Source organism: Aeromonas sp. R5-3 (assembly GCF_040908225.1).
Classification (GTDB): domain Bacteria; phylum Pseudomonadota; class Gammaproteobacteria; order Enterobacterales; family Aeromonadaceae; genus Aeromonas; species Aeromonas dhakensis.
The window spans coordinates 341,061-452,957 of record NZ_JBFODH010000021.1; the positions used below are offsets into that span (position 1 = coordinate 341,061).

General features: G+C 61.9%; 101 protein-coding genes, 2 tRNA genes, 1 pseudogene and 2 riboswitches (2 of these 106 running past the window's edge). Of the genes and pseudogenes, 66 read left to right on the plus strand and 38 right to left on the minus strand.

The genetic code is table 11. The features are described 5' to 3' along the window. The 5 genes from nrdD to AB5Y95_RS13460 form a co-directional block, all read left to right on the plus strand. A protein-coding gene (nrdD, locus tag AB5Y95_RS13440; protein ID WP_368161347.1) for an anaerobic ribonucleoside-triphosphate reductase crosses the window boundary here: on the plus strand, positions 1-635 show its 3' end. Its footprint begins 1,483 nt before the window's first position; only the last 635 of its 2,118 coding nucleotides appear in the window; the start codon falls outside the window, past its left edge; it ends in the stop codon at positions 633-635. A 197-nt stretch (positions 636-832) separates the two neighbouring features. Further along, positions 833-1,447, plus strand: coding sequence for a Bro-N domain-containing protein (locus AB5Y95_RS13445; RefSeq protein WP_368161349.1), 615 nt, complete (start codon positions 833-835; stop codon positions 1,445-1,447). After that, positions 1,444-1,953 carry an anaerobic ribonucleoside-triphosphate reductase-activating protein gene (gene nrdG / locus AB5Y95_RS13450; protein ID WP_368161350.1) on the plus strand — a complete coding sequence of 170 codons (510 nt, stop codon included), beginning with the start codon at positions 1,444-1,446 and terminating at the stop codon, positions 1,951-1,953. The genes AB5Y95_RS13445 and nrdG overlap by 4 nt, the downstream gene beginning before the upstream one ends. A 64-nt stretch (positions 1,954-2,017) precedes the next feature. Then, entirely contained in the window at positions 2,018-2,188 is a 171-nt protein-coding gene (locus AB5Y95_RS13455; protein ID WP_005343870.1) for a YqaE/Pmp3 family membrane protein, read from the plus strand. A gap of 144 nt (positions 2,189-2,332) precedes the next feature. Continuing rightward, positions 2,333-2,725 carry an energy transducer TonB gene (locus tag AB5Y95_RS13460; RefSeq protein ID WP_337079384.1) on the plus strand — a complete coding sequence of 131 codons (393 nt, stop codon included), beginning with the start codon at positions 2,333-2,335 and terminating at the stop codon, positions 2,723-2,725. A gap of 31 nt (positions 2,726-2,756) precedes the next feature. On the opposite strand, the gene AB5Y95_RS13465 is transcribed toward AB5Y95_RS13460, so the two are convergent. From AB5Y95_RS13465 to slyA, 5 genes are all read right to left on the minus strand, one after another. Next, positions 2,757-3,116 (minus strand): MliC family protein, encoded by a 360-nt coding sequence (locus AB5Y95_RS13465; protein WP_368161352.1) that lies wholly within the window; start codon positions 3,114-3,116, stop codon positions 2,757-2,759. Between the two features lie 127 nt (positions 3,117-3,243). Beyond that, on the minus strand, positions 3,244-4,005 hold the full coding sequence (locus tag AB5Y95_RS13470) for a substrate-binding periplasmic protein (RefSeq protein WP_368161354.1): 762 nt from the start codon (positions 4,003-4,005) through the stop codon (positions 3,244-3,246). A 140-nt stretch (positions 4,006-4,145) separates the two neighbouring features. Next, entirely contained in the window at positions 4,146-5,174 is a 1,029-nt protein-coding gene (locus AB5Y95_RS13475; protein ID WP_005303346.1) for a DUF2955 domain-containing protein, read from the minus strand. Between the two features lie 10 nt (positions 5,175-5,184). Then, positions 5,185-6,240: an HlyD family secretion protein gene (locus AB5Y95_RS13480; RefSeq protein WP_017764157.1), complete on the minus strand. Its 1,056-nt coding sequence runs from the start codon at positions 6,238-6,240 to the stop codon at positions 5,185-5,187. 1 nt (position 6,241) lies between these two features. Continuing rightward, on the minus strand, positions 6,242-6,715 hold the full coding sequence (gene slyA / locus AB5Y95_RS13485; RefSeq protein WP_010634735.1) for a transcriptional regulator SlyA: 474 nt from the start codon (positions 6,713-6,715) through the stop codon (positions 6,242-6,244). 323 nt (positions 6,716-7,038) lie between these two features. Here slyA and AB5Y95_RS13490 point away from each other — a divergent pair, with 323 nt between their 5' ends. From AB5Y95_RS13490 to AB5Y95_RS13510, 5 genes are all read left to right on the plus strand, one after another. Then, the gene (locus AB5Y95_RS13490; RefSeq protein WP_017764158.1) at positions 7,039-7,230 is read left to right on the plus strand and encodes a hypothetical protein; all 192 of its coding nucleotides are present in this window, start codon (positions 7,039-7,041) and stop codon (positions 7,228-7,230) included. 530 nt (positions 7,231-7,760) lie between these two features. Then, a complete protein-coding gene (locus AB5Y95_RS13495) occupies positions 7,761-9,068 on the plus strand; it encodes a 2-hydroxycarboxylate transporter family protein (protein ID WP_042007937.1) in 1,308 nt (435 codons plus the stop codon). A gap of 11 nt (positions 9,069-9,079) precedes the next feature. Beyond that, complete coding sequence (maeA, locus tag AB5Y95_RS13500) at positions 9,080-10,630, plus strand: oxaloacetate-decarboxylating malate dehydrogenase (RefSeq protein WP_368161357.1); 1,551 nt, start codon at positions 9,080-9,082, stop codon at positions 10,628-10,630. Between the two features lie 17 nt (positions 10,631-10,647). Continuing rightward, entirely contained in the window at positions 10,648-12,216 is a 1,569-nt protein-coding gene (locus AB5Y95_RS13505; protein WP_368161359.1) for an ATP-binding protein, read from the plus strand. 3 nt (positions 12,217-12,219) lie between these two features. Then, the gene (locus tag AB5Y95_RS13510) at positions 12,220-12,912 is read left to right on the plus strand and encodes a response regulator (RefSeq protein WP_005303332.1); all 693 of its coding nucleotides are present in this window, start codon (positions 12,220-12,222) and stop codon (positions 12,910-12,912) included. Between the two features lie 97 nt (positions 12,913-13,009). Here AB5Y95_RS13510 and AB5Y95_RS13515 read toward each other — a convergent pair whose 3' ends face one another. After that, complete coding sequence (locus AB5Y95_RS13515; protein WP_368161361.1) at positions 13,010-13,897, minus strand: DMT family transporter; 888 nt, start codon at positions 13,895-13,897, stop codon at positions 13,010-13,012. Positions 13,898-13,993: 96 nt separating this feature from the next. Between AB5Y95_RS13515 and AB5Y95_RS13520 the strand changes: the two genes are divergently transcribed. After that, the gene (locus AB5Y95_RS13520) at positions 13,994-14,800 is read left to right on the plus strand and encodes a helix-turn-helix transcriptional regulator (RefSeq protein WP_005298514.1); all 807 of its coding nucleotides are present in this window, start codon (positions 13,994-13,996) and stop codon (positions 14,798-14,800) included. Between the two features lie 62 nt (positions 14,801-14,862). On the opposite strand, the gene AB5Y95_RS13525 is transcribed toward AB5Y95_RS13520, so the two are convergent. Next, positions 14,863-16,380 (minus strand): aldehyde dehydrogenase family protein, encoded by a 1,518-nt coding sequence (locus AB5Y95_RS13525; protein WP_019839087.1) that lies wholly within the window; start codon positions 16,378-16,380, stop codon positions 14,863-14,865. A 235-nt stretch (positions 16,381-16,615) separates the two neighbouring features. Between AB5Y95_RS13525 and AB5Y95_RS13530 the strand changes: the two genes are divergently transcribed. The 20 genes and pseudogenes from AB5Y95_RS13530 to AB5Y95_RS13625 all read left to right on the plus strand — a co-directional run bounded on the left by AB5Y95_RS13530 (position 16,616) and on the right by AB5Y95_RS13625 (position 35,893). Further along, positions 16,616-18,292, plus strand: coding sequence for a sigma-54-dependent Fis family transcriptional regulator (locus AB5Y95_RS13530; protein WP_368161364.1), 1,677 nt, complete (start codon positions 16,616-16,618; stop codon positions 18,290-18,292). A gap of 85 nt (positions 18,293-18,377) precedes the next feature. Continuing rightward, positions 18,378-19,553 carry an acyl-CoA dehydrogenase gene (locus AB5Y95_RS13535; protein WP_011705166.1) on the plus strand — a complete coding sequence of 392 codons (1,176 nt, stop codon included), beginning with the start codon at positions 18,378-18,380 and terminating at the stop codon, positions 19,551-19,553. Continuing rightward, positions 19,553-20,707 (plus strand): CaiB/BaiF CoA transferase family protein, encoded by a 1,155-nt coding sequence (locus tag AB5Y95_RS13540; protein ID WP_368161366.1) that lies wholly within the window; start codon positions 19,553-19,555, stop codon positions 20,705-20,707. The genes AB5Y95_RS13535 and AB5Y95_RS13540 overlap by 1 nt, the downstream gene beginning before the upstream one ends. Positions 20,708-20,854: 147 nt before the next feature. Next, positions 20,855-21,265: a VOC family protein gene (locus AB5Y95_RS13545; RefSeq protein WP_026139211.1), complete on the plus strand. Its 411-nt coding sequence runs from the start codon at positions 20,855-20,857 to the stop codon at positions 21,263-21,265. A 102-nt stretch (positions 21,266-21,367) separates the two neighbouring features. Next, positions 21,368-22,057, plus strand: a complete 690-nt coding sequence (gene phoB / locus AB5Y95_RS13550) for a phosphate regulon transcriptional regulator PhoB (RefSeq protein ID WP_005298527.1) — start codon at positions 21,368-21,370, stop codon at positions 22,055-22,057. A gap of 9 nt (positions 22,058-22,066) precedes the next feature. Continuing rightward, the gene (gene phoR, locus AB5Y95_RS13555) at positions 22,067-23,362 is read left to right on the plus strand and encodes a phosphate regulon sensor histidine kinase PhoR (protein WP_005298529.1); all 1,296 of its coding nucleotides are present in this window, start codon (positions 22,067-22,069) and stop codon (positions 23,360-23,362) included. Positions 23,363-23,739: 377 nt separating this feature from the next. Beyond that, positions 23,740-24,714, plus strand: coding sequence for a PstS family phosphate ABC transporter substrate-binding protein (locus AB5Y95_RS13560; RefSeq protein WP_005298532.1), 975 nt, complete (start codon positions 23,740-23,742; stop codon positions 24,712-24,714). 149 nt (positions 24,715-24,863) lie between these two features. Continuing rightward, complete coding sequence (locus tag AB5Y95_RS13565; protein ID WP_017765748.1) at positions 24,864-25,670, plus strand: M48 family metallopeptidase; 807 nt, start codon at positions 24,864-24,866, stop codon at positions 25,668-25,670. After that, the gene (locus AB5Y95_RS13570) at positions 25,658-26,164 is read left to right on the plus strand and encodes a GNAT family N-acetyltransferase (RefSeq protein ID WP_017765749.1); all 507 of its coding nucleotides are present in this window, start codon (positions 25,658-25,660) and stop codon (positions 26,162-26,164) included. The genes AB5Y95_RS13565 and AB5Y95_RS13570 overlap by 13 nt, the downstream gene beginning before the upstream one ends. A 109-nt stretch (positions 26,165-26,273) precedes the next feature. Continuing rightward, positions 26,274-27,176, plus strand: a complete 903-nt coding sequence (locus AB5Y95_RS13575; protein WP_368161368.1) for an ROK family protein — start codon at positions 26,274-26,276, stop codon at positions 27,174-27,176. A 42-nt stretch (positions 27,177-27,218) separates the two neighbouring features. Next, positions 27,219-27,944: a copper homeostasis protein CutC gene (locus AB5Y95_RS13580; RefSeq protein ID WP_368161370.1), complete on the plus strand. Its 726-nt coding sequence runs from the start codon at positions 27,219-27,221 to the stop codon at positions 27,942-27,944. A 12-nt stretch (positions 27,945-27,956) separates the two neighbouring features. Next, positions 27,957-28,070, plus strand: a pseudogene (locus AB5Y95_RS13585) (copper homeostasis protein CutC); the annotation flags it as partial. 199 nt (positions 28,071-28,269) lie between these two features. Further along, the gene (locus AB5Y95_RS13590; protein ID WP_005298548.1) at positions 28,270-28,881 is read left to right on the plus strand and encodes an FKBP-type peptidyl-prolyl cis-trans isomerase; all 612 of its coding nucleotides are present in this window, start codon (positions 28,270-28,272) and stop codon (positions 28,879-28,881) included. A gap of 129 nt (positions 28,882-29,010) precedes the next feature. After that, positions 29,011-29,892, plus strand: a complete 882-nt coding sequence (locus tag AB5Y95_RS13595; protein ID WP_267997236.1) for an ABC transporter ATP-binding protein — start codon at positions 29,011-29,013, stop codon at positions 29,890-29,892. A 73-nt stretch (positions 29,893-29,965) separates the two neighbouring features. Further along, a complete protein-coding gene (locus AB5Y95_RS13600) occupies positions 29,966-30,979 on the plus strand; it encodes an ABC transporter permease (RefSeq protein ID WP_368161372.1) in 1,014 nt (337 codons plus the stop codon). Next, positions 30,976-31,302 carry a DUF2845 domain-containing protein gene (locus AB5Y95_RS13605; RefSeq protein ID WP_005298553.1) on the plus strand — a complete coding sequence of 109 codons (327 nt, stop codon included), beginning with the start codon at positions 30,976-30,978 and terminating at the stop codon, positions 31,300-31,302. The genes AB5Y95_RS13600 and AB5Y95_RS13605 overlap by 4 nt, the downstream gene beginning before the upstream one ends. Positions 31,303-31,763: 461 nt before the next feature. Then, entirely contained in the window at positions 31,764-32,783 is a 1,020-nt protein-coding gene (locus tag AB5Y95_RS13610; protein WP_195878164.1) for an amino acid ABC transporter substrate-binding protein, read from the plus strand. 61 nt (positions 32,784-32,844) lie between these two features. After that, positions 32,845-34,032: an amino acid ABC transporter permease gene (locus AB5Y95_RS13615; RefSeq protein ID WP_368161375.1), complete on the plus strand. Its 1,188-nt coding sequence runs from the start codon at positions 32,845-32,847 to the stop codon at positions 34,030-34,032. Between the two features lie 9 nt (positions 34,033-34,041). Beyond that, the gene (locus tag AB5Y95_RS13620) at positions 34,042-35,136 is read left to right on the plus strand and encodes an amino acid ABC transporter permease (protein WP_368161377.1); all 1,095 of its coding nucleotides are present in this window, start codon (positions 34,042-34,044) and stop codon (positions 35,134-35,136) included. Between the two features lie 13 nt (positions 35,137-35,149). Then, positions 35,150-35,893, plus strand: a complete 744-nt coding sequence (locus AB5Y95_RS13625) for an amino acid ABC transporter ATP-binding protein (protein WP_005298561.1) — start codon at positions 35,150-35,152, stop codon at positions 35,891-35,893. A gap of 106 nt (positions 35,894-35,999) precedes the next feature. Here AB5Y95_RS13625 and AB5Y95_RS13630 read toward each other — a convergent pair whose 3' ends face one another. Next, the gene (locus AB5Y95_RS13630) at positions 36,000-36,215 is read right to left on the minus strand and encodes a DUF1107 domain-containing protein (RefSeq protein WP_005298562.1); all 216 of its coding nucleotides are present in this window, start codon (positions 36,213-36,215) and stop codon (positions 36,000-36,002) included. Positions 36,216-36,387: 172 nt separating this feature from the next. On the opposite strand from AB5Y95_RS13630, the gene yfcD reads away from it, so the two are divergent. After that, on the plus strand, positions 36,388-36,891 hold the full coding sequence (gene yfcD, locus AB5Y95_RS13635) for an NUDIX hydrolase YfcD (protein WP_336290758.1): 504 nt from the start codon (positions 36,388-36,390) through the stop codon (positions 36,889-36,891). Positions 36,892-36,954: 63 nt separating this feature from the next. On the opposite strand, the gene AB5Y95_RS13640 is transcribed toward yfcD, so the two are convergent. Beyond that, entirely contained in the window at positions 36,955-37,881 is a 927-nt protein-coding gene (locus tag AB5Y95_RS13640; RefSeq protein WP_010634714.1) for a phenylacetate--CoA ligase family protein, read from the minus strand. Positions 37,882-38,007: 126 nt separating this feature from the next. Between AB5Y95_RS13640 and AB5Y95_RS13645 the strand changes: the two genes are divergently transcribed. Continuing rightward, entirely contained in the window at positions 38,008-38,481 is a 474-nt protein-coding gene (locus AB5Y95_RS13645) for a peroxiredoxin (RefSeq protein WP_338714268.1), read from the plus strand. Positions 38,482-38,605: 124 nt separating this feature from the next. Beyond that, on the plus strand, positions 38,606-39,574 hold the full coding sequence (locus AB5Y95_RS13650; protein WP_206219630.1) for a calcium/sodium antiporter: 969 nt from the start codon (positions 38,606-38,608) through the stop codon (positions 39,572-39,574). 68 nt (positions 39,575-39,642) lie between these two features. On the opposite strand, the gene AB5Y95_RS13655 is transcribed toward AB5Y95_RS13650, so the two are convergent. After that, positions 39,643-40,794, minus strand: a complete 1,152-nt coding sequence (locus tag AB5Y95_RS13655) for a type III PLP-dependent enzyme (RefSeq protein ID WP_005298572.1) — start codon at positions 40,792-40,794, stop codon at positions 39,643-39,645. Between the two features lie 508 nt (positions 40,795-41,302). After that, positions 41,303-41,413, plus strand: a riboswitch (glycine riboswitch). A gap of 107 nt (positions 41,414-41,520) precedes the next feature. Here AB5Y95_RS13655 and AB5Y95_RS13660 point away from each other — a divergent pair. Then, a complete protein-coding gene (locus AB5Y95_RS13660; RefSeq protein WP_368161380.1) occupies positions 41,521-42,897 on the plus strand; it encodes an alanine/glycine:cation symporter family protein in 1,377 nt (458 codons plus the stop codon). A gap of 107 nt (positions 42,898-43,004) precedes the next feature. On the opposite strand, the gene AB5Y95_RS13665 is transcribed toward AB5Y95_RS13660, so the two are convergent. Together AB5Y95_RS13665 and AB5Y95_RS13670 are read right to left on the minus strand one after the other, a co-directional pair. Continuing rightward, positions 43,005-43,706, minus strand: coding sequence for a protein ligase (locus AB5Y95_RS13665; protein WP_368161382.1), 702 nt, complete (start codon positions 43,704-43,706; stop codon positions 43,005-43,007). 99 nt (positions 43,707-43,805) lie between these two features. Further along, entirely contained in the window at positions 43,806-45,203 is a 1,398-nt protein-coding gene (locus tag AB5Y95_RS13670; RefSeq protein WP_368161384.1) for a nucleobase:cation symporter-2 family protein, read from the minus strand. A gap of 246 nt (positions 45,204-45,449) precedes the next feature. Here AB5Y95_RS13670 and AB5Y95_RS13675 point away from each other — a divergent pair, with 246 nt between their 5' ends. After that, complete coding sequence (locus AB5Y95_RS13675; protein ID WP_260750745.1) at positions 45,450-46,589, plus strand: diguanylate cyclase; 1,140 nt, start codon at positions 45,450-45,452, stop codon at positions 46,587-46,589. A gap of 34 nt (positions 46,590-46,623) precedes the next feature. On the opposite strand, the gene AB5Y95_RS13680 is transcribed toward AB5Y95_RS13675, so the two are convergent. Next, entirely contained in the window at positions 46,624-46,872 is a 249-nt protein-coding gene (locus AB5Y95_RS13680; protein ID WP_368161386.1) for a YciN family protein, read from the minus strand. 139 nt (positions 46,873-47,011) lie between these two features. Continuing rightward, positions 47,012-48,391 (minus strand): MATE family efflux transporter, encoded by a 1,380-nt coding sequence (locus AB5Y95_RS13685; protein WP_368161387.1) that lies wholly within the window; start codon positions 48,389-48,391, stop codon positions 47,012-47,014. A gap of 120 nt (positions 48,392-48,511) precedes the next feature. Here AB5Y95_RS13685 and AB5Y95_RS13690 point away from each other — a divergent pair, with 120 nt between their 5' ends. Both AB5Y95_RS13690 and AB5Y95_RS13695 read left to right on the plus strand, forming a co-directional pair. After that, positions 48,512-49,369, plus strand: coding sequence for an AraC family transcriptional regulator (locus tag AB5Y95_RS13690; RefSeq protein WP_216974017.1), 858 nt, complete (start codon positions 48,512-48,514; stop codon positions 49,367-49,369). Between the two features lie 68 nt (positions 49,370-49,437). After that, positions 49,438-51,132: an NAD-dependent malic enzyme gene (locus AB5Y95_RS13695; RefSeq protein WP_017765762.1), complete on the plus strand. Its 1,695-nt coding sequence runs from the start codon at positions 49,438-49,440 to the stop codon at positions 51,130-51,132. 129 nt (positions 51,133-51,261) lie between these two features. Here AB5Y95_RS13695 and AB5Y95_RS13700 read toward each other — a convergent pair whose 3' ends face one another. The 4 genes from AB5Y95_RS13700 to AB5Y95_RS13715 all read right to left on the minus strand — a co-directional run bounded on the left by AB5Y95_RS13700 (position 51,262) and on the right by AB5Y95_RS13715 (position 55,912). Beyond that, positions 51,262-52,323 (minus strand): OmpA family protein, encoded by a 1,062-nt coding sequence (locus AB5Y95_RS13700; protein ID WP_201899489.1) that lies wholly within the window; start codon positions 52,321-52,323, stop codon positions 51,262-51,264. Between the two features lie 218 nt (positions 52,324-52,541). Then, positions 52,542-53,543, minus strand: a complete 1,002-nt coding sequence (gene ompA, locus AB5Y95_RS13705; RefSeq protein ID WP_017783398.1) for a porin OmpA — start codon at positions 53,541-53,543, stop codon at positions 52,542-52,544. A gap of 431 nt (positions 53,544-53,974) precedes the next feature. Continuing rightward, positions 53,975-55,006 (minus strand): OmpA family protein, encoded by a 1,032-nt coding sequence (locus AB5Y95_RS13710; RefSeq protein ID WP_368161391.1) that lies wholly within the window; start codon positions 55,004-55,006, stop codon positions 53,975-53,977. Positions 55,007-55,315: 309 nt separating this feature from the next. Then, the gene (locus AB5Y95_RS13715) at positions 55,316-55,912 is read right to left on the minus strand and encodes a hypothetical protein (RefSeq protein ID WP_099358631.1); all 597 of its coding nucleotides are present in this window, start codon (positions 55,910-55,912) and stop codon (positions 55,316-55,318) included. Between the two features lie 259 nt (positions 55,913-56,171). On the opposite strand from AB5Y95_RS13715, the gene AB5Y95_RS13720 reads away from it, so the two are divergent. Together AB5Y95_RS13720 and AB5Y95_RS13725 are read left to right on the plus strand one after the other, a co-directional pair. Continuing rightward, positions 56,172-56,438 carry a DNA-binding transcriptional regulator gene (locus AB5Y95_RS13720; RefSeq protein ID WP_005298604.1) on the plus strand — a complete coding sequence of 89 codons (267 nt, stop codon included), beginning with the start codon at positions 56,172-56,174 and terminating at the stop codon, positions 56,436-56,438. A gap of 204 nt (positions 56,439-56,642) precedes the next feature. Then, on the plus strand, positions 56,643-58,004 hold the full coding sequence (locus AB5Y95_RS13725) for a sodium-dependent transporter (RefSeq protein ID WP_005298606.1): 1,362 nt from the start codon (positions 56,643-56,645) through the stop codon (positions 58,002-58,004). A gap of 73 nt (positions 58,005-58,077) precedes the next feature. On the opposite strand, the gene AB5Y95_RS13730 is transcribed toward AB5Y95_RS13725, so the two are convergent. Both AB5Y95_RS13730 and AB5Y95_RS13735 read right to left on the minus strand, forming a co-directional pair. Then, positions 58,078-58,944: a patatin-like phospholipase family protein gene (locus AB5Y95_RS13730; RefSeq protein WP_005298608.1), complete on the minus strand. Its 867-nt coding sequence runs from the start codon at positions 58,942-58,944 to the stop codon at positions 58,078-58,080. 33 nt (positions 58,945-58,977) lie between these two features. Next, positions 58,978-60,531, minus strand: a complete 1,554-nt coding sequence (locus AB5Y95_RS13735) for a diguanylate cyclase (protein WP_368161393.1) — start codon at positions 60,529-60,531, stop codon at positions 58,978-58,980. Between the two features lie 208 nt (positions 60,532-60,739). Here AB5Y95_RS13735 and AB5Y95_RS13740 point away from each other — a divergent pair, with 208 nt between their 5' ends. The 4 genes from AB5Y95_RS13740 (at position 60,740) to AB5Y95_RS13755 (ending at position 67,918) form a co-directional block, all read left to right on the plus strand. Then, positions 60,740-61,789, plus strand: a complete 1,050-nt coding sequence (locus AB5Y95_RS13740) for an efflux RND transporter periplasmic adaptor subunit (RefSeq protein ID WP_368161395.1) — start codon at positions 60,740-60,742, stop codon at positions 61,787-61,789. Then, the gene (locus tag AB5Y95_RS13745) at positions 61,789-64,908 is read left to right on the plus strand and encodes an efflux RND transporter permease subunit (protein WP_368161397.1); all 3,120 of its coding nucleotides are present in this window, start codon (positions 61,789-61,791) and stop codon (positions 64,906-64,908) included. Before AB5Y95_RS13740 ends, AB5Y95_RS13745 begins: the two co-directional genes overlap by 1 nt. An 83-nt stretch (positions 64,909-64,991) precedes the next feature. After that, entirely contained in the window at positions 64,992-65,363 is a 372-nt protein-coding gene (locus tag AB5Y95_RS13750) for a hypothetical protein (RefSeq protein ID WP_010634698.1), read from the plus strand. 137 nt (positions 65,364-65,500) lie between these two features. Beyond that, positions 65,501-67,918, plus strand: coding sequence for a YgiQ family radical SAM protein (locus AB5Y95_RS13755; protein WP_368161400.1), 2,418 nt, complete (start codon positions 65,501-65,503; stop codon positions 67,916-67,918). A gap of 1,167 nt (positions 67,919-69,085) precedes the next feature. Here AB5Y95_RS13755 and AB5Y95_RS13760 read toward each other — a convergent pair. Next, positions 69,086-70,849: a hypothetical protein gene (locus AB5Y95_RS13760; RefSeq protein WP_368161401.1), complete on the minus strand. Its 1,764-nt coding sequence runs from the start codon at positions 70,847-70,849 to the stop codon at positions 69,086-69,088. A gap of 420 nt (positions 70,850-71,269) precedes the next feature. On the opposite strand from AB5Y95_RS13760, the gene AB5Y95_RS13765 reads away from it, so the two are divergent. Beyond that, a complete protein-coding gene (locus AB5Y95_RS13765) occupies positions 71,270-71,497 on the plus strand; it encodes a hypothetical protein (protein WP_368161403.1) in 228 nt (75 codons plus the stop codon). A 2-nt stretch (positions 71,498-71,499) separates the two neighbouring features. On the opposite strand, the gene AB5Y95_RS13770 is transcribed toward AB5Y95_RS13765, so the two are convergent. Then, a complete protein-coding gene (locus tag AB5Y95_RS13770; RefSeq protein ID WP_368161405.1) occupies positions 71,500-72,540 on the minus strand; it encodes a helix-turn-helix transcriptional regulator in 1,041 nt (346 codons plus the stop codon). Between the two features lie 191 nt (positions 72,541-72,731). Here AB5Y95_RS13770 and AB5Y95_RS13775 point away from each other — a divergent pair, with 191 nt between their 5' ends. Next, the gene (locus AB5Y95_RS13775) at positions 72,732-73,073 is read left to right on the plus strand and encodes a DUF805 domain-containing protein (RefSeq protein WP_349933987.1); all 342 of its coding nucleotides are present in this window, start codon (positions 72,732-72,734) and stop codon (positions 73,071-73,073) included. Beyond that, positions 73,070-73,552 carry a hypothetical protein gene (locus AB5Y95_RS13780; protein ID WP_368161407.1) on the plus strand — a complete coding sequence of 161 codons (483 nt, stop codon included), beginning with the start codon at positions 73,070-73,072 and terminating at the stop codon, positions 73,550-73,552. Before AB5Y95_RS13775 ends, AB5Y95_RS13780 begins: the two co-directional genes overlap by 4 nt. Before the next feature lie 188 nt (positions 73,553-73,740). On the opposite strand, the gene AB5Y95_RS13785 is transcribed toward AB5Y95_RS13780, so the two are convergent. The 3 genes from AB5Y95_RS13785 to AB5Y95_RS13795 form a co-directional block, all read right to left on the minus strand. Further along, complete coding sequence (locus AB5Y95_RS13785) at positions 73,741-74,613, minus strand: hypothetical protein (protein WP_368161409.1); 873 nt, start codon at positions 74,611-74,613, stop codon at positions 73,741-73,743. A gap of 454 nt (positions 74,614-75,067) precedes the next feature. After that, a complete protein-coding gene (locus AB5Y95_RS13790; RefSeq protein ID WP_368161411.1) occupies positions 75,068-75,502 on the minus strand; it encodes a hypothetical protein in 435 nt (144 codons plus the stop codon). Beyond that, positions 75,499-76,032 (minus strand): DinB family protein, encoded by a 534-nt coding sequence (locus tag AB5Y95_RS13795; protein ID WP_368161413.1) that lies wholly within the window; start codon positions 76,030-76,032, stop codon positions 75,499-75,501. The genes AB5Y95_RS13790 and AB5Y95_RS13795 overlap by 4 nt, the downstream gene beginning before the upstream one ends. 544 nt (positions 76,033-76,576) lie before the next feature. Here AB5Y95_RS13795 and AB5Y95_RS13800 point away from each other — a divergent pair. The 4 genes from AB5Y95_RS13800 to aqpZ all read left to right on the plus strand — a co-directional run bounded on the left by AB5Y95_RS13800 (position 76,577) and on the right by aqpZ (position 79,800). Then, positions 76,577-76,963 (plus strand): hypothetical protein, encoded by a 387-nt coding sequence (locus AB5Y95_RS13800; RefSeq protein ID WP_201892306.1) that lies wholly within the window; start codon positions 76,577-76,579, stop codon positions 76,961-76,963. A gap of 207 nt (positions 76,964-77,170) precedes the next feature. Continuing rightward, positions 77,171-78,079 (plus strand): Gfo/Idh/MocA family protein, encoded by a 909-nt coding sequence (locus tag AB5Y95_RS13805; RefSeq protein ID WP_368161415.1) that lies wholly within the window; start codon positions 77,171-77,173, stop codon positions 78,077-78,079. Positions 78,080-78,265: 186 nt separating this feature from the next. After that, a complete protein-coding gene (ruvC, locus tag AB5Y95_RS13810; RefSeq protein WP_005298649.1) occupies positions 78,266-78,787 on the plus strand; it encodes a crossover junction endodeoxyribonuclease RuvC in 522 nt (173 codons plus the stop codon). A 326-nt stretch (positions 78,788-79,113) separates the two neighbouring features. After that, entirely contained in the window at positions 79,114-79,800 is a 687-nt protein-coding gene (gene aqpZ / locus AB5Y95_RS13815; RefSeq protein ID WP_368161417.1) for an aquaporin Z, read from the plus strand. A gap of 256 nt (positions 79,801-80,056) precedes the next feature. Here the strand turns inward: aqpZ and AB5Y95_RS13820 are convergent, their stop codons facing one another. The 3 genes from AB5Y95_RS13820 to AB5Y95_RS13830 all read right to left on the minus strand — a co-directional run bounded on the left by AB5Y95_RS13820 (position 80,057) and on the right by AB5Y95_RS13830 (position 83,734). Next, positions 80,057-80,806 carry a lytic transglycosylase domain-containing protein gene (locus tag AB5Y95_RS13820; protein ID WP_017785850.1) on the minus strand — a complete coding sequence of 250 codons (750 nt, stop codon included), beginning with the start codon at positions 80,804-80,806 and terminating at the stop codon, positions 80,057-80,059. Between the two features lie 172 nt (positions 80,807-80,978). Further along, positions 80,979-82,376, minus strand: a complete 1,398-nt coding sequence (locus tag AB5Y95_RS13825; RefSeq protein WP_368161419.1) for an alpha-amylase family protein — start codon at positions 82,374-82,376, stop codon at positions 80,979-80,981. 194 nt (positions 82,377-82,570) lie between these two features. Continuing rightward, positions 82,571-83,734, minus strand: coding sequence for a M23 family metallopeptidase (locus tag AB5Y95_RS13830; protein WP_368161421.1), 1,164 nt, complete (start codon positions 83,732-83,734; stop codon positions 82,571-82,573). Between the two features lie 429 nt (positions 83,735-84,163). Between AB5Y95_RS13830 and AB5Y95_RS13835 the strand changes: the two genes are divergently transcribed. Beyond that, positions 84,164-84,643 carry a GNAT family N-acetyltransferase gene (locus tag AB5Y95_RS13835; protein WP_010634686.1) on the plus strand — a complete coding sequence of 160 codons (480 nt, stop codon included), beginning with the start codon at positions 84,164-84,166 and terminating at the stop codon, positions 84,641-84,643. A gap of 4 nt (positions 84,644-84,647) precedes the next feature. Here the strand turns inward: AB5Y95_RS13835 and AB5Y95_RS13840 are convergent, their stop codons facing one another. Further along, positions 84,648-85,190 carry a DUF1439 domain-containing protein gene (locus tag AB5Y95_RS13840; RefSeq protein ID WP_005298658.1) on the minus strand — a complete coding sequence of 181 codons (543 nt, stop codon included), beginning with the start codon at positions 85,188-85,190 and terminating at the stop codon, positions 84,648-84,650. A gap of 96 nt (positions 85,191-85,286) precedes the next feature. Here AB5Y95_RS13840 and cls point away from each other — a divergent pair, with 96 nt between their 5' ends. Continuing rightward, positions 85,287-86,768, plus strand: a complete 1,482-nt coding sequence (cls, locus tag AB5Y95_RS13845) for a cardiolipin synthase (protein ID WP_005298659.1) — start codon at positions 85,287-85,289, stop codon at positions 86,766-86,768. Positions 86,769-86,863: 95 nt separating this feature from the next. Then, positions 86,864-88,126, plus strand: a complete 1,263-nt coding sequence (locus tag AB5Y95_RS13850) for a DUF945 family protein (RefSeq protein WP_368161423.1) — start codon at positions 86,864-86,866, stop codon at positions 88,124-88,126. A 78-nt stretch (positions 88,127-88,204) separates the two neighbouring features. Here the strand turns inward: AB5Y95_RS13850 and purU are convergent, their stop codons facing one another. Continuing rightward, positions 88,205-89,041: a formyltetrahydrofolate deformylase gene (purU, locus tag AB5Y95_RS13855; protein ID WP_017780649.1), complete on the minus strand. Its 837-nt coding sequence runs from the start codon at positions 89,039-89,041 to the stop codon at positions 88,205-88,207. Positions 89,042-89,240: 199 nt separating this feature from the next. Next, positions 89,241-89,398: riboswitch (FMN riboswitch) on the plus strand. 105 nt (positions 89,399-89,503) lie between these two features. Here purU and ribB point away from each other — a divergent pair. Together ribB and AB5Y95_RS13865 are read left to right on the plus strand one after the other, a co-directional pair. Further along, entirely contained in the window at positions 89,504-90,157 is a 654-nt protein-coding gene (gene ribB / locus AB5Y95_RS13860) for a 3,4-dihydroxy-2-butanone-4-phosphate synthase (protein WP_005298666.1), read from the plus strand. 224 nt (positions 90,158-90,381) lie between these two features. Continuing rightward, positions 90,382-90,624 carry an Lpp/OprI family alanine-zipper lipoprotein gene (locus AB5Y95_RS13865; RefSeq protein ID WP_010634682.1) on the plus strand — a complete coding sequence of 81 codons (243 nt, stop codon included), beginning with the start codon at positions 90,382-90,384 and terminating at the stop codon, positions 90,622-90,624. 143 nt (positions 90,625-90,767) lie between these two features. On the opposite strand, the gene AB5Y95_RS13870 is transcribed toward AB5Y95_RS13865, so the two are convergent. Beyond that, positions 90,768-91,616, minus strand: coding sequence for a tetratricopeptide repeat protein (locus AB5Y95_RS13870; protein ID WP_368161424.1), 849 nt, complete (start codon positions 91,614-91,616; stop codon positions 90,768-90,770). Further along, positions 91,613-92,335, minus strand: a complete 723-nt coding sequence (locus tag AB5Y95_RS13875) for a 4'-phosphopantetheinyl transferase superfamily protein (RefSeq protein ID WP_201988407.1) — start codon at positions 92,333-92,335, stop codon at positions 91,613-91,615. The genes AB5Y95_RS13870 and AB5Y95_RS13875 overlap by 4 nt, the downstream gene beginning before the upstream one ends. Positions 92,336-92,610: 275 nt before the next feature. Here AB5Y95_RS13875 and AB5Y95_RS13880 point away from each other — a divergent pair, with 275 nt between their 5' ends. The 3 genes from AB5Y95_RS13880 to AB5Y95_RS13890 all read left to right on the plus strand — a co-directional run bounded on the left by AB5Y95_RS13880 (position 92,611) and on the right by AB5Y95_RS13890 (position 95,148). Continuing rightward, a complete protein-coding gene (locus tag AB5Y95_RS13880) occupies positions 92,611-93,099 on the plus strand; it encodes a C40 family peptidase (protein ID WP_368161425.1) in 489 nt (162 codons plus the stop codon). Positions 93,100-93,250: 151 nt separating this feature from the next. Further along, the gene (gene rlmF, locus AB5Y95_RS13885) at positions 93,251-94,195 is read left to right on the plus strand and encodes a 23S rRNA (adenine(1618)-N(6))-methyltransferase RlmF (protein ID WP_279452590.1); all 945 of its coding nucleotides are present in this window, start codon (positions 93,251-93,253) and stop codon (positions 94,193-94,195) included. 233 nt (positions 94,196-94,428) lie between these two features. Continuing rightward, positions 94,429-95,148, plus strand: a complete 720-nt coding sequence (locus AB5Y95_RS13890; RefSeq protein ID WP_054545305.1) for a MaoC family dehydratase — start codon at positions 94,429-94,431, stop codon at positions 95,146-95,148. 91 nt (positions 95,149-95,239) lie between these two features. Here the strand turns inward: AB5Y95_RS13890 and AB5Y95_RS13895 are convergent, their stop codons facing one another. After that, a complete protein-coding gene (locus AB5Y95_RS13895; protein ID WP_368161426.1) occupies positions 95,240-96,235 on the minus strand; it encodes a DUF481 domain-containing protein in 996 nt (331 codons plus the stop codon). 27 nt (positions 96,236-96,262) lie between these two features. After that, positions 96,263-97,180 carry a L,D-transpeptidase family protein gene (locus AB5Y95_RS13900; RefSeq protein WP_005298681.1) on the minus strand — a complete coding sequence of 306 codons (918 nt, stop codon included), beginning with the start codon at positions 97,178-97,180 and terminating at the stop codon, positions 96,263-96,265. Positions 97,181-97,600: 420 nt separating this feature from the next. Here AB5Y95_RS13900 and AB5Y95_RS13905 point away from each other — a divergent pair. Next, positions 97,601-97,690, plus strand: a tRNA-Ser gene (locus tag AB5Y95_RS13905). Between the two features lie 192 nt (positions 97,691-97,882). Here AB5Y95_RS13905 and AB5Y95_RS13910 read toward each other — a convergent pair. Continuing rightward, positions 97,883-98,800 (minus strand): LysR family transcriptional regulator, encoded by a 918-nt coding sequence (locus AB5Y95_RS13910; RefSeq protein ID WP_368161427.1) that lies wholly within the window; start codon positions 98,798-98,800, stop codon positions 97,883-97,885. 148 nt (positions 98,801-98,948) lie between these two features. On the opposite strand from AB5Y95_RS13910, the gene fdhD reads away from it, so the two are divergent. After that, the gene (fdhD, locus tag AB5Y95_RS13915; protein WP_368161428.1) at positions 98,949-99,755 is read left to right on the plus strand and encodes a formate dehydrogenase accessory sulfurtransferase FdhD; all 807 of its coding nucleotides are present in this window, start codon (positions 98,949-98,951) and stop codon (positions 99,753-99,755) included. Further along, positions 99,742-102,030, plus strand: coding sequence for an FdhF/YdeP family oxidoreductase (locus AB5Y95_RS13920; RefSeq protein WP_368161429.1), 2,289 nt, complete (start codon positions 99,742-99,744; stop codon positions 102,028-102,030). The genes fdhD and AB5Y95_RS13920 overlap by 14 nt, the downstream gene beginning before the upstream one ends. 115 nt (positions 102,031-102,145) lie before the next feature. On the opposite strand, the gene AB5Y95_RS13925 is transcribed toward AB5Y95_RS13920, so the two are convergent. Beyond that, a tRNA-Thr gene (locus AB5Y95_RS13925) sits at positions 102,146-102,221 on the minus strand. A gap of 85 nt (positions 102,222-102,306) precedes the next feature. After that, a complete protein-coding gene (locus AB5Y95_RS13930; RefSeq protein WP_010634652.1) occupies positions 102,307-103,047 on the minus strand; it encodes a phosphatase in 741 nt (246 codons plus the stop codon). Positions 103,048-103,515: 468 nt separating this feature from the next. Here AB5Y95_RS13930 and AB5Y95_RS13935 point away from each other — a divergent pair, with 468 nt between their 5' ends. The 4 genes from AB5Y95_RS13935 to AB5Y95_RS13950 all read left to right on the plus strand — a co-directional run bounded on the left by AB5Y95_RS13935 (position 103,516) and on the right by AB5Y95_RS13950 (position 110,837). Then, positions 103,516-104,169 carry a TetR/AcrR family transcriptional regulator gene (locus tag AB5Y95_RS13935; protein ID WP_005298722.1) on the plus strand — a complete coding sequence of 218 codons (654 nt, stop codon included), beginning with the start codon at positions 103,516-103,518 and terminating at the stop codon, positions 104,167-104,169. A 48-nt stretch (positions 104,170-104,217) separates the two neighbouring features. Further along, entirely contained in the window at positions 104,218-106,542 is a 2,325-nt protein-coding gene (locus AB5Y95_RS13940) for an acyl-CoA dehydrogenase (protein WP_368161430.1), read from the plus strand. A 170-nt stretch (positions 106,543-106,712) separates the two neighbouring features. Next, the gene (locus AB5Y95_RS13945) at positions 106,713-109,775 is read left to right on the plus strand and encodes an efflux RND transporter permease subunit (RefSeq protein WP_065018229.1); all 3,063 of its coding nucleotides are present in this window, start codon (positions 106,713-106,715) and stop codon (positions 109,773-109,775) included. 15 nt (positions 109,776-109,790) lie between these two features. Next, positions 109,791-110,837: an efflux RND transporter periplasmic adaptor subunit gene (locus AB5Y95_RS13950; protein ID WP_017766576.1), complete on the plus strand. Its 1,047-nt coding sequence runs from the start codon at positions 109,791-109,793 to the stop codon at positions 110,835-110,837. Between the two features lie 66 nt (positions 110,838-110,903). Here AB5Y95_RS13950 and pyk read toward each other — a convergent pair whose 3' ends face one another. Further along, a protein-coding gene (gene pyk, locus AB5Y95_RS13955) for a pyruvate kinase (protein ID WP_005298729.1) crosses the window boundary here: on the minus strand, positions 110,904-111,897 show its 3' portion. Its footprint extends 446 nt past the window's final position; the window shows 994 of its 1,440 coding nt (coding positions 447-1,440); the start codon falls outside the window, past its right edge; its stop codon occupies positions 110,904-110,906.

The following is a 111,897-nucleotide window of genomic DNA, read 5'->3' on the forward strand; positions in this document are numbered from 1 at the left end:
CCATCAACGCCCTGTTTGGTGACTCGGTACACCTGTTCGACAGCGCCGAGTTGCAGCAGAAGGCCATCGCCATCATCGAGCACCTCAAGGCCGCGACCGATGAGTGGAAGGAGGAGACCGGCTACGGCTTCAGCCTCTACTCGACCCCGAGCGAGAACCTCTGCTCCCGCTTCTGCCGCATCGATGCCAAAGAGTTTGGCGTGGTGCCGGGTGTGACCGACAAGGGCTACTACACCAACAGCTTCCACCTCGATGTGGAGAAGCAGGTCAACCCCTACGACAAGCTGGACTTCGAGGCGCCCTATCCGCCCATCGCCAGTGGCGGTTTCATCTGCTACGGCGAGTACCCCAACATCCAGCACAATCTGGAAGCGCTCGAAAACGTCTGGGATTACAGCTATGACAAGGTGCCCTACTACGGTACCAACACTCCCATCGACGAGTGCTACGACTGCGGCTTTACCGGCGAGTTCGAGTGCACCTCCAAGGGCTTTACCTGCCCGCGCTGCGGCAACCACGACCCCGCCAAGGTATCGGTGACCCGCCGTGTCTGCGGTTACCTCGGCAGCCCGGATGCACGCCCCTTCAATGCGGGCAAGCAGGAAGAGGTGAAGCGCCGCGTCAAACATATGTAACGTATTGGTTGCATTAATTGTGGCGTTAATGCAACCATACTTATAGACATCATGGGGAGGTAAAAATGGATCTTTCTCTTTTAGTTCTGTCTTATGAAACAGAGCAAGGTAAAAATAAGATAAAAACTATAAATAGAGATACTTAGGTTTTATTTTCTCTTCCTGATGTTGTTAGGGTTCTAATCGCAGAGAATCGCTTGCACTCTACTACTGAAAATAATGTTGGATTTGATGGTTTTTATCGAGCTCAAATGGAGGCTCTAGAGTCTGATGAGCAACAAATAATATATAGCCAATCAACGTTAAATGATCCTGGACATGAACTGTATGTCACTCAGCCTGGGTTGCTGCGGATTCTCTCTAGAGACAAGAGCCCTGCCTGTAAACGATTCCAGCGGTGGGTCTTTCATGATGTCATTCCATCAATTATAAAGCATGGGGTATACCCACCACCCGTTGAACAAGAGTCTGATATAAAAAGGCTTACAAAGTTATTTTTGAGTGAAATTGAAGCTAGAGAAAAGCTTGAGCAAGAAACTAAGCTTAAATTTTTAAGAACAGATGAAAAGTTGCTTGAGTTATCATCTGAGATAGAAATGTTGAAGCATTCGTCATCAGATGAAGAATTGGACTATGTAGATATAAATATTTTTGGCTCTCATCTTCCTTATTCTGATAGATATAGCTTGTTCTGTGAATGTATGAATTATTGTATTAAAGAAAAAATTGGAATGAGAAAAATTATTTCTGCTGGCACAGAGATAAATAAACTTGTCCCACGAGCAGTGGTTGAGTTGCATATAGCTAAATGAATTATCACCAATACTATCCGGTCGATGTGATCAACGGCCCCGGCACCCGTGCCACCCTGTTCGTCTCGGGCTGCGAACACCAGTGCCCCGGCTGCTACAACCAGAGCACTTGGCGGCTCGATGGCGGCAAGCCGTTCGATCAGGCGATGAGCGATCGCATCATCTCGGATCTTAACGACACGCGCATCAAGCGGCGGGGACTGTCGCTCTCCGGCGGCGATCCGCTCCACCCCGCCAACGTGCCTCATGTGCTGGCACTGGTGCGGCGGGTGCGTGCCGAGTGCCCCGGCAAGGACATCTGGTGCTGGACCGGCTATCTGCTTGGCGAGCTCAGCCCGGCCCAGCGCGAGCTGGTTTGTTTACTGGACGTGCTGGTGGACGGCAAGTTCGAGCAGGGGTTGGCGGATCCCGGCCTGCTCTGGCGCGGCAGCAGCAATCAGCAGATCCACGACCTCAACGCCTGGCGGGAAGGAGGGGAACGGATCCCCTGTCTGGTTTGCAGTTGAGGCCAGGGATGTTTATGGTTAGCCCATTCCAATCCCTGTGACATCGTTGACGAGGAAATCCGAGATGAACAATCTGCTCAAGATCCTGCTGGCCATCTTCCTGCCGCCGGTCTGCGCCTTTATCCAGGTGGGCTTCAGCCTGCATTTTCTGATCAACATAGTGCTGACCCTGCTCGGCGGCTTACCCGGCATGGTGCATGCGCTCTGGCTGGTGGTGAGCGACAAGCGCGGCTGACGTTGAGCCTCTTTGCTAAAAGCCAACCCGATGGGGTTGGCTTTTTTTATGCTGCTCAAACGGGTTCCGATTGTTACAGTAATGGGCCGGCAATCCTGCCGGGGAGGGGTGACCCCTCTGATCTGACTCAACAAGGAGTGTTGAATGGATTTGAAGGTCTTGCTGCTGGGCACTGTGCTCGGCCTGCTGGGGGGCTGTGCCAGCCCGAGCCCGACTGTGAAGCTGAACCAGCCGCCGCTGGAGGTGACCATGGCGGAGCTTGGCAAATACTGGGTGCAGGATGGCGAGGTGCCCCCGTTTGAACCGGTGGGAGGCGCGCCAGCCAAGCGGCCCGTCAAGGGCTATGTGGAGATCCGTTATCTCATCGACTCCAACGGCAATCTGTTCAGCCCAGAGATCCTGACCTCGGAGCCGCCCGGCGTGCTGGACCTGATCGCCCTGTCGGGGCTGGCCAAGACCCGTTATCGAGTGTCGGAGCAGAACCCGCAGGCCATTCCGGTGCGAGTGGTGGGTCGCTACGAGATTGAAGTGGAGTAATGAACAACCCCGGCCTGGCCGGGGTTGTTGTTTACTGCTGCTTGCAGTCGTTGTAGGCGCTCTGCCACTCCCCGTCCTTGTCGCGCATCTCGACAAAACCCTCGTTGCCCTTGTTCCACCAGACGGCCTCGTGATCGTCGGTGTAGCGGGCGCCGGAGGCAGAGACGATCTGCGGCAGGGTGTAGTCCTTGCCGTCCGGCAGCGCCAGCTTGACGAAGTTCAGGCTCTGATCGGAGAGGGCGAAGTAGCGCACCTGTACCCGTTGGCCCTGTTCGCACAGATAGGTGACGGGGTCGCCGCCGGTCACGCTCAGGGGGTCGGCGCCGCGTTCGCAGCCGCTGAGCAGGGTCAGGGTCGTGATGCCCAGCAGCAGAAGGTTGGCGTGCTTCATGTTGATTCTCCATCGGTGTCATCCGGGCGTGATCCTAACAGCTTGCCCAAGGGGGGCAATGCCGCTCGACCCGACTTGCGTCGATATGCGTCCATGGGCGTCAAAAGAAGCACTAATGAGTATGGGCTCAATGCAGGCCTAGTCTGGCCTCGAAGGCGCGCACCAGCGCCTCGTAGGTGCCGTTGTTCCTGATCTTCTGCAGCCCCTCTTCGAAGCGACTGGCCATCTCCTCACCCCGGGGGTGGGCGCGGGAGAAGGCGAGCCAGAAACCGTCGGTGGAGATCTTGCCCACCTTGACCACCTTCCCGCTCAGCTGTTTCTGCTGGATCTTGAGGTAGCCCGGCATCTCGTTCATCAGGATGTAGTCGACCCGGCCACGCACCAGCATCTCGATGATCTGGGTGTCTGACTTGGCCTGAAAGCGGGTGATCCTGGAGTTTTCCATGAAATCGGTGGGGTAGGTGTAGCCGAGAGTGATGCCCACCGTCTTCTGTTCCAGCGAGGTGAGCTTGAGATCCCGGCGCGGTTCGCTGGCCAGGGCGAAGATGGCGAGATCCTCCTCGAACATGGGGGTCTCGTGCCAGAAGTACTGGTAGCGGTTCTCCTCGGTAATGGTGGCATCGAAGCAGCCGAGCACCTTGTCGCTGCGCGCCTCGTACATGCAGCGGGCGAAGGGGATGGTGCGAAACTCAACGTCGACCCCCTCGGCGGCAAAGGCCGCCTTCACCAGCTCGGGGGCCAACCCCCGCGGCTGGCCGCTCTCTTTGTCGAGAACGCAGTAGGGGGCCCAGTCATCTTCCGCGGCGATCAGTACAGACTCGGCCCGGGCGCTTCCCACCATCAGCAGAAGACAGATAACCAGCCAGTGAATGTGGGTTGCGTGTGCCATGGTCTCTCTCCCGTTGCCAACTGCCCTAGCAAGCATAGTTGCTGGGGCTGGCCGCAGGCGCTGCCAGATACAGGGCAAAAAAACGCCCCGGTAGGCATAGCGGGGCGAAAGGCGCACATCCTTGAGCTAACAACAGGGGGTCAATAACCGAACCGGGTGGCCTCGAAACGGTTAAGCAGTCGGTGGATGAGGTAACAGGCCAGCAGGGTGGCGACGATGGCAAACAGGATGCTGCTGACCCGGTAGAGGGCGCTGAACACCAGATCGTTGCCGGGCGTCAGGTACTGGCCGAACAGGATGCCGAGGGTGGTGAGGGCGCCGAAGCCGACCCCGGAACCGCTCGCCTCCTTCACGTGGGCATGACTGAACAGCATGGCGCCGAGCCAGAGCAGGGGGGCGACCAGGATCAGCAGTCCGGACCAGTCGTAGAGCACCAGTTGGCCGACCAGGCCGAAGCTCACCCCGAGCAGGGTGCCCATGGCCCGCTTGCGGGCATAGCTCAGGGCGCCGTCCCAGTGCATGGGGAAGAGCACCAGCAGAGTCGTGGCCTGGGCCGACATGGAGTCCCGCAGATCGAAGAGCTGGAACACCATGAAGGAGAGGGTGGCGATGCTGGCGCCAAGCAGCGCCTCGTGCCGCATCCGGTGCGGTGCCTTGGGGGAGGGGGCTGGCTTGGGGCGCTCCTCCACGTCAGGGATGAGCGCCGTCATCAGGTAGGCGATGAGCACCGACAGCACGCTGGCCCACAGGTTGCTGAAGATGAGGTCGTTGAGATCGGTCTGCGGGTAGCTGGCAAAGTGCAGCATGATGCTGAGGCTCAACACGCCGTTGGCACCGAACAGGAACAGGCTGCCCCGCGACATGGCGGCGAAACGGTAGAGAAACAGCAGGAAGGCGATGGGGATCATCAGGCCGGGATGGCCGCCGAACAGCCCCCCCAGCAGCCCCACTTCCAGCCCGCAGACCACGGCGGCGGCGATCAGCTGGCGGGCGGCATGACCGTTCATCACCGGCACCATGCCCAGCAGCAGTACAGGCGTCACCGTATAGAAGACGCCGTAGTTCCAGCCGAACAGCTTGCAGAGCAGAAAGCCGCTGGTGCTGCCAAAGGCGATGCGCAGGCATTGGCGTAGTTCATTGGCGGTGAGGGGTCTGTGCCACAGGTTCATTGCCGTCACCTCAGTAGATGTAGTGCAGCAGGCTGAGCAGGCGGATCTGGGCGCGGGCCAGCAGCCCGGTCAGGGCGTTGTCGGGCAGCAACTGCACGGTGGCGCGGGCTCCGGCCGGCAGATGGGCGGGTAGCTGTTCCAGCGCCAGGTGCAGGCGCAGACGCTGAGCGTCGCGCACCCAGCGATCCGACTCGGTGGGGCTGGCCAGCTGGCCGTTGGCATCGAACTGGCCGGCGCTGACCCCGGCATCCAGGCTGGTGACCCGGGCGGGATAGAGGCGGCCCGGCTCGCCGTCGAAGGCGACCAGGGCCAGGCTGTCCTGATCAACGTGGCGCAGGCTCTTCTCGCGAAAATCGGCGATCACGTCCACCTGCTCGGAGACCAGCGCCAGCAGCGGGGCGCCCGCCGCGGCGAAGCTGCCGGGTTTGAGCTGCAGGTTGGTGATGATGCCATCCTGGCTGGCGTGGACCCGACTGTAGGCGAGGTTGAGCTCGGCCTGGGCGAGGCGGTTGCGGGCCTGGCGCAGCAGCAGGTTGTCGTCGCCGGGCAGGCCGCGGTTGACCCTGGCCTGGGTCATGCGTGCCTTGCTGGCCAGCAGGTTGGCCTGGGCGGTGCGAAACGCGCTGTCGGCGTCATCCTTCTGCTGCTCGGAGACCATGTGGCGGCGATAGAGGGCGTCGATACGCTCCGCTTCCCGCAACTTGAGGGCGGCCTGGGTCTGCAGCGAGCTGAAATCGGCGCTGGCGGCGTTGAGGGTGGCATCGAGCTGGCGATTCTGCTGCTCGGCCTGGGCCAGGGCGAGGCGAGCCTGCTCTACCGCCAGCTCGAAGGGGGCCGGGTCGAGGGCAAACAGCAGGTCGCCCTGTTTGACGTGCTGGTTGTTGGCGACAGCCACCTCCATCACCTTGCCGCTGACCTGGGGCGCCATCTTGGTGACGACGCGGGTTGCCATGGCCTGCGGGGTGAGCGGCATCTTGAGGTCGGCCAGCAGGAAATAGGCAAAGACCAGCACGAAGGCGCTCATGGCCCATTTGATCCAGCGTTGGAATTGTTGATCCGGGGTCATCTCATTCTCTCTCTTCACTCTGCGCACCTATCTTGCCAAGGGCATTGGCACAGATGCGGTGCACGATATCTTCAAACTGTTCCAGCTCCCGCTGGCTGATGCCGGCGAGCAGCTCCCGGCGTATCTCCATGATGCGATCTTCAATCTGGTCGAGCAGCGCCTTGCCGGCCGGGGTCAGGGTGACGATGCGGGCCCGCTTGTCCTGGCTGCAGCAGTGGCGTTCCACCAGACCCTGCTCTTCCAGCTGGCCCAGGGTGCGCATCAGGGAGGGAAGTTCGATCTCCAGCGCCTCGGCCAGGGTCTTCTGGCTGAGGTGGCCGCCGAGCCGGCTCAACTTCCACAGCGCCGTCCAGCGGGGATGAGTCAGGCCGAGGGGGGCCAGCTCGAGATCGGCCACGGTGCGCCACAGCCGATGCAGCCGGCCGACCCGCTCGGCGAGGGAGAGCTCGCGCAGCATTTCCAGGTCCTTCATCATGGGGGTGTCTCCTTTTACTTAGCTTGCTAAGCATTGTAATTGTTTAGCAGGCTAAGTAAATAGTGTGATCACGATCTTGTTTATGAAATTTGGAGGTAGGTCTCTCGTGGAGCTCAAGCTGCATGGGTGAAAGGGGTGAGCCGGGCTCTGTGGCCCCTTTGAGTGAATCAGGAGGCTGGATATGGTCGGCAGGGCCCGGCGAAATAAAGAGAGTCGTTTATTGGGATGGCATGAAAATAGTCACAGCTTTTTATGTGCGCCATAATTAGACGATGCAAAAAAATATTATATAAATGCGGCACTCTGTTTTTTATTCACTAATATTGATGAGTCAGCTAAACAGGGAGATGATAGCTGTGGAACGATATGAATCGGGTGACGCCCATCTCGCCATCGAGAGTCTGCTGGTGGACGTGGAATATGTGGTCGACGGCCATTATGGACTCAGCCTGGAAAATGCCGAAACCTGTCATGAATTTGACCCTGCCAATATTCCATTGTTATTAGCCGAATAGTCTTTCGGCTGGTGACATCCGCACGTCAAATTGAGAGGGCAGCCTGTCACAGGGCCTGCCCTCGCTGTTTATCCTCTTGCTGCAAGCTGCCATTGCCAGCAGGAGTACCATGCTTGTAACAACCTCGGCGCTCGCTGTCGAGCTGTCATCGTCCTCCTTATTTCTCACCCGGCAGATCCTGGCCGGAGCCTTTTTGGTGATCAGGGGATCACCCTTGCCTTGTACCGGGTGATCATTCACCACTGCCAAACCTGACAGGCCATTATTGTTGGTTGCAGTGCTGGTTATTTGATCGTTATTTGACAATGACCGCTTCAAGCGCCGCTTTAAAGTGCAAAAGAGCGCGCGTCGGGGGGATTTAATGACGACGACGGGGACCAAAATACCCCCATGTAAAATGGGTGACAACCTTGCCCGCAGGCCATAGCGTTTAAGAATTTAATGTTTTTATATGCCTTTGTTGGCGGGCTAACCGACAGAGGGAGCGGAGATCTCTAGAGTGGCGCCACACCACACGCTGGAGCATAACAATGAAAAACCTCTCTACCCCACACACCAGAACCGCCCTGTTCGGCGGTCGACAGATTGCCGGCATGCCCATGATGATCTTTCTGGGCCTCGCCACCTGCGTACTCTTCTCGGGCTGGAACGGCTCGCTGCCGCTCGGCATGGTCGGCGCGCTGGCGCTGATGTTCGTGCTCGGCACCCTGCTGACCGAGCTCGGCGAGCGCATCACCCCCATCCGCGAATACCTGGGGGGTGGCACCATACTCGCCATCTTCGGCGGCGCCGCCCTGTTTGAATACCGGATCCTGCCAGTCGAGGCGGGTCAGGTGATCATCGGCTTCATGAAGGAGGGGGGCTTTCTCAACTTCTTCATCGCCAGCCTGGTGACCGGCTCGGTGTTCGGCATGAGCGGCGCCCTGCTGAAGAATGCCGCCATGCGCTACCTGCCGGTGATCCTGGGGGGCGTCGCGCTGGCGCTGCTCAGCGTCGGTCTGGTGGGTGCCCTGATGGGGTATGGCTTCAAGAATGCGGTGCTGCTGATCGGTCTGCCCATCATGGGCGGCGGCATGGGGGCCGGCGCCGTGCCGCTGGTGGAGATCCTCTCCGGGCCGCTGCAGATGTCGAGCGCCGATCTGCTGTCGCGCATGGTGCCGGCGGTAGTGATCGCCAACACCCTGGCCATCCTGGTGGGCACTCTGCTGGCCCGCCTCGGCCGCCGCTACCCCGCCCTGACCGGCAACGGCAAGTTGATGATAAAAGAGAGTACAGATAGCGTGGCCGAGGAGAATACGCAGGCGCCGACGCTGGAGAGTCTGGGTCTGGGCCTCTTCATCAGCTCAAGCATGTTCGTGCTGGGCTCATTGCTTGGCAACTTCATCCCCATGCACCCCTTCGCCCTGATGATCCTGGCGGTGGCCGTCATCAAGGTGAGCGGCCTGCTGCCCCGTCGTTACGAGCAGGCGGCGGCCGATTGGTACCAGTTCGTGGTCACCAACCTGACCCCCTCTCTGCTGGTGGGGATCGGAGTCGCCTACACCAGCATCCCCGAGCTCATCAGCGCCTTCTCCGTCAGTTATTTCGTGCTGGTGCTGGTGACCGTGCTCGGTGGCGCCCTGGGGGCGGCGCTGGTAGGGCGGATGATCGGCTTCTACCCCATCGAGGCGGCCATCACCGGTGGCCTGTGCATGGCCAACATGGGGGGCACGGGTGATGTGGCCGTGCTCTCGGCGGCCCAGCGCATGACGCTGATGCCGTTCGCCCAGATCTCCTCTCGTCTCGGGGGCGCCGTCATGCTGATCCTGGCGACCCTGCTCATATCGCTGCTGGCATAAGGAACAAGATAATGAACGACATCATGATGGGCACCAGTCTGCCCTATGCCGAACGCAAGCGTCAGGGATTGATGGGGCGCATGCCCCACAAGGAGGAGTCGCTGGCCCAGCAGCGACGCCGCATCTACCGGCTGGTTTCGGCCATGCAGAGCCCGTTTGATCAGCACCTGCTGCTGCGCCAGCTGCAGGAGGACAACCCGGTGCTGTTCTACGAGCTGGTGCGCCACCACCTGCCGGAGCTGTTGCCCATCATCTACACCCCTGTGGTGGGGGAGGCGTGCCAGCGCCACAGCGATCTCTATCTGCGCAGCCACGGCCTCTACCTCTCCTGGCACGACCGGGACGAGCTGGACCACATCTTCGCGGCGGTGGAGCAGGAGGTGGACGTCATCGTCATCTCCGACGGCGAGCGGGTGCTGGGGCTAGGCGATCTCGGCATCGGCGGCATGGGGATCTGCATCGGCAAGCTGGCGCTCTACTCCGCCGCCGGCGGCATCAACCCGGCCCGCACCCTGCCCCTGTGCGTGGACGTGGGCACCAACAACCCCGAGCTGCTGGAAGATGACTCCTACCTGGGCTGGCAGGCCCGGCGGGTGGATGGCGAGCCCTATTACCAGTTTATGGACAAGGTGGTGGCGGCAATTCGCAAACGCTGGCCCCAGGTAGTGCTGCAGTTTGAAGACTTTGCCGGCAAGCATGCCGCGAACCTCCTGGCCCGCTACCGCGACGAGCTTTGCATGTTCAACGACGACATCCAGGGCACGGCGGCGGTGGCGTCGGCCTGCGTGCTGGCGGGCTTGCAGCAGGTGGGCAGCGCGCTGGCGGATACCCCGGTGCTGATCGTTGGCGCGGGCTCGGCCGGCTGCGGTATCGCCGCCATGCTGGCCCAGCTGGCGGGCAGCCCGGAGCGAGTGCAGCTGTTCGATCAGGACGGTCTGGTCTGTCTGGACCGGGCCGGGCTCACCCCGGCCCAGCAGCCGTTTGCCCGCCCGGCGGGGGAGGCGTGCAATTCCCTGCCTGCGCTTATCGAGCGGCTGCGCCCCGGGGTGCTGATCGGGGTGAGCGGTCAGGGCGGCCTGTTCGACGAGGCGGTGCTGACGGCCATGGGGGTGGTGTGCGAGCGGCCGGTGATCCTGCCGCTCTCCAATCCCACTCGCAGTGCCGAGGCGACCCCGGCCCAGGTGTGGCAGGCCACCGGCGGGCGGGCCCTGCTCGCCACCGGCAGCCCCTTCCCGCCGGTGGAGGTGGACGGCGTGCCACGGGTGGTCTCCCAGTGCAACAACGTCTATGTGTTCCCGGGCATTGGTCTGGGGGCCTGCGCGGTCAAGGCGCGGCGCATCAGTGACGGTATGCTGCGGGCGGCGGTGCAGGCGGTGGGCGCCTATCCGCTGGCCGAGGGGCGGCTGCTGCCCCCCATCGAGCAGGTGGGGGAGGTGGCCCGCGCCGTGGCGAGGGCGGTGGCGCTCTGTGCCCGTGCCGAGGGGCTGGCCGATTTTGCCGGTGATCCCGCACCTTTGATTGACCAGACCTGGTGGCGCCCGCACTATTGGTCCGCGTCCTGATGTTGCAAGGCTAATCGATGAAACTGCGTCACCAACTGGTCACCCTCTCCCTGGGCCTGTCACTGCTCCTGATCGTCATTCTGGGCAGCCTGCTGGCGCTCTTCATCCGCCATTTGCTGGAGAGCAACCTGGAGGACAAGGGGGGAGATCTGGCGCGGGTATTGGCGGGAGACAGCCGGGTGGTGCAGGCGCTGCAGTGGGGGAGCGATCCGGGCCTGCGCGACTATGTGCAGGGGATCTGCAGCCGCACCGATGCCGCCTACATGGTGGTGACCGACGAGCACGCCCGCCGGCTGAGCCACCCCTCCCCGGAGCTGGTGGGTGGCCTGTTTCGCGGCGAGGATATCTGGCCCTCCCTCAACGAGCGCAGCAGCTACTGCTCCAAGGACGTGGGTACCCTGGGGCCGGCCATCCGCTGCTTCGCCCCGGTGATCGGGCCTGACGGGCGCGCCATCGGCGCCGTGGTGGTGGGGTATCTGATGCAGACGGTGGAGAGCATCTACCTGGATCGGATCGCTCTGCTCATCAGCGCCATCGGCGCCGTGCTGGGCTGCGGTCTACTGCTGGCGCTCTGGGTCCAGCATCGGCTGCGGCGTACCCTGCTGGATCTGGAGCCGGAGACCATCGTCAACCGCTTCGTGCTGCAGGAGCTGGTGCTGGAGCATATCTCGGAGGGGGTGATCGCCCTCGACTCCCGCGGCCACATCCGCATGCTCAACAGCGCCGCTTTTTACCAGCTGCGCCTGCCCGGCACCGGCCGCCACTCCCTGCTCGGCCAGCCGCTCTCGGAGCTGTCGCCGCCGCTCGCCCCCGCCCTGACCCAGGTCGAGACCGAGCTTGGGTTCACCGTGCACGGCGAGTCGTTCGTCGGGCGCTGGCAGGCGGTGGAGGGCAAGATCCCCGGTCGGCTGCTGATCTTCAGCCGCCCCGAGGTGACCGGCAGTCTCGGCATGCAGGTGACCCACCTGCGCCAGTATGCCGAGATGCTGCGGATGCAGACCCACGAGTTCGCCAACAAGCTCAGCAGCCTCTCCGGCCTGCTGCAGCTGGGCCATGTGGATCAGGCGGTGGAGCTCATCCAGCAGGAGAGCGAGGCGTGCCAGACCATGCTGCACGATCTGCTGCGGGCCATCGAGGACAAGCCGGTGGCCGGGCTCATCCTAGGCAAGTTCAGCCGGGCCCGCGAGCTCGGGGTGGAGCTGGTGCTGGATCCCGATTCGGCGCTGGGCGAGTACCCGGCGGCGGTGTCGGCGGATCTCATCACCCTCATCGGCAACCTGCTGGACAACGGCATCCGCGCCGCCTGGGCCCGGCGCAAGCAGTGCCCGCCGCGGGTGCTCATCTCCCTCAACGACTTCGGGCGCCGGCTGGTGATCGAGGTGGAGGACAGCGGCGAGGGGGTGGACGAGGCGCTGGCGGACCATCTGTTTGATTACGGCATCAGTCGCCAGACCGGCGATCACGGTGTCGGTCTGTTCCTGGTCAAGGAGACGGTGGCCAGGCGAGGGGGTGTGATAGAATGGCGCCGCACCGCCGAACAGACGACCCTGTTCGGTATCTACTTGAATAAAAACCAATTGGTGTGATCTATGGAGCCCATTTTCACGCTGGTGATCGAGGATGACGAACGGATAGGATCCATTCTGGCCGAGCTGGTCTCCTCCACCCCCGGATTTTCCCTGCTGGGTCGGGCCGAAAGCCTGACCCAGGCCGATCTCATGATGCGCGCGGCCCAGCCGCAGCTGCTGCTGGTGGACATCTCCCTGCCCGACGGCTCCGGCCTGGAGTGGGTGAACCGGCTGCGCAGCCACAACCGCGAAGCCTACGTCATCATGGTGACCGCCTCCTGCGACGTGGAGACCATCCAGCAGGCCCTCAATCAGGGGGTGCAGGATTACATCATCAAGCCGCTGCGGCTGTTTCGCATCCAGCAGAGCCTGGACGAGATCCTCACCCTGCATCGGCGCATCTGCGAGCGCGGCTCCCTCGAGCAGAGCGATCTGGACAGGCTGATGGGCAAGGTGAGACCCCAGGGGCGTGACGTGCGCGACACCCCCAAGGGGATCGACGCCATCACCCTGCGCCAGGTGCTGGAGTTGCTGGCGGGTGAGCCTGACAGCGCCTTCTCCACCGATACGGTGGCGCTGCGCTTGTCCCTGAGCCGCACCACGGCGCGCCGCTATCTGGAGTATCTGGAGTCGGAGGACAGGGTGGACGTGGACCTCAACTACGGCCAGCGCGGCCGGCCCGAGCGCCGCTACCACTGGCGGCGGGGCAGCTGAGCCGCTTGCCGCACGCAGACCCATACCAGCAAAAAGGGAGCCGAAGCTCCCTTTTTCAGGTTTATACGTCGGCACGAAAAGCGGTACGGCGGGCCGCTCAGGCCTCTTCCAGCAGGGCCGGGCGGGCTCTTGGCTTGAACTGGGAGAGCATGACTCCGCTCAGGATGAGGCCGCCCCCCAGCAGGTGATAGCCGTGGATGGGCTCCCCCAGGGTGATGACGGCGATGAGGGCCGTGCACAGGGGCATCAGGTTCATGAAGACCGAGGTGCGCTCCGCCCCCAGGCTGGCGAGGCCGCGCATCCAGCAGTAGGCGGCGAAGATGGAGGAGGCGAGCCCGGCAAACAGCACCATGCTCCAGCCCTGGGCGGGAATGGCCAGGGAGTCGGCGGAGAGGGCCAGCGGGATGAGCAGCAGCACCGCCAGCAGGATCTGCAGGTAGAGGTTGAGCCAGGGGCCGAACGGCAGTTGCCAGCGGCGGATCAAGAGGCCATAGAGGGCATAGCTGGCTGCCCCCAGCAGCATCATGCCGTCGCCTGGGTTGATGCCGCTGTGCAGCAGTGCCTGAGGGTTGCCCTGACCCAGCAGCCAGAGCACCCCGAACAGGGAGATGCTCATGCCGAGCAGCGCCTGCTTGCCCGGCTTCTGGCCAAAGCAGCAGGCCCCGATCAGCAGGGTGAGCAGCGGCAGCAGGGAGCCGATGACCCCCATGTTGGTGGCCGAGGTGCTGTGGGCGGCGTAGTAGGCGAGGCACTGGTAGAGCACCATGCCAAGCAGGGAGAGCACCAGCAGCTTTCCGAGCCAGGGGCGGAGATCGCGCCGGCGGCGCCACAGCTGCGGCAGGCAGAAGGGGGTCAGCGCCAGGGCGGCGATCACCCAGCGGTAAAACGAGATGGCGGCAGGATCCAGCACGCCGGCGGCGGCCTTGGAGACCACGGTATTGGCGGCCCAGATCAGGATGGCAAGCAGGGGAAAGAGAAAAGGCATAGGCACTCCTTGGTATGATGGAGAGAGTCTAGCCTTGTCTTGAACGATGCAAGTAGCGTAAATAAGACATGTCATAACCGCTTTGGGACAATCTGCATGGGCACCCTCACCCTGGCCGAGCAGGATCGCCTGCTGGCCGCCCCCAATCCCCTCTATTTTCGTTACAGCCAGATCCAGGGGGGGAACGCCTGCGCCGAGCATGCCCACCCCTGGGGCCAGCTCAGCCTCATCAGTCTCGGGGTCATGGTGGTGGAGGTCGGGGGGCAGCGGTTGGTGGCGCCGCCAGACTACCTCATCTGGGTGCCGGCGGATCAGCCCCACACCGCCTTCAACGAGCAGACCCTGGACTACACCTCCATCTACGTGAGTCACGCGCTGGCGCCGCGCCTGCCACGGGAACCCCAGTTGCTGGCGCTTACCCCCTTGCTGCGGGCCCTGCTGGAGGATTTCACCCAGCGCCGGGTCGGCCACATGGAGGACGAGTGGGATGCCCGCCAGGGTGAACTCTTCATCGAGAAGCTGGCTCGCACCCGTTGCCAGCCAAGCTACCTGCCCCAGAGCCGGGATCGCCTGCTCGCCCCCCTGCTGGCGGCGCTGCAGGCGGCGCCGGAGGACAACCGCACCCTGGCCCAGTGGGCCAAGGTGCTGCACACCACCGAGCGCACCCTGGCGCGGCGCTGCCAGAAGGAGCTTGGCATGAGCCTCGGCCAGTGGCGCACCCGGCTGCGGCTGGTGAAGGCGCTGGACTGGCTGCGCGGCGAGATGCCGGTGCAGGAGATCGCTTGGCGGCTCGGTTACACCTCCACCTCGGCCTTTATCGCCATGTTTCAGCGCGAACAGGGCTGTGCCCCCCAGCGATATCGTCAACAGCTGGGGATCGGCGCCGGGCAGGCACAGCTCTGACCGCGACCGCACCAGCAATGAAAAGGGCGCCCGCAGGCGCCCTTGTCGATCAAGGGATGGGCTTAGAAGAAGCCGAGCGGGTTGATGTCGTGGCTCACCAGCAGGTTCTTGGTGTTCTGGTAGTGGTCCAGCATCATCTTGTGGGTCTCGCGACCGATCCCTGACTTCTTGTAGCCACCGAAGGCCGCGTGCGCCGGGTAGGCGTGGTAGCAGTTGACCCAGACCCGGCCGGCCTGGATGCCGCGCCCCATGCGCCAGGCCAGGTTGCTGTCGCGGGTCCACAGGCCCGCCCCCAGCCCGTACTGGGTGTCGTTGGCAATGGCCAGCGCATCCGCCTCGTCCTTGAAGGTGGTGACCCCGAGCGCCGGGCCGAAGATCTCCTCCTGGAACACCCGCATCTTGTTCTGACCGTGGAAGATGGTGGGCTGGATGTAGAAGCCCCCCTCCAGCCCGCTCACCTTGGCCGGGCCGCCGCCGATCAGCATTTTTGCCCCTTCGCCGCGGCCGATCTCCATGTAGCTCAGGATCTTGTCGAACTGCTCGCGGGACGCCTGGGCGCCCACCTGGGTGGTGGTGTCGAGGGGGTTGCCCTGCACTATGGTGCGGGCGCGGGCCAGCACTCTGTCCATGAAGTCGTCATAGATGCTCTCCTGCACCAGGGCGCGGGAGGGGCAGGTGCACACCTCGCCCTGGTTGAAGAAGGTCATCAGCATCCCTTCCACCGCCTTGTCGATGTAGCTGCTCTCGTGCTGCATCACGTCGGCGAAGTAGATGTTGGGGGACTTGCCGCCGAGCTCCACGGTGGAGGGAATGAGCTTGTCGGCGGCGCAGCGTAGGATGTGGGCCCCCACCTCGGTGGAGCCGGTGAAGGCGAGCTTTTGGATCCGGTTGCTGGTGGCGAGCGCCTGGCCCGCCTCGGCGCCAAAGCCGTTGACCACGTTGACCACGCCGGCGGGCAGTATGTCCTTGATGAGATCCATCATCAGCATGATGGTGACCGGGGTCTGCTCGGCGGGCTTGAGCACGCTGCAGCAGCCGGCCGCCAGCACCGGGGCCAGCTTCCAGGCCGCCATCAGCAGCGGGAAGTTCCACGGGATGATCTGGCCGACCACGCCGATGGGCTCCTTGAAGTGGTAGCTGACGGTGTTCTGATCCAGCTCGGCGGCCGAACCCTCCTGGGCGCGGATGCAGCCGGCGAAGTAGCGGAAGTGATCCACCACCAGCGGCAGGTCGGCGGCCAGGGTTTCGCGCACCGCCTTGCCGTTCTCCCAGGTTTCGGCGATGGCGAGCACCTCGATGTTCTGCTCGATGCGATCGGCGATGCGCAGTAGCAGGTTGCTGCGTTCGGTGACGCTGGTCTTGCTCCAGCTGGCGAACGCCTTGTGAGCGGCGTCCAGCGCCAGCTCGATGTCGGCGGCGTCGGAGCGGGCCACCTCACAGAACACGCGGCCATCCACCGGCGAGATGTTTTCAAAGTAGCGGCCGGCGCGCGGGGCGACCCAGTCGCCACCGATGAAGTTGTCGTAACGGGACTTGAAGCTGACCAGGGCACCTGCCTGACCGGGAGCGGTATAAATCATCTCATCATCCTTATGTGTGTGGTCCTGACCGGGCTGGCGAGCAGCCCGGTTGCTGCTGTGTATCGCAAGGGACGTGCCAGAGGGTCTGACCAGCGCTCTAAAAGTTACAAAAACGTTATCAAACGGGGTGCGGCAGCGTATCTTGGTTAACCAATGACCGCGGCGGTGGCGATACAACTGTGCCGATTCTGGACAGTGGCCGCGACAGTCGTGCCGTTTGTGAACAGGAGGTGTGATGAGCGAGTTCCCTCAATCTGGTGCCAGCCCGATCCAGCGCTCCTGGCAGCGCTGCCTGCACCAGGGGTTGAGCCGTCAGCAGAGCGCCGAGCTGGACTTGCTGCCCCAGGGGGAGCTGTCTGCCCGCCAGGAGCAGCACAGGGTGCTGATCGCCAGCTTCCGGCGCTTCGTGCTGCCGCTGTTTGACCAGCTGCTGGCGGGGCGCCCCTGTCGGTTGCTGCTGTGCGATGGCGAGGGTGCCATCCTGGCCGCCAGCGGTGACGACGGCTTCGCCCGCCACGCCGAGCGGGTCTTTTTGCGCAGCGGCGCCCGCTGGGGGGAGGCGAGCAAGGGCACCAATGCCATCGGCACCGCGCTGGCCGAGCAGAGCGAGGTACAGGTGCTCGGCAATCAGCACTTCTTCGCCCAGCACAGCTTTCTCAGCTGCAGCGCCTGCCCACTGCTCGGGCCGGACGGGCAAGTGATCGGCGTGCTCGACATCTCCACCGATGCGGCCCACCACGGCGGCGACATGCTGGGCACGGTGCGGCTGCTGGCCATGACCCTGGAAAACGCGCTGCTGGCGCGCCAGCCGGGCTGGCTGGTGGATCTCGAGCCCCAGAGTCTCTGGTCCGCCCGCCTGCTGCTGGGGGAGGAGGGCGAACTGCTCGGGGCCAACCGGGCCGGCCGGCTCTGGCTCGGCCAGCACCCCTTCGACGGCAAGCAGCTGCTGCGGGATAGGCGCGGCTTGCGGTTGATGCCGGAGGCCAGCTCAGTTGTGGCCCAGCCCGGCCTGCCGGCCGCGGCCGGTGGCTCGCACGGCCAGCAGGTGCCGCTCAAGATGCTGGAGCGCGGCATCTCCCTGCTTATCGAGGGGGAGACCGGCAGCGGCAAGGAGCATCTGGTGCGCGACCTCCATCGCCAGTCGAGCCGCCACGAGAAGCCCCTGGTGTGCGTCAACTGCGGCGCCCTGCCGGCGGAGCTGGTGGAAGCCGAGCTGTTCGGCTATGTCGGCGGGGCCTTCAGCGGCGCCCGCAGTCAGGGCAGTCAGGGGTATCTGCGCGCCGCCCACGGCGGCATCCTGATGCTGGACGAGATCGGCGAGCTGCCGCTCTCGGCCCAGACCCGCTTGCTGCGGGTGCTGCAGGAGCGCGCCGTCACCCCGGTCGGCAGCCACAAGCCCGAGGTGGTGGATTTCTGGCTGGTGTCGGCGAGCCATCGGGATCTGGCGGCCATGGTGGCGGCCGGCACCTTTCGCGAGGATCTCTACTACCGCATCTGCGGCTGGCGCCAGCAACTGGCGCCGTTGCGCGACTGGCCGGCCTGCGAGCGGCAGGCACTGGTCCAACGGTTGCTGGCCGAGATGGATCCTGCCCTGCACCTGACCGATGAGGCCGAGCGCCAACTGCTGGCCCACCCGCTGCCCGGCAACGTGCGCCAGCTCAAGCAGGCGTTGGAAGTGGCCAGCGTATTGGCGGAGGGACAGGGCTGGATTGAGCCTGCCCACCTGTATCTGCCGACCGTGGCGGTGGCGCCGGTCGCCACCACGGCGCTGGCGGGCAGCACATTGCGCGAGCAGAACCGGCAACGGGTGCAGCAGACCCTGACAGAGTGCGGCGGCAACGTGAGCGAGGCGGCGCGCCGGCTCGGCATCAGCCGCACCACCCTCTATCGGGCGCTGCGGGAGGCAGGCTGAGGGGTTTGTTGCCCGAGCTTTTTCGTGGTTAAGATGGGTCCACAAGAGACCCTTTGATGATTCTTTTGCATGGCATGGAGTGCTTATGACGCGTACCCGATTTGATTGGCAAGACCCCTTCTTTCTCGATGGCCAGCTCGGCGAAGAGGAGCGGCTCATCCGCGACGCCGCCCGCGACTACTGCCAGGCGCGGCTGATGCCGCGGGTGCTGGAGGCCAACCGCCGCGAGCAGTTTGACCGCACCATCATGAACGAGCTGGGGGAGCTGGGGCTGCTCGGCGCCACCCTGCCGGAGCAGTACGGCTGCGCCGGGGTCAATCATGTGGCCTACGGCCTCATCGCCCGGGAGGTGGAGCGGGTCGACAGCGGCTACCGCTCGGCCATGAGCGTGCAGTCGTCCCTGGTGATGCACCCGATCCACGCCTACGGCGACGAGGCCCAGCGCCAGCGCTGGCTGCCGGGGCTGGCCCGGGGCGAGCTGGTGGGCTGCTTCGGCCTCACCGAGCCGGACGCGGGCTCGGATCCGGGGTCCATGAAGAGCCGGGCCGAGCGGGTCGACGGCGGTTATCTGCTCACCGGCAACAAGATGTGGATCACCAACTCTCCCATCGCCGATCTGTTCGTGGTGTGGGCCAAGCTCGATGGCGAGATCACCGGCTTCGTGCTGGAGAAGGGGATGGCCGGGCTCTCTGCCCCCAAGATCGAGGGCAAGTTCTCCCTGCGCGCCTCCATCACCGGCGAGATCGTGATGGAGCGGGTCTTCGTGCCTGAAGCCAACCGGCTGGCCGGGGTGAGCGGCCTCAAGGGGCCGTTCGGCTGCCTCAACAAGGCGCGCTACGGCATCGCCTGGGGAGCGCTCGGCGCCGCCGAGTTCTGCTGGCACGCCGCCCGCCAGTACGGACTGGATCGCCAGCAGTTCGGCCGCCCGCTGGCCGCCACCCAGCTGTTTCAGCTCAAGCTGGCCAACATGCAGACCGAGATTGCCCTCGGCCTGCAGGGCTGCCTGCAGGCCGGGCGCCTGATGGACGAGGGGCGCTGCCCGGTGGAGCTGGTGTCGCTCATCAAGCGCAACAGCTGTGGCAAGGCGCTGGAGATAGCCCGCGTCGCCCGCGACATGCACGGCGGCAACGGCATCAGCGACGAGTTTCACGTCATTCGCCACGTGATGAACCTGGAGGCGGTCAACACCTACGAGGGGACCCACGACATCCACGCCCTGATCCTGGGGCGGGCCCAGACCGACCTGCAGGCGTTTGAGTGATGGGGCCCCTTGCCGGTGTGCGCGTGCTGGATCTCAGCCGCGTGCTGGCCGGCCCCTGGGCCAGCCAGCTGCTTGCCGATCTCGGCGCCGACGTGGTCAAGGTGGAGGCCCCCGGGCGCGGTGACGACACCCGCCATTGGGGCCCGCCCGAGCTGGTGGCGGGGGAGGCAGCCTACTTTCATGCCGCCAACCGGGGCAAACGCTCCATTGCCCTGGATCTGGCGCGCGACAGAGACACCCTGCTGGCCTTGGTGGACTGTGCCGACGTGGTGATCGAGAACTTCAAGGTGGGGGGACTGGCGCGCTTTGGCCTCGATTATCCGAGCCTCAAGGCCCGCTGCCCAGAGCTCATCTACTGCTCCATCACGGGGTTTGGCCAGGACGGGCCCTGGGCCCAGCGACCCGGTTACGATCTGCTGATCCAGGGGCTGGGCGGGTTGATGAGCATCACGGGTCAACCCGACGGGGTGCCCGGTGGCGGGCCGGTCAAGGTGGGGGTGGCGCTCGTCGACATCCTCACCGGCCTCTACGCTACCATCGGCATCCAGGCGGCCTTGCGCCATCGGGAGCGAACCGGGGAGGGGCAGCAGATCGATCTCGCCCTGCTCGACGTGTCGGTGGCGGTGCTGGCCAACCAGGCGATGAACTATCTCGCCACCGGGCAGGCGCCCGGGCGCCTTGGCAACGGCCACCCCAATATCGTCCCCTACGACGTCTATCCCAGCCGGGATGGCCACCTCATTCTGGCGGTGGGCAACGACGGCCAGTTTGCCGCCCTGGCGGCCCTGCTGGGGGAACCTGGGTGGGCGCAGGACCCCGACTTTGCCACCAACGCCGCCCGGGTGCGCCAGCGTCACCGGCTCAATGCCCTGCTCGCCGAGCGGCTGCTGGCGCGCAGCAGCGCCGAGTGGAGTGCCATGCTGGAGGCGGCCGGGGTGCCGGGCGGCCCCATCCTCACCCTGGATGCGCTGTTTGCCCTCGAGCAGGGGGCGGTGCGCGGCTGGGTGCAGCAGGTGCAGCGCGGCGAGCAATCCTTGCCCACCCTGGCCAACCCGCTCCATCTGTCGGCCATTCCGGTGCGCTATGGGCGCGCCTCGCCGGCGCTGGATGGGGACAGGGATAGCGTGCTGCGCGACTGGCTCGGGCAGGGCTGAACCGGCCTTATCAGGTGGGGAGTCGCGTCTGTTCGGCGCCATGCACCTCTCTTCCATCCTCTGCCATCTCATCTGCCCCGGTGCTGGAGCCCGGGGCCGTCCCCCGTTATGATGCGCCCCGTCCATTCATCTGTTGAGGAACTTCCCATGGCACAACACATTGGCGCCCTGGCCCTGCTGGTGGCCGATTACGACCAGGCCATCACCTTCTTTACCCAGGGACTGGGGTTCGAGCTGCTGGAAGACACCCCCCTCGACGAGCCGGGCAAACCGGGCAAGCGCTGGGTGCGGGTTGCCCCCAAAGGAGCCCCCGGTTCCGCCCTGTTGCTGGCGCGGGCTGCCACCCCTGAGCAGCGGGCCGCCATCGGCCAGCAGGGGGGCGGCCGGGTCTTCCTGTTCCTCGAGACTGACGACTTCTGGGGCGATTACCGGCGCATGCAGGCGTACGGTGTCCATTTTTGTGAACAGCCGCGCACCGAGCCTTACGGCACCGTGGTGGTATTCGAGGACATCAGTGGCAATCGCTGGGATCTGCTGCAACTCACTGCTGCCAACTGAATCTGAAAACGTTTATCATCCCGCCTGTCATAAAGTCATAAAAGTGTCACAGAAAGTTCTAATAATTGGCGCACCCATCTTCACAGAGGAGAGAGAAGGGATATGGCTAAGCGAATTCTGGTGGTCGAGGACGAAGCACCGATCCGCGAAATGCTCTGCTTCGTGCTCGAGCAGAAGGGATATGAAACAGTAGAAGCTGAAGATTTTGCCGACGGATTGGCGAAGGTGCGCGAACCCTACCCCGAACTCATCGTGCTGGACTGGATGATGCCAGGCGGCAGCGGCATCCAGTTCATCAAGCAGCTCAAGCAGGATGAGGTGACCCGCCAGATCCCGGTGGTGATGCTGACCGCTCGCGGCGAGGAAGAGGACAAGGTGCGCGGGCTGGAGGCGGGGGCCGATGACTACATCACCAAGCCGTTCTCCCCCAAGGAGCTGACTGCCCGCCTGCATGCGGTGATGCGCCGCGTCTCTCCCACCTCGGTGGACGAGGTGATTGAGGTGCAGGGGCTCAAGCTGGATCCTGTCTCCCACCGGGTCAGCGCCGAGGAGAAGGCCCTCGACATGGGGCCGACCGAATTCAAGCTGCTGCACTTCTTCATGACCCACCCGGAGCGGGTCTACAGCCGCGAGCAGCTGCTCAACAACGTCTGGGGTACCAATGTGTACGTCGAGGACAGAACCGTGGATGTGCATATCCGTCGCCTGCGCAAGGCCATTGAAGAGACGGGGCATGATCGCTTGATCCAGACGGTGCGCGGCGCGGGCTATCGCTTCTCAACCCGTCTCTAAGAGGCACTTATGTTGCAACCATACGCCTGGCGGCGCCAGTTGTGGCGAATGGCATTCTTCTATGCGCCCTTCGTCTTGGTCGGCTGGCTGACGGAGAGTCTGGCCCTGTGTCTGTTGCTGGCTACCGTCATGCACCTGGGCTGGCACTACCGTTTCCAGAAGCGGCTGTCGGACTGGCTGTGGCACGATCGCAGCCTGGTGCCTCCCAACGGCAGCGGCAGCTGGGAGTACATCTTCAACGGCATCTACAAGCTGCAGCAGCGCCACCGGGCCCGCCGCCGCGAGCTGGCGGGTCTCATTCGCCGCTTTCGGGAAGGGGCCGAGGCACTGCCCGATGCGGCCGTGGTGTTTCGCACCGATGGCAGCATCCTCTGGTGCAACCGGCTGGCGGAGCAGCTGCTCGGCTTTCGCTGGCCGGAAGACGCCGGTCAGCACATCGGCAACCTGATTCGCAATCCCGCCTTCGGCGCCTACCTCGGCAAGGGAGAGTATGACGAACCGTTCGAGATGACCTCGCCCATCAACGAGGAGAAGTTTCTCGAGTTTCGCATCATGCCCTATGCCGAGGATCAGGCCATGCTGGTGGTGCGGGACGTGACCCGGCTGCGCAGCCTGGAGAAGACCCGCAAGCATTTCGTCTCCAACGTCTCCCACGAGCTGCGCACCCCGCTCACCGTGCTCAAGGGCTATCTGGAGATGACTGAGGAGCCGCCGCCGCCCGCCATGTGGGCCAAGGCACACAGGGTGATGATGGAGCAGACCATCCGCATGGACAACCTGGTCAATCAGCTGCTCACCCTGTCGCGGATCGAGGCGGCGCCCACCGTGGATCTCTCCCATCTGGTGGACATGCCCGCCATGCTGGGGCTGCTGGAGCAGGAGGCGCGGGCGCTCTCCGGCGAGCGGGCCCACCAGATCGAGTTCATGGTGCAGCCCAATCTGCTGGTGCGCGGCGATCAGGATCAACTGCGCAGTGCCGTCTCCAACCTGGTCTACAACGCCATACACTACACCCCGGCGGGGCGCAAGATCACGGTGGAGTGGCGCAAGCAGGGGACGATGGCGCTGTTTGCGGTGCAGGACGAGGGGGAAGGGATCCCGCCCGAGCACCTGGCGCGGCTCACCGAGCGGTTCTACCGGGTCGACAAGGCGCGCTCGCGCCACACCGGCGGCTCCGGGCTCGGCCTTGCCATCGTCAAGCATGCCCTGAGTCACCACGACTGCCAGCTCGACATCGAGAGCCGGGTCGGCCTTGGCAGCCGTTTCAGCTTCCTCATCCCCGCTCGCATGGTGGTGTTGAAATAAGCTTTTCAAGCAATGGGTTAGCAATGAAAAGAGGGCGGCGATGGCGGCCCTTTTTTCATTTGGTCAAAAGCCTCGCCATGTCATTAAAGTGTCACATTAAATCCATAAATTTGTCACTGCCAGGTCAGATACTGGCGCCGTCTTGAGAACGGACCTGTGCCAGTGTGGCGCAGGGAGAGAATGAAACGCGACCGGCCGATCGCCCCACTCGGGATGCCACCACGTTTCGGCCTCAGATTGATGACTGCCTTCCACCGCCCCGGAGTCGGGCCAAAGAGGGCAGGGAATGACACTCAGCGCCCCGGTCGGATGACCAGCACTGAGCCAAGTTAACCCGTGTTTTGATGGACTGCGTTCTGCAACCTTGGAGAGATTGGATGAAACTCAACAAACTGGCTGGTGTAATCGGATTCACCGCAGCAACCCTGTTTTCCGTCAGCGCCCTGGCTGCCGGTGTGGATAAAAATCTGCCGGATTACACTCCGACCAGCGGCATCTCGGGCAACCTGTCCTCTGTCGGCTCGGATACCCTGGCCAACATGATGACCCTGTGGGCCGAAGAATTTAAGCGCATGTACCCCAACGTCAACGTGCAGATCCAGGCCGCCGGTTCCTCTACCGCGCCGACCGCGCTGACCGAAGGCGTCGCCCAGTTTGGCCCCATGAGCCGCGCCATGAAGTCCGGCGAGGAAGAGGCGTTCGAGAAGCGCTACGGCTACAAGCCGACCGCCATCCGCGTCGCGGTCGATGCCCTGGCGGTGTTCGTCAACAAGGACAACCCCATCAAGGGCCTGTCCATGCAGCAACTGGATGCCATCTTCTCCAGCACCCTCAAGTGCGGTGAAGCCAAGGCGGCCACCAAGTGGGCCGACCTGGGTCTGGACGGCTCCTGGTCCGGCAAGGATCTGCAACTGTTCGGTCGCAACTCCGTCTCCGGCACCTACGGCTACTTCAAAGAACACGCCCTGTGCAACGGCGACTTCAAGAGCGGCGTGAACGAGCAGCCGGGCTCCGCCTCCGTGGTGCAGTCGGTCTCCTCCTCCCTGAACGGCATCGGCTACTCCGGCATCGGTTACGTCACCTCCGGCGTGCGCGCCGTACCGCTCTCCAAGGATGGCAAGACCTTCATCGAAGCGACCTCCGACAACGCCATCACCGGCAAGTATCCGCTGTCGCGCTTCCTGTACGTCTACGTGAACAAGCACCCGAACAAGCCGCTCTCCCCGATGGAGCAAGAGTTCCTGAAGATGGTGCTCTCCAAGGCGGGCCAGAACATCGTCGCCAAAGATGGCTACGTACCGGTACCGGCCAAGGTGGTCGAAGCCGACTTGAAGAAACTGGGCATCATGTAAGCCGGTTTCCTCTGCCAGACGGGCCCCGCGGGGCCCGTTTTCTTTTTGGGCCGGCTGTGACCGCTTTCGCCGGACCGGGTGATTTGTCGACTTGCACCGGACGCCCGCATTTCCGAAAATAGGGCATCTTTATGGTGAAGGACACCTCCATGACATCTCCCCTGTTCAAGCTTGGCCTGGCGGCACTCTGTACGACCCTGCTCGCCAGCTGTGCCCAGTCTCCCACCGGTCGCAGCCAGATGCTGCTCTTCTCGCCCCAGCAGATGAGCAAGCTGGGGGCTGACTCCTTCGAGCAGATGAAAAAGCAGGAGAAGGTGAGCAAGGACGCCAGAGTGAACGCCTATGTCTCCTGCGTCGCCAAGGCGGTGACCGCCCAGGTGCCCGCCAGCTACGGCATCACCAACTGGGAAGTGGTGGTGTTTGACTCCAAGCAGGTGAACGCCTTCGCCCTGCCCGGTGGCAAGATCGGGGTCTACAGCGGCCTGCTCAAGGTGGCCAAGAATCAGGATCAGCTCGCCACCGTCATCGGCCACGAGCTGACCCACGTGCTGGCCCAGCACTCCAACGAGCGGCTCTCCCGCAGCCAGCTGACCGGCCTTGGGCTGGCGGCGGCCGACATCGCCATGGGCAGCAGCGAATACCGCGGCGCCACCATGGCGGCGCTGGGGCTTGGGGTCGAGGTCGGCGTCATGCTGCCCTATGGCCGCGAGCAGGAGAGCGAGGCGGACCGGCTGGGCCTGGATCTGATGGCCCGCGCCGGTTTCAATCCGGCCGAAGCGATTCCGCTCTGGCAGAACATGAGCGCGGCCGCGGGCGGCAATGCGCCGCCCCAGCTGCTCTCCACCCACCCCAGCAACGAGAGCCGGATCGCCGAGCTGCAGGCCCAGCAGGCTGAGGCCGTGCCGCTCTACCAGAAGGCCCGCACCTCGGGACTGGTGCCCCAATGCAAGGCATAAGCCTGCGCATGGCGCGGCCCGATGACGCCGCCGCCATGACGGTGATGCAGCGGGCCAGCTGGCTCGCCGCATATGGCGGCGTGCTCGGTACCGACATGCTGGCCCAGCTGGCGGTCACCGAGCACCTGCAGATCTGGCAGCGCCGGCTGGCAGAGGCGGGCCCAAGGCCCATGCTGCTGTGTCAGGACGAGGTGGTCATCGGTCTGCTCTACTGGCAGCCGGAGCTGGCGGGGGAGTACCCCACCGCCTGGATCCGCGCCTTTTACCTGCATCCCGACCACTGGCGCCAAGGCCACGGCAAGCGGCTGTGGCAGGCTGTGGCGATGCAGATGCGGCGCGCCGGCTGTGAAGGCGTCAGATTGTGGCTGCTCGATGGCAACCACATAGGTGAGGGGTTTTATCTGCGCCGCGGCTTCGTCTTCGATGGTCAGGAGCGCACCCTGATGAGCCTCGGCCAGCCCTGCCTGCAGCGACAAATGTTTCGTTTGCTTTGATCTCTCTCCCGTTTTTCGCCCTCGGTCACTTTATTTTTTTTGCGAATTAATACAATGTCCCCCTCTGGACAGGCTGAGGTGAGGCGGCTCACCGACAAGGGAGTGTGGCATGTATTACGGCTTTGATATTGGTGGCACCAAGATAGCGTTCGCCGTCTATGACGGTGCCTTGAATCTCTGCCACGAGGAGCGCGTGAGCACTCCCGGCAATGACTATCAGGGGCTGCAGCAGCTCATTCGCGAGCGGGTCGAACAGGCGGATGCCCGTTTCGGCGCGCGCGGTGCAGTGGGCATCGGCTTTCCCGGCATTCTCAACCGGCACGACCACAGCATCGTGGCGGCCAATCTGCCCTCCATCAATGGTCGCCACCTGGGCGCCGATCTGGCCGAGCTGCTGGGCAGACCGGTCAAGGTGGACAACGATGCCAACTGCTTCCTCTGGTCCGAGGTGCATCAGGGGGCGGCGACGGGGGCCGACAGCGCCCTCGGCGTCACCATAGGCACCGGCATCGGCGGCGCCGTCTATCTGGCGGGCAAGCTGATCCAGGGCCGCAACTGGTTGGCAGGGGAGATTGGCCACTACCCGCTGCCGGCTACCATGCTGATGAAGTACCCCGACCTGTCTCGTCCACGTTGCGGCTGCGGCCGCCTGGTCTGTTTTGAAACCTATGCCTCTGGCACCGGGCTGGAGCGGCTCTATCACCACTTCCACGGCCAGCGTGCCAGCGGCCACCAGATAGTGGGACGCTTCGAGGCGCACGAGCCCCATGCGGTGGCCACGGTCGACTGCTGGCTCGAGATCATGGCCGCCGGACTGGCCACCGCCATCTCGGTGGTCGACCCCGACGTGGTGGTGCTGGGGGGCGGCCTGAGCGGCCTGCCCGCGCTCTACGAACAGCTGCCGCTGCGCCTGCCCGGTCATCTGCTGCCCGGGGTCGCCCTGCCCGAGATCCGCGAGGCCCGCTTCGGCGGCGCCGGCGGGGTGCGCGGGGCCGCTTTGCTCAATTTATGAGATCAGATCCGGGGTCTGATCTCCCCAATAAAGGAGTCCATCATGACCTCTCTTGAAATCTGTATCGACAACCTGGAATCCCTGTTTACCGCCCAGGCGGCTGGCGCCGATCGCATCGAGCTCTGCTCTGCGCTGGGGCTGGGTGGTCTGACCCCCTCCTATGGCTTCATGCAGCTGGCGGCGCGCCATGCCACCATTCCCGTCTACGCCATGATCCGGCCCCGGGCCGGCGATTTCTGCTTTGGCGAAGGGGAGTTCGAGATGATGCTGCAGGATATCTCGGCGGCCCGTGCCGCCGGCCTGCAGGGGGTGGTGGTCGGTCTGCTGGACGAGGAGGGACGGGTGCCTGCCGCCAGACTCGGCCAGCTGGTGGAGGCGGCGGGGCCCCTTGGCGTCACCTTCCACCGCGCCATCGACCTCTCCTCTGACTGGCGCCTCGACTTGGAGACCATAGTCGCCGCCGGCTGCGAGCGCATTCTGAGCTCGGGCCATGCGCCGACCGCGCTGGCGGGGCTCGAGACCCTGCAGGCGATGCAGCAGGCGCTGGCGGGGCGCGCCAGTCTGATGCCGGGTGCCGGGGTCAATGCCGACAACGTGCGTACCATCATCGAGTTTACCGGGGTGAGCGAAGTGCACATGTCCGGCATGGGCTGGCGCGGCGGCATGGTGCCTCATGGAGTGAACATGGGCACCTCGGACGACGGTCGGGTCAATATCACCGACGGCGCCAAAGTTGCAGCGGTACGGGCTCTGCTGGACAGGGCCTGATACGAGCCGCACGGCGGCATGGTGTCTCTTCATGGCGTCAACATGGGCACCTCGGACGATGGCCGGGTCAATATCACCGACGGCGCCAAAGTTGCCGCGGTACGAGCTCTGCTGGACAAGGCCTGATACGGTTTGAATGTGAGCAGGGGTGATGGTGCTCTGTTTTGCTCCCTTCTCCCCTGGTGGGAGAAGGGGCGGGGATGAGGGGGCTGATGTGAGGCACCTCCCACCTGGGGGCAAAACCGGGGACAGGTCGGCAGCACCCGGCGCAAAAGTCTGATATTATCCCGTCTCTTTTACCCTCAGGACCCGGAGCAACTTCTCAATGTCCCAATACGACTCTATCGAACAGAAGGCCAGCTATGGCATCGGCCGCAACATGGGTGATCAACTGGCACAGCAAGCCTTCGCCGGTCTGGATATCCCGGCCCTGCAGCAAGGTCTGGCAGATGCCCTGAATGGTCTGGAGTTCGCGGTCAGCCGTGACGATATCAACGATGCCTTCCAGGTCATCACTGCCCGCATGCAGGAAGAGCAGGAGGCCGTTGCCAAGGCTGCCGCCGCCGAAGGCGAAGCCTTCCTGGCCGACAACGCCAAGCGCGCCGAAGTGAAGACCACCGAGTCCGGTCTGCAGTACGAAGTGCTGGTGGAAGGCAACGGTGCCGTACCGGTAGCCGGTCAGTCCGTCCGTGTGCACTACCACGGTACCTTCACCCACGGTGGCGTGTTCGACAGCTCCGTCGCCCGCGGCCAGCCGGCCGAATTCCCGGTAACTGGCGTGATCGCCGGCTGGGTAGAAGCGCTGCAACTGATGCCGGTTGGCTCCAAGTGGAAGCTCTACATTCCGCAGGATCTGGCCTACGGCGCACGCGGTGCCGGTTCCATCCCGCCGTACTCCGCCCTGGTATTCGAAGTGGAGCTGCTGGACATCCTGTGATCCGGCTGGCTTGATTGATACAGACGGCGACCCTCGGGTCGCCGTCTGTTTTTTTGCGCCGCACGCGGCGGGGCATGGGCAGCGCCTGCGCTTTTGGATATAGTCATGGCTCCTGCTGGGAGAGCGCCCATGGCTGCCATCATCGAAGTCGTCGATCTCGTCAAGCACTTCCCCGGCGTCAAGGCGGTGGACGGGCTCAGCTTTGCCATTCCCGCCGGCAGCTGTTTCGGCCTGCTCGGCCCGAACGGGGCGGGCAAGACCACCACCATCGAGCTGCTGGAGGGGATCCTCACCCCGGACAGCGGCCAGATCCTGTTCCACGGCGCCCCGCGCGGCCCCGACTACCGCTCCCGCATCGGCATCCAGTTCCAACACACGGCGCTGCAGGATTTCCTGACGGTGCGCGACACCCTGCGCCTGTTCGCCAGCCTCTACCCGGCTCCCTTGCCCCAGGCTCAGCTCATCGAGCTGTGCGCGCTGGGAGAATTCATCGATCGGGATAGCCGCAAACTCTCCGGCGGTCAGCGGCAACGGCTGCTGCTGGCCTTGGCCCTGCTCGGCGACCCCGAACTGCTGTTTCTGGACGAGCCCACCACGGGTCTCGATCCCCAGGCCCGCCACCACTTCTGGCAGCGCATCGAGACGATCAAGGCGCAGGGCAAGACGGTGGTGCTCACCACCCACTACATGGACGAGGCCCAGCAGTTGTGCGATCAGATTGCCATCGTCGATCACGGCCATCTGCTGAGCCTGGATACCCCGGTCGCCCTGCTGGCCCAGCATTTTGACGGCGTGCTGGTGCGCCTTGCGGCTCACCCGGCCCTCGCCAGTCTCGGCTATCCCCTGCGCCCGCTGGGCGAGCAGGTGGAGCTGAGCTGCCCCGACGTGGCGGACTTGCTGCCACGGCTGCTGAGTCTGGGCGTGCCGCTGACCGGCATGCAGGTGCGCTCCCCCAATCTGGAGGATCTCTTCCTCCATCTGACTGGCCACAGCCTACGGAGCGGCGCATGAACGCGGCCCCGTGGCACCCCGCAGCGGTGCCTGCCGGCATGCCGTCCCAGCCTGCCAGCCCAAGGAGCACCAGATGACGGGATTTCTCAAGCGCATCGGGGCGCTCTTCTATGCCCGCAACCTGGAGTTCGTGCGGGATCGGGCCGCGCTGATCTGGAACCTGGCCTTTCCGCTGCTGCTGGTGCTGGGGTTCACCCTCATCTTCTCCGGCCCGCCCAAGCCGCTGGTGCAGATGGGCGTGGTGGGGGAGCTGCCCGTAGCCTATGCCCCGCTGCGCGCCGTGCCGCTGCTCAAGATCATCCCCTATGACGAGGAGGAGAAGGGCCGGCTCAAGGTGCGCCACCACCAGCTGGATCTGCTGCTCTCGCCCGGCACGGGCCGTTACTGGATCAACCCGGATGCCCCCCAGGGCGCCATGGCCGAGTACCTGCTGCGCCAGGCCGTGCCGGTGCAGCTGGTGCGGGAGACTCTGAGCGGGCGCGCCATTCGCTATGGCGACTGGCTGCTGCCCGGGGTGATCGGCATGAATCTGATGTTCTCCGGCCTGTTCGGGGTGGGCTTCGTCATCGTCCGTTACCGCAAGAACGGGGTGCTCAAGCGGCTTGGGGCCACCCCACTCTCAGCCGCGGAGTTTCTCTGCGCCCAGCTGCTGTCGCGCATCCTGATCACCCTGGTGGTGAGCCTGCTGGTGTTTCTGGTGGCCTACTTTCTGCTCGGGGTGCCGCTGCTCGGCTCGGGTTGGCTGCTGCTGTTGATCGCCCTGCTGGGTGGGGCGGCCATGGCGTCTCTCGGCCTGCTGGTGGCGGCCCGCATCCAGAACGAGGAGCTGGCGAGCGGGCTGCTCAACGTCATCAGTATGCCGATGATGTTCCTCTCCGGCGTCTGGTTCTCGCTGGAAGGGGCTCCCGCCTGGCTGCAGCAGCTGGCGGCCTGGCTGCCGCTCAGCCAGATCATCGCGGCGGCCCGCGCCGTCATGCTGGAAGGGGCAGGCTGGGCCGAGGTGGCGGCGCCACTGGGCTGGGTCCTGTTGTTTACGCTCTGCTGCATCACCCTGGGCAGCGCCCTGTTCAAATGGAGTTACAGATGAAGCTATCGATGAAGTCACTGCCGCTGGTTGGCGGAACCCTGCTGGCCCTGCTGCTGAGTCTGCCGGCCAGTGCCGGCGCCATGCGCTGCAAGAATGCGCTGATCACCGAAGGGGACAGCACCGCCGAGATGCTGATCAAGTGCGGCGAGCCCATGCTGCGCGAGGAGCTGACCCGCAACGAGGAGAACCAGTTCGGCAACCTGGTGCAGGTGAAGTATGGGGAGCGCTGGACCTACAACTTCGGCAAGAACGAGTTCATGCGTTTCGTCACCGTGCGCAACGGGGTGGTCACCGACATCGAGAACGGCCCGCGCGGCAATTGATCCTGCCGACCGGATGCTGCGCGCCGAGTGCGGTGGTGTGGCTCCGGTCTCTTTCCGGCGTTTACGCCCCCGTTCCCACCTTTCATCCCTCTCTTCCGGTTGCCCGGTATTGGTTCATGCCCCCCAATAACGGGCCCTGTTGTTGGCAAAATACGCCCGATAAATGCGTTGTCAGCGCGTTTTTCTGCCCCAATCCGGTGCGTCCGATTTTTTGCGAAAAATAATCCTCACATTATCGGGGGCTTGGAACCGTAGGCCATTTTGCGAATAAGGGTCTATTTTTAATTCTAAGAGTGCATATCGGCCCGTTGACCTATTTTGTGCTGCTGCACCAAGGTTGGGCCGGCTTGCACCGATTGACAGGTTTTTGAACCGCTCGATAAGCTGTGAAAAAGCAGAGAAACGAAGGCATCTTGCCAGGTTCTGGTGCCTATTTGAATCAAACCACAGGGAAGCGTGAGATGAAGCAGATACACAAGGCAAGTATGGTGATGGTGCTGTCGCTGGTGGCAGCCAATGCATGGGCCGATGGCACCCTGGATGCCGTCAAGAAGAAGGGGTTCGTGCAGTGCGGGGTGGGGGATGGCCTGCCGGGTTTCTCCAATCCGGACGCCAAGGGCACCTGGACCGGTCTGGACGTGGATGTGTGCCGCGCCGTGGCCGCGGCCGTGCTGGGGGATGCCGGCAAGGTGAAGTATGTCTCCCTCACCGCCAAGGAGCGTTTCACCGCCCTGCAATCCGGCGAGGTGGATCTGCTGTCGCGCAATACCACCTGGACCCTGACCCGGGACGGGTCGCTGGGCCTGACCTTTGCCGGGGTGAACTACTACGATGGCCAGGGCTTTCTGATCAAGCAGTCTCTTGGGGTCAAGAGCGCCAAGGAGCTCGACGGTGCCGCCGTCTGCATCCAGTCTGGCACCACCACAGAGCTCAACCTGGCGGACTATTTCCGCGCCAATGGCGGCATGAAATATACCCCTGTGGTGTTCGATACCTCGGATCAGACCGTCAAGGGGTTCGAGGCGGGCCGCTGCGACGTGCTGACCTCGGATCAGTCCCAGCTCTATGCCCTCAAGATCAAGCTCAGCAAGCCGGCGGAGGCCATGGTGCTGCCTGAGGTGATCTCCAAGGAGCCGCTGGGGCCTGCCGTGCGCCAGGGTGACGATCAGTGGTTCAAGGTGGTGCGCTGGAGCCTCAACGCCATGCTCAATGCCGAGGAAGCCGGGGTCACCTCTGCCAACGTGGACGAGATGCTCAAGTCCACCAACCCTGACATCCGTCGTCTGCTGGGGCTGGAAGAGCCCAAAGGGACTGTGCTGGGGCTGGATGACAAATGGGCCTACAACATCGTCAAGCAGGTCGGCAACTATGGCGAATCCTTCGATCGCAACGTCGGTGCCGGCTCCCCCCTCAAGATCGAGCGCGGCATCAATGCGCTCTGGAACAAGGGTGGCCTGATGTACGCGCCGCCCATCCGCTGAGTCGACAACCATCGGGGGGCCGAGGCCCCCCATTTCCCCTGGCTTTGTCGGAGTCATCCTCATGGCGTTACACGCATCAAACCATAGGAAGGAACAGGGCCGCTGGTGGTATGACGCCAAGGTGCGGGCATTGATCTTCCAGTGCTTGGCCATCGCGGTCGTGGTCGGGTTCCTGTTCTACATCATCCACAATGCCCTGACCAATCTGGCCACCCGTGGCATCACCACCGGCTTCGATTTTTTGGGCAACACGGCGGGCTTTGGCATCCTGCAGAGCCTGATCCCCTATGACGAGACCTATACCTTCGGCCGTACCTTTCTGGTGGGGCTGCTCAATACCCTGCTGGTCTCCGTGCTCGGCATCCTGTTTGCCACCCTGCTCGGTTTCATGCTCGGGGTGGCGCGCCTGTCGCGCAACTGGCTGGTGGCCAAGATAGCGACCGTCTACATAGAGACGTTTCGCAATATCCCGCTGCTGCTGCAGATCTTCTTCTGGTACTTCTCGGTGCTGCGCACCCTGCCATCTCCGCGCCAGAGCGTGGATCTGGGGGGGCTCGCCTTCCTCAACGTGCGGGGCCTCTATCTGCCCAAGCCCCTGTTCGAAGAGGGATTCGGCTACGTGCTCTTGGCCCTGCTGATCGCCGTGGTGTTGAGCTGGGGGCTGAGCCGCTGGGCACGGCGCCGTCAGGCCCTGACCGGCAGGATATTCCCGTTCTGGCGCAGCGTGGCTGCCCTGGTCATTCTGTTGCCGGCCGCCGCCTTCTTGCTGGCGGGCAGCCCGCTCAGCTGGAGCGTACCGGCCCTGCAGGGGTTCAACTTCCGGGGCGGTCTGACGGTGTTGCCCGAGCTCGCAGCCCTCTTGCTGGCGCTGACCATCTACACGGCGGCCTTTATCGCGGAGATAGTGCGTTCCGGCATCCTGGCCATCAGCAAGGGGCAGACGGAGGCGGCCTCCGCCCTCGGGCTCTCACCCGCCAAGACGCTGCGGCTGGTGATCATTCCCCAGGCGATGCGGGTCATCATCCCCCCCTTGACCAGCCAGTATCTGAACCTCACCAAGAACTCCTCGCTGGCCACGGCCATCGGCTATCCGGATCTGGTGTCTGTGTTCATGGGCACCACCCTCAACCAGACCGGGCAGGCCATCGAGGTCATCGCCATGACCATGGGGGTCTATCTCGTCATCAGTATCATCACCTCGCTGCTGATGAACATCTACAACCGCAGAATGACGCTGGTTGAGCGCTAGGGAGTAGTCATGTTTGTGAACGACTTGCAGGAGGCGCTGCCGCCTCCCAGCCATCGCCGGGGCCTGGTCGCCTGGCTCAGGCAGAATCTGTTTCCCAACTGGTGGAACGGCCTGCTGACCCTGGCGCTGGCCTATCTGCTGCTGCCGCTGATCTGGTCTGCCCTGGACTGGGCGCTGTTCTCCGCCACCTGGCAGGGGAGCAGCCGCGAGGCCTGCGGCCAGGGCGGCGCCTGCTGGATCTTCATCGAGAGCCGGCTGGGGCAGTACCTCTATGGCTTCTACCCGGCCGATCAGTACTGGCGCATCAACCTGACCTTCGCCGGCCTGGCGGTGTTGCTGGCCCTGCTCATCTGGCCCAAGACCCCGCGCAAGGGGTGGCTGGCGCTGTTCACCCTGCTGGTGTTCCCTGTCATCGCCTTCTTCCTCATCCATGGCGGGGCTGGGCTGGAGGTGGTGGAGACGAACCGCTGGGGTGGGCTGATGCTGACCCTGGTGCTGGCGGTGGTGGGTATAGTGGTTGCGCTGCCGTTCGGCATCCTGCTGGCGCTCGGGCGTCGCTCCCACATGCCGGTCATCGCCAGCCTCTGCACCGTCTACATCGAGTTCTGGCGGGCAGTGCCGCTTATCACCGTGCTCTTCATGGCGTCAGTCATGCTGCCACTGTTCATGAGTACCGAGGTGGAGCTCGACAAGCTGCTGCGGGCGCTCATCGGCATCATCCTGTTCCAGGCGGCCTATGTGGCCGAGGTGGTGAGAGGCGGGCTGCAGGCGATCCCCAAGGGGCAATACGAGGCGGGGGAGGCCCTGGGGCTCTCCTACTGGAAAATGATGGGGCTCATCATCATGCCCCAAGCCCTCAAGATCACCATCCCCTCGCTGGTGAATACCTTTATCTCCCTGTTCAAGGACACCAGCCTGGTGCTGATCATCGGGCTGTTCGATCTGTTGGCCATCTCCAAGGTGGCGCTGGCGGATCCGGCCTGGCTGGGGTATTCCACCGAGGCGTATGTCTTTATCGCCATGATCTTCTGGATGTTCTGTTTTGGCATGTCCCGCTACTCCATCTATCTGGAGCGCAAACTCAACACGGGCCACAAGCATTAGGAGTAGTTTCGAGATGAAAACGGACGCTGTCGTCGAACTGAAAGCAGTCAACAAGTGGTACGGTGAGTTTCACGTGCTGCGCAACATCAACCTGCAAGTAGGCAGAGGGGAGAAGATCGTCATCTGCGGGCCATCTGGCTCTGGCAAGTCCACCATGATCCGCTGCATCAACCGGCTGGAAGAGCACCAGAGCGGGGACATCCTGGTCAAGGGCACGGCCCTGACCTCGGATCTCAAGAACATCGAGGCGGTGCGCCGGGAGGTGGGCATGGTGTTCCAGCACTTCAACCTTTTCCCCCACCTGACCGTGCTGGAGAACTGCTGCCTGGCCCCCATCTGGGTCAAGCAGCTGCCGCGCAGGGAGGCCGAAGAGATCGCCATGAACTTCCTGCGCCGGGTGCGGATCCCGGAGCAGGCTCTGAAGTATCCGGGTCAGCTCTCCGGCGGCCAGCAGCAGCGAGTCGCCATCGCCCGCAGTCTCTGCATGAACCCCCAGGTGATGCTGTTTGACGAACCCACCTCGGCGCTGGATCCCGAGATGGTGCGCGAGGTGCTGGACGTCATGGTGGAGCTGGCCCACGAGGGGATGACCATGCTCTGCGTCACCCACGAGATGGGGTTTGCCAAGCAGGTGGCGGATCGGGTGATCTTCATGGACCGGGGACAGATCATCGAGGAGAACGTGCCGGATCAGTTCTTCGACAACCCCCAGTCGGATCGGACCAAGCTGTTCCTCTCCCAGATCCTGCAGCATTGAGCCGCATGGGGGGATGTCGTCCATAAAAAAAGCCCGCACTCTGGTGAGCGGCGGGCAAGTAGTAAAAGCATGGACGCAGACTACAAAACAGAAAGGACTATGGAAGTTACCCCAACAGCAGGGTGGTGTGGCGCAGGCCGCGAACCTCTAGATTGATCTGCCGGGCCAGACTCAGGGTCTGACGGCAGGTCAGGCTCTCCAGATTGATCTCGCCGCCGCTGAACTCGAACCGCCCGTGGGTCTCCACCATGAAGCTGCCGTGATGGAAGCTCTTGATGTAGCGGGCAATCTGGCGGGGAGACAAGTTCTTGAACACCTTCATCACAAAACACCTGTTGCGTGGACAGGGCACACTATGGCTTCGTCAGGTGACACGGATGTGACAATTTATGGAGGTTTGTATGAATCCGGTTTGTCGTCGGCGGCCGGCCGGGACGCAATTGAAAAAAGGCTGCCATGACAAGCCGTTACCCCGATATACTGCGGTCACTTGGATGAATCAGAAGGGTCTGCGTGTGGAGTGGGTGGATGTGGTGGATGGAGAGAACCGGGTGATCGGCGTGGCCGAGCGCGCCAAGGTGCGGCGAGAGAACCTCTGCCACCGCGCCAGCTATATCCTGGTACTCGACGAGGCTGACCGGATCCTGGTGCAGCGGCGTACCCTCAGCAAGGATTTCTGCCCCGGCATGCTGGACGCCTGCGCCGGCGGCGTGGTCACCACGGGCGAGCAGATGGAACCCTCCGCCCGCCGCGAGCTGGCCGAGGAGCTGGGCATCGAAGGGGTGCCGCTGCAGAGTTTTGGCACCTTCTATGCCGAAGGGGAGGGCTATCGGGTCTGGGGTGGCCTCTACAGCTGCCACTATCAGGGGCCGCTGCGGCTGCAGGCCGAAGAGGTGAGCGAGGTGTGCTGGATGAGCCAGGCAGAGATAGCCGCGCGGGCCGCCGAATTCACCCCCGACTCTTTGCTCGCCATCGCCACCTGGCAGGCGCGGCGCTGAGCGGCGTTGCATGCAGAACGGGCAGCCACTGGCTGCCCGTTCTGTTTCTGGGCGGTGGGAACCTCACACCAGCCTGAGCCGCCGGTTGGTGCGCCCGCAGGGGCTGGCACCGGCGAGCCAGTGGCCCTGCCACTCGGTAACGAGGCGCAGCAGCGGGTACTCCAGATCGAGCCGGGTCACCACCAGCTGGCCGACGGCGTCGCCGATGACCGGCTCGCCGCTGGCCAGATCGATGATTTCGACCAGACAGTTCTCGTTGACGATGAAGCCCTGGCCGGGTTGGCTCTCGTAGGCGATCACCCCGGCATCCTGCAGCAGCAGGCAGTTGAGCGCGCGGATGCCGTGCACCGCCTGCAGCGGCCGGGTGTCGGGGTGGGACGATTCGCACAGCAGGGCGCAGCGCAGGCTGTCGCTCGGTACCTCGGCCCGCTCTGCCGCCTCCAGCAGGTCCAGCAGCACCGCCAGCGGTCCGACGAAGCCGGTCGGCTCAAAGCGCTGCAACGCCTCCAGCTGGCGGCGGGTATCGTGGGGGCCGCAGGGCACCACCGGGCTCCCCAGCTGGCGGGCGCCGTTGTCGAAGATGAAGGCGGTGGGGCTGATGTGATAGTCGTGACCGTTGAGCAGCACCTCCCCGGCCTTGAAACCGGCGGCGAACAGGGCCCGCGCAGCCCCCCACCAGTCGGCCCCGGCATATTCGGGAATGGCCAGCTGGCCGGGGCAGGCAAACACCCGCAGCGCCTGGCTGGCGGGGCGGCCGGTAAGGCCGGCAAAGGGCGGGTGGGCCTGCTGGGCAGCGAACAGCTCGCCGGCGTTGAGCAGGGGCAGGCTGGCCAACTCCCCCAGATCCTGCAGGCGGCGCTGGCGGTAGGCGCTGGAGTAACCGGTACAATACTGGCCGACATGGGCAAGCAGGTGGTTGAGCTGATCCAGCTGCTGCTGCTCGCGCAGGGGGGAGGGGCGAATTTCCAGTCCATCGTAATAGTGCTGCATGAAGCCTCCTTGGTCGGCTGATCCTGCTCAAGGTTAGTTCAAATGATCCCGCTAAAGGGGGGCCTGTGTCACAGCTCGGTCGTGGGGTAGACTGGGGCTCCTTCCCTCCACTTAAGGATGAGCACAATGATTGCGACGGGTCAGACCCTGCCTGCGGGCGAATTCACCTTCATCACCCCAGAGGGGAAACAGCAGCGGGATACCCACAGCCTGTTTGCCGGCAAGCGGATGGTGCTGTTTGCAGTGCCCGGCGCCTTTACCCCCACCTGTTCCAACGCCCATCTGCCGGGATACGTGGTGCTGGCCGATCGGTTCAAGGCCAAAGGGGTGGATGCCATCTGCTGCCTGTCGGTCAACGACGCCTTCGTGATGAAGGCGTGGCAGGATGCCCAGAACGCCGCTGCCATCACCATGTTGGCGGACGGTGACGGCAGCTGGACCCGGGCCCTGGGGCTGGCCAAGGAGACCGGCGCCTTTGGCGGCGTGCGCGCCCAGCGCTTTGCCCTCATCGCCAATGACGGCGTGGTGGAGCGGCTCTTCGTGGAGGCGCCGGGCAAGTTCGAGGTGTCGGATGCCGAGAGCCTGCTGGCGGCGCTGTGAAAGATTAATCGCCGTTTGATTTCATCTTGAAATAGCAAGGCGGCCCGTTACACTGTTGCCGCGTTTGGATGGAGCCAGGCAAGTTGCCTGGCTCTCGTGTTTGCCGTGGATGAGATAGAAAAATATGACCCTGGCTTTTGTTGCCCTGATTGCCGGACTGGCGTTGCTGGTCTGGAGTGCCGACAAGTTCGTGGACGGTGCCGCCGCCACTGCCCGTTATGCCGGTATGCCGCCGCTGCTCATCGGCATGGTGATCATCGGTTTTGGTACCTCGGCCCCTGAAATGGTGGTCTCCGCGCTGGCGGCTTCCCAGGGCAACCCCGGGCTGGCGCTCGGCAATGCCTATGGCTCCAACATCACCAATATCGCCCTTATTCTCGGCTTGACGGCCCTGATCAGCCCCATCGCCGTTGCTTCCCAGGTGGTGCGCAAGGAGATCCCCATCCTGCTCGGCATCACCCTGCTCTCCGGCGCCCTGTTGCTGGATGGTCGCCTGGATCGCACGGACGCCGCCATCCTCGGCGTGGTGTTCCTGGCGCTGATGGGCTGGTCCATCTGGGCCGGCATGCGCGGCAAGGGGGATGCGCTGGATGCGGAGACCGAGGAGAGCATCGAGAGCGAAGGCATGTCCCTCAAGCTGGCCCTGTTCTGGCTGGTGGTCGGGCTGGTGCTGCTCATCGGTGCCTCCCGCCTGTTGGTATGGGGCGCAGTGACCATAGCCCAGGGCTTTGGCATCAGCGATCTGGTGATTGGCCTCACCATAGTCGCCATCGGCACCTCGCTGCCGGAGCTGGCCTCTTCGCTTATCGCCATTCGCAAGAACGAGCATGATCTGGCCCTTGGCAACGTGCTCGGCTCCAACCTGTTCAACACCCTGGCGGTGGTCGGGATCGCGGCCGGCATTCATCCGCTGGACGTGGCGCCTGAGGTGCTCTCTCGCGACTGGAGCTTGATGATGGGGTTGACCCTGTTGCTGCTGGTGATGTGCCTGGGCCGCAAGGGGCAGGGGCGTATCAACCGGCTGGAGGGGGGCGTGCTGCTTGCCTGCTTCGTCGCCTACACTGGCTGGCTGCTGACCAGCCAGTTTATCTGACGATTCGCCAGACAATAAAAAGAAGGGGGAAGCATCGGCTTCCCCCTTCTTTTTTTGGCGCAGGTATGTCAGGCCACGGCAACCATCTTCTGCCCTTTCTGGCTGCTGTCCAGAATGAGGATGTTCGCCTTGGGGAAGAAGTTGAAGGTGGAGGCCGACGCCCAGGTATAGGCCCCCATCACCCGGCCCACCACCAGCTCGCCGATGGCCAGATCCGGCAGCATGATGCCGTCGCGGATCACGTCCACGCTGTCGCAGGTCGGGCCTGAGAGCACAGAGTTGTGCAGCTCGCCGCGGGCCAGCGGGGTGCTCACCGGGTAGGTGACGTGATCGTAGAGCTGGCCGTTGTAGCTGCCGTAGAGACCGTCATCCAGGTAGTACCAGATCTTGTCGCCGCGATGGGCCTTGCCCATCACGCTGGATACCGAGGTCATGGCCGGCGCACTGATGAAGCGGCCCGGCTCGGCAATCTTCTGCACCGTGGCCGGCAGCTTGGCCAGCGCCTCGCGGATCGGCGCGCAGAAGCCGTCGATGTCGAACTCGCCACCCTCATAATCCACCGGGAAGCCGCCACCGATGTCCAGCACCCAGGGCTTGAGGCCGAGCTCCCAGGCCTGCTCCATGATCTCGCGGCAGGCGTCGATGGCCTGCACGTGTCGACGGGCATGGGGCACCTGGGAGCCGACGTGGAACGATAGCCCCATCACCTTGATCCCCTTGGCGTGGGCCAGCTGCAGCAGCGGCAGCGCCTGTTCCGGAGTGCAGCCGAACTTCTTGGAGAGGTCGACCTTGGTCTCGGGATTGGGGAAGCTCACCCGCAGCAGCAGTTTCACCTCGTCCTTGTAGGGCAGGAACTTCTCCAGCTCCAGCGGGTTGTCGTAGACAAACACGGTGCAGCCGTACTCCAGCGCATAGCGGATATCGCTGTCGCGCTTGATGGGGTGGGTATGAATGCAGCGCCCCGGGCGGACACCCTGACTGCGCACCAGATCCACTTCGCCATTGGTGGCCAGATCGAAACAGGCCCCCTCTTCCTTCAAGACAGAGACCACTGCCTCGTGGGGCAGGGGTTTGAGTGCATAGTGCAATCGTACATCGGGCAGGGCGGCGGCCAGGGCCCGATACTGTTTGCGGACGGCTGCCTTGTCGAGCAGCAGCAGGGGGGAGCCGAATTGTTCAACCAGCTGACGGTAATCTTGTGCAACCAGGGTCTCGTTCATTCTCTTTTGGTCATCCTTAGGGGGCGTGATATGCCCAAGCCATATGCGATTGAACCGGCGACGGCCGGCTCAGGCGAGCGGTCCGGGGGGACCAACCAGGCACACTGCATAACTTCCTTGCGAAGTGCTTAGTTATGCGCGGGATTATCGGCTTATTGCGTTTGTGTGCAACCCTTTTGATTGGATATGTCGGCAAGTTTTTCTGGTCGAGACGAAAGATCATCTTGATATGGCCCATGTTTCGACTAGTGAGCGGCAGGCTGTGCAGGCAACCTTGTCTAACGTATTGATAGTTAACGAACAAATAACATTCAGCCTCCGCCTGGCTAGGATCGAAAAAAATCGGCGGCGAGGGGACGCGAGTGGGAGACAGCTCACACTTTTTGGATTACCATGCCCGCTTCCTAATCCAAACTAGTTCGGATGAAGGTAGCAGGAGAGCGATGGGCAACCATCCACCGAAGAAGTGAATCTTTCAGGTACCGGGCAACCGGTGTGGACTGCTACTGGACGATACTCTGGAGAGACCCGTTGAATCGGGCGCCGAAGGAGCAAGGCACCGTGATTGCATCGCAATCTGGCGCCGGAAACTCTCAGGCAAAAGGACAGAGGGGATGGGATGGTTGTACCTGGGCTTGGCCCGCATCCGATCGCCTCTGGCCGATCGCGACACCTATGGGAAGATCATCCTTCTCCTCCTTAATTTCTGTTTCTTAAGGAGGATGCATGTCATCAATTCAATCGGCGCTCGCCGCCATCGATAGCTTTATCTGGGGTCCACCCCTGCTGATCCTGCTGGTCGGGACCGGCGTCTACCTCACTCTGCGTCTGGGTCTGCTTCAGGTCGTGCGTTTGCCGCTCGCCCTGCGACTGGTTTTTGGCCGCGATCAGGGTCAGGGCAAGCCGGGAGATGTCTCCAGCTTCGGCGCGCTCTGCACCGCCCTCTCCGCCACCATAGGCACCGGCAACATCGTCGGGGTCGCCACCGCCATCAAGCTGGGCGGCCCGGGCGCCCTGTTCTGGATGTGGATGGCGGCCCTGTTCGGCATGGCCACCAAGTACGCCGAGTGCCTGCTGGCGGTAAAATATCGCCAGCAGGACGCCAACGGCCAGATGGCGGGCGGCCCCATGTACTACCTGGAGAAGGGGCTAGGCTCCAAGCTGCTGGCCAAGCTGTTCGCCCTGTTTGGCATCGGCGTCGCCTTCTTCGGCATCGGCACCTTCCCCCAGGTCAACGCCATCAGTGACGCCATGAGCCTCTCCTTCTCGGTGCCCCGGGAAGTGACCGCCGTGCTGCTGACCCTGATCGTGGCACTGGTGACCCTGGGGGGGATCAAGTCCATCTCCAGCGTGTCGAGCAAGGTGGTGCCCTTCATGGCCATCTTTTATATCGTTGCCTGCCTCGGCGTGCTGGTGAGCAACGCCGCCGCCCTGCCGGATGCGGTGGCGCTGGTGCTGCAGAGCGCCTTCACCGGCCATGCGGCTACCGGTGGCTTTGTCGGCGCCAGCATCATGCTGGCGATCCAGTCCGGGGTGGCGCGGGGCGTCTTCTCCAACGAGTCGGGACTGGGTTCTGCCCCCATCGCGGCGGCGGCGGCCAAGACCGATTCGTGCGTGGAGCAGGGGCTGGTCTCCATGACCGGCACCTTCATCGACACCATCATCATCTGCACCATGACCGGTTTGACCCTGGTGGTGACCGGGGTGTGGAGCGGCGATGCGAGCGGCGCGGCCATGACCAGTCTGGCCTTTGCCCAGGGGCTCGATGCCCATGTCGGCCAGTATCTGGTGAGCATTGGCCTGCTGTTCTTCGCTTTTACCACCATCCTTGGCTGGAACTACTACGGCGAGCGTTGCACCGAGTACCTGTTCGGGGTGAAGGCGATCAAGCCCTACCGCCTGGTCTACCTGGTGCTGGTGGCGTGCGGCGCCTTCCTGCATCTGGACATGATTTGGCTCTTGGCCGACATCGTCAACGGCCTGATGGCGGTGCCCAACCTCATCGGCCTTATCGGCCTGCGCCACGTGGTGATTGCCGAGACCCGCGCCTACTTCAGCCGGGACAGCGATACGGAGTCCGAGCCCGAGCCGCAGACGGCCTGATGCCACGACACTACATTCAAACGAAAAGCCACGACCCGGGTCGTGGCTTTTTCTATGGGCGCTTTTATGAAGGGACAGGCTGCTGTGCCCGGCATCAGGGCCTGTGCTCACTCCTGGGTCAGCAGCGCGGTGAGTCGGGCTTTCACCCTATCTACCAGCTCGTCCTCGCGCCCTTGCCAGTTGATGGCTTGTGCCAGGGTGGTGGAGGTGCCCGGAAGAAAGCGCAGCTCGCCACCCGCCAGCTCGTAGAAGCGGCTCGCCATCCGGGTGCCCTCGTCCACGTCGCCGGCCACCAGCAGCATGGCCTGGGCCAGCACGGCGCCTTCATGATCCTGACCCGGCGCCAGCCAGCGCTGGGCGGTGCCGGTCACCTTGCGACCCCCGATCACCAGATTGTACTGGCCGTCGCAAAAGGAGCCGGGCACGAAGTCATAGCTGCCCTCAAGACCGTATTCCCCCAGCAGGGCGAGCAGCGGTGCCCCCAGCAGCCGGTAGTAGTGAGCCAGATCCGTGGTGGTGCGAGGCAGCATGAGTGACAGATTGAGGATGCCGGCGCCGTGGGGCACGGCGGTGCCGCCGCTGTCGCGCACGTGCACGGGCCAGCCCTCGGCGGCAAGCTGCTCGCAGGCGGCCTGGTAGCGGGGCAAGCGGGTGTCCTTGCGGGTGACGATGAGGCATTGGGGGGCCTGCCAGAGGTGGGCGCGGGGCTGGCGGTCATGGGCGCATTCTCGCAGCCAGCGCTGCTCCTCGGCCAGGATCTGGTCGGGTGTCTGGTGGGCGGCTGGCGGGGGCAGCAGGGTATAAGGCATGAAAGGCATCCTGAGCAGAGGCTGCCCAGCACACTACCTGTGGCGGCTGGCAAGGTAAAGCCCCGCATGGCGGGGCTTTGGTGCAAGGATGGCGGAGTGTCAGGCCTGTGCGGTGGCGCGCTTGGGCAGCAGCAGGTTCATGATGATGGCGGTGAGGCCGCCGGTGGCGACGCCGTAGGAGAGCACGCTCTTGGCCAGATCCGGCAGGTGCTGCAGCACTTCCGGCACCTGCGCCACCCCGAGGCCCATGGCCAGCGATACCGCCAGGATCATCAGGGCGCGGCGGTCGAGCTCCTCGCGGGAGATGATGCGCACCCCGGCGGCGGCGATGGTGCCGAACATGACGATGGTGGCACCGCCCAGCACGGGTTCGGGGATCTGTTGCACCAAGCTCGCCACCGCCGGGAACAAGCCGAGCAGGGCCAGCATGGCGGCGATAAAGAGGCCGACGTGGCGGCTGGCCACCCCGGTCAGCTGGATGACGCCATTGTTCTGGGCGAAGGTGGACATGGGGAAGGTGGAGAAGACCGCCGCCAGCATGGAGTTGGCGCCATCGGCCAGCACGCCACCCTTGATCCGTTCCATGTAGATGGGCCCTTCCAGCGGCTCGCCGGAGATGTCGGAGGTGGCGGTCATGTCGCCGATGGCCTCGAGCGCCGTCACCACGAAGATGATGGCGAGCGGCACGAACAGCTGCCAGTCAAAGCCGAGCCCGTAGTGGAGCGGAACAGGCACCATCAGCAGCGGGCCGTCGAAGGTGGGGGCGTTGACCTTGCCCAGCAGCAGCGCCACCGCATAGCCCACCAGCATGGCGATCATGATGGCGGAGAGGCGCAGCCAGGGGTTGCGGCTGCGCTGCAGCAGCACGATGAGGCCGAGCACCAGCAGGGAGAGGAAGAGGTTGTTGTGGCTGGCGAAGCTGCCGTCCGACAGGGCGCCGTAGCCGCCCCCCATGCTGATGAGGCCCACCTTGATGAGGGTCAGGCCGATGAGCAGCACCACGATGCCGGTCACCAGCGGGGTGATGATCCGTTTGACCAGGTGCAGGAAGCGGCTCATCACCACGATAGTGAGGGCGGCCGCCAGCATGGTGCCGAACAGGGTGCCCAGCAGATCCTCGGTGGGCATGGCCGCCTGTTTGAGGGCGAGGCCGGAGGCGATGATGGGGCCGAGGAAGTTGAAGCTGGTGCCCTGCACCGAGAGTAGGCCGGAACCGAGGGGGCCGAAGCGGCGGGTCTGGATGAAGGAGGCGATGCCGGACATGACCAGCGACATGGAGACGATATAACGGGTGTCGGCGGCAGGGAGGCCGAGGGCGTTGGCGATGATGAGGGGCGGGGTGATGATGGCGACAAACATGGCGAGCATATGCTGCAGGGCGGCGAACAGGGTCTGTGGCAGGGGCGGGACATCCTCTATGCCGTAGACCAGTTCGCTGTGGGCTCGTCTGGGGAGATGGGCCTCTCGGGTTGCGCGTACGGCGGCAGCCTGTTCCATAAATACCTCGAATGTGTGGGGGAGGGGGGAGAAAATTGGGCGCTATTTTAGTGATTGAGAACGGGCTGACCAGCGCTAATTCGGCTGGAAACGGGTTTATTTTTCCATGGGTTGAAACGTTTGCGCGCGGCGATTATGATCCGCCGGTTTGTGTGACGGCGCTCGCCCGTAAATGGCCCGGGTTGCATAGGATTTTGCCGCCGCACGGCGTAGAATGAGGCCTCTGTTGCGATTTGGAGGCTCTGGATGCTGAAGCTGTCGGAGTTCTGGAGTGCCCGTGCCCACTCCGAAGATTTTACCCTGACCCGCATGGGCTTTATGACGGTGCGTCTTCGGCTGCTCACCTGTCTGCTGATGGTGGGCCTGCCCGCCTGGGCGGTGGTGGACTGGCTGACCTTGCCCGCCGCCCAGTTCGATGAACTGTTTCAGGCCCGGATCTTCTGCCTGCTCGCCCTCTCCCCACTCATCCCCTTCTCCTACCTCATCCATTTCAAACGCGAACGCATGAAGCTGGCGCTCGGCTACCTGATGGCGGTGATGATGCTCTTCTCCCTCATCTGCCTGCACAGCTTCGGCGCGGATCAGGAGTTGCAGGCGGGCTACATGGCCTTCCCCTACCTGCTCATCAGCCTGTTCGCCATCTTCCCCATTCCGCTCTCCCTCGGCCTGCAACTGGCGGGGGGCATTCTGGTCACCATGCTGGCCGGCAACTGGCTGCTGGTGGGGCAGCCGCTCTGGAGTGTGCAGACCCTCAACCAGATCTGGCTGCTGGGGCTGTTTGCCCTGGCCAGCAGCTGGGTGCAGTGCGGCCAGCTCAACATGCTGCTGCAGCTCTACCGGGAGTCCACCACCGACGAGCTGACCGGCATGATGAACCGCCGCCTGCTGATGAAGCAGCTGGAGAAGGCGAGGATGAACATGGTGCGCAAGCAGGTGCCGTTTGCGGTGCTGTTGCTGGATCTGGATCGCTTCAAGCGCATCAACGACACCTTCGGCCATCTGGCGGGGGATGCGGTGCTCAAGGAGGTGGCGGCGACCCTGGCGGAGCAGCTGGAGCCCGGCATGGTGCTGGGCCGCTACGGCGGCGAGGAGTTTGCCATCCTGCTGCCCAACTGCGCCGAGCTGGCCCAGGCCAAACGGGTGGCCGAGCGGCTGCGGGTGGCGGTGGAGGCGCGGCTGGTGAAGAGCCCTACCTCCGATGAACTGCTGGAGGTGACGGTGAGCATCGGCCTGACCCTGGCCCTGCGCGGCGAAGGGGTGGAGGATCTGCTCAATCGGGCCGACGAGTGCCTCTACATGGCCAAGATGGCCGGGCGCAACTGCGTGGTGGGGGAGCCGGGTGGCAAGCCGGCACAGCCTGCCGCCATACAGACAGATGCCGCCTGAGGGCGGCATCTTGCTTGAGCGGGGTTGGGCGGGCTCAGCCCAGCTGGTACTTGCCGGAGAGCTGCTGGGCCAGCAGCTTGAACATGTTGAACACCGCCATGGTCTTGCCGGTCGGGGTGCCATCTTCGGCCAGGAAGAACTCCCCCTTGAACACCAGGATCTCCCCCTTCTGCTCCACCGAATTGGCACGCATGCCGTGGATGAAGTCTTCGTGTTCCTTGATGATCTTGTTGGCCATCTCCAGCAGGGCAGTCTCGGTGATCAGCTCTTTTTGTGGTTGCATGCTCGTCTCCTTAAACGACTACTGGGCAGGGGGCATAAGGGTCGGCCCTGCCTCTGATTGAAGAGGGGGCCAGCATACTGCAAAGCGGGATTTTCTGTCATTGATATGACCCCGCATTTTCCCGCTTTGCTCTCTTCCCTTATCCCAGCACCAGATTGCGCAGCCAGCGGCGCTGGCGGATGCGGCGCTGCACCAGCAACATCTTGCTGAGCTCCTCCAGCAGGATCACCGCCACCACCCAGGAGAGGGGCCAGCCGAGCAGGTTGACCGCCCCCCAGGCGAGCGGCAGGCCGATGCACCACATGCCGACGATGTCGATGAAGATGCTGTAGTTGACGTCCCCGCCCGAGCGCAATACCCCGACGATGCCCACCATGTTGAACACCTTTAGCAGCATCCCCAGACACAGGATGGCGAGCACCTGACCGGCCTCCGTCATCAGCTCGCCCGGCAGGTTGCCGACCCACTGCAGCAGGTGGGTCTGCAGCAGCCAGACCGCGATCCCCACCAACAGGGCACCGATGGGGGCGAGCAGCAGGAAGAGCTGGGAGTGCTGCCAGGCGACCTCGTACTCCTCGGCCCCGAGCCGGTGGCCGAGCAGGGTGGAGCAGGCGACCGCCAACCCGAAGAAGAGGGAGATGAGGATGCTCTCCAGCGTGCCGAGGGTGGTCATGATGGCCAGCGAGTCGGTGCCAAGGTGCGCGTAAAGAAAGCCGTAGAGCAGTATGCCGAAGGCCCAGAGCCCGTCGTGGAACAAGAGCGGCAGGGCGATCAGGGTGAAGCGCACCACCTCCTTGCGCTTGAAGGCGGCCAGCCAGTCTTGCTTACGCGGGATCAGGCGGGGTTCGATGCGCCACACATAGCACAGCAGCAGCGCAGTCTGCAGCAGCCGCGAAATCGTGGTGCCCCAGGCCGATCCGGCCACCCCCATGGCCTCGAAGCCGAAATGACCGAAGATGAGGGCGTAGTTGAGGATGACGTTGGCAATGATGGCGACAATGCCGATGCGGGTGGGGGCGGCGGCATTGCCGACCGAGCGCAGCGCCGACTCCAGCGGCACCACCACGGCGGTGCAGAGGATGGTGGCGCCGGTGATCATCAAAAACTCGTCCGCCAGTTCGCGCAGCGCGGGCTCCTGGCTGGCAAAGCCGAGCACGCTGCCAGGTGAAAGCACATAGACGAGGGCAAATGGCAGGCTCACCGCCAGGGCCCCCACCAGCGCCAGCGCCAGCGAGCGGCGCACCCCGGCCATCTCGCCGCGACCGTAATATTGTGCCGCCAACACCGAGACCCCGCCCGAGAGTCCCGCTATCACCAGCAGATTGAAGAAGAAGACCCGGTTACCCAAGCCGACCGCCGCCACAGCCGTGGTGCCAAGCTGGCTCACCATCATGATGTCGATGAGACCGAGCAGGGAGAACATCATGGATTGCAGCGAGACCGGCAGGGCCAGCCGCCACAATCGGGTCATGAACTCGCGATCGGTGGTTTGTTTTAAAATCGCTTGCCAATAATTCATTTATGTTAACCGGGTAGATAAAAAGCAAGGTTTGTCATGGGTATGATAGGGGGAGTAGCGGGTGGCTTCACTGTGAGCCTCTCTCGGCTTTCTTGTGCAAAACTATCCTGTTGAGGTGTTATGCCATTTATCAGCGAGTGTCTGGAAATCGCCCCGTCCTGCGAGGAGCGGATGCTGGGGCGCGAAGGGCTGCCACTGCTCGGTGAGGCGGGCATCTTCCTGACCGGGCTCTCGCGCATCCGCGATCACTATCTGATCCGCCGCAACCGGCCTGAGTTTCACATCCTGATGGTGAGCCACGACGAGGGGGGGGCTCTGCTCACCGATGACGGCGAGCAGCCCATCCCGGCCGGTTCGCTCATCTTCTTGCCAGCGGCAGTACCGGGCGGCCTCAAGTTGGTGGGGGCGCAGTGGCGCACCAGCTGGATCCTGCTGGATGACGTGCCGCGCTGGCAACACCTGCACCGGCTCGGTCACCGCATCTGGCAGGGGGAGGAGGGGGAGCCGCTCTACCATCTGCTCAGCCTGATGCAAGGGGAGGGTGTACGTTCACCGCTGCAGCCCCAGCTGCTGAGCCTGCTGCTGGCGCTCTTGGAACGCACCCTGCAGGGGGAGGTGCGCGGCACCCCCGAGCTCCGGTTGCAGGCGTTGTTTCGACGGGTGGAGGCACGCCTCGACGAGCCCTGGAGCGTGGCCTTGCTGGCCGACCAGATGGCCTGCTCGGTGCCCCACCTGCACCGGCTCTGCCGGCAGGTGTTCGGCATGAGCCCCATGGCCTGGCTCACCGAGCTTCGTATGAACAAGGCGCGCCAGCTGCTGCTCTATACCAACTGGCCGCTGGGCGAGCTGGCCGGCCGGGTCGGTTACAGCGACGGCGCCAACTTTGCCAACCGCTTTCGCCGGCTCACTGGTCTGACCCCTGGCGCCTTTCGTCGCCTGGGTCGCAAACCTTTTGCAACGGATGTGCAAACTCTTTGAAATTAACGGCGCAAGCCCATAGGATCGGCGGACTCCTTCGTCCAGGTCATCGTTTAGGTACCCGATCCATGTTTGAAGATAATAACCAGAAACGTCCCCTCTACATTCCCTATGCCGGTCCGGCCCTGCTGGAGACCCCGCTGCTCAACAAGGGCAGCGCCTTCACCAGCGAAGAGCGCAGCAACTTCAACCTCGAAGGCCTGCTGCCCCAGAATATCGAGACCATCGAAGAGCAGGCCGAGCGGGCCTACCGTCAGTTCATGGCGTTTGGCAACGACATGGACAAGCACATCTACCTGCGCAACATCCAGGACACCAACGAGACGCTCTTCTACCGGCTGCTGACCAACCACCTGACCGAGATGCTGCCGGTCATCTACACCCCGACCGTCGGCAAGGCGTGCGAGGAGTTCTCCAACATCTATCGCCGCGCCCGCGGCCTGTTCATCTCCTATCCGGACAAGGACAGGATCGATGACATGCTGCAGAACGCCACCAAGCAGAACGTCAAGGTGATCGTGGTCACCGATGGTGAGCGGATCCTGGGCCTCGGCGATCAGGGCATCGGCGGCATGGGCATTCCCATCGGCAAGCTGTCGCTCTACACCGCCTGTGGCGGCATCTCGCCGGCCTACTGCCTGCCGGTGGTGCTGGACGTGGGCACCAACAATCAGCAGCTATTGAATGACCCCTTCTACATGGGCTGGCGCAATCCGCGCATCTCGGGCGAAGAGTATGCCGAGTTCGTCGACGCCTTCATTCAGGCGGTCAAGCGCCGCTGGCCCGACATCCTGCTGCAGTTCGAGGATTTCGCCCAGAACAACGCCATGCCGCTGCTCAACCGTTACAAGAACGAGCTCTGCTGTTTCAACGACGACATTCAGGGCACCGCCGCCGTGACCCTCGGCAGCCTCATCGCCGCCTGCAAGGCCTCCGGCGCCAAGCTCTCCGAGAAGCGGGTTGCCTTCCTCGGCGCGGGCAGCGCCGGTTGCGGCATCGCCGAACAGATAGTGGCGCAGATGAAGGCCGAGGGGCTGACTGATGCCCAGGCTCGCAGCCGGGTCTTCATGGTGGACCGGTTTGGCCTCATCACCGACAAGATCCCCAACCAGCTCGACTTCCAGCGTCGTCTCTCCCAGCCGGTAGAGCGCATCGCCGATTGGCCGGTGGGGGACAACATCTCCCTGCTGGAGGTGATGGAGCACGGTCGTCCGGACATCCTGATCGGGGTCTCCGGCCAGCCGGGGCTGTTCACCGAAGAGGTGGTCAAGACCATGCACAAGCACTGTGCCCGCCCAATCATCTTCCCGCTCTCCAACCCCACCTCCCGGGTGGAAGCCACCCCGGCCGACCTCATCCGCTGGACTGACGGTCAGGCGCTGGTGGCCACCGGCAGCCCGTTTGCACCGGTGGAGTACAAGGGCAAGCGCTACGTCATCGCCCAGTGCAACAACTCCTTCATCTTCCCGGGGATTGGCCTTGGTGTGATAGCCGCCGGCGCCACCCGGGTGACCGACGCCATGCTGATGTCGGCCAGCCGCGCGCTGGCGGAGTGCTCGCCGCTGGTGAAGGGGGAGGAGGGCTCCTTGCTGCCGGATCTGGCGGACATTCATGAGGTTTCCCGCTACATCGCCAAGATGGTGGCCAAGACCGCCATGCTGCAGGGCAAGGCGGTGCAGACCCCGGACGAGGTGATCGATCAGGCCATCGAGGCGAACTTCTGGCGCCCAGAGTACCGCCGTTATCGCCGTACTTCCTTCTGATCCTGCGCAAAGGCGCAAAGCAAAAGGGATGCCTCGGCATCCCTTTTTTGTGCATGGCGTGGCGGGCTTGCTGGCCGGCGCGCAGTCATCTGCACTTGGTCACACGTCCGGCCCTCTGCTCGGCCGGGTTCACTGCTCTGCTGGCATCTCCGGTGCGGCGGGCGCGGCGCTCCCCTGGGTACCGGTGACCCGTACTTCCACCCGGCGATCCGGGGCCAGGCAGTCGATGAGGGCGGCTTTGGCCTTGATGGCATCACACTGGCTGCCGGTGACCGGGTTGCTCTCGCCATTGCCCTGGATGCTCACCTTGTCGGCGGGCAGCCCCTTGCCGATCAGGAAGTTGGCAACCGTGCTGGCGCGGGCCTCCGACAGCCTCTGGTTGTTGGCATCCGTGCCTATGCGGTCGGTGTAGCCCATCACCACGGCGCTGCCATCCTTGGGCTGGACGTCGACGATCTGCTGGTAGAGCGAGTCGAGTGCCTGCATCCCCTCCGGCTTGAGATCCGCCTTGCCGAACGCAAACAGCACGTCCGAGCTCAGGTTGAAGGTCTGATCCACCGGCTCGGGGGCGGGCGGTGGCGGGGGAACGACCATGGGGGCGGGGGCCGGCTCGACCGGTTTGCTGCGGTTGGGGTGGATCACCAGCTCCAGGGTGGCGGTGCTGATGTCGCTGACCCAGCGCTGGGTACCGCTGCCCACCTTGTCGTTGTCAGGATCGTCGCCGACCCGGACCAGATAGCGGTAGCGGGCCTGGATGTCGACCCAGTCGTGCAGTTTGGCGGTGAGGCCGAGGCCGGCCAGCGGGGCCAGGTTGTTGTCACCGCCGTTGACGGATTTGACGTGGTAGAGGTAACCGCCCCCCTCGGCGAACACCGAGAAGATATCCCCCAGCGGCAGCCGCCCAATCACCGACAGGGTGGCGCCCTGGCTGCTGAAGTCATTGCCCTGCACATCCCAGTTGCCGGTCGACAGGTAACCCAGCTCACCCCCCAGGTTCTCGGTGAAGTTGTAGCCGCCGAACAGGGAGAGCGCGGTGGCATCCTTGCTCGCATCCTTGCCAAAGTCACCCAGATCGTGAGCGATGGCCCAGCCGCCACCCACCCCGGCGTACCAGTCGTTGTCCGGCGCCGCCTGGGCACCCGTGGCTGCCAATGCCAATGCAATCCAAACCGGTTTTACTTTTATGTTCATCGCGTATCCTCGTCGATGCTGGTGTAGTAGGGCGCAAGCCCTGTTGAGTACAACCACCACTATTTATAGGTGATGCAGAGCGTTTAACCAGCTGACGGGGCAGGTTGGCAGGAAATGTGCACAGAAATGCGCACAAAAGCGGAGCAGGATGACGGGCCTGACGAGGGGAATAAAAAAGGAGGCCTGATGGCCTCCTTCATGGTCAGCGGGCTGACGACTTACTGTTGAACTTGCTGTACACCGGTGACGCGCACTTCAACGCGACGATCCGGCGCCAAGCAGGAGATCAGCTGAGCCTTGGCCTTGATGCCGTTGCACTGGGTACCGGTGACTGGGTTGGCCTTGCCTTGACCCTCGATGGAGACCTTGCCAGCCGGCAGACCCTTGCCGACCAGGAAGTCGGCCACGGTGCGGGCACGGGCTTCGGACAGCTTCAGGTTGTAGGCTTCGGAGCCGATGCGGTCGGTGTAACCGACGACTACGGCGCTGCCATCTTTGGGCTGAACGTCAACGATCTGCTGATACAGGGTGTTCAGGGCGGCCACACCTTCCGGCTTCAGAGTGGATTTGCCGAAGGCAAACAGCACGTCCGAGCTCAGGGAGAAGTTCTTGTCGACCATCACCGGCTCAGGAACGGGCTCGGGTGCCGGGGCGGGCACGGGGGCCACATAGGTGGTGCGGTTCGGGTGCATCACCAGCTCCAGGGTGGCCACGCTCATGTCGGTTTCCCAGGTCTTTTGCTCGTCACCCAGGTTCCACATGTAGCGGTAGCGGGCTTGCAGGTCGAGCAGGTCGGAGAGCTTGGCGGTCACGCCCAGACCGGCCAGCGGGGCTGTGCCGTTGTCGCTGCTGCCGTTGCCGTTGACGTGGTTGAAGTAGGCACCGCCTTCTGCAAACACGGAGAAGATGTCGCCGAGTGGCAGACGGGCCAGACCGGACAGGGTCGCGCCCTGGGTCTTGAAGTCAACGCCGTCTACACCGCCTTTACCGGCATAGAGGTAACCCAGCTCGGCGCCGAAGTTCTCGTTGAAGTTGTAGCCACCAAACAGGGAGAGCGCGGTGGCGTCCTTGTCTGCGTCTTTGCCGAAGTCGTCCAGGTCGTGACCATAAGCCCAACCTGCGCCCATACCTGTGTACCAGTCGTTGGCGGCCTGAGCGGTGGTGGTGCCCATGGCTGCAATGGCCAGAGCAATCAGGGTGGGTGCCATTTTCATTTTCATCGTTTTATCCTCGTTGAGTTTGCCGTGCTAGGGCGTACTGCGCACTCTTTCAGTTATACCGGCCGCAGATGACAGTCTCACTGCGACCCCCATGGTGAACCACGGTTGGTCTGAATGAAAAAAGAGATGGTTCCTGGATACTCACGAAGCCTTGGCTTCATGGACAACTAACCGGGCCGAATGCACTTTTAATAGTTCATCCAATACCTTACAAGCGGGTTTACTGTATTCTTTTGACTCGCACGGATCAAGTTTCTGTACAGATATCCAGCACTGGCGCGGCGCTGCGGTGATTATGGAGAAGGAAGCCGGGGGAAACGATTTGACAGGAAGTGACGCTGGTCGCTGTGTTTTTGCTCAAAAACAGGCGGCGGGCAAACAAAAGGGGATGCCGTGGCATCCCCTTTTCGCATTATCTGAACGGAGTCAGATTACTTCTGAACTTCTTGTACGCCAGATACGCGAACTTCTACGCGACGGTCCGGAGCCAGGCAGGAGATCAGCTGAGCTTTGGCTTTCACGCCATTGCACTTGGTGCCGGTAACCGGGTTGGCTTCGCCACGACCTTCGATGGCAACCTTGCTGGCAGCCATACCCTTGCTGACCAGGAAGTTGGCAACGGTGCGGGCACGGGCTTCAGACAGCTTTTGGTTGTAGGCGTCGGAACCGATACGGTCGGTGTAACCAACGACAACAGCGTTGCCATCTTTCGGCTGGAACTCAACGATCTGCTGGTACAGAGCGTTCAGGGCAGCAACGCCTTCCGGCTTCAGGCTGTCTTTGCCAAAGGCGAACAGCACGTCGGAGTTCAGGGCGAAGTTCTTCTCAACTACCTGCGGAGCCGGGGCCGGGGCTTCTTCAACAACCGGAGCCGGAGCCGGAGCTACGTAGGAAGTACGGAACGGGTGGTATACGGCTTCCAGGGTCGCAACGCTCTGGTTGGACTTGTAGCGTACGTCGTCCGGGACGTTGCCTGCGTGCAGGTCAGCCACGTCCCACATGTAGCGGTAGCGAGCTTGCAGATCCAGCGCGTCGTTGACCTTGTAGGTCACGCCCAGGCCAGCCAGCGGGGATACTTTGGTGTCGCTGGTGCCCAGACCGTCGGTGTGAGCCCAGTAGGCGCCGCCTTCAGCGAAGGCGGAGAAGTCGCCGCCCAGCGGCAGACGAGCGATACCGGACAGGGTGGCACCCTGGTTCTCGTAACGCAGACCGTTGGTGTTGCCACGGCCAGCGTACTGGTAGCCGAATTCGGTACCAAAGTTTTCGGTGAAGTTGTAACCGACGAAGGCGTTGGCAGCAGCAGAGTTTTCTTCGCCAGTGTTCACGTCTTCGATCTTGTTCAGACCGTTGAAGTGAGCAGCACCAACGCCGGCACCGAAGTAGATGTCATCAGCGGCGTGAGCGGCAGTTGCACCCATGGCAGCCATGGCGATGGCGATCAGGGAAGGAGCCATTTTCATCATAAAAAAATCCTCGTTGAGATGGCACGTTGTTCACGTGCTTCGCACTTTTTAATTTATGTAAGCTGCAGGCTCTGCCGAACAACAGCGTTGAGTCTGGCAGGGATCCCGGTTCCTTCCGGGAGGCACGCATTCCTGGTGCACTAGCGAGCGGGGGACATTGCAAAAACAATGGTTCACCCCTTCACGAACAGCCGGTGTCATTCCGATGACGTGGCGCACTCTATGCCGAATTCAAAACATGATCAAGCTCACACATAATCCATATGGCAGATTGTGTCGTGTGGGTAACTGGCTGTTTATCCAGATTAATTAGTGATCCAAATAGGATCTGTGCAGTCTCTTTTCGAGTTTCATATAGGCCTGAACCCAGTCAGATTGCGCCATGGCGGGAGATTCCCTCGCCTGGAACACCGCCAGATAATCGGCCTCGGTTACTTCGCACAGTAAGGGTGTAAAACTGACCAAAAAATGCCGGGCCAGGTAGGGATCCAGGGGCCAGATATTGAGGATGGCCCGGGCCACAGGCTGTACTGCAGCTGAACAGCAAAAGTGGCGGTGGCCCGCCTCGAGCCAGTCGGCCATCTCGGCAAGCGCGCGGGTGGGGACCAGACCGCCATCCCCTTTTGTGCTGGCCAGTGTCAGCTGCTGGCCATTGCCAAGCAGCAGGGTTCCCGATTCCTGCATGACGCCGTCGTGGCTGCGCAGGGAAAGTCCGGCAACGGGCTGGTCGAGAAACAGGCTGCTCTTGTCATCCAGCGCAGCCAAAACTGCTGCCGCCTGATCGTGCAGGGCGGCAGGCAACCAGAAGGCTTCGGCGCGTGTCTGCTGGCCCTGCTGCAATTGGCGACTGAGTTCTGCGGGGGAGGATACCGGGTGTAAACAGGAGATTATGCCGGGAAGTGCCATGGGTTCTTACTCTTAAGGGATAGCCCGCGGATTATACGAGTAATTCCTGTGGCAACAATAAAGGTTTCTTTTCGAGACTGTTTACCTGAGGCGGTTGAGCGATTACCATCCCCGATGTTTGCAAGGGTTGTCGTCGAAAGACGCTGATTAAAGATAGAGACTCGACCATAACGAGTCCGTTCAAAACTGATACACTTGACTACGAGTCGTCGCGAAAAATAAAGGTGGAGTCAATCCGCCGTACGGAGTATGGAACAATATGAATTCAAATATCGTAACTGTTGGTAAGAAGATCCGTCAGATCCGTGAAGCAGTCGGCCTGAGCCGTCCCAAGTTTGCTGATCTGCTGGGCGTTCCCCCGACCACCCTGAAGAACTATGAGCTGGGTTATCGTGAAGTTGGTGGCGCCTTCCTGGTGGCCCTGGCTCACCACCCGGAACTGCACAAGTTCACCCTCTGGCTGCTGGCTGACAAGAAAGTCGCCGAGATCGGCCAGATTGGCCCGGACGATATTGCCAAGGCTTGAGCTGATTGAGCCCTGACAAAAATGCCGCCCTCGAGGCGGCATTTTTTATTCATCATATTTCTTATTGATTTAATTAAATTTGGTTATTTGTGCTCTCACCAAGGCTTTTCACGAAAATACCTTGGCAAGCCGAATCAATCCTCAGAAAATTCCGACCGCTAAAATTAGCAGTACCCCTCGCATGATGCGCACAGTGAGACAAGCATGAGTCAAATCACCCCCAAGGCCAGAGATGGCTTTACCAGCAAATTCGGCGTTCTTGCCGCCACCCTGGGCTCAGCCGTCGGGCTGGGAAATATCTGGAAGTTTCCCTACCTGACGGGTGAAAACGGCGGTGCCGGTTTCCTGCTTGTCTATGTCATCGCCACCCTGCTGGTCGGCCTGCCGGTGATGATCTCGGAGATCATGCTGGGCCGCAAAGGCAAGTCCGACGCCGTCACCACCCTCAGCAAGCTGGCCCCCAAGGGGCAGCCCTGGTGGTTGATCGCCCTGATGGGGGTACTGGCCGCCTTCCTTATCATGTCCTTCTACTCCGAAGTGGCGGCCTGGGTCTTTGCCTACATCTTCAAGGCCGTTGACGGCTCCATCCTGTCGACCGATCCCAAGGTGACCGGGGCGGCCTTCGGGGCGCTGATAAGTGACCCGCTGCAGAGCCTGCTCTGGCAGTGGCTGGTGCTGATCCTGATGGGGGGCATCCTGCTGATGGGGGTCTCCAAGGGGATCGAGGCGGTCACCAAGAAGCTGATGCCGGTGCTCTTCATCCTGCTGCTGGTCATCGGCATCCGCAGCCTGACCCTGCCGGGCGCGAGCCAGGGGCTGCACTTTCTGTTCTCGCCGGATCTCTCCAAGATCACCGCCGGGGTGGTGCTGACCGCCATGGGGCTCGCCTTCTTCAAGCTCTCCATCGGCATGGGCTGCATGATGACCTATGGCAGCTACTTTCGGGATGATCAGAATATCCCGCTGACCACCTTCCGGGTGATGTGCGCCGATCTGTTCGTCTCCATGCTGGCCGGCATCGCCATCTTCCCGGCGGTATTCGCCTTCGGCTTTGAGCCCACCGCCGGTCCCTCCCTGCTGTTCATCACCATACCGGCGGTGTTTGCCAGCATTCCGTTCGGCCACCTGTTCATGGTGCTGTTCTTCGTGCTCTCCGCCATCGCCGCCACCGGTGCCATGCTCTCCATCCTGGAAGTGCCGGTCTCGGTGGTGTCAGAGCGATTCCACATGAGCCGCCCCAAGGCGACCCTGCTCAACCTGCTGGTGCTGGGGGCGGTGGGGTCGACCTGCGCGCTCTCCAACAGCTCGCTGGCGGAGGTACAGATCGCCGGCAAGACCTTCTTCGACCTGTTCGATTTCGTCTCCTCCAACGTATTGATGCCCCTTGGCGGCATCTTCCTCTGCCTGTTCGTGGGCTGGGTGTGGGGCTTCGAGCGGATGAAGGAGGCGCTGACCAACGGTGGCGAGCTGGAGCTGGCCATCCTCAAGCCGCTCTTCTTCATCATCCGTTACGTGTCGCCGCTGTTGATCCTGATCGTGATGCTCAAGGGGCTGGGGCTGTTCTAGACCAGCCGTTTCCACAGTAAAAGAGCGCCGCAAGGCGCTCTTTTTGTTGGTGATGCGGATCCGGTGAACCGTGCTAGATGAGGCCTAAGCGGGACAACTCTTCCTTGAGCTGATCGGCGTTGCGCTCGACGCAGGCTTCGCCTTCGTTGATGGCATCGCTGGCGCGGTGGAAATCCATGATGGAGAAGCTGCCAAGGCGCGGGCAGAGCTGGATCTCGGGCGGGTCGCCAGCCATCCGTGCTCGGGTGATGCGCTCCTGCATGATGTTGATGGAGCCGGTCATCACGCTCCACATGCCGGGTGTGTTGGGGCTGTCGCCCCGGTTGAACCACTGGCTGAAGCGGTTGCCGCCACTCGGTTCGTCCGGCTCGTCGGTCCAGGGCTGGTGCATGTCGGCGTTGAGGTTGACCGCGATCACCACCTCGGCTCCCATGGCGCGAGCCAGCGAGATGGGCACCGGGTTGACCACGGCGCCATCCACCAGCCAGCGATCGTCGACCCGGGTCGGGGTCAGGATGCCGGGCATGCCGCAGGAGGCGCGCACGCACTGGCGCAGCGGACCCTGCTGCAACCAGATCTCGCGACCGGTGTCGAGCTCGGTGGCGACGCAGGCGAAGGGGAGCGGCAGGCTCTCGATGGCGGGATCCCCTAAGTGATTGGCGGCGATGCCGAACACCTTCTCGCCGCGAAACAGGCCGCCGGAGAGGGCCGGATCGAGCAGGCTGACCACCTGCAAGCGGCTGAAGCCGCGTACCCAGCTCTCCAGCTTGTCCAGTTCACCGGCGGCATAGGCGGCGCCGACAAAGCTGCCGATGGAGCATCCCGCCACCAGATCCGGTTTGACACCGAGCCGCTCCAGCGCCCGTATGATGCCGATATGTGCCCATCCACGGGCCGCGCCGCTGCCAAGAGCCAGTCCCACACGGGGTTTTCGTGCCACTTTGTCTCTCCGAACATGAGTGAGGGGATCAGCTTACCCGCAGTTGCCGGCGCCGTCATCCTGCCAGGGTTCACTGCGATTGCGCCCGTTGGCCTTGGCCTGGTAGAGCGCCACGTCGGCCCGCCTGATGACCTCCTGCAGCGGCGTCTCGGCGCTGTCGTGGTGATAGCCGAGGCTGATGGTGACAGCCAGCGCTGGCGCCAGCTCCTGCCAGGGGTGACTGGCGATGTGCTGGCGCAACCGCTCGGCCAGCTGGTCGAGTGGTTCGCCCCCTTTGGCCGCCAGCAGCAGAAACTCCTCGCCGCCCCAGCGGATCAGGGCATCTTCCCGCCGCAGCTGTTGCTGGCACAGGTGCACCAGCTGGATCAGTACCTGATCGCCCACCTCGTGGCCAAAGCGGTCGTTGACCTGCTTGAAGTGATCGCAGTCGAACATGATCACCCCGACGCTGCCCCTGCGCTGTTGATGGCGGCGCTCGAACTCGTCGAAGTAGTGGCGGTTGAAGGCGCCGGTCAGGGCATCGTGACTGGAGAGGTAGTCCAGCTGCCGGTTCAGGCGGCGGGACTTGAGGTTGGCGAGCACGGCCCAGGCCATGAAGAAGAGGGCGATCAGGGTTGGTGCGGACTGACTGAGCAGGGCCCACAGCAGGGAAGGCAAAGGGACGCGATGGAGCAGGATTAGCTCGGTGTCAGGAATGGCGTGCTGGAACTGAAACGCTCCCTGGTGCCAGCGATAGCCAGCCTGCGTCGCCATCGGCTTTGGGCGCAGACCTGCCTCCTTCACGCTGCTGGCCAGGATCTGTTGATGCTGGTTGACCAGAAACAGGGTGCCCATCTCGGGGGTGGACTCTCGCAGCAGCTGTTCCAGCCGGGAGAGCAGCACGTCGATGCTGATGACCCCCACCAGCACCTGATCCTTCACGATGGGTTGTGACAGGGTGATCATCTGCCCCGCCCCGGCAAAGTCCTCGTAGGGGCGCGAGACAGTGGCGCGCAGGCTCTTCTCTTTCTGTTTCAAGGCGTCCTGCCAGTAGGACTTGAGATAGATGCTGCGCTGAAAATGGAACTGGCTGGAGGGAACCCAGGGGTAGAGGTAGAGGAAGTTATCGACCCCGGTGAAGTAGATCCAGCCGACCTTGTCCCCCAGCAGCTTGCTGGCGGTGGAGAGCAGGGGGGAGAGGCTCAGTGCCAGGTGCAGTCTGGCGGCCCGCTCGCTGCCGGGGGCTGGCAGTGATCCCAGCCCGGTCAGGTTGCCGCTCAGCCCCTTGGGCAGGTCGGCGGGCACCCGATCCAGCGCAAAACCCTGGTCGCCATTCTCCCGCAGGGCGCCGTAGAGCTGGAGAGTGAGGGCGGATTGCGGGTTGCTGCGCAGCCGCTCTTCTGCCTGACCGCGCATGGCCTCGAGAAAGGTTTCCATCTGTTGAAACTGGGATTTCAGGCGGGAGGCGGTGCTGAGGGTGTCGCTCTGATAATGGTCGGTGACCTGGGTCAGGGTCAGCTTGAGAGTGATGGCAAGCAGCAGGGCGACGAAGGCGCAGAGCAGCCATTGCAGGCGATAGGTAACAAAATGGGGTCTGGGTTCTGGCATAGGCGTTAGGCGGGATCCGGACAGGTTCGGAGCATCAGTTTAGGGCACAATCGTGAAGCCCGTCTTCTGCTACTGCTATTTCAATCAAATATCGCCGTTTCTGTTACGTTTTGTCACATTTATACATAGTCACGGCATAGTCAGGGGGTAACATGGTGACCATCATTGATGAAGTGCCCTCTTTTCTCTTAATTTCATGGATTGCTTGATGAAAATGCGTACTTGGCTGGTGCTTGCCTGCCTCTCTCTGCTGATTTCCGCCGGCTGGTATTACCGCCACTCCGCCCCTGCCGGCAAACCCCAGCCACGTCAGGTCAACATCCGGGCGCAGACGGTCAGCCAGAGCCTGGCCGAACCCGCCATCAAGCTGGTGAGCAAGCTGGCCGCCAACCGCTCCGTGGTGATCAGTCCCGAGGTGACCGGCCGCATCGTCAAGATTGCGGTGCGCTCCGGCCAGCAGGTCAAGCAGGGGGACGTGCTGATCGCCCTCGATGCCGGCAAGCAGCAGGCGGAGCTGGCCGAGCAGAGCGCCAGCGTGCGCGACGAGACCCGCAAGCTGCGGGACATGCGCCGGCTGGTGGCGCGCGGCGCCATCACCACCTCCGAGCTGGAGGGGCAGGAGGCCACGGTCGCCCAGGCTCAGGCCCGCGCCGATGCCGCCAAGTACGAGCTCTCCCTGCGCACCCTGCTGGCGCCGTTCGACGGCTCGGTCAGCCTCATCGATCTGAGCGAAGGGGCCCTGGTCAACAGCGGCGATACCCTGCTCCACCTGGACGAACTGGCCAAGCTGCGGCTCGATCTGGCGGTGCCTGAGCGCTACCTCTCGCTGCTGCGCCCCGGCATGGCGGTGACTGCGACCAGTTCGGCCTGGCCGGACCAATCTTTCCGCGGTGTGCTGGAGACGCTGGACAGCCGCGTCTCCAACGATACCCAGAACATCAAGGCGCGGGTGATCATCCCCAATCCCGACGGCCAGCTGCGCCCCGGCATGCTGCTCAACGTCGAACTCTCCCTGCCGCCACAGAAGATGACCCTGATCCCTGCCCAGTCGGTGGAGTATGCCGGCGAGCAGCGCTTCGTCTATCGTCTCGAACCCAATGGCAAGGTCAAGCGGGTGCCGGTGGTGCTGGGGGATACCCATGGCGAAGAGGTGTGGGTGACCGAGGGGCTCAAGGTGGGCGATCGCATCGTGGTCGAGGGGCTGGTCAACCTGCGTGACGGCGTCAGCGTGCACGACCTGGCGGAGGTCAAAGGCTGATGTGGCTCTCCGATATTTCCGTGCGCCGCCCGCTGGTGGCGGTGGTGCTGAGCGCGCTGCTCACCGTGTTCGGTCTGGTGGCGTTTTCCAAGCTGACGGTGCGGGAGATGCCGGACGTGCAGACCCCGTCCGTCTCCATCACCACCATGTACGAGGGGGCCGCCCCCGCCGTCATGGAGAGCCAGGTCACCAAGCCCATCGAGGATCAGCTCTCCGGCATCAGCGGCATCAAGAACATCAACTCGGTGACCCGCAAGGGACGCTCTGTCATCACGGTGGAGTTCAAGCTCGGCTGGAACATGGTGGAGGGGATCTCCGATGTGCGCGACGCCATCTCCCGCGCTCGCCCCAAGCTGCCGGACGAGGTGGATGAACCCCTGGTCACCAAGGACAACGGCAACGGCGACGTGGCGGTCTGGCTCAACTTCAGCAGCACCCAGATGGACCGCACCGCCATGACCGATTATGCCAACCGGGTGCTGGTGGATCCCTTGAGCCTGGTGGACGGGGTGAGCGAGGTGTCCCTCTCCGGCGATCTGACCCAGGTGATGTACGTGCGGCTGCGCCCATCCGACATGGCGGCGCGCGGCGTCACGGTGGCGGACGTGCAGGACGCCCTCAAGCGCGAGAACATCGAGCTGCCGGGGGGGGAGATCCGCAACAACAGCATGACCATGGCGGTACAGATCGCCCGGCTCTATCACACCGCCGCCGATTTCCAGGCGCTGCAGGTGCGCACCGCAGCCAACGGCCAGAGTATCTATCTGGCCGACATCGCCGATGTGGAGGTGGGGGCCAAGAACGAAGACAGCGCCTACCAGCGCAACGGCCGCGAGAGCCTGGGGATAGGCATAGTCGCGCAGTCCACCGCCAACCCGTTGGCGGTGGCGCAGGGGGTCGAGAAGAAGATGGCCGAGATGCAGCGCTTCCTGCCGGAGGGGGCGACCCTGGAGGTCGACTACGACTCCACCATCTTCATCAAGCAGGCCATCGACGAGGTGTACGAGACCCTGGCCATCTGCGCCGTGCTGGTGGTGGCCGTGCTCTACCTGTTCCTGGGGCAGGGGCGCACCACCCTCATTCCGGCCATCACGGTGCCGGTCTCCCTCATCTCCGCCTTTATTGGCGCTTGGTATCTCGGCTTTTCCATCAACCTCATCACCCTGTTGGCGCTCATTCTTGCCATCGGTCTGGTGGTGGATGACGCCATCGTGGTGGTGGAGAACATTCACCACCATCTGCAGCGCGGCGAGCCGCCCCTGCTGGCGGCCTGGCACGGCACCCGCGAGGTGGGCTTTGCGGTGATCGCCACCACTGCTGTACTGGTGATGGTGTTCGTGCCCATCGCTTTCATGGATGGCATGGTGGGCCGGCTCTTTACCGAGTTCGCCATCCTGCTGTCGCTGGCGGTGCTCTTCTCGTCGCTGATCGCGCTCACCCTGACCCCGGCCATGGGCTCCTGGCTGATGCGCTCGGTGGATCAACCCAACCGGCTGACGGCGGCGCTCGATCGCGGCCTCGGCTGGGTGGAGAAGCACTATCGCACTCTGCTTGGCGCCGTGCTGCATCACTCCCGTTGGACCCCGCTGGTGCTGGTGCTCTGCCTGGGCGGCATCGGCGCCCTGTTTGCTCAGCTGCCCACCAGCCTGACCCCGACCGAGGATCGGGGCGTGCTCTACGTGTTCGTCAAGGGGGCCGAGGGCACCAGCATCGAGCGGATGAAGCGCAACATGCAGCAGGTGGAGGCGGCCATCATGCCGCTGCTTGGCAAGGGGGTGGTGCAGGCCATGAGCTTCAGCACCCCGGCCTTCGGCCGCGGCGGCGATCAGACCGGCATGGCCATCATCCAGCTCACCGACTGGGCCGAGCGGGATGAGACCGCCACCGAGTTTGCCAAGTCCCTGAGCGGGCGGCTGGCCGGTATTCCGGACGTGATGATCCGCACCTTCCAGCCGGGCTTTCGCGGTGGCTCCACCGCGGCGGTGCAGTTCGTGCTGCAGGGCTCCGATTACGCCGAGCTCTATCAGCAGGGGCTGGCCCTGAAAGAGGCGGCAGCCCAGAGCGGCCTGATGGAGACGCCGGATCTCGACTATGCCGAGAAGACCCCGGAGCTGCAGGTGACCATAGAGCGGGATCGGGCCAACCAGCTCGGCATCCCGGTCTCCACCGTCGCGAGCTCCCTGCAGGCCCTGCTCGGCGGCATCAGCCAGACCACCTATGTCGACAGAGGGGAGGAGTACGACGTCTACCTGCGCGCCAACCAGCGAGACTTCAACGGCGTCTCCGACTTGAGCCGCATCTACCTCAAGGCAGCCAACGGCGAGATGGTGACCCTCTCGACCCTGGCCACCGTCAAGCAGGTGGCGAGCCCGCAGCGCCTCAATCACTACCAGCGTCAGAAGGCGGTGACCCTGACGGCGGATCTGGCGCCGGGCCACACCCTGGGTGAGGCGCTGGATTACCTGGACGGCTGGGCCAATGCCAACCTGCCAAACGGAATGACGGTGGATTATGCCGGCGAATCCAAGGACTATCGCGATAACCAGGGCGAGATGGTGATGGTGTTCGCTCTGGCCCTGCTGGTGGTCTATCTGGTGCTGGTGGCCCAGTTCGAGAGCATGCTGACCCCGGCGGTGGTGATGGTGACAGTGCCGCTCGGCATCTTCGGTGGTCTGCTCGGCCTCTGGCTGACGGGGCAGGAGATGAGCATCTACAGCCAGATCGGCATGATCATGCTGATCGGCATGGTGACCAAGAACGGCATCCTGATCGTCGAGTTTATCAACCAGCTGCGTCAGCGCGGCGAAGGGTTTGACGAGGCGATCATCGCAGGTTCGGTGCGCCGCTTGCGCCCCATTCTGATGACCTCGCTCACCGCCATCATAGGGGCCGTACCGCTGATGCTCTCCATGGGGGCTGGCTACGAGAGCCGGATGTCGGTGGGGACCGTGGTCTTCTTCGGCTTGTCTCTCGCGACCCTGGTGACCCTGCTGCTGGTGCCCGCCATCTACCATCTGCTGGCCAGACGGGCCGGCATGACCGGCGCGCGGGATCAACAGGTGGACGAGGCACTGGCCGCCAGCGAGGCCACCTCGCAGCAGGACAAACCGGCCGCCTGATGCGGCCCCCCATATAGGGGCAGAGGCTGGCAAGCAAATGGCTGCGGGTTAATATGTAGCCAGTTTGATACTCGAGGTGAGTCATGTTGCCATCAGCCATTTATGAGCCGCTGCCCTTTGCCTACATGGGCAGCGGTTTGCTTTTGTTGGGGATTGCCGATCAGCCGGGGCTGTTGCTGGCCGGGTTGGCACTCTATCTGGCCGGTTCGCTGGCCTGGTTTCGGCGCGGCGCCTATCGCCGCCCAGACAAGCACCGGCTGATGCGAAAGCAGGGCTGGCCGCTGTGGCTCTACGAGAGCCGGCCGTTTGCGCTGATCCTGCTGGGCCTGCTGATGCTGCGCCTGGCCACCCACCCGGTGTTCCTGGCGCCAGCCCTGGTCTGGTGCCTGCTGGGGGGTTATCAGCTGCTGCAGCGTCACTACAACCGTATCGTGCTGGCCCGCGCCCTGGCCTGAGCCGACCATTGACCCGCACTTTTGAGGCGAGCCCCGCTGGCTCGCCTTTTCCGCATCTATCGTAGGGGCAAAAAGCCGTCGCCCCCTCCTTGCTCTGCCGGTATAATGCGCGACCCGAATTGTTCCAGGTGGTCAAAATGCAGCCGGTTACCAACCTCTTCTCCTATCCCCGTTACTGGGCCGAGTGCTACGGCACGGCGCCCTTCCTGCCCATGTCCCGCGCGGAGATGGACAAGCTAGGCTGGGACAGCTGCGACATCGTGCTGGTGACAGGCGACGCCTACGTGGATCACCCGAGCTTCGGCATGGCGGTGATCGGCCGCATGCTCGAATCCCAGGGCTTTCGGGTCGGCATCATCGCCCAGCCGGACTGGTCATCGAAGGATGACTTCATGCGCTTGGGCAAGCCCAACCTCTTCTACGGGGTGACGGCGGGCAACATGGACTCCATGATCAACCGCTACACCGCCGACAAAAAATTGCGCCACGACGACGCCTACACCCCGGGGGACGTGGGCGGCAAGCGGCCGGACCGCGCCACCCTGGTCTATACCCAGCGCTGCAAAGAGGCCTATAAAGAGGTGCCGGTGGTCATCGGCGGCATCGAGGCATCCCTGCGCCGCATCGCTCACTACGACTACTGGTCCGAGACCATCCGTCGCTCCATCCTGATCGACGCCAAGGCCGACATCCTCATCTACGGCAACGCCGAGCGGCCGCTGATCGAGGTGGCTCACCGCATCGCAGGCGGCGAGACCATCGACACCATGCAGGACATTCGCGGCACCGCCGTGATCCGCAAGGAGCCGCTGCCGGGCTGGCGCGGGGTGGATTCGAGCAAGCTCGACCAGATTGGCCGCATCGATCCCATCCCCAACCCCTATATGGAAGGGGCCCCCTGCTCTGATGATGAGGGCACTTCGCCGATGGAGCAGGAGGCCAAGCCCATCCTGGTGCAGCCCCCCAAGCAAAAGCCGTGGGAGCAGACCTACGTCAAGCTGCCCGCCTATGAGCGGGTCAAAGAGGACAAGGTGCTCTACGCCCACGCCTCGCGCATTCTGCACCACGAGACCAACCCCGGCTGCGCCCGCGCCCTGGCGCAGGCCCACGGCGATCGCATCATCTGGGTCAACCCGCCTGCCTTCCCGCTCGAAACCGACGAGATGGACGGGGTGTTCGGCCTGCCGTACCAGCGGGTGCCGCACCCGGCCTATGGCAGCGAGAAGATCCCGGCCTACGACATGATCAAGACCTCGGTCAACATCATGCGCGGCTGCTTCGGCGGCTGCTCCTTCTGCTCCATCACCGAGCACGAGGGGCGCATCATCCAGAGCCGCTCGGAAGAGTCGATCCTCAAAGAAATCGAAGAGATCCGCGACAAGGTGCCCGGCTTTACCGGCGTCATCTCGGATCTCGGCGGCCCCACCGCCAACATGTACAAGTTGCGCTGCAAGAGCCCCAAGGCCGAGCAGACTTGTCGGCGTGCCTCCTGCGTCTGGCCGACCATCTGCCCACACATGGACACCGACCACAGCCCGACCATCAACCTCTATCGCAAGGCGCGCGACCTCAAGGGCATCAAGAAGATCCTGATCGCCTCCGGCGTGCGTTACGACATCGCGGTGGAAGATCCGCGCTACATCAAGGAGCTGGCCAAGTACCACGTCGGCGGCTACCTCAAGATCGCGCCGGAACACACCGAGGAGGGCCCGCTCTCCAAGATGATGAAGCCGGGGATGGGCAGCTACTACAGCTTCAAGGAGCTGTTCGACAAGTATTCCAAAGAGGCGGGCAAGCAGCAGTACCTGATCCCCTACTTCATCTCCGCCCACCCGGGCACCACGGATGAGGACATGGTGAACATGGCGCTCTGGATCAAGTCCAATCGCTTCAAGCTTGATCAGGTGCAGAACTTCTACCCGTCGCCGCTCGCCAACGCCACCACCATGTATTACACCGAGAAAAACCCGCTCAACAAGGTGAGCCGCCAGGGCGGGGACGTGTTCGTGGTGAAAGGGGAGCGTCGCCGTCGCCTGCACAAGGCGCTGCTGCGCTACCACGATCCGGCCGGCTGGCCGATGATCCGCGAGGCCCTGCTGGAGATGGGCAAGGGCCACCTGATCGGCAATGGCCCCGACTGCCTGGTGCCGCCGGAAGGCCGTGGCGAACTTAAAGGCAAGAGCGGGGCCGAGCGCAGCCGCAGCAAGGGCCTGAGGCCCGCCCTGACCCGCCACAGTGCCATCACCCATCAGCGCAGCAACGGGTCGGGCAACAAGGCTGCCCGTAGCGAGGCCGGTGCAGGCAATGCCCCGGCAGCCAGCAGAAATGGCGGCAAGGCGGGCAATGGCAAACCGGTGGGCTCCGAGCTCAAGTTGGGTAAAGGGAACGGCAAACCCGCCGCACAAGGCGCAGGCCAGAGTGCTGGTAAGAGCAAACCGGCTCACAAGGGCAAGGCGCCGACTCGCGCTGGCTCAGCCAAGCCGGGCGCCAAACCCGCCACTCAGGGCGGCAAGCCCGCGGCAAAAGGGAATGGTGCCAAGCGACCGGCTCGGTAATATTTCCTGACTGGAAAGTTATAGAAATTAAAAAGGCGACCGGATGGTCGCCTTTTTAATTTCTATCGAGCACATCACTGAAACTATTTTCCACACTTCGAAATCTCTCCCCGCACTTGAATTAATTGCTGATTCAAAAGCTCCGAGTACCTCCGCAGTTCTTCGACAAGACGTTCATCTGCCCGTAGTTGGTCATCATCTTTTTTATATATGCCACTATAAAGCGAAAGGGCAGACTGTATAGATCTCTCTGCTGCTTGCTGTTTAAGTATTATGGCATTTTCTTCGGAGGCATGTCTTTGGCATATAGATATTGACATTGAACTTTGTGATGCCAAGAGCTGGGCTTGTTGTTTTTGTAAGTTTTCATTTTGCAACTTTGTTCTATCAAGTTCTTCCGAAACATATGTATACCTTTCGATGGGCACATGTGTTTTTTCGATATCCGATTTATAAATATATGAATCGTGTAAAACGACATCAGCATTAAAAAAACCTGAAACGTACTTGTATGCTCCTAACCCGGCTATAAACCTGTAGAAAGAAAGAGTAAAGCAAGCGCCGTGTGTTTTTTAAAATCATCTAAAAGTTGCATAAAAATCCTTGTCAAACCCAACATCTATAGATTTTTCCCCATCGCCTCAGACTATAGTAAAGCAATGAAAGAGATTCTTGGAATATTCAATGGATTAAACAGTCTTGTCCAGCTAATTTCACAACGAAGATAAGCGATAAGAAATAGAAAAACTGGGACACCCATCTTTTTGACAACTAACGTGGAAACCGTGACACCCGCAGCGATGTTCTCTGCTGTGAACAAGAGCGGTAAAGGCAATGGCAAACAGCTCGGCTCCCTGCTGCACAGGGTGCAGGACAGGGTAAACCACCCGGGAAACCTGCCCACAAGGGGAAAGCCCCGACCCGCGCAGGCTCTGCCAAGCCGGGTGCCAAACCGGCCACTCAGGGCAGCAAGCATACGGCCAAAGGGAATGGCGCCAAGCGACCGGCACGGTGAGTTTGCTGATTGGAAAGCGATAGATAGTAAAAAGGCGACCAGATGGTCGCCCTTATGTCATGTGGGTATTACATACTGTAAACTTCGAGTGACTATAGAAACATTTACATTATAACGAAAAGCACTTGAAATAATAAATCTTGGTTTGTAGCTTATGAAATAGCATCATGAATAATGAATTTGAAATTATTAGTATCAAACTTTTCAAGTTTATTTAACTTCTTCTGGTAAATATCCCATTTCATGCTGCACAGTTCAAAGCATTGCTCTAAAGTATTTACCCTATAATTTTCACAACTTAAATCAATATAACTATATAGCACCTGATCTAGATAATCATGAGCATTTTCTATCAGAGCATGTATAAATTTTGGTGGTTTTCCAGAATGCACAATTATGTTTCTTGTTCTATATACTCGACGAATTTGCCAAGAAACTTTAGATTTATGTGAATCTAATCTTTTTTTCCAATTTTTAGGAGTTTTTAAATCTTGACGCAAACTAAATAACCTGAATCTTAATAGAGGGAAACTAGATAACGAAGCATAAAATTCATTCAATATTTGTTCGGAATCATCATTAGTTAAAAGAATTAGTACTTTCTCATTCAATTTCATTCCTTTGTCGTAGTTTAATTTATCCAAAAGCCCCCTAACTTTCCTTCTATTCCATCTAATTAGGTCAAAGGTTAAGTTGTTGATTATGCGTTTGGAGTACCCAAGCATAAATATTGGTATAAGTAGGTCGATCATCTCATTTATTTTGGTGTTTCCAACATGAGTAGGGGTGATCGTCTCTAAACCAATCCACGTATTAAGAAGTTGATTTTCAGGGATGTTATTTATGATTGACATGCCATGAAGGTCTACAACGCGATCAAATCTTTCAAAGCTATCCCGAAATACGGAGAATTGCTTAATCATTTTATTTAGTCGTTCTGATGCAACATCAGGCCTAAGGTCAATACCTTTCTCCATTGTGTTTTGGGGTTTCCCAACTTGCTTTATTCCTTCGACACAGCACTGTTTAACCAAAATAGAATCTTGCCATGAAATATGTGCTTTATGTGCAAATATCATGAATAAGTCGCTAAGGCTGTCTAGTTTTCTTTCTGCAACTTCTCTAGCTGAATAAACATCCTGAGCTCGAATTTTATTCGTGATTATATAAACTTCCCCAACACCTTTTTTATAGCCAATATCATTGGCATACGCTAAGAAATCGTTAGGGATTTCTTCAGATATTTTTATTCCAAAGCTGTCTAAAGACGCTTCAACTTTAGTTATTAGTGAGTCAACTATGAATAACATTTCAAACTGATGACTATATGGGTAAACAAACTCGAAGAAATCGCCTAATTTTTTTAGGCTATCAATTTTACCCATGGTACCTTTAAAGAAGAAGTCTTCAACCTTCTCAAATATAGCACGCTTGCTTAATCCACCATTTATTAAACGGGAAATATAAAGACGTAGAAGGATTTCTATGTCATTTTTATGGTTGCTTGTGATTGCTAACTCCAAAAGTTCTTGGCATTTATGCAAGTACCTTTCCGAGTTAAGTGTTTGAGCCAACACTTCAAGCCGTAATTGTCTGGAGCTGAGAGGTTTATTGTCATCAATTGAAAAGTATTGATTGCAATCAGTATCCATTAGGGATTTAGCGACAGGGTCGCTCTTTAGAGACCATTCAAGTTCCTCTAAAACATGTTTTAAATTAGCATTGTCTATCTTTTTATTTTCAATGTCAGATATCAGAGATATTGCTTCTAGGCATATATATGGTGAACATAATACTGGTGGTTTATATGTGTCCAGAGTGTAATCAAATAGCATCTCATCAAGACGCTGTGCAAAAAACAATAAGCCATCCAACACTTCTATATTATTCCAATGTTCTAGATTTTTAAATTTCATATTTTTAGCTCGGTGAATATGACTTCAATATAACCGGGAATCTGGGAATCTGGGAATCTGGGACGCCCACCTTTCTGTATGGGGCGTAACGTCGCCAAATCCCACGCTACCGCCCATGGATTACAGCTTCCAATATGCTCCATTGACCAGCGAGGGCAGCAACCCATCGCAGTTCAACAGGTTCTGAATGGCCATGGTAAGCCAAACGAAACTACCTGGGCGAGCCTTAAAATGATGCAACCATCAGCATCTCATCGTTTCTTGAACTGGATCAGCAAATGGATTTATAAGGGGCATATATAGCTATTCCCCCCCCAAAAAAAAGATGGCTGTCCCCATCGGGGGGGCTTTGTTATCTTGCCGGGTAGATTGGCAGGTGCGATCCGTGCCCCTTTATCTCACTCCAACAGGAGCAATCAGATGGCAATAAAAGCGCGATCCCGCAGGGAGAAGGTGGGCAGCGGCCTTGGGCTGCTGCTCGGGATCATCGGCTTCAATCTGCTGGTGCCTTTTTTCTTTGAAAAGCAGGCGGGCTTTGATGGCAACCAGATGCTTTGGGCCGCCGTGACGGCGCTGCTCTGCTCCGAGCTGGGGGCCAGAGTGGGCAAGTGGCTGGATTGCCGGGAGCAAACGAGAGCCGGCGACTGACTTCAGGAGGTGGCCGACAGGTCGCGGGTTGCTCTGAACTGGCTGGGAGTCAGGCCGGTGATGCGCTGAAACTCGCGATTGAAGTTGGATTTGGTCTGAAAACCGGCGTTCATCAAGATCTGGGTGATGCTCTCATCCGTGTTCAGCAGAGCCTGCCTGGCATGGGCAATCCGATATTCGTTGATGACCCTGGGAATGCTCTGCTGGCGCACCAGATTGACGGCACTGGAGATCTGCTTGGCGGGAATGCCCAGTTTGCGTGAGAGGCGGGCCAGGGTCAGCTCAGGATCCAGATAGCAGGCTTTTTCCTTCATCAGGTTATCCAGCAGAGCCACGATTTCCCGGGCACGATCGTCGCCCAGCAGTGGCGCTTTCTCAGCAGGCTCGGGAACGGAGGCTGGCATCTCCTCCTCTTCTGCGTCAGCGGTATTGACCCCCACCATCACCACGGCCGCCGCCAGCATGGGCACCAGCATCAGGTGACCCAGCGACAGGATATAGGGCGCCAGCTGGCCTTGATTGAAGGCGAAGTCGAGGGAGACGGCGGCGTCGATGGCCGCCGAAAACAGCAGCATCCAGCCCGCGATATGTTCCGCCCGTCTGACCCCCTCCCACTCATTGAACGAGACACAAAGCAGCAGCTGCGTCTTATCGGAAAAACGCACCAGCGCGATGCCGTAGCAGAGATAGATGGCGGTCAGCAGGCCATCCAGCGGCAGTGGCAACCAGTTGTGGGTCAGCATGCCGAGGGCAACCAGCGCGGGGCCGACGCCGTGCAGCCAGGAGATGCGGGCCCCTGGCGCCTTGGCCCGGCTGAAGATATGCCAGGCGGCCGCCGGAATGAGCGAGGCAAGGATCGGCTGCGCGAGAGTGAGCAGCGCCAGATCGAAGGTCCAGCGCAGCCCCACCACGCCGGTGGTGATGGCGCACAGCAGCAGAAAGAGGGCGGTCGTTCTGGCTGCCCGGCCGAGGCGCGCCAGCAGCACGGCGGCCAGCAGAGCCAGCAGCAAGGAGACGATAAAGGGGATGGGTATGGCCAGCATCATGTATCCCGTGTGCAAAGAGAGGCCGTTGACCGGCGGCGGCATGCCAGCATAACGGCTTGGGTCAGGCGAATGAAGCCCATGATGGCGCAGGCGCGGTTCGAGGACGACCTGAAACCGGTTTGAGGACGCCCGGGGGCGCTGTGCTCCCCATGATAAGGGCTCCCAATCACCATAAAAGGCAGGTATCCATGTTCTCTTTCTACTGGCTGGGGTGGCAACGCGCCCTGGATTTTTCGGGTCGCACCACCCGGGCTGAATGTTGGTGGTTCATGTTGGGCCATCTGCTGGTCACCCTGATCTGCATCTGGCTGGATGTGCTGCTTGCCAACCTGGGTTGGCTGGATCTGAGCTACGGCCTGGTGAGCAGCGTGCCCCTGATTGCGCTTATCGTGCGTCGCTTGCATGACACCGGCCGCTCCGGTTGGTGGGGCTGGGTCTTTCTGGTGCCGGCCGTGGGGCCCTTGCTGCTTATCTATTTGTTGGCGCAGCAAAGCGGGGCAACCCATGTTGGCAAGGAGGCATCGGCATGAGACACGCACTCTGGCTGTTTATGTTGTGTTGTTCTCTGGCGGTGGCCGACCTCGACAATCCCCACGATTTTCCCAAGGGGGCGCTGGGCCTGCTGCAGGTCGACAGCCTGACCCGTGGCGAGCTGCTGTGGCTGCAGGGGCGAGTGGGGGAGGGAACCTATACCACCACGGATGCCGAGGGGCGTCACTGCGTCATCCGGGTGCCGGTGGCGGTCGGCAAGGTGGCGAGCAGCGGCCTTGGCATCGACTCCACCGGGGGGCTTGCCATCATCGTCATGACGCCGAGACTCGATGCGGCGCTCCGTAAGGGGGAGCGGGTGAACAGCAGCGACTTCACCTTCTCCCGCGAGCCGGCTGACCCGGCGGCCGACGGCTATATCGTCAGCGGGATCGCGGCAGATGAAGGGTTTGTGCTGAACTCGCGGCGGCGCTGGATAGCCTGGTTGCTGGAAGACAAACCGGCGCTGCGCTGTCAATGAGGCCTTGCTCGTCGGAAGGATGCGCCGGCCCAGTAAGGCACCCTGACCGAACTGGCGTGATGATCTACCAATTAGAGTTAAAAGGATGATGGGTGCGATGATTTATTGAAATTCAAGGCATTTATTATTTTAGTCATAACAAATAAGCCATTTTATGGAAAATGGCTTATCCCAGTAAGTAAAAATTCTTATCTTACAAAAACCATTAACTGGTTACTATATGCAAACTGTCTTTGAGGATGCCAATTTGACTTTATCCATAGATTTGGATAAGCACTGGTCCAGCTATCCTTCTTATATCCGTAGAAACTACCTTGATAATCTTTACTGCTCGGGTGACCAACAATTGTATAATCTAAATTAGCTCCATCACAACCATATTTTTCTGCATGAATAATCCTTGCTTTTCCTAAATTGTTGTCAAGCGGGGAGCAGAATGCAGCATTACTGGCTTGAGCAATGTTCATAATTCCCCATAATTTAGTGTTTGGTTGAACAAACAAAATCTCAGTTGACTCATCTTTTAATTGTGCCCAAGCCCCAGGGTTGAGATATTGATTATTTGTTAGAGTCGTGATTTTATCAACTTGAACATATGGAGTGTTATTGGTTCGTACAGCAACAAGACGCCATCCACCACCATCTATATCAGCATTGCAATATAGGTCATGATACCATCCAGTTTCTGTTGCCAAACGACAATCAGGATTGTTATCCTCACCCCACTCAATTCGGAAATCTCCACCTCTCCCCGTCATGTCATACCAAACACCTTGATATTGTCGTTCAGCAATAAGCTTGCCCAAATAATAAGTAGTGTTCTTATTTATATCTTGTTTTAGTTGGATAAGTTTATTATCCTCCATGAATGCACCGTTTATATTATCTCCTGAGCTTCCCGGGGAAATTATATTTCCTTCAATCTGAGCTAAAATTGTTGATGATGATGATGTGTTTTTATCTATGTTTCCATCAACCCATTCATCTTTTATTAACTTGTAGTCCTGCTCGGCTGCCGAAATACTTGTAGAGAGTAATAGCGAAAGAATCATATACTTCATAATAGCCACTCTGTATTTTAATTTTATTAAAAAGAAAATGTGAGGGACAGCTTCAATCTAGCCACGCTATCACAAATTCTATGCTTGAATCCCCAAATTACAACATCCATTACTAATAAAAGAGTCTGTTATTTGCTTTTGGTGGGACTCGTATGGCATTCTATGCGGCTGGTGCTATATGGGCAAGTAGTAAATTCAAAACTCAAGTAATAATATGTTCAGATCTAGGCTGAACTAACGGTATGGGCTCTATTGGTCCGGACTTTATTGATCTGTAGGGTAAGCAGGAAGCACTATCAGTCAGTGCCATACATAAGCTTATTTTGGCATCTATTTTGAGACTGCCAAAGATTGCTCTCTCCTGATGGGTGATACCGGCGGTAGATGTAAATAGAGGCGATCAAACATTCTGTCAGTGGCATAGTGGTGAGTGAATGCTATCGTTGATGGCATCTTATTGCCACACTTCCTGCCCCTTGGCATTGAGCAGGGTGTGAAAGAGATAGTGATCGTCCCGATCGTAATAGACGGTAATGGTGTGACGCTCGGTGTAGTCCGCCGCCACGCTGGCCACCGTCATGGGCACCAGGATCAGCTCCCCCAGCCCCATTGTCACGGCGCTCGCCGTAGCCTGGCCATTGCCGTCACCGCGCTTGTGGATCTTGCCGAGCACGGTAAAGCGATCGCAGCCCTGCACATCATCCTCGGTCAGAAAGGCGGCCTGCTGGCAACGCTGGGGTTCGCCCAGCTCGGCGCGAATGGTCGCGCGGGTCTCTCCCGCTACCAGAGTGTTGCGAAAGCGCCCCGAGTAGTGATCGAGGGCGGCGGCGCAGCCGCTTAGCAGCCCGATCAGCAGCAACGGCGTGAGCCGCAAACAGGCGCGTTTCATGGGCGGGCCCCGCCATCCGTTAGAGGCGCATCGCCCCGCCGCCCGGGTTCGCTGCGATGCAAAAAGGTGGTCAGGGTATCGCGCGGCGGCGTGATGCCGCACTGCACCAGAATCTGCCCGATAGCGCCCCTGTGATAGCCGCCATGGGTCACCAGGTGCAGCAGCATCTCGGCGCGGCTCATCTGCCCCTGGTCGCCATCCGTGAACTGAAACCGGATCTGGGTATTGCACGCCTGCGGGCTCAGGGTCGCCACATACTCCACCAGCCAGTTATCCAGTGCCGTGACCGCGCCGTGTAGCGCCGCCAGGGTCGGCGTCTCTGTCGTATTGGTGGCGGTAAAACCGTGCCGTTCCCCCAGCAGGTTGGCCTTGAAGATGGCATCGACCACATGGATATGGTTGAAGATGCGCAGGGCCGTGTGGTGAGCCTCGCCATATTGCGCGGCATCCAGGGTGGCGAGGGCCGCCAGCAGTTCGTCATCGGCCCAGCGCTTGTAATGAAAAAGGGATTGCAGCGTCTCGTTGTTCATCGGTTCCTTGCCCTCATCTGCTCCTTGAAAGGTGGGCATGGTAGCCAAGAAGAGACCGATATGAAACCTGTTCTGCTCTGCGGCGGTATCGACAGCTGGCCGGTTGCTGCCAGTACGCGGTCAGCCGGGCCCCATGGGCTTGCCAACTTATGATCCGCTCTCGCTCTGGCAGGTGAAACATAAGGTGATCAATCAGTTACATAGGGATGACCATAAGGCCGTCATCCCCGGACGTCCCTGAAGGACGGGGGAGCCAGAGACACTCGTCCGAAGCCAGTGCCGCCGCCAGTTTCGCGGGGCAGGAGAGGTGGCAAAAGGGCGAGCAGATGCCCTGAAATATCTGGTTACACTCTTCCCGCCCTGTTGATTGAATAGTGATTGAATAACGAAGGGCCGGGTGTGAAGATGCGCGCCACTCGCGACACGAGCCTGCTCGGCGAGAGATATCAAAAAAGCGACAGCGGTGATGGCGGCGGCGAGCGTCGCGGTCAACACCGCGGCAAAACCGGGCCGGGATGGCCCGCCATCTGTGAGTTCAGACCCCATGAGAAAACTGTTTCTGTTGTTGCCCGCGCTGGCGCTGACGGCCTGTGCCGGCAGCATGACCTCTGTTGACAAGACCAGCCCGCAAGGGCGCAAAGTGGTGGTGGGCCAGTTCCCGCCCAAGCCGGAGAACTTGTGCACCCTCAAGCACAACGAAGAGCTCCCGATGAACCTGCTGGAGCGCTATAGCAGCGCAGGACTGCTCAACTCCTATCTGAACAACAACCAGGAGAGCGTCAAGGTGGCCGACGAGAAGCAGGCCAACTATGTCCACGTCTATATTCCCGCCCGTAAAATGCTGTTCGGGGTGATCGACCTTAACTACAACGACAAGCCGCGGGTCACCTACTACGACTGCCAGTCCCTCAAAGGGCTGTCACGGGGCTGATCCTCGCAGGCCGATCCGGCGTGTAATGCAAGCAACAGATGCAGAAACAGGGGCGACCGGCGGGTCGCCCCTGCTGCTTTTGGCGCCGCCGATGGAGGGGAGAGGAGGGGAGTGCTACTCTGTCCGCCAGTTTGCATTGACCGGTTGGCGCAGGCGCTCGCCAGCGCTGACCATGCCCACGCGTGCCTGATAAAACAAGGAGTTGTCATGCGCATTGCCCTCGTAGGTCTTGGTGATATCGCCCAGAAAGCCTATCTGCCGCTGCTGGCCAGCGACGAGCGAGTCACCCCGCTGCTCTGTACCCGCAATTCGGCAGTATTGGATAAGCTGGCTCGCCAGTACCGTATCGCCGAGCGCTTCACCGAAGTCGCTGACCTGCTGGCAAGCCGCCCGGATGCGGTGATGATCCACGCCGCCACTGCGGTGCACCTTGAGCTGGCCGCCCAGTGCCTGCGCGCCGGCATCCCCACTTTTGTCGATAAGCCGCTGTGCGACACGTTTGCCGGGGTAGAGAGCCTCGCCAATATCGCCATCGCCAAGAACTGCCCGCTGTTTGTCGGCTTCAACCGCCGCTATCTGCCCGCCATGAGCGCGCCCCGCGGCCAGCCGCTTACCGAGCTCAACTGGCAAAAGCACCGCCACGCCCTGGCGGGGGCCCCGCGCTCGTTTCTGTTCGACGACTTTATCCATGTGCTCGACAGCCTCTGCTACTACGGGGGGGCGCCTGATGGGGATCTGCATGCGGTGCTGCGGCGCTGTACCCGTCAACCCGAGTTGCTGGCCGGGGTGAGCGTGGCCTGGCAGAGCGGGCAGGTAGCGGTGAGCGGCAGCATGAATCGCAGCGCTGGCATTACCGAGGAGCGTATCGACGCCTATGGCGACAACCTCTCCCTGCATATCGAGAACTGCACCCGGGGCACGATGGCCCGCGATAAAACCGTGCAGACCCTGGCCCCCGACGACTGGCAGTCGGTGCTGGCGAGCCGGGGTTTTGTCGCCATGCTGGCTCACTGGTATCAGCAGATTGAGGCGGGACGGGCCGACGGAGCGCTGATTGAGAGCTACCTGCACAGCCACCGGCTGGCAGAGCAGCTGGTCGTCCTGGTGGGGGAGTGAGGGGGAGCGCCGCGCCGGTTTGCTCGGGCCATGGATGGGGCGGCGGGCGAAAAAATCGCCGGACCACTGTATGAGATGGCGCATCCCTGCGCAGTCGGCAGGGAAGGGCACCTGCCGGGCGAGCCAAGCGCTGGCTTGTTTGCTATCTTGGCGAGCAGAAACGGCCTTCAGAGCAGCAGCGAGTCTATGAGCATTATTTTGGGGATAGATCCGGGTTCACGCATCACCGGTTACGGGGTCATTCGCATCGTGGCGGGCAAGGCGGAGTACCTGGGCTCGGGCTGCATCCGCACCGACCTGGGAGAGCTGCCGTCGCGCCTCAAGCAGGTCTATGACGGAGTGAGCGAGATCATCACCCAGTTCAAGCCGGACGAGTTCGCCATCGAGCGGGTCTTTATGGCCCGTAATGCCGATTCCGCTTTGAAGCTGGGTCAGGCTCGCGGCAGCGCCATCGTGGCGGCGGTCAATGCCCTGCTGCCGGTGAGCGAATACTCGGCGACCCAGATCAAGCAGGCGGTGGTGGGCACCGGCGGCGCCGCCAAGGAGCAGGTGCAGCACATGGTGACCCACCTGCTCAAGCTCTCGGCCACCCCCCAGGCGGATGCGGCGGATGCCCTCGGGGTGGCGCTCTGCCACTTCCATACCCGCCAGATCCTGATCAAGATGGCCGGACGCAGCACGGGATCGGTGCGCGGTCGCTACCGCTGAACCGCGCATGCCGCTGTGATAGCGGTACTGTCGGGCAACCGGCCATGCACCGGCGGGTTGCCTCTTCTGGCAGCGACGACTGTCGTCAGAAGCCTCAAAAGGGTCACTTTCTGTCGCACCTCCTCTCCACCGAGAAGGGCTGTCTGACCGGTCGATAACGACAATCCTCTCAGTTAATCAACGGCTTGTGATGCATGTCACATTTTATGGCCGTGCTCCCCTCCCTTCGCATGCCCGATCCTGACTCTCATAATATGCGCCGGCCGCGTGGTGCGGCCCGGTGAGCCCTGGGCTCCCGTTTCATCCATCATTGGGAGAGTCGAGAAGTGAAACCTTTTGCAGCTGAATTCATGGGCACCTTCTGGCTGGTGCTGGGGGGCTGCGGCAGCGCCGTGCTGGCCGCCGCCTTTCCGAACATCGGCATCGGCCTGCTCGGCGTGGCACTGGCCTTCGGTCTGACCGTGCTGACCATGGCTTACGCCATCGGCCATATCTCGGGCTGTCACCTGAACCCGGCCGTGACCATCGGGCTCTGGGTCGGCGGTCGTTTTCCGGCCTCCGGCGTGCTGCCCTACATGGTCGCTCAGGTGCTGGGCGGGATTGCCGCCGCGGCTGTGCTCTATGTGATTGCCAGCGGTCAGGCCGGTTTTGATCTGGCGGCGGGCTTTGCCTCCAACGGCTATGGCGAGCACTCTCCGGGCGGCTACAGCATGCTGGCGGCGCTGGTGTGCGAAGTGGTGATGACAGGTTTCTTCCTGTTCGTCATCATGGGCGCCACCGACAGCCGGGCCCCGGCTGGGTTTGCCCCCATCGCCATCGGCCTGTGCCTGACCCTCATTCACCTCATCAGCATTCCGGTGACCAATACCTCGGTCAACCCGGCGCGCAGCACGGGCGTGGCCTTCTTCGTGGGGGACTGGGCACTGAGCCAGCTGTGGCTGTTCTGGGTCGCTCCCATCGTCGGTGCCATTCTGGGTGCATTGGCCTATCGCGCGATCGCGACCAAAGCCTGATCCGTCAGGGCAACAAAGTGTGGTATCGACACGCCCCCGGGCGTGTTTTTTCGTTTCTGGCGGGCACGAAAACGGGCCGCAAGGGCCCGCAGAGTTGCTTGGTCGTCGGCAAGAGGGGTGAGGCTTACAATCCCTTGGCGCTCAGCATGTCCTTGTAGCGCTGGTGCAGCAGCTGCACCCGTTCCACACATAGGAATAGGTGCGGGTTTCGGCCATATGGGAGGGAGTGCCACCCTGTTTGTGACTTGCCAGGGGCTTACAACCCCTTGGCGCTCAGCATGTCTTTGTAGCGCTGGCGCAGCAGTTGCACCCGCTCTACGTAGGCGCGGGTTTCTGCGTAAGGGGGTATGCCCCCATGCTTTTGCACCGCGCCGGCACCGGCGTTGTAGGCCGCGGTGGCCAGCGCCACGTTGCCACCATACTGCTTGAGCAGCCCCGCCAGGTACTTCACCCCGCCGAAGATGTTCTGCTCCGCCAGCATGGCATTGCCCACCCCCAGCTCCCGCGCCGTGGCGGGCATCAGCTGGGTCAGTCCCATGGCCCCCTTGCGGGACACGGCGAGGGGGTTGAAGGCGGATTCGGCGTGGATCAGCGCCCGGATGAGGGCCGGCTCCACCTGATAGGCCTTGGCTGCCGCCTGGATAGTGCTGGCGTAGTCATAGAGAAACAGGCCGGTGGTATGCCAATTGACCTTGGAGTCGGGGTCGCAGGCGTAACAGTCGTTGAACAGCAGCAGCTCGTAGCGGCCCTGATCCGGCATCACGTCCGAGTAGCGCACCACGCCGTTTTTCTGCACCGACTTGTAGACCTGGATCTGGCGGGTACCGGGCGGCAGCGGGGGGCTGGTCGGTTCGGGCGGTGGCAGCACCCCCGGAGTGGGCAGAGTGACGGGGGGCGCCGCGGGGGGCGGTGCCGGCGGCTCGGCGGTGAGGATCACCACCTCGGCCGGGGCGGGTGTCTGGCTCCAGCCGGGTGAGGAGAACAGCGGGATCAATCCCATCAACATCCATGCTTTCAACGGCTTGCTCCTTCAGCCTCGTTAGCCTTGTTGAGTAAAGCATCACGGCGCGGGCAGAACAAGCCCGCGCAGGCCGAGGTGTGGCCGCGGTTCACCATTTTGTGTGCGGCAAAAAAAAAGCGAGGCCGTCTGGTGGCGGCCTCGCACGGCAGTTGCCGGTTTACTCCTGCAGCCAGAGGCGGGCGCTGCGGGCGGGAATGGCGACCCGCACCCACTGGCTCTGCACGTTGACCACGGCGCTCTGGTCGAGCACGTCCCGGTAGTTGCGATACCAGTTCATCTCGAACTTGGCGGTATCGAGCCAGTACTCCTGCTCGTAGTCGCACTTGTTGATGCCGACCAGCCCCTGCTTGCCGCGCTTGAACAGCACGAAGCAGTCGCCGCTGCCGACCAGCTGCATGGGTTGGCCCTGCACCGCGTTGTGGAAGCGGATCATCCCCTTGATGTCGCTGCGCAGGTAGTAGTCCTGCCAGCGCAGCCCGTCCTTGGCCTGGGTCTCGCCGTGATCCGAATAGACCAGCGGCGAGCCGCCGTCGCGACCAAGCAGGTAGGCGTAGGCCAGCTTCTCGTCGGTCGGGTTCAGGATCTGGTAGCGAAAGCCGTCGTTGGTGGGAATGTCGTGGGTGATGGCGAAGGTGACCGCCCGGCTGCCCGGCAGGGCCTGGCCGTAGGCACCGGGATCCGCCAGCAGGTTCATGCTGCCACCATAGCCGAGCGCCCCGCGCAGGGAGGCGAACAGCGGAAAGTCATAGGCACCCTGGCCGCTGCTGTCGAGATAGGGCTTGAGGAAGCGCTCGTAGTCGTTGCTGCCGGCGCCGCCGGTGGTGATCACCTCGCCGAACACGTGCATCCCCTGCTTTATCTCCGGGGTGAACACGGCGTTGATCTGGTAATCGCTCATGTGTTTGACCGCATCGACCCGAAAGCCCTTGATGCCCATCCCCTTGAGCGCCTTGAGGTAGGCTTGCTGCTGGCTTACCACCCAGTTGTTGGGGTCGAGATCCGGCAGACCCTTGTCGCCCGCGCCGCCGCACAGCCGCCAGAACTGCACGTTGCCCGGATCGTTCCAGTCGCTGATGCACCCTTCCGGATGGAAGTCCTGGCCGGCCAGGAAGTTCTGACCCAGATCGCCAAACAGCTTCTGCCGCTCGAAGTAGCCGGGGTTGGCGGCATAGCTTTGCAGCAGCTCGCTGCCGGGGTAGTTGAGATCGCTGCGCTTCCAGCTTTCGTTGGCCATGTGGTTGAGCACCACGTCCGCGTAGACGGCGATGCCCCGAGCCTGCATGGCGGCGATCAGCTGCTCGAGATCCTGCTTGTTGCCAAGGGGGGTATCGATGAGGCGCAGATCCTGGGGTTGGTAGCGGGCCCACCACTCGTCGCCCGATGACTTGAGGGGCGGCGAGATGAGCACCTGTTTGTAGCCGGCAGCCTTGATGAGATCGGCCTTGGCGGTGACTTCACTGTATTTCCAGTTGAAGGCGTGCAGTATGACGTCGGCGTGTGCCAAAGGAGCGATCAGTATGCCTGCGATCGCCCAGATTCCCGCTGTGTGTTTCATTATTGTCAGTCCTTTTATTGGGTGCCCTGATGGGCACCCAGAGCCTCACACCAGCCAGGTTGGCCGGCAATCGCCTGACGGTGATTTTGTGAGCACTTTCAAAGCGGACTGTGCGGATCTGTGACGGCTTGCAAAAAACCGCACAGATCCCATCATTACTGATTTTTCAATCACTTAGCGGGCTGTATTGCAACTCAGTCGACCCCGTTGTTGTAGAGCGGCTGCCAGGCACAGTAGCGCTGGCCATTGCGCTGGTTGTAGAGCCAGAAGCGGTTGCAGTTGTCGTCGTAGTTGCTGGCGCCGACGTTGATGGCATAGCTGCTCAGCTTCTGTCCCTGCAGGGACTGGAACACCCCGTTGTAGAGCAAGGAGAAGTGCAGGTGCGGGCCGGTGGAGGAGCCGCCCTCGCACAGCGCCTCGTTGCGGTTGCTGGCATAGGTGCCGATGGGGGTGTCGGCGGCCACGTAGTCGCCGCTGCGCACCGAGATCCCGCTCATGTGGTAGTAGTTGGTGGCCCAGCCATTGGGGGCGGTGACTCGCACCTGGCAGCGGGAGAAGACGGTGACGGTGCCGCTGTTGGCGGCGGTGACCGTGTAGGTGGCACCTCCCCAGCCCGGCCAGTCGTAGGAGACGTCGATGGATGAGTAGGGATAGCCGGAGCCGGTATGGGAGTGGGCGCCGTTGGCCTTCCAGCTGTAGCCCTGGCGCCAGGGCAGCTGGAACTGGCCGCCGGCCAGCGGTGCGGCGGGCGCTGCCGCGCCGCCCCCGGGGGAGGTCATGGCATCCTGGCCGAACAGGGTCCGCCACTGCTCACCGAGCTGCTGCTGCACTGGCGCGCTCAGCAGGCTGGCGAGGGCGGCCTGGTGCGCGGCTTGCGGCGCCAGGGCGGGGGCGCGGCGCGGGGTGAGCTGCAGCTGGGCGCGGGCCTGGTAGAAGCGCTCGGAGAGCTGGCGCGCCATCAGCTCCAGCTGGTTGTCAAAGCCCCTGGCCTTGACCAGCCTGGCGAATGGTGCCGCCATGGCCTGTTCGGAGGGGGCCGAGATGAGCTGGCTGCTCGCCTCCATCAGGGCCAGCAGCAGCTGGGGGTTGAGGCTGGTGATGCCGCTCCAGTGCAGGATCACCTCCTCCTTGGGTAGTAGGTGAGGCGCCTGTTGCAGCAGGAAGTCGTGCAGATCGAACGCCATGGCCGCCTCGCCGAACACGAAGTGGGCCTCATCCAGGGGGAGTGCCGGGGCTTGGCCGGCGGCAAGCTGCTGCGCCGTGAAGTGATAGGGGGCAAGCGGGACATGGATGTCGCCGGCCCAGCCGGCGGCGGGCAGCAGGGCCAGCAGTAACAGGGAGGGGATCGGTCTGGACATGATAGCTCCTTGGCAAAGTGGTGAGGTGTCGGTGTGGGGGGTGACCCTACGCAGGCAACAACAGCGCGATGCTATGCCAAGGCTTCACCATAGGGCGAAACGGTGAAGTTGCTATTCGAATGGAGCTTTTTGTGTAGGGCGCTGACGAGAATGACTTGTTAATAAATGTTTACATTGTCTGTTTGTAGAGCCAAATCAGTGAGTTGCGGGCCATCAAATGGCGAGCTGCCGTAAAGGGTCAGGAGAAGGGACAAACAGTGTCTGCCTCTGGTTTGCCGTGCTAGGATCGCGGTTTGCCGCCGCGCCGGCAGCATGTTAAAAAGTATGCAACTTGGTGTGGTTATTGGCTTTTTTGTTACTAAAAGCCGTGATATCTTCATGCTGGTCGGATCTCTTCGACCAACAACTTCTGTGCGAGGATCTGGCCGGATGGCCAAGGATGAAACGAGTGTGATAGGCAAACGGGCGATGGAACTCACGTTCGAAGAGTACTGCGATGCGGATCTCTCCCTGATCAGGGACTACTACGAAACCACTTTCTCCCACTACGTGCCGGATCTGGCCGAGCGGATCTTCGTGGTACGCGACGCCCACTGGCTGGTGGGGGCCGTGCGCCTGCGCGACGAGCAGGATTACTATCACCTCTGCGGCTTTCGCCTGCTGCCCCATTACCAGTCGCTGGGGCTGGGTTCTCGTCTGTTGCAGCACGCCTGCAGCGATCTGCTGGACAAGCCGGTGATCTGCCAGGCCTTGCCGTTCGAAAAGCCCTTCTATCTCAAGGCCGGCTTTGCCGACCTGCCCCTGCACGAGCTGGAGGGGCCGCTCTTCTCCCTTTATGACCAGCAGCGCGAACAGGGTTACCAGATCGAGCTGCTGGTGCGTCAGGCCAAGGCCCCGGTCTACAACTGAACCGTCACTGGGGCTTGGTCAGCAGGTGGATCTTGCCCGGTGACAGCTCCAGCCCCAGCAGATTCTCCTTCAGCCAGGCCTGATTCGGATCCTTGGCATCGAGCCGGTAGACCGGTTGGGTCTCCAGCCGCTTCTCCATGCTCTGCAGCAGCATGCCGAGCATGAAGCCGAACTTCTGTTGCGCCGCCTCAGGCTCCAGCTTGTATTCAATCAACTTCATGTTGTCGAGGAACAGGGCGCTCTGCGCCTTGTCGTAGCGTGGCCTCGCCTCGTAGGCCATGTTCAGCCGGGCGTCGTATTCGGTGTTGTCCGGCAGGGCGATCTTGAGCTTGCCCTTGCCGTAGACCCGGGCGGTGTCCGGGCTTTGACGCCCGATCTGCACGTCGCTCTGCTCGAGCTGCACATGGGCCTTGATGATGCCGGGCAGCTCCAGCTGTTTGTTCACTTGCACCTGGGATTGCAGGTACTGGTTTATCTGTTGCTCATTGATGTCATATGAGCCTTGACCTAGCATGGCCAGACTGAGCAGCATAGATGACAGGATCATGCTAACGACCTGATTGAATGGGTGTGTCTTACAGCATACCATCCTGCTTTCGTGGGATCTGCCCACCGCTTTCACCCCTGTGTAAAAGGAGTTCTCGTGATCAACGGTCTGGAGCACGACATCCAACTGCTGTTTTCCCAGTTCCTGGGCTGGTTGCTGCTGCTGTTTCACACCGTGATCGTGGCGGGGGTCTCATTGCGGGTGGTGATGAAGCGACGCCCCATCGGGGTCTCGCTCGCCTGGCTCGCCCTCATCTATGCCATCCCGTTTGCCGGGGTCGGCTTCTACGTGCTGTTTGGCGAAATTCGCCTCGGCCGGCGGCGCGCCGAGCGGGCCCAGGCCATGTACCGCCCTTACGCCATCTGGATCCGCCAGCTGGCCCGCCTCTTCCCTCAGCACTGCTGCGAGGTGGGGGAGAAGGCCCAGCCGCTGCACGATCTGATCCAGGGACGGCTGGCCATGCCCATGCTCTCCGGCAACCGGATGACGCTGCTCAGCAAGCCGGAAGCCATCCTGCGCGAGATAGTGCGCGACATCCGCCAATCCTCCCAGTCCTGCTACCTGGAGTTCTATATCTGGCACCCGGGCGGCGACACCGACGAGGTGTGTGAAGCCTTGATGGAAGTGGCTGCGCGCGGCGTGGATTGTCGCTTGCTGCTCGATTCCATGGGTAGCAAGACCTTCTTCCGCTCGCCCTGGCCGAAGAAGCTGCGCAAGGCGGGGGTCAAGCTGGTGGAGGTGCTGCCGGTAGGGGCCTGGCGCATCCCGTTCCAGCGCCAGGATTTGCGCATGCACCGCAAGCTGGTGGTGATCGACGACCGGGTCGGTTACACCGGCTCCATGAACATGGTGGATCCCCGCTTCTTCAAGCAGAACGCCGGGGTCGGCCAGTGGGTCGACATCATGATCCGGGTGCAGGGCCCCATGGTGCCGCTGATGTGGTCCATCTTCGTCTGGGACTGGGAGATGGAGACCGGCGAGCGGCTGCTCGACAGCCTGCAGCACGAGCCGGAGGCCTGGCCCCAGAGCAACTACCGGGCCCAGCTCATCCCGTCCGGCCCCTTCGTCGGCGGTGACTGCATCCAGCAGAGCCTGCTGCTGGCCATCTACCAGGCCCGCCACCATCTGGTGCTGACTACGCCCTACTTCGTGCCGGACGATCCGCTGGCGGCAGCGCTCTCCTCGGCGGCGGCCCGCGGCGTGCAGGTGCAGCTGGTGCTGCCGGCGCGCAACGACTCCATCATGGCCAATTACGCCTGCAATGCCTTCATGGAGGAGTTGCTGGAGGCGGGGGTGGAGATCTACCGCTACGACGCCGGCCTGCTGCACACCAAGAGCGTGCTGGTGGATGACGACTTCGCCCTGGTGGGGACGGTCAACCTGGATCGGCGCAGCCTCTGGCTCAACTTTGAGGTGACCCTGCTCATCGACAATCCGGTGTTCGTCGCCGAGATGACCCAGCTGGTGCAGGGCTACATGGTGGAGGCGACGCCCATGTCGCTGGCCAAGTGGCGGGCACGCCCCTGGTACAAGAAGGCAATGGAGAACATGTTCTATCTGTTCAGCCCCTTGTTGTGACATCACTTAATTGTGGCCGGCGCCGAATTGCGCTTGCCTCCCCCCGAACTTGCCCCGTAGAGTGCGGCAATCACTCCCTGGAGAACGGAATAAAGATGAAGAAGCGAGTAGCGCTGGCCGTCACGGCGGCCTTGGTGGTGGGTGGGCTGGGTGCCTGCTGGTACACGGGCAATGCGTTTGACCGCATCATGGCCGAGCAGATCGCCAAGGTGAAGCAGGAGAGCGGCATCGAGCTGAGCTGGCAGCCGGGTTCGAGCAACCTGTTCACCCGCGACGGCGTACTGAAGATGGTGATCACCCCGCAGACCCTGGCCAGCCTGGATGGTCAGCTGGAGGGGAGCGAGCCGGTCGAGGTGCAGTTCATCGTCGACAGCCGCATCCTGCCGCTCTACATCAAGAGCAACATGCTGCTCGACACCAGGCAAGGTTCGCTGGCGCCCGTGTTCAACGCCTTCAAGATGGAACAGTGGCAGTTTGGTATCGAGTCGGTCAGCAGCCTGTGGACTTCCAGCAACAGCAGCCGCTTCTGGGCCAACGAGTTCAAGGTCAAGCAGGGGCTGGACGAGTTCAGCTTCCTGCCGATGAAGGGTGACTATCACGGTGATCTGGAAGGCAATGGCCACCTCACCTTCCACTGGCAGGGGATGACCCTGCACGAAGAGCAGAACAAGATGGACATGGTGCTGGCCGAGCTCAAGGGCAGCGCCGACATGGCCGAGCTCCGTGGCATCTGGCTCTCTCCCCGCAGCGACATGACCCTCTCCGCGCTGTCGGTACAGCTGCCGGACAACGTCAAGTTCTCCCTGCAGGGGCTGACCTCCGAGACCCAGCTGGCTGGGGATGATGCCCAAACCCTCTCCAGCAGCTACCAGATGAAGGTGGATACCCTCAATCTGGAGAACGAGGCGGACAACCTGGCGCTGACCCAGAGCAAGCTGGCCCTCAATCTGAAGGGGCTGGATCTGGAAGGCTATCAGGCGCTGCAGGCCTCCAGCGGCCAGGGCGTGGAGGAGGAAGCGATCCAGCAGGCGCTGGACAAGATGCTCAAGCGTGGTGCCACGCTGGAGCTGGTGGACTTGAGCTCCCATCTCAACGGCGAACCGGTGGCCATGAAGGGAGATATCAAGCTGGCGAGCACCTCGCTCGAGCAGCTGTTCAACAGCGAAGAGGGGATGCACGCCCTCTCCGGCCTGCTGCACGCCAACCTGAGCGGCAAGCTGGGCAAGGCGGTGCCGCAACTGGCACCCATGCTGGACCAGTTCGCGGCCATGGGGTATCTCAAGGCGGACAAGGATCAGCTGACGGCCGAGATCAAGCTCGACAAGGGCGCCATGACCATCAACGATCTGCCGCTCTGATTGACGTCGCGTCAGTGCACTCAGTGCACATGGAACAAAGGCTCCCGCGGGAGCCTTTGTCGTTTTCTGTGGCCGGAATTACTTGAACACCACCGTCTTGTTGCCGTAGACGAATACCCGCTCGTTCAGCACCAGCTCCAGCGCCCGGCTCAGCACGGACTTCTCCACGTCGCGGCCGGCCTTGGCCATGTCGTCGGCACTGAAGGTGTGATCGACGTGGATCACGTCCTGCTCGACAATGGGGCCCTCATCCAGATCGTCGGTGACGAAGTGGGCGGTGGCACCGATCAGCTTGACCCCGCGATCGAAGGCCTGACGATAGGGGCGGGCACCGATGAAGGCGGGCAGGAAGGAGTGGTGGATGTTGATGATCTTGCGCGGATAGGCCTCGACGAAACTCGGGGTCAGCACCCGCATGTACTTGGCCAGCACCACGTAGTCGGGCTGGTAGCCGTCGATGATGGCGCGCACCTGCTCTTCGTGCTCGGTGCGGCTCAGATCCTCGTGACTGACGGTGTGGAACGGAATGTCGAACTTGCCGGTCAGCTCGGCGAGGGTGTCGTAATTGCCGATCACCGCCACTATGTCCATGTCCAGCGCACCGGCGTAGTTCTTCATCAGGATGTCGCCGAGGCAGTGGGTCTCCTTGGTCACCAGGATGACGATGCGCTTCTTGCCGGCCTTGACCAGCCGGCGCTGGGCACCGGTGGGCAGGGCATCATCGAGGTCGGCCAGCAGGGTCTCGTCGTTGAAACGCCCCTCCAGCTCGGTGCGCATGAAGAAGCGGCCGTTTTCGTGATCCACGAACTCGTCGTTCTTGTTGATGTTGAGCTGGTGCTTGTAGCAGATGTTGGTGATCTTGGCGATGAGGCCCTTGGCGTCCGGGCAGTCCGTCAGCAGTATTTTCTTTTCCATCTCTGTCATGATTCCGTTGGTGTTGTTGGCGCCTGAGTCTGCGCAGGCCGCGCGTTTTTTCTGGCACTATGCCACAAACAAAATCAGAAAGGACAGCGCGCCGTGCATCCGGGCGATCCGTGCCCCGGAGCAGGCATGCTATTCATCCTTGATGGGTTTTGTGCTGGTATCCGGCGCCGTTTTTCTTTAGGCTGTCAGCGCTTATTCTCAGGGCGGGGTGAAATTCCCCACCGGCGGTATCCCGATCTGACTCGGGGAGCCCGCGAGCGCCCGACCCGGCTTTCAGCCGGGACGGGGTCAGCAGATCCGGTGAGATGCCGGAGCCGACGGTCACAGTCCGGATGAAAGAGGATAAGACAGACTATTGCAGGCAAGCCCCCCGCGGGCTGGCCGCTGCATGCCTATCTCAGTCTGCCTTTCCATGCCCTGATTCTGGTCCTTGTCTTGTTTAGGAGTCTTACCATGAATCAGTCTCTTCTCAGTGAATTTGGTGATCCCATTGCCCGTGTCGAAGCGGCGCTGGCAGCTCTGCGCGCCGGTCGCGGCGTGCTGGTGGCCGACGATGAAGATCGGGAGAACGAAGGGGATCTCATTTTCGCAGCCGAATCCATGACCAATGAACAGATGGCCATGATGATCCGCGAGTGCTCCGGCATCGTCTGCCTCTGCCTGACCGACGAGCGGGTACGCCAGCTCGAACTGCCGATGATGGTGGAGGCCAACTCCAGCCACTATCAGACCGCCTTCACCGTGACCATCGAAGCGGCGCAGGGGGTGACCACCGGCGTCTCGGCGGCCGATCGCATCACCACCATCCGGGCCGCCATCGCCGACGGTGCCAGACCCTCCGACCTGCACCGCCCGGGCCACGTCTTCCCGCTGCGGGCCCGCACTGGCGGGGTGTTGACCCGCCGCGGCCACACCGAAGCCACGGTCGATCTGATGCAGCTCGCCGGGCTCAAACCGTTCGGTGTGTTGTGCGAATTGACCAAGGAAGATGGCTCCATGGCCCGCTTGCCGGATCTGGTGGCATTTGGCCGCCGCCATGACATGCCGGTGCTGACCATCGAGGATCTGGTGCAGTATCGTCAGTTGCTGTCAGAACGTTCAGCCTGAGCCTCATACGAAATTGTAATAAGCACAAAATTTGGTTACGCTTTGTGCGAACCTCATCCAGTGACCCTTATTTTTGACTGAACTTTGCACAAAAAGTGTACGTTTAAAAAAAAATGAGGGTTTTAATGCATTTATCTGTGATGGGGCCTATCCAAACTATGATTTTTTTGTGCCATAATCACGCCGCTTGCTAAACGTCTGGCGAGTTAAAGGGAGCTTTTAAAATGAAAAAAATGTTGTTGGTAGGTGTTGTTGGTCTGTCCGCTCTGCTGGGCGGTTGTGCAAACACCAGCGAACTGGAAACTTCCGTTCAGAATCTGTCTAACAAAGTTGACCAACTGGCTCAAGATGTTAGCGCTGTTCGTGCTGATCAGTCCAAGATCGCTGCTGATGTTGCAGAAGCCAAGCAAGAAGCTATGCGTGCTAACCAGCGCATCGACAACATGGCTACTTCCTACAAGAAGTAATCCATGCGAAAAAAATGGCGCAGTTATGCGCCATTTTTTTTTGCCTGAAATTCATCAAATTCCCGCATTTTCCTCGCTGATCCTCGCCTGACAAGGCAATGCCGATCGCTCGGCATCACCCCGTTGCTCATCTTCCTTTCAAGTCAGTAGAGCAGGCTGTAGAGCTTGCGACGGTAACCCTGCGCCGCCGGGTTGGATCCCATGGTGGTCAGGATGTCGAGATAGGTCTTCTTGGCATCACCGAAGGCGAGATCCCGCTTGAGGATGGTGAACAGCAGCGCCAGCGCCTCTTCCTGGCGGCCGGCCTGGCTGTATTGCACCGCCAGCTCCTGGGCCAGGGCAAAGTTGTCAGGCTCCTGCTGATGACGGGCTTCCAGCGCCCGCAGCTCCGGGCTGTCCGCGGCCTGTTGGGCCAGCGCCAGACGGGAGACAAGCGTCTGATAGTGGTCATCCTGGGCGATCATCGGGATCTTGCCGAGCAGCTCCTGTGCCTCATCCAGCAGATTGAGATCGAGTGCCGTCTGGGTCAACCACAGACTGATGTCGTGGCGATCCGGTGCCAGCTGATGGGCCTTGCCGAAGTGGCTATAGGCCACGCTCGTCTGGCCGTCCGCCAGTGCCTGTTGCCCCTGTTCGAGCAGCAGCTCCTCCTCCTTGGGGGCGAAGGCGGTGAAATAGCCGCGCAGGGTGGCCTCGTCCTGCGGGCCTTCCAGAATGGCCTGCTCGTCAGGGCGGCCCTGATGGAACAGCACCAGCGCCGGCAGGGCGCGCAGACCGAGCTGACCGGCCAGCGGTTGCAGCTGCGGATCGTTCATGTCGACCTTGGCCAGGGTCACCTGGGGATTGGCCGGGCCGACCAGCGCCTCCACCTGCGGGGTCATGGCCTGACACTCCGGCATCTGGGGGGCGTGGAAATAGATGACGATCGGCTTTTTCATGGAAGCATCGATCAGGGCGGCTTGGAAATTCTGGGGATTGATGTCGACGATCATGAGGCTGACTCTTGGAAAATGGTGTGAGTTAACATGGGGTTGATGGGCACAGAATTCAAGCTGCCATCGAGCAGCCAGCCGTTGACGGCCAGGGTCGGCGCGGCCAGGCTGAGCCAGCCCTGGCCGATGGCCCAATCCTGCACCCGGTAATCCTGTTCATCGAGCTGGTTGTCGAGCCGCCACTCCTCCTCAGGCACGAAGCGCACCTTGTCGAGGCCGGCGGCGATGCCGGCGCCGTGGGCTTTCAGCACCGCCTCCTTGCGCGACCAGAGCCGATAGAAGGCCGACTCTTGCTCCGCTTTGGGCAGGGCGAGCAGCCACTCATATTCACTGCGTGCATAAAAGCGGCGCGCCAGCGGCAGAGTCTGGCGGCGGCGCTGACCCATCTCGATGTCGACCCCGAGCGGGCCGACGGCGCAGAGGGCGATCACCAGCCAATCCCCGCTGTGGCTGAGGTTGAACTGCCAGCGCCCGTCGCTTAGCACAGGTTTGCCGTGCGGGTTGCTGGCAAATTGCAGTGCATCGGGTTGACACTGCAGCCGCTCGGCCAGCAGCCGTCGCAGCAGCCCGCGGCTGAGCAGGTACTCCTGGCGGCGCAACGGCTGGCTTATGGCCTGCCATGCCTGCCATTCTGCGGGGGAGAGTAGGGTTTGCAGCAGAGTCAGCTGCTCGGCGTCGACCTTTGCCGGTTTTAACAAATAGAGATCCACAGAGATCATAATTTTTCACTTTAAAAGAGCGGCGAAACAGCGATAAAAGTCAGTTTAATCCGGTCAGGACGGCCTCTTTCGAGATTGTATATTGTTTGGCCACGATCACATTAATCAGGAAAAATAATGCATTTCCTTGCAGAAATGTGAGGTCGATAGGGATTTTCGCTTGCCTCGATAGAATTCTTGGATATAGTCGGGTGCTGTTGCCTTATAAATTGCCCGTTCGGGCCGTATTTTAACAAGTTTTACTATTTTGCGGGGATAAAGGATTGCGCCACCTGATGCTACTGCTGGTCGCGCTCGGAATGGTGGGTTGTGCCTCGGCACCCCAGCCCGAGGTTGCGAGCAAGATTGAAGTTTCCATGATGGAACCCGTAATTGAACCGGAAGCTTCACAAACCCCAGATGTAAACGAAATCCTGACTGTATACAAAGAGTGGCGCGGCGTTCCTTACCGCATGGGAGGCAGCAGCCAGCGCGGCATCGATTGTTCCGCCTTTGCCCGTGAAGTGTTCCGCAACGCCGTCGGCATCGAACTTCCCCGTGATACCCGTTCCCAGGTCCATGAAGGCACCCAAGTCTCCAAGCAGGATCTGGTCGAAGGGGATCTGGTCTTCTTCAAAATCAATCGCCGCCTCAACCACGTCGGCATCTATGTGGGCAATGGCGAGTTCATCCACGCCTCCACCCGGGCCGGGGTAACCCGCTCCAAGCTCGACAGCTCTTATTGGCGAAGCAAGTTCTGGCAGGCACGCCGGATCGACATCTGAGTCAGGCTGGACAAACGGCTCGCAGTACGGACTGTTTTTCCAACCTCACTTGAACCGGGCTCCCACAGCCCGGTTTTTTATGGCCGCGATTTAGACTTTCGGGGGCCGAATCACTATAGTGTGGGCCCGATTTTTCCCCGGCAGGCCCAGCATGAAGACCCGTTCAGACCAGAAATCCGGATTGCACCCGCGCAATCGTCACCAGGCTCCCTACGACTTTGCCGCGCTCTGTCTGCGCACTCCCGAGCTGCAGCCCTTCGTCTTCGTCAATCCCTACGGCGCCAGCACCATCGACTTTGCCAACCCCGCCGCCGTCAAGGCGCTGAACAAGGCCCTGCTGGCACTTCATTACGGCATCCAGCACTGGGATCTGCCGGCCGGCTATCTCTGTCCGCCCATTCCCGGGCGGGTGGACTATCTGCACAGAGTGGCTGACCTGCTGGCCGAGAGCGCGGGCAAGGTGCCGACCGGCAAGGGCGTGCGGGTGCTGGATGTCGGGGTGGGGGCGAACTGTATCTACCCCCTGCTGGGCGCCCGCGAATATGGCTGGCGCTTCGTCGGCTCCGACATCGACCCAGTGTCGGTCAAGGCTGCCTCTCTGCTGGCCAACAGCAATGGGCTGGGCAGCCAGATCGAGTGCCGCCTGCAGGGCAGGGCCGGCGACATCTTTCAGGGCATAGTGGCGCCGCGCGAGCGTTTTGCGCTGACCCTCTGCAACCCTCCCTTTCACGCGTCGCTGGCGGAGGCGAGCAAGGGGACGGAGCGCAAGCTGCGCAATCTGGGCAAGGAGGTCAAGGACAAGCCGGTGCTCAACTTCGGCGGCCAGAAGGCCGAGCTCTGGTGCGAAGGGGGAGAGGCCGCCTTTCTGGCCGCGATGATCAACCAGAGCCTGGCCTTTGCCGAACAGTGCCTCTGGTTCAGCTCGTTGGTATCGAAAAAGGAGAATCTGCCGGCGGCGAAGAAGGCACTGACCCGGGTCGGTGCTCGTCAGGTGCGGGTGCTCGAGATGGCGCAGGGCAACAAGGTGAGCCGGGTGCTGGCCTGGACCTTCTTCGATGAGGCAGGGTGCCGCGAGTGGTGGTCTGCAGCGCGCTGATCTCCACACAGGCCCATGACGGGCCTTTTTCATCTCAATGCCAACATGATCGGATAAAAAACAGGCAATCGTTTTCTTCGTTGGTTCATCATGCTGTTATGTAGCTATCCTGTAGTGATTTTTGCCTTGGTACAGCTGTACGCCGAGATTTTTTTGCACTTTCAGCTGTAACTTTAATAAAATAGGACTGGTTAGACCTCTTTACAGGCTTTGAATCGAATAGGGATCGGTACATGAAAGTTGTCGATTTTCTGAAGCGCAAGCGCGAAATTCTGGCGCAGCACCCCTTTGAGCTCAAGGATTGGCTCTCTCCGGCTATCCGCGACTACTGGCGTGAGTTTCAGCAAAAGGCACACCTCCATCCTCTGCTGGGGCGAGTGCTGGATTTGCAGGGCGACAGCCAGTCCATGCTGCAGCAGCAGGGCGCGGCCCAGGCCGTCAACGGCCAGCCCGTGCCACCGCAAGAGTCGATCATCGAACTCGACGGTGAGGCGGCGACCCTGTTTGCCACCTTGCAGGCGCGCATCGGTGAAGAGACCCACGTGGGCGAATGGCTGCATGTCAGCCAGCAGATGATCGATCAGTTTGCCGCCGTGACCGGGGATCATCAGTGGATCCACACCAACCCCGAGCGTGCCGCCGCCGAGTCGCCATTCAAGACCACCATCGCCCACGGCTTCCTGACTCTGGCCCTGCTGCCGCAGCTGACCGGCTCGGTGGACGAGGCCAATCCGGAGTTTCCGACCGCCCGTATGGTGGTGAACTTCGGTCTGGATCAGGTTCGTTTCCCGTACCCCATCAAGGTGGACAGCAATATCCGCGCGCGCACCAAGCTGGCTCGGGTTACCCCCATCAAGGGCGGGTTGGAGCTGCTCAAGGAGATCAAGGTGGAGATCGAGGGTGTACGTCGCCCCGGCTGCGTCATCGAGTCTGTCACCCGACTCTACTTCTAGGCCGCGGCTCCCCCCCAGCCTTGCAAAAAATCAGGCCCACCTAGGTGGGCCTGATTTTTTTGGCTGCTGGGTCATCTGTGATCGGCCTGGCTCAGAAACTGGCTCCCAGAGTGAGCAGATGGCGCCACTCCTTGCTGCTTTTGAGCTCGAAGCCCGGCAAGTGGATACGATAGTCTTGCCAGTCGAGCTCGCTTGACCAGGAGAGGCGCAGGTGATCGTTGAAGTAGTAGCGTACTCCCAGGTTGCCTTGCACTGTCTGCTCCCGGGTGATGTAGGACGAGGGCTGGTCCAGATAGCGCTTGTAGCCGCCCTTGCTGAACAACTCCAGCTTCTCCGACCAGAGGTCGACGGGTTGACGATAGTCCCAGCCAAGGCCCAGCAGGGGATAGTTGATGATCCTGTCGTTGAACAGGCTGATGATGAAGAGGGTGTTGAGGTCATCCGGCCTGGTGTATGAGCGCTCCAGCCCGGCCTGGCCGATCAGCTCCAGTCGCCGCCGCTTGTCGTTCCAGAACCGGTAGCCAGGGCCAGAGGAGTAGGCAAGGCTCATGTAGTCGGCTTCCAGCATGCGATATTCGAAGTCGACGGCTGAGCGCAGAAACCAGTTTTGGTCGAAGAAAAAGTCCAGCATGGGTTGGAGCCGGTACTCATGGCTGTTGGTGACGTTGTTGGCGGTCTCGTAGATGTACTCCCCGTCCAGCGTATAACGCCAGTCGAGGTTGGCCACCTCGGTGGATGCCTTCAGGTTGACGTTATTGGTCTTCTTGTCGTTGTGCTTGAGCTTGACGTTCAGATCGCCGCTGCCGCTCCACAGCCAGGCCTTCTGATCATCCGGCGTCAGGGCCAGCAGGGTAATGCCGCTCTTGACGGTCGGTTTCGGCTTGTCCTGCTTCTCGATGCGCCAGCGCTTGACCGCCTCGCGTTTGACGGTGACGGGCTCGCTGTAAGGGAGCGCGATGCGCACCTCCTCGTCACCTATCTCCTCTATGGTGCCGGTCAGCCGGTCACCGTTGTCCATCCAGAGGATGTCGGCCAGAGCCGCCGGGCTCAGCAGCAGGGCAAACAGGCAAAAAACGCGGTAGCTCATGAAGATCCTCGTGAACATGGTTGGCTATCAGCCGCTGACGGGACGGGGGATGCCGTTCTTGCTGTTGAGCGCGCTGGCGGCCTTGTCACCGTCGACTTCCGGCCTGGCGATGAAGGCCTGCGCCTCGGCGGAGAGGATCAGCGGGGCACCCTGCTCCAGCTCCAGTTCGGTGCGAGAGAGGGGAGAGTGAACCTCCAGCCAGTGGCGGCCATCGGGCTCGATGGCGGTCTTGACCGGCTGGTTGATCACCCGCACCTGAGTGCCGACGGGGACAATCTTGAACAGGGCCTCGATGTCGTCAGGGCGCAGTCGAATGCAGCCGGCACTGACCCGCAGGCCGACGCCGAAATCCTTGTTGGTGCCATGAATGAGATAGTCCCGCTTGCCATAGCCAAGGCGCATGGCGAACTTGCCGAGGGGGTTGTCTGGGCCGGGCGGCACGACCGCCGGCAGAGTGATCCCTTTTTGTTCCAGCCAGGATTTACGCACCATGGGGCCAGGTACCCAGGTCGGATTGGGGTTCTTGGCAATGATGGTGGTGGTCATTTCGGGGGTCTCCCGCCCTATGTCACCGATGCCGATGGGCAGCACCATCACCTCGTTCTTGCCCTTGGGGAAATAGTAGAGGCGCAGCTCCGGCAGATTGATCACTATGCCTTCGCGGGGCACGTCCGGCAGCAGCATCTGGGTCGGCAGGGTCAGCCGGGTGCCCGGCTTGGGCAAATAGGGGTCGACTCCCGGATTGGCTTCCAGCAGCGCCAAAAAACCAATCTGGGTGTGCTTGCCGATGAGCTCGAGATGTTCATCTGGCTGGACAATGTAGTCCTCCAGCTCGCCGATCAGGCGGCTGCCTGCCGGGGGCAGCGGATAGGTGGTAGCCAGGGCCGGAGCCGTCAGCAGGCTGGCGGTCAGTGCCAGCAATGAGAGGGTTCGTGCGATGAACATGTACTTCCTGTCTGATTGGATGAGGGGGCCGCACCGCGACCTCCCCGAGGAAAAAGGGGGAAATTGTCAGTCAAATACGCGCCGATTGCCAGCCTGACCGGCAAGGGGTGCAGCCGGGTCCCTGCACGGCAATTTGTCATGTTGACCCTGTCTTGCCTGTTTTTAATGCAAAGCCAAGCCATCTGCAATGAGCAGAGGAACGCTGACGGGAGAGGGGATGGCGGTTCAGCGCCATCGAATGCACGAGATGCAATGCAGGGGGCTGATCGCCCTGGATTGGGTACCAGTACCGGGAGCGACAGGCTCGGACGCCTGCTTGCCAGACATGCACTCACTTGCTGGTTTTGTGTGCAGTCGTTTGATCTTTAAAGAGATTCAAGTTGATTTCCAGAGGCGGCTCCGGTAACAATGAAGCCCCGTGGAGAGATGCCGGAGTGGCCGAACGGGATTGACTCGAAATCAATTGTGGCAGCAATGCCACCCAGGGTTCGAATCCCTGTCTCTCCGCCATTTTCAAGGCCCAAGCTGCCAGCCAGCTTGGGCCTTTTGCATGATGGGGATGCTAAGCGCAGATTGCTCCTCATCTCCTCATCTCCTCATCTCCTCATCGTTGCCAAGATTCTGGCTTTGTACTCGAGTCATGTCAGCTGGTTGAAATAGACAATGGTGGATAAATCCAGCGGAGTTTGCGCTCGCCACTGCTCAGCCCTGTGTGCTGGTTTGCTCACTCTCCCTCACCAGCTCGAGGAAGGCGCGCATGGCGGGGGTGATGCTGTGCTGGCGGGTGATGAAGGCGGTGTGGCCTATGTCGCGTTGCGGCGCCAGCGGCAGGCAGACCAGATCCGAGAGCTGGCTGGCGGATCGGGCGAGGCCGGCACTGACGATGGCCCAGCCCAGCCGGTGGCGCACGGCGCTCACCAGGTGAAACAGGGAGTCGGTTTCCAGTACCACGTCAAGCCGGATGCCGGCCCGCTCGGCGGCGCGGTCCAGGTACTTGCGAAACTGCATGGTGCGGCTGGGCAGTACCAGCGGCCGCTGCTGCAGTGCGGCCAGGGTCAGCTCGTCGCCGGGGAGGCGCTGATCCGCCTCGTCGCGGTTCATCAGCACCGCCATCTGGTTGTTGCCCTGGGGATAGAGGTGAAAAGTCTGTCTGGCGGCGCCGGTGAGCGGCTCGTCAAACCCCAGTCCGATGTCGCACTGGTGCAGCTCCAGCTGTGACAGCAGGGCTTCGTTGCTGAGTACCGAGAGACGAATGACGATGTCGGGGTAGCGCTGCTTGCAGCGGGTGATGAGCGGCATGATGTCGACATTGGACTGGGGCACGATGCCGATGCGCAGAGTGCCGGAGAGCTCGCCATGAAACAGCGCCAGCTCCTGCTTGAGCGCCTCCTGCTCCAGCAGCATCCGCTCGGCATACTGGCGCACCAGCTCGCCCGCTTCGGTGAGGGCGACGAACTGGCTGGTACGCACCACCAGATCGGTACCGAGGTTCTTCTCCAGCGCCGTGATGCTGGCTGAGAGGGTCGGCTGGGTGATGTGGCAGGCCTTGGCCGCCCTGGCAAAATGCTGGTGTTTGGCCAGTTCGTGGAAATAGTGCAGCTGCTTGATGTTCATGATCATTCGGGAGGCGAGGATGAACCTAAAAATTAATCAATTGAAAAAACGCCGTCAATAGAACAACTCTATTGCCATATAGATTTATTTCATTGGTTTTGCGTCTGCCGCCTCTCTAAACTTGAATGCAGTTTGCATTTTTAGGCCAACCTGCATGCCTGCCTACGCGCCCGTCGACATCCCCGTCAATTTGCCTGCCTCACTCTCACTGGATCATCTGGTGGAGGAGGTAGCCGTCGCCATCAACATCAATGGCATCAACCATGCGGTGATGATGGCGACCCCGGACGATCTCGATGACTTTGCCGTCGGCTTTCTGTTTGGCGAGGGGGTCATCCGGCACAACCACGAGATCCACGACATCCAGAGCGCGCCAGCCGAACAGGGTATTGTGCTGGACATCACTATCGCCAACCGCTCCCTGGCCGCCCTGGCCCGGCACAAGCGCCGGCTGACCGGGGCGACCGGTTGCGGCATCTGCGGCGTGGCGGCGGTGGAGCAGGCGCTGCCCGCACTGCCGGTGTTGCCGCTGACGCCGCCGCTGGATGGGGCCTTGCTGGCGGGGCTGCGTGCGCAGATTGCCCAGTGGCAGCTCAAGGGGCAGCAGCACGGCGCCCTGCATGCGGCGCTGGCGCTGGATGCCGAGGGCCGGATCCTGCACTGCCGGGAAGATATCGGGCGCCACAATGCCCTCGACAAGCTGATTGGCCTGCTGCTGCGCCAGCACAGTGGGTGCGACACCCTGGTGGTGACCAGCCGCTGCGGCAGCGAGCTGGTGCAAAAAGCCGCCCGTTTCGGTGCCCGTCATCTCATCTGTCTGGCATCGCCCAGTCAGCTGGCGGTCAGGCTGGCCCTCAAATACAACCTCAACGTCGTTCATATTCCCAAGTTTGATGCCCCGGTCAGCTACTCCAGTTATCGCCCGGCGGATCCCATCGGAGAGTGCCATGAGTCATATTGAAAAGCCCGCCAAAGCCGGCGGTTTTTCGTCCCTGCAATCCACCATGAAACAGGTGCTGCGCAGCCAGAAGACCCGTCAGAACATCAAGAACCTGTTGCGGGTCAACCAGACCGACGGCTTCGACTGCCCGGGCTGTGCCTGGGGGGACAACGACCACGGTACCTTCCAGTTCTGCGAGAACGGCGCCAAGGCGGTGGCCTGGGAATCCACCGGCAAGACGGTGGGGGCCGAGTTTTTCGCGGCCCACTCGGTGCGCCAGCTGGCCACCCAGAGCGACTACTGGCTCGAGTATCAGGGGCGGCTGACCGAGCCGATGCGCTACAACCCTGCGACCGATCACTACGAGCCGGTAAGCTGGGACGATGCCTTTGCCCTGATTGCCGACACCCTCAAGGGGCTGAATAGCCCGGACGAGGTGGAGTTCTACACCTCGGGGCGTGCCAGCAACGAGGCCTCCTATCTTTATCAGCTGTTTGGCCGCCTGTTCGGTACCAACAACTTCCCCGACTGCTCCAACATGTGCCATGAGGCGAGCGGGGTGGCGCTGATCCAGTCGGTCGGCATCGGCAAAGGCACTGTTGTGCTGGATGACTTCGACCAGGCCGATGCGGTGTTCGTCTATGGCCAGAATCCGGGTACCAACCATCCGCGCATGATGAATGCCCTGCGCCAGGCGGCGCGTGGCGGCTGCAAGATCGTCAGCTTCAACAACTTGAAAGAGGTGGCGCTGGAGCGTTTTGCCAGCCCGCAGAGCCCGCTCGAGCTGCTGACCCCGGCGGCCACCACCATCAGCCACCAATATCTGACGCCGAAACTGGGTGGCGACATGGCCGCCATGCGTGGCATGGCCAAGTACATCCTGGAAGAGGCGCCAGAGGCGGTGGATCGCGACTTCATCGCCCGCCACACCCGCCACTTTGCCGAGTACGAGGCACAGGTACGGGCTACTGACTGGGCAGCGATCGAGCAGCAGTCCGGCCTGACTCGCGCCGAGATCGTGCAGGCCGCCCGGGTCTTTGCCGCCAGCCAGCGCATCATAAGCTGCTGGGCCATGGGGGTGACCCAGCATCTGCATTCGGTCGATACCATCCGCGAAATCGTCAACCTGCACCTGATACGCGGCCAGATTGGCAAGCCGGGGGCGGGGCTCTGTCCGGTACGGGGCCACAGCAACGTGCAGGGCAACCGCACCATGGGGATCAACGAAAAGCCCACCGCCGCCTTTATCGACCGGCTCGAGCGTCACTTGCAGGTGAGCCTGCCACGGGCCGCAGGTCACAACGTTTACGAGGCGCTCAAGGCGCTGGACGAGGGCAAGAGCAAGGTGCTCATCTGCCTGGGTGGCAACCTGGCGGCAGCGGCGCCCGACACCGACTTCACCTACGGGGCGATGAAAAAGGCCGAGCTCAACGTGCAGATCAGCACCAAGCTCAACCGCAGCCATCTGCAGGTGGGCAAGGCGGCGCTGATCCTGCCCTGCCTCGGTCGCACCGAGCTCGATATCCAGCGCACGGGCAACCAGAAGATCACGGTGGAGGACACCTTCAGCATGGTGCACGCCTCGACCGGCGCGGCCGAGCCAGTGTCGCCCCTCTGCCTCTCCGAGACCGACATAGTGGCGCGGATGGCTCATGCCACCGTGGGCGGCGAGCGGGTCGACTGGCTGGCCCTGCGCGATGACTATGCGCGTATTCGCGATCTCATCGAGCAGACCATCGCCGGTTTTGCCGATTTCAATGCCCGCATCCAGCAGCCGTGCGGTTTTCATCTGGATAACTCCGCCGCCAAGCTGGTGTGGAACACCGCCAGCGGCCAGGCCGAGTTTCGTGCCAGCACCCTGCCGCACTCTGTGTTGCCGGAGTGTACCCGCCATGCCGAGCAGATGAGCGATCAGCCGGTGCTGCTGCTGCAGAGCCTGCGCTCCCACGATCAGTACAACACCACCATCTATGGCATGGATGACCGTTATCGCGGCATCAAGGGCCAGCGCAATGTGGTGTTCATGAACGAGGCGGATGCCCGCCAGCTTGGCTTTGCCGAAGGGGACAGGGTTGACATGGCTGCCATCTGCAACGACGGGCGCGAGCGCAGCGTGACCGGTTTTGTGGTGGTGATCTACGAGATCCCGCGCGGCAACATCGCAGCCTACTATCCGGAGACCAACCCGCTGGTGCCCATCGACAGCATAGGGGCGGGCTCGTTTACCCCGACCTCCAAGTCCATCCCGGTGCTGGTGACCGCCTCCAATCGGCAGGACAATCTGTTGCTGCTATGAGCTGAGAGGTTTGCAGGCTAGCCGGTTCAAGCAGGCCAGCCCCATGCAGCAGAGCCTGGACATCCTATAAACAACAACGCCGCATAAGCTATGCGGCGTTGTTGTTTTTCAGCTCTGGTGCCGGTAACAGGAGTCGAACCCGCGACCTTCGCATTACGAATGCGCTGCTCTACCAACTGAGCTATACCGGCGTGCCACTAGATTCCTGAAAACCCGGGGGCAAGTCAATGAGCTGCACTCGGTTTTATGAGTGAGCTCATGGAGTTACGGCCAATGTCAGAGGTCGGCGAACTCCGGAATATGGGCCCGGCCGCGGCTTTCGAGAAAATCGAGCAGGGCGCGGGGGGAGCGAGCCAGGATCCGCTCTTCTGGGAAGCCGGCCTCGGTCACCAGCCGGTGGCAGTGCTCGAAATCCCCGAGGCTGAAGGCCACGTGGGAGTCGGAGCCGAAGGTGAGGTAGGCACCCATGTCCCGCGCCGCCTCGACGATGGCGCGGCAGTTGCCTTCACTGCCCGGGCGGGAGTGGCTGAAGGAGGAGTTGTTGAGCTCCAGCGCCACCCGATACTCTGCCGCTGCCTTGACCACGGCCTGGATATCGATGGGGAAGGCGGGATTGCCGGGGTGGCTTATCATGTCGACCCGGCCGCTCTTGATGGCGTTGATCATGGCTTGGGTGTGGGTGGCCTGATCGCAGGGGGGGAACACTGGCTCGTGAAAGCCCGCCATGATCATGTCGAGCCGAGACTCGTAGCGCTCGGGGAAGTCGATCTCGCCATCGATGTTCTTGATGTTGGCTTCGATGCCGCGCAGGATGCCGACCCCGTCGACCACCCGTGGCAACACGTGCAGATTGACGAAGTGCCAGAAGTGGGGGGCATCCGCCATGTCGGGGCCATGATCCGTGGTGGCGAACAGCTTGATCCCCTTTGCCTTCGCGATGGGCAGGTAGTCGTGAATGGTGCTGTAGGCGTGGGTGCTGGCGACGGTGTGGGTGTGGGTATCGACCGTGTACTTCATCTTATCTTCCCCTCTGGCGTGAGGGGCCAGCATAGCAAAGGCGGCGGGTCGAGACCATGTCGTGGCTTGTCATACTTTGTCACAAATTGAGGGCAGGTTGACAAAGTTTGAACACGCTTGGCGGCCATGATGGATGTATCGATGAAAGCCTGAACTCGCATCGATGGGTTGGATCAGGATGGTGCAACCTCATTTCCCCGCCGTCGCGCCCTGCGACGGTTTTTTTTGCCCGTTTGCCAGCGTGCTGGGTGGCAGCAGGGTAAAAAAATGCCCAACTAGCATGGAGCAGGTTGGGCGAGACTTAATGTTTAATTGCAGTGGCATAGATATAGAGTCCGATTCGTCCGTGAAGTTCCCGCCTTGTTCCCCATTTTCAAGAAAAACATTTCACTAACATCAGTTCACATTCTCTTGACACAAAAGGTTGTGAAACGTACTTTTTAAACATTCGTTTAAGTGAGGTGTCCTGTGAGTAAAATCGATACCAAAAACCGCATTCTCGATGCCGCCGAGGTGTTGTTTGCCGAACGGGGGTTCGCCGATACCTCTTTGCGTCTGATCACCAGCGAGGCGGATGTCAACCTGGCCTCGGTGAACTATCACTTCGGCTCCAAGAAGGAGCTGATCCAGGCGGTGCTCGATCGCTATCTGAGCCTGTTCATGCCTGAACTGGATGCACGCCTGCATACCCTGATGGCGCAGGAGCAGCTGACCTTGCTGCAGGTGTTCGAGAGTTTCGTCGACCCGCTGATGAAGCTGGTGGCGGTGCGCACCAACGGTCCGGCCATCTTCATGCAGCTGCTGGGACGCGGCTACATCGACAGCCAGGGCCACCTGCGCCGCTTCATCACCGCCCATTACGGCCCCATTTTGCAGCGGATCACCCAGGCCATCTCCAAGGCCAACCCTGAGTTGTCGCCGGCGGATCTGTTCTGGCGGCTGCACTTCACCCTGGGCACCGTCGTGTTCACCATGGCTTCGGCCGATGCGCTGCGCGACATCGCCCAAGCCGATTTCGGCCAGCAGCTCGATGTGGAGGGGCTGGTACGAAACGTCATTCCTTATCTGGCGTCCGGTGTCGGGGCGCCCGTGGAGTCGACCAGGCTCTCCCTGGCCGTGTAACAACCAACAATAAATCAACGGAAACAGTGAAATAGAAGGAACTTGAGTATGATCACATTGCTTATCCTGCTGGTGCTGGCGATAGCCGTCGTGCTCGGCGTGCCCTCCATCCGTAAAAAGGTGGTCACCCGCCCGGTGTTCGGCATCTTCAAGAAGATACTGCCGCCCTTGTCTGCCACCGAGCGGGAGGCCATGGAAGCTGGCTCCGTCTGGTGGGATGGCGAGTTGTTTCGCGGCAACCCTGACTGGAAAAAACTGCACGGCTACGGCAAGGCCGAGCTGACGGCAGAGGAGCAGGCCTTCATCGACAATCAGGTCGAAACCCTGCTCGCCATGGTCGACGACTTCAAGATCGTCAACGAAACCAAAGACCTGCCGGAGCCGGTCTGGGACTATCTGAAGAAGGAAGGCTTCTTCTCCCTGATCATCCCGAAATCCTACGGCGGCCGTGAGTTCTCTGCGATTGCCAACTCCACCATCGTTACCCGCATCGCCACCAAGAGCCTGAGCGTGGCAGTCACCGTCATGGTGCCGAACTCCCTCGGCCCAGGCGAGCTGCTGATGCACTACGGCACCCAGGCCCAGAAGGACTTCTGGCTGCCGGGGCTGGCCAACGGCAAGGAAGTGCCCTGCTTCGCCCTGACCGGGCCGGAAGCGGGCTCCGACGCCGGCGCCATCCCGGACAAGGGGATCGTCTGCAAGGGGATGCACAAGGGTGAAGAGGTGCTGGGTATTCGCCTCAACTGGAACAAGCGCTACATCACTCTGGCCCCCCGTGCCACCGTGCTGGGGCTGGCGTTCAAACTCTATGACCCGGAAAAACTGCTGGGTGACAAGGAAGAGCTGGGTATCACCTGCGCGCTCATCCCCACCAGCCACCCCGGCGTGCGCGTCGGCGATCGCCACTACCCCATGGGGCTGGCGTTCTTGAACGGCCCGACCTTTGGTAAGGATGTGTTCATTCCGCTCGACTGGATCATCGGTGGTCCGGATTACGCCGGTCGCGGCTGGCGCATGCTGGTGGAATGCCTCTCCGCCGGTCGTGGCATCTCGCTGCCTGCCCTTGGCACCGCTTGCGGTCACATGGCGAGCCGCACCGTGGGGGCCTACTCCTACGTGCGCAAACAGTTCGGCATGTCCATCGGCAAGTTTGAAGGGGTGCAGGAAGCGCTGGCTCGCATCGGCGGCCTCACCTATCAGCTGGAAGGGGCCCGTCGCATGACCGCCGGCTCCCTGGACTTGGGTCAGGCACCGGCCATCGTCACCGCGATTTCCAAGTACCACATGACCGAGATGGCGCGCCAGATCATGGATGACTCCATGGACATCCACGCTGGCCGTGCCATCCAGCTCGGCCCGAAAAACTACACCGGCTACGCCTACATGGGCATTCCGGTGGCGATCACGGTGGAAGGGGCCAACATCCTGACCCGCAACCTGATGATCTTTGGGCAAGGGGCCACCCGCTGCCACCCGTACGTCTTTGCCGAGCTGGAAGCGGCGGCTGACACCGACGTGGAGCGCGGCCTCGAGAAGTTTGACGCCCTGCTGATGAAGCACATCGCCTTCGGCGCCGGCAACTTCTTCGGTTCCCTGTTCCAGGGGCTGACCCTTGGCCAGTTCAACAGCGCGCCGGTAACCGGTGAAACCGCCCGCTACTACAAGCAGCTCTCTCGCATGAGTAAAGGGCTGGCCCTGTGCGCCGACGTCTCCATGCTGATGCTGGGTGGCGATCTCAAGCGCAAGGAGATGATCTCCGCCCGTCTGGGTGACGTGCTGAGTCACCTCTACCTGGCCTCTGCCACCCTCAAGCACTACGAGGATCAGGGCCGCATGGTCTCCGATCTGCCATTCGTGCAGTACGCGGTGGAACGCAACCTCTACCTGATTGGCAAGGCGTTCGAGGGCTTCTTCCAGAACTTCCCGAACAAGGTGGTGGGTGCCGTGCTCAAGCGGGTGGTGTTCCCGTTCGGCGTGGGTTACAAGATGCCGGCCGACGATCGTTGCCACGCCATCTGCCTGGCCATGATGAAGCCGGGTGAGTTCCGCGACCGTCTGACCGCGCTCTGCTATGTGGGCAAGGACGAGGCGGATCCGGTCGGTCTGATGGAGCGCGCTTTCCAGGCCATGGTCTCGGTGCAGCCCTACGAGAAGAAGCTGGTGCAGGCCCAGAAAGAGGGCAAGCTGCCCCGCAAACTGGCGTTGCCGGAGCTGGTTGCTGCTGCCCTGTCCCAATCCATCCTGAGCAAGGACGAGGCGGACAAGCTGCTGGCCGCCGATGCCCTGCGCTACGAAGCCATTCAGGTAGACAACTTCGCCCCGGGCGAGCTGGAGGGGTTATCCCAGAAAAATCCGGTGGTGCACGCCGCCTGAGAGAGCACTCGCTCCTGAATCTGAAACCGGCCAATATGGCCGGTTTTTTTGTTTGTTAACCATGCATTTACAACCTCGATTAATTCCAGTTTAATGCAATGGCCCCCCACCCTTGGGGCAGGAAGCAAGGCCAGCGGAATGGCCGACAACAACAAACTCAGGAAGAGTGAATGAACCTCGCCAAAACGGCGATCGAACGTCCCATCTGGGTGGCGGTCTCGATCGTGCTGATTTTTCTGCTGGGCCTGCTCAGCATCCGGGGGCTGCCGATCCAGCTGTTTCCCGACATCGATCGCCCGCACCTCAACATCTCGGTGGACTGGCGCTCGGCCTCACCCCAGGAGATGGAGTCGGAGATAACCGACCCCATCGAGCAGGAGATGCAGGGGGTGCAGGGGCTCAAGAATCTCACCAGCAACAGCTTCCCCGGCTTCACCGAGATCGATCTGGAGTTTGCCCTCGGCACCGACATGCAGCGGGCCCAGCTTGACGTCATCTCCCGCCTGAACCGGGTCTCCGGCCTGCCGGACAAGATTGGCGGTCCCTACGTCAACAACTACAGCAGCAACGACACCCTCACCTTTTTCTTCATCCAGCAGCTGCCCGGCGCCAAGGGGCCGATCGACGATCACCAGGCGCTGATCGAGGCGCGGATAAAACCCGAGCTGGAGCGGATCCCCGGGGTGTCGACGGTCGACATCCAGGGGATCAACGAGCGCCAGATCCAGATCCGCTTCGACCCCTACCGCGCCGCCGAGCTGGGGGTGGAGATCCCGGTGCTGGCCAGCCGGGCCAGCACCGGCTGGGACGTCTCCGCCGGCACCCTCGACATCGGCCGCTGGGAGTACAAGCTGCGCTTTGCCGGCCGCTACGACGTGGCGACCCTGGGAGACAAGGTGGTGGACTGGCGCGACGGCCTGCCCATCTATCTGCGGGACGTGGCGGAGATCCAGCTGGCCCGGGAGGAGAATCCGGTGCTGCGCATTCAAAATGGCAACACCGCCATCGCCGCCCAGATCTTCAAGGAGAGCGGGGCCAACGCCCTGGCGGCGCTGGAGGCGATCAAGCTCAAGGTGGGCGAGCTCAACCGCGAGGTGCTGGAGCCGGTCGGCCTGCACATGGAGCAGTCGTTCGACGCCTCTCTCTATATCAACCGGGCGGTGAGCATGGTGACCGCCAACCTGGGACTCGGCGTGCTGCTCTCCTGCGCCATCCTCTGGGTCTTTCTGCGCCGGCTCAAGGCGACCCTGATGATCGCGATCGCCATCCCCATCAGCATCATGCTCACCTTCTGTCTGCTCAAGGTGCTGGGACGCACCCTCAACGTCATCTCGCTGGCGGGCATCGCCTTTGCGGTCGGTATGGTGCTCGATGCCGCCATCGTGGTGCTGGAGAGCATCTACCGGCGCCACGAGCGGGGGGATCTGAGCAAGGCGGAGGCGGCGCTGGACGGCACCAGTCGGGTGTGGACCGCGCTGGTGGCCTCCACCCTGACCACGGTCGCCATCTTCCTGCCGGTGCTGCTGCTCAACGACGTGGAGGGGCAGCTGTTTGCAGACCTTGCGCTGACCATCGCCTGCGCCGTCACCGTCTCCATGCTGGTGGCGGTGACCGTGCTGCCGGCGGTGGCGGCGCGCTGGATGGGGCGCGAGCGGCTGACTGACCCCTATGAGGCGCTGTGGCAGGGTACCACCCGCCACGTGATCCGCTGGACTGCGACGCCCCGCCGGCGCTGGATCGTCATCACCCTGATGATGAGTCTGCCGGCGCTGGCGACCTGGGCCCTGCTGCCGAAGATGGACTACCTGCCGGACGTGAAGCGTGACGCGGTGGATGTCTGGATGAACTTCACCCCGGGCTTCAACCTCAAGGCCCAGCGCGAGGAGGTGATCGACACGCTCATCGCCAGGCTGGATCCCTATATGAAGGGGGAGCAGGAGCCGGCCCTCAAGAACTACTACATATTGCGCTACCCGGGCGGCGCCCAGATCGGGGTGCGGCCGAAAGAGGAGGACCAGATCAAGGTGCTGGAGCAGCTGCTGATGAAGCAGTTGCTGGTGGGCATCCCCGACACCCAGGTGTTTGGCGGTCAGGGGTCGCTGTTCGGCGGCTTTGACAGCGAGAACGGTATCTCCCTGTTGCTGCAGGGAGGTGATCTGGTTGAGCTCTATCGGGCGGCGCGGGCCGCCATGGCCATCGTCAAGCAGGATCTGCCGGGGGCCCAGGTCAGGCCGCAGCCGGATCTCGATTTCACCGCCCCCGAGCTGCGGTTGGTGCCGCAGGACAGGCGCCTCGCCGAGGTGGGTTGGGATCGTACCCCCATGCCCGCCATCATCCAGACCTTCGGCGACGGGTTGCGGGTTGGCGAGTATTTCGACGGGGAGGAGCGGCTCGACATCATGCTGATGGGGCAGACCTCCGCCAACCCGGACGAACTCAAGGCGGTGCCGCTGGCGACCCCGTCCGGGCGCATCGTGCCGCTCGGCGAGCTGCTGCGGGTGGAGCACGACATGGGGCCGGCCAGCATCTTTCGGGCTGACGGGCGGCGCAGCATCAGCCTGCAGATCTCGCCCCCGGCGGGGATGAGCATGGAGCAGGTGCTGGACACCCTGCAGAGCAAGAGTTTTGCCGCCATCCGGCCACTGCTGCCCGCCGGCGGCGAGCTGCGGGTCTCCGGCAATGCCGACAGTCTGCAGCAGGCGCTCGGCAACCTGGGGGCCATCTTCCTGTTTGCGGTGATGATCCTGCTGATCCTGTTGTGGGGGGTCTTTGCCTCCCTCAAGGATGCCGTGCTGGTGCTGCTCACCCTGCCGCTTGCCACCGTCGGCGGTGTGTTGGCGCTGCACCTGAGCGGCCTGCTGGTGCCGTTGCCGATGGATCTGCTGACCATCATCGGTTTCGTCATCCTGCTGGGGCTGGTGGTCAACAACGCCATCCTGCTGGTGCACCAGACCCGCACGGCGGAGCGGGAGGGGATGAGCCGCCAGCAGGCGGTGGCCGATGCCCTGCAAAGCCGGATGCGTCCCATCGCCATGACCAGCCTCACCAGCATCTTCGGCATGCTGCCGCTGATGCTGAGCCCGAGCGAGGGCAGCGAAATCTACCGGGGGCTGGCCACCGTCATCGTTGGCGGCATGAGTTGCAGCACCCTGTTTACCCTGGTCCTGCTGCCCGCCTTCCTGCGGCTGGGTGAGCGGGTCGACGTGCCGCAGGCCATTCGGCAGCGGGCCTGAGCAAGGAGCTCAACGATGACACACGGTTTTACAAGGATGGTTGTGGGCGCGGCGCTGCTGGCGGGGGGCGTGTTCCCCGCGCTGGCACAGGGCAAGATGGTGACCCTGGCGGACGTGACCCGGGGGGAGGCTGCGGCCAGCATCTGGGTCAGCGGTACGGTGGCGAGCCGCCAGCAGGCGGCGCTCAGCGCCGAGGTGAGCGGCCGGGTGGAGTGGATCGCCGAGTTCGGCAGCCGGGTCAGCAAGGGGGATGAGCTGCTGCGCCTCGACAGCGCGGCGCTGCGGCTCTCGCTGGAGCAGGCCCAGGCCGAGCAGGCCAAGTGGGAGAGCAACGTGCGCTTCGCCCGCGCAGAGTTTGGCCGGCTGGCGACCCTGCATCGCCAGAAGAGCGCCTCCCAGAGCCAGTATGACAAGGCGCGCTACGACGTGGAGCAGGCTGAACTGGCCGAGCGGTTGGCGCGGGTGCAGGTGCGCCAGATTGAGGAGCAGCTGCGCAGAAGCCACATCTTCGCGCCGTTCGACGGGGTGGTGAACAACCACTTTATCCAGCCGGGGGAACATGTGGATGCCGGCGAGCAGGCGCTGGAGCTGGTCAACCCCGATCAGCCCGACATCCGCCTGCAGGCCCCCATCGTCTGGGCCGGCCAGCTGGCGCCCCAGACCCGGCTGCGGGTGGAAGGGGATCAGCTCAGCGGCCACGGGGTCTACTACCAGCGGGCGGCCAGCGCCGATCCCAAGTCGCGCCTCATCGAACTGCGCCTCAAGCCGGAGGGGGGTCGCTTCATCATCGGCTCGCCGGTGCGGGTGGCGCTGCCGCTGGCGGAGCAGCAGACCATGCTGCTGCCGCGCGATGCCCTGGTGCTCAACACCGAGGGGAGTGTGGTCTATCAGGTGGAGCAGCACGGCGAGGAGCTCAAGGTAAACCGGGTGCCGGTCACCGTGCTGTTCGGCGACAGCCGGCAGGTGGCGGTGAGCGGGGCGCTCAAGCAGGGTGACAGGGTGGTGGTGCGTGGCGCCGGCAGCCTGCAGGATGGCGACAAGGTGGAGCTGTTTCGCGGCTGATCCAGCTTGGTTACCATGAAAAACGGCTCCCGCGGGAGCCGTTTTTGTTGCAGGCAGGAGGGGCGATTACTCGACCATCATCACCTTGCAGGTGTTGGTACTGCCGACGGTTTCCATCTTGTCGCCGTGGGTCAGCAACACCATGTCGCCGCTTTGCAGCAGTCCCTTGGCCTTGAGCACGTCCAGCGCGTCGCGGCACACTTCGTAGACCGGCTTGGTCTCGTCGCCGTCAAACAGCACAGGGGTGACGCCGCGGTAGAGATTGGTCCAGGCCAGGGTCTTGTTGTGCGGCGACAGGGCGAAGATCGGCAGGCCGGAGCTGATGCGGGACATCAGCAGCGGGGTGGTGCCCGACTCGGTCAGCGCCACGATTGCCTTGACCCCTTCCAGGTGGTTGGCCGCATACATGGTGGACATGGCAACCGCCTCTTCCACCGAGGTGAAGGTGTAGCTCATGCGGTGGTTGGAGACGTTCAGGCTCGGATGCTTTTCGGCGCCCACGCAGACGCTGGCCATGGAGGTCACTGTCTCGATGGGGAACTGGCCGGCGGCGGTCTCGGCGGAGAGCATCACCGCATCGGTCCCGTCCAGCACGGCGTTGGCTACGTCCATCACTTCGGCACGGGTCGGCAGCGGCGCATTGATCATCGACTCCATCATCTGGGTCGCGGTGATGACCACCCGGTTCAGGCGACGGGAGTGGCGAATGAGCTTCTTCTGCACGCCGACCAGCTCGGGATCGCCGATTTCGACGCCAAGGTCACCACGGGCCACCATGACGGCATCGGAGCCGAGGATGATGTCTTCCATCGCCTCGTCGGTGGCGACGGTTTCGGCGCGCTCGACCTTGGCCACGATCTTGGCGTTGGAGCCGGCTTCGCGGGCCAGCTCGCGGGCGTAACGCAGGTCATCGCCGCAACGGGGGAAGGAGACGGCCAGGTAGTCCACGTTCATGCGGGCGGCGGTCTTGATGTCTTCCTTGTCCTTCTCGGTCAGGGCCGGGGCGGAGAGGCCGCCACCTTTCTTGTTGATGCCCTTGTTGTTGGAGAGCGGACCAGCC

What these genes read in the sequence shown, in the direction of transcription:
- nrdG (WP_368161350.1), top strand. Translation starts at nt 1,444, where the DNA reads ATGAATTATCACCAATACTATCCGGTCGATGTGATCAACGGCCCCGGC.
- AB5Y95_RS13455 (WP_005343870.1), top strand. Translation starts at nt 2,018, where the DNA reads ATGAACAATCTGCTCAAGATCCTGCTGGCCATCTTCCTGCCGCCGGTC.
- AB5Y95_RS13460 (WP_337079384.1), top strand. Translation starts at nt 2,333, where the DNA reads ATGGATTTGAAGGTCTTGCTGCTGGGCACTGTGCTCGGCCTGCTGGGG.
- AB5Y95_RS13465 (WP_368161352.1), bottom strand. Translation starts at nt 3,116, where the DNA reads ATGAAGCACGCCAACCTTCTGCTGCTGGGCATCACGACCCTGACCCTG.
- AB5Y95_RS13470 (WP_368161354.1), bottom strand. Translation starts at nt 4,005, where the DNA reads ATGGCACACGCAACCCACATTCACTGGCTGGTTATCTGTCTTCTGCTG.
- AB5Y95_RS13475 (WP_005303346.1), bottom strand. Translation starts at nt 5,174, where the DNA reads ATGAACCTGTGGCACAGACCCCTCACCGCCAATGAACTACGCCAATGC.
- AB5Y95_RS13480 (WP_017764157.1), bottom strand. Translation starts at nt 6,240, where the DNA reads ATGACCCCGGATCAACAATTCCAACGCTGGATCAAATGGGCCATGAGC.
- slyA (WP_010634735.1), bottom strand. Translation starts at nt 6,715, where the DNA reads ATGATGAAGGACCTGGAAATGCTGCGCGAGCTCTCCCTCGCCGAGCGG.
- AB5Y95_RS13495 (WP_042007937.1), top strand. Translation starts at nt 7,761, where the DNA reads ATGAAAAACCTCTCTACCCCACACACCAGAACCGCCCTGTTCGGCGGT.
- maeA (WP_368161357.1), top strand. Translation starts at nt 9,080, where the DNA reads ATGAACGACATCATGATGGGCACCAGTCTGCCCTATGCCGAACGCAAG.
- AB5Y95_RS13505 (WP_368161359.1), top strand. Translation starts at nt 10,648, where the DNA reads ATGAAACTGCGTCACCAACTGGTCACCCTCTCCCTGGGCCTGTCACTG.
- AB5Y95_RS13510 (WP_005303332.1), top strand. Translation starts at nt 12,220, where the DNA reads ATGGAGCCCATTTTCACGCTGGTGATCGAGGATGACGAACGGATAGGA.
- AB5Y95_RS13515 (WP_368161361.1), bottom strand. Translation starts at nt 13,897, where the DNA reads ATGCCTTTTCTCTTTCCCCTGCTTGCCATCCTGATCTGGGCCGCCAAT.
- AB5Y95_RS13520 (WP_005298514.1), top strand. Translation starts at nt 13,994, where the DNA reads ATGGGCACCCTCACCCTGGCCGAGCAGGATCGCCTGCTGGCCGCCCCC.
- AB5Y95_RS13525 (WP_019839087.1), bottom strand. Translation starts at nt 16,380, where the DNA reads ATGATTTATACCGCTCCCGGTCAGGCAGGTGCCCTGGTCAGCTTCAAG.
- AB5Y95_RS13530 (WP_368161364.1), top strand. Translation starts at nt 16,616, where the DNA reads ATGAGCGAGTTCCCTCAATCTGGTGCCAGCCCGATCCAGCGCTCCTGG.
- AB5Y95_RS13535 (WP_011705166.1), top strand. Translation starts at nt 18,378, where the DNA reads ATGACGCGTACCCGATTTGATTGGCAAGACCCCTTCTTTCTCGATGGC.
- AB5Y95_RS13540 (WP_368161366.1), top strand. Translation starts at nt 19,553, where the DNA reads ATGGGGCCCCTTGCCGGTGTGCGCGTGCTGGATCTCAGCCGCGTGCTG.
- AB5Y95_RS13545 (WP_026139211.1), top strand. Translation starts at nt 20,855, where the DNA reads ATGGCACAACACATTGGCGCCCTGGCCCTGCTGGTGGCCGATTACGAC.
- phoB (WP_005298527.1), top strand. Translation starts at nt 21,368, where the DNA reads ATGGCTAAGCGAATTCTGGTGGTCGAGGACGAAGCACCGATCCGCGAA.
- phoR (WP_005298529.1), top strand. Translation starts at nt 22,067, where the DNA reads ATGTTGCAACCATACGCCTGGCGGCGCCAGTTGTGGCGAATGGCATTC.
- AB5Y95_RS13560 (WP_005298532.1), top strand. Translation starts at nt 23,740, where the DNA reads ATGAAACTCAACAAACTGGCTGGTGTAATCGGATTCACCGCAGCAACC.
- AB5Y95_RS13565 (WP_017765748.1), top strand. Translation starts at nt 24,864, where the DNA reads ATGACATCTCCCCTGTTCAAGCTTGGCCTGGCGGCACTCTGTACGACC.
- AB5Y95_RS13570 (WP_017765749.1), top strand. Translation starts at nt 25,658, where the DNA reads ATGCAAGGCATAAGCCTGCGCATGGCGCGGCCCGATGACGCCGCCGCC.
- AB5Y95_RS13575 (WP_368161368.1), top strand. Translation starts at nt 26,274, where the DNA reads ATGTATTACGGCTTTGATATTGGTGGCACCAAGATAGCGTTCGCCGTC.
- AB5Y95_RS13580 (WP_368161370.1), top strand. Translation starts at nt 27,219, where the DNA reads ATGACCTCTCTTGAAATCTGTATCGACAACCTGGAATCCCTGTTTACC.
- AB5Y95_RS13590 (WP_005298548.1), top strand. Translation starts at nt 28,270, where the DNA reads ATGTCCCAATACGACTCTATCGAACAGAAGGCCAGCTATGGCATCGGC.
- AB5Y95_RS13595 (WP_267997236.1), top strand. Translation starts at nt 29,011, where the DNA reads ATGGCTGCCATCATCGAAGTCGTCGATCTCGTCAAGCACTTCCCCGGC.
- AB5Y95_RS13600 (WP_368161372.1), top strand. Translation starts at nt 29,966, where the DNA reads ATGACGGGATTTCTCAAGCGCATCGGGGCGCTCTTCTATGCCCGCAAC.
- AB5Y95_RS13605 (WP_005298553.1), top strand. Translation starts at nt 30,976, where the DNA reads ATGAAGCTATCGATGAAGTCACTGCCGCTGGTTGGCGGAACCCTGCTG.
- AB5Y95_RS13610 (WP_195878164.1), top strand. Translation starts at nt 31,764, where the DNA reads ATGAAGCAGATACACAAGGCAAGTATGGTGATGGTGCTGTCGCTGGTG.
- AB5Y95_RS13615 (WP_368161375.1), top strand. Translation starts at nt 32,845, where the DNA reads ATGGCGTTACACGCATCAAACCATAGGAAGGAACAGGGCCGCTGGTGG.
- AB5Y95_RS13620 (WP_368161377.1), top strand. Translation starts at nt 34,042, where the DNA reads ATGTTTGTGAACGACTTGCAGGAGGCGCTGCCGCCTCCCAGCCATCGC.
- AB5Y95_RS13625 (WP_005298561.1), top strand. Translation starts at nt 35,150, where the DNA reads ATGAAAACGGACGCTGTCGTCGAACTGAAAGCAGTCAACAAGTGGTAC.
- AB5Y95_RS13630 (WP_005298562.1), bottom strand. Translation starts at nt 36,215, where the DNA reads ATGAAGGTGTTCAAGAACTTGTCTCCCCGCCAGATTGCCCGCTACATC.
- yfcD (WP_336290758.1), top strand. Translation starts at nt 36,388, where the DNA reads ATGAATCAGAAGGGTCTGCGTGTGGAGTGGGTGGATGTGGTGGATGGA.
- AB5Y95_RS13640 (WP_010634714.1), bottom strand. Translation starts at nt 37,881, where the DNA reads ATGCAGCACTATTACGATGGACTGGAAATTCGCCCCTCCCCCCTGCGC.
- AB5Y95_RS13645 (WP_338714268.1), top strand. Translation starts at nt 38,008, where the DNA reads ATGATTGCGACGGGTCAGACCCTGCCTGCGGGCGAATTCACCTTCATC.
- AB5Y95_RS13650 (WP_206219630.1), top strand. Translation starts at nt 38,606, where the DNA reads ATGACCCTGGCTTTTGTTGCCCTGATTGCCGGACTGGCGTTGCTGGTC.
- AB5Y95_RS13655 (WP_005298572.1), bottom strand. Translation starts at nt 40,794, where the DNA reads ATGAACGAGACCCTGGTTGCACAAGATTACCGTCAGCTGGTTGAACAA.
- AB5Y95_RS13660 (WP_368161380.1), top strand. Translation starts at nt 41,521, where the DNA reads ATGTCATCAATTCAATCGGCGCTCGCCGCCATCGATAGCTTTATCTGG.
- AB5Y95_RS13665 (WP_368161382.1), bottom strand. Translation starts at nt 43,706, where the DNA reads ATGCCTTATACCCTGCTGCCCCCGCCAGCCGCCCACCAGACACCCGAC.
- AB5Y95_RS13670 (WP_368161384.1), bottom strand. Translation starts at nt 45,203, where the DNA reads ATGGAACAGGCTGCCGCCGTACGCGCAACCCGAGAGGCCCATCTCCCC.
- AB5Y95_RS13675 (WP_260750745.1), top strand. Translation starts at nt 45,450, where the DNA reads ATGCTGAAGCTGTCGGAGTTCTGGAGTGCCCGTGCCCACTCCGAAGAT.
- AB5Y95_RS13680 (WP_368161386.1), bottom strand. Translation starts at nt 46,872, where the DNA reads ATGCAACCACAAAAAGAGCTGATCACCGAGACTGCCCTGCTGGAGATG.
- AB5Y95_RS13685 (WP_368161387.1), bottom strand. Translation starts at nt 48,391, where the DNA reads ATGAATTATTGGCAAGCGATTTTAAAACAAACCACCGATCGCGAGTTC.
- AB5Y95_RS13690 (WP_216974017.1), top strand. Translation starts at nt 48,512, where the DNA reads ATGCCATTTATCAGCGAGTGTCTGGAAATCGCCCCGTCCTGCGAGGAG.
- AB5Y95_RS13695 (WP_017765762.1), top strand. Translation starts at nt 49,438, where the DNA reads ATGTTTGAAGATAATAACCAGAAACGTCCCCTCTACATTCCCTATGCC.
- AB5Y95_RS13700 (WP_201899489.1), bottom strand. Translation starts at nt 52,323, where the DNA reads ATGAACATAAAAGTAAAACCGGTTTGGATTGCATTGGCATTGGCAGCC.
- ompA (WP_017783398.1), bottom strand. Translation starts at nt 53,543, where the DNA reads ATGAAAATGAAAATGGCACCCACCCTGATTGCTCTGGCCATTGCAGCC.
- AB5Y95_RS13710 (WP_368161391.1), bottom strand. Translation starts at nt 55,006, where the DNA reads ATGATGAAAATGGCTCCTTCCCTGATCGCCATCGCCATGGCTGCCATG.
- AB5Y95_RS13715 (WP_099358631.1), bottom strand. Translation starts at nt 55,912, where the DNA reads ATGGCACTTCCCGGCATAATCTCCTGTTTACACCCGGTATCCTCCCCC.
- AB5Y95_RS13720 (WP_005298604.1), top strand. Translation starts at nt 56,172, where the DNA reads ATGAATTCAAATATCGTAACTGTTGGTAAGAAGATCCGTCAGATCCGT.
- AB5Y95_RS13725 (WP_005298606.1), top strand. Translation starts at nt 56,643, where the DNA reads ATGAGTCAAATCACCCCCAAGGCCAGAGATGGCTTTACCAGCAAATTC.
- AB5Y95_RS13735 (WP_368161393.1), bottom strand. Translation starts at nt 60,531, where the DNA reads ATGCCAGAACCCAGACCCCATTTTGTTACCTATCGCCTGCAATGGCTG.
- AB5Y95_RS13740 (WP_368161395.1), top strand. Translation starts at nt 60,740, where the DNA reads ATGAAAATGCGTACTTGGCTGGTGCTTGCCTGCCTCTCTCTGCTGATT.
- AB5Y95_RS13745 (WP_368161397.1), top strand. Translation starts at nt 61,789, where the DNA reads ATGTGGCTCTCCGATATTTCCGTGCGCCGCCCGCTGGTGGCGGTGGTG.
- AB5Y95_RS13750 (WP_010634698.1), top strand. Translation starts at nt 64,992, where the DNA reads ATGTTGCCATCAGCCATTTATGAGCCGCTGCCCTTTGCCTACATGGGC.
- AB5Y95_RS13755 (WP_368161400.1), top strand. Translation starts at nt 65,501, where the DNA reads ATGCAGCCGGTTACCAACCTCTTCTCCTATCCCCGTTACTGGGCCGAG.
- AB5Y95_RS13760 (WP_368161401.1), bottom strand. Translation starts at nt 70,849, where the DNA reads ATGAAATTTAAAAATCTAGAACATTGGAATAATATAGAAGTGTTGGAT.
- AB5Y95_RS13765 (WP_368161403.1), top strand. Translation starts at nt 71,270, where the DNA reads ATGGCAATAAAAGCGCGATCCCGCAGGGAGAAGGTGGGCAGCGGCCTT.
- AB5Y95_RS13770 (WP_368161405.1), bottom strand. Translation starts at nt 72,540, where the DNA reads ATGCTGGCCATACCCATCCCCTTTATCGTCTCCTTGCTGCTGGCTCTG.
- AB5Y95_RS13775 (WP_349933987.1), top strand. Translation starts at nt 72,732, where the DNA reads ATGTTCTCTTTCTACTGGCTGGGGTGGCAACGCGCCCTGGATTTTTCG.
- AB5Y95_RS13780 (WP_368161407.1), top strand. Translation starts at nt 73,070, where the DNA reads ATGAGACACGCACTCTGGCTGTTTATGTTGTGTTGTTCTCTGGCGGTG.
- AB5Y95_RS13785 (WP_368161409.1), bottom strand. Translation starts at nt 74,613, where the DNA reads ATGAAGTATATGATTCTTTCGCTATTACTCTCTACAAGTATTTCGGCA.
- AB5Y95_RS13790 (WP_368161411.1), bottom strand. Translation starts at nt 75,502, where the DNA reads ATGAAACGCGCCTGTTTGCGGCTCACGCCGTTGCTGCTGATCGGGCTG.
- AB5Y95_RS13795 (WP_368161413.1), bottom strand. Translation starts at nt 76,032, where the DNA reads ATGAACAACGAGACGCTGCAATCCCTTTTTCATTACAAGCGCTGGGCC.
- AB5Y95_RS13800 (WP_201892306.1), top strand. Translation starts at nt 76,577, where the DNA reads ATGAGAAAACTGTTTCTGTTGTTGCCCGCGCTGGCGCTGACGGCCTGT.
- AB5Y95_RS13805 (WP_368161415.1), top strand. Translation starts at nt 77,171, where the DNA reads ATGCGCATTGCCCTCGTAGGTCTTGGTGATATCGCCCAGAAAGCCTAT.
- ruvC (WP_005298649.1), top strand. Translation starts at nt 78,266, where the DNA reads ATGAGCATTATTTTGGGGATAGATCCGGGTTCACGCATCACCGGTTAC.
- AB5Y95_RS13820 (WP_017785850.1), bottom strand. Translation starts at nt 80,806, where the DNA reads ATGTTGATGGGATTGATCCCGCTGTTCTCCTCACCCGGCTGGAGCCAG.
- AB5Y95_RS13825 (WP_368161419.1), bottom strand. Translation starts at nt 82,376, where the DNA reads ATGAAACACACAGCGGGAATCTGGGCGATCGCAGGCATACTGATCGCT.
- AB5Y95_RS13830 (WP_368161421.1), bottom strand. Translation starts at nt 83,734, where the DNA reads ATGTCCAGACCGATCCCCTCCCTGTTACTGCTGGCCCTGCTGCCCGCC.
- AB5Y95_RS13835 (WP_010634686.1), top strand. Translation starts at nt 84,164, where the DNA reads ATGGCCAAGGATGAAACGAGTGTGATAGGCAAACGGGCGATGGAACTC.
- AB5Y95_RS13840 (WP_005298658.1), bottom strand. Translation starts at nt 85,190, where the DNA reads ATGATCCTGTCATCTATGCTGCTCAGTCTGGCCATGCTAGGTCAAGGC.
- AB5Y95_RS13850 (WP_368161423.1), top strand. Translation starts at nt 86,864, where the DNA reads ATGAAGAAGCGAGTAGCGCTGGCCGTCACGGCGGCCTTGGTGGTGGGT.
- purU (WP_017780649.1), bottom strand. Translation starts at nt 89,041, where the DNA reads ATGGAAAAGAAAATACTGCTGACGGACTGCCCGGACGCCAAGGGCCTC.
- ribB (WP_005298666.1), top strand. Translation starts at nt 89,504, where the DNA reads ATGAATCAGTCTCTTCTCAGTGAATTTGGTGATCCCATTGCCCGTGTC.
- AB5Y95_RS13865 (WP_010634682.1), top strand. Translation starts at nt 90,382, where the DNA reads ATGAAAAAAATGTTGTTGGTAGGTGTTGTTGGTCTGTCCGCTCTGCTG.
- AB5Y95_RS13870 (WP_368161424.1), bottom strand. Translation starts at nt 91,616, where the DNA reads ATGATCGTCGACATCAATCCCCAGAATTTCCAAGCCGCCCTGATCGAT.
- AB5Y95_RS13875 (WP_201988407.1), bottom strand. Translation starts at nt 92,335, where the DNA reads ATGATCTCTGTGGATCTCTATTTGTTAAAACCGGCAAAGGTCGACGCC.
- AB5Y95_RS13880 (WP_368161425.1), top strand. Translation starts at nt 92,611, where the DNA reads ATGCTACTGCTGGTCGCGCTCGGAATGGTGGGTTGTGCCTCGGCACCC.
- rlmF (WP_279452590.1), top strand. Translation starts at nt 93,251, where the DNA reads ATGAAGACCCGTTCAGACCAGAAATCCGGATTGCACCCGCGCAATCGT.
- AB5Y95_RS13890 (WP_054545305.1), top strand. Translation starts at nt 94,429, where the DNA reads ATGAAAGTTGTCGATTTTCTGAAGCGCAAGCGCGAAATTCTGGCGCAG.
- AB5Y95_RS13895 (WP_368161426.1), bottom strand. Translation starts at nt 96,235, where the DNA reads ATGAGCTACCGCGTTTTTTGCCTGTTTGCCCTGCTGCTGAGCCCGGCG.
- AB5Y95_RS13900 (WP_005298681.1), bottom strand. Translation starts at nt 97,180, where the DNA reads ATGTTCATCGCACGAACCCTCTCATTGCTGGCACTGACCGCCAGCCTG.
- AB5Y95_RS13910 (WP_368161427.1), bottom strand. Translation starts at nt 98,800, where the DNA reads ATGATCATGAACATCAAGCAGCTGCACTATTTCCACGAACTGGCCAAA.
- fdhD (WP_368161428.1), top strand. Translation starts at nt 98,949, where the DNA reads ATGCCTGCCTACGCGCCCGTCGACATCCCCGTCAATTTGCCTGCCTCA.
- AB5Y95_RS13920 (WP_368161429.1), top strand. Translation starts at nt 99,742, where the DNA reads ATGAGTCATATTGAAAAGCCCGCCAAAGCCGGCGGTTTTTCGTCCCTG.
- AB5Y95_RS13930 (WP_010634652.1), bottom strand. Translation starts at nt 103,047, where the DNA reads ATGAAGTACACGGTCGATACCCACACCCACACCGTCGCCAGCACCCAC.
- AB5Y95_RS13940 (WP_368161430.1), top strand. Translation starts at nt 104,218, where the DNA reads ATGATCACATTGCTTATCCTGCTGGTGCTGGCGATAGCCGTCGTGCTC.
- AB5Y95_RS13945 (WP_065018229.1), top strand. Translation starts at nt 106,713, where the DNA reads ATGAACCTCGCCAAAACGGCGATCGAACGTCCCATCTGGGTGGCGGTC.
- AB5Y95_RS13950 (WP_017766576.1), top strand. Translation starts at nt 109,791, where the DNA reads ATGACACACGGTTTTACAAGGATGGTTGTGGGCGCGGCGCTGCTGGCG.